This is a genomic window from Acinetobacter sp. YH12106 (genome assembly GCF_013418995.1).
Classification (GTDB): Bacteria; Pseudomonadota; Gammaproteobacteria; order Pseudomonadales; family Moraxellaceae; genus Acinetobacter; species Acinetobacter pseudolwoffii.
In genome coordinates this window covers 1-81,695 of sequence record NZ_VPAV01000011.1, presented here as the reverse complement: position 1 = coordinate 81,695, position 81,695 = coordinate 1, and the positions used below count along the sequence as shown (strand labels likewise).

Here is an 81,695-nt window from a genome sequence, read left to right as displayed (position 1 = left end):
AGAAAGTAACTTAGACCAGTGTTGATCATTCAGCATTGTACGAGGCATAGCGAGAAGTAAATTTGGTTTGGCGATTAAATTTTACTTTCTCGCTATTTTTTTGAACAGAAAATGTCAACAGACCCTAATACTCCGCATTGAATGACTAAAAATTAAAGAGTCTGTTTCTAAACTCCTTAACTGATCAGCATTACTTCTTACAGCGCATTTTTATTTAGCTATGAACCTTAAAACCAGTCAGCTTGCATATTCCTGCAGCTATCATCAAAGTTCATCAGTAACTTGGCCTGATGTTCAATTTCAGGCAATTCCCAGCGGATAAAATATTGGGCTGCCTGAAACTTGCCCGCCAAAAAGTCCTGATCTTCTTTTTGATCGGAATTGCCAAATTTAAGATATGCCTGCTGCGCTATGTCTAAGCAGAGCCAGGCAATCATGGTTTTTCCCATCATGTCTAAATAAAGCCCAGAGTTGGCTAATGCTTCATTGATTTGGCCTTGATGCAGAGCCTGACCTAAAACCTGGGTGGTTTTTTGCACGGTAGCCAGATGTTGTTGAAAGCTTTCTGCCAGTGCGACTAACTTGGGATTCTGAATCTCAGACAACGTATGCTGGATGCGTTGCATCAACAGGCTGAGTCCCTTGCCATTGTGCTGCCAGAGTTTACGCCCAAGCAAATCCAGGGACTGAATGCCATACGTGCCTTCATGAATCGGATTGAGGCGGTTATCGCGGTAGCATTGTTCGACCGGATAATCACGGGTATAACCCGCGCCGCCCAAAACCTGAATCGCCAGATCATTGGCTTTTGGGCCATAGGCTGAAGGGAAGGATTTGACCACTGGAGTGATCAGATCAAGCAAGAGGGCACTGTTCTCATCATGTGCTGCCTGATGTTCATCAATCAGACGCGCCGCAAATAAACACAGGGCCAGTGATCCTTCGACATAAGCTTTTTGTGCCAGCAGCATACGTTTGACATCACTATGCTCAATAATATTGACCGGTTTGGAATCAGGCGATTTTTCATGTGCAAGACGACCTTGCGGACGGTTTTTGGCATAGTTTAAGGATTCCAGATAACCGCGATAGCCAATCATGGCTGCGCCCAAGCCTACGCCGACACGCGCCTCATTCATCATTTTAAACATATATTTTAAGCCATGACCTGCTTCACCAATCAAATAGCCTAAGCAAGCATCATTTTCGCCAAAGCTTAAAACCGTTGAAGTCGTTCCTCTATAACCCATTTTGTGCAGTAAACCAGCCAGCTGTACATCATTGGATTCACCTATAGAGCCATCTGGATTGGTTTTAAATTTCGGCACAATGAACAGGGAAATACCTTTGACCCCTTGCGGTGCATCCTGAATCCGCGCCAGAACTAGATGAATAATATTTTCGGTAATATCCTGATCACCACCAGAAATAAACATTTTCTGGCCTTTAATGTTATAAGTTCCATCTGCCAGAGGAATAGCTTTGGTCGTTAGATCACCCAGAGAAGAACCGACATTCGGCTCGGTCATGGCCATAGTGCCGGCAAAGCGGCCGCTCAACATATGCGGTAAAAATAGCTGTTTTTGTTCCGGTGAAGCAAAGGCTTGAATCAGATTTGCCGCCGCCGCAGTCAGAAAAGAATAGGCAACAGTTGAAGGATTGGCCGCCATAAAATAGGCATTGCAGGCCATATTTAATAAAGTCGGGAGTTGCATACCGCCATGTTCATAATCATGCTGGGCACAGAGCAGGCCGGCCTCGGCAAACTGCTGCCACGCCGTTTTGACTTCAGCAATGGTTTTGACCTGCTTCCCATCAAAGCTCGGTTCATGCTGATCGGCTTTGGCATTATGCGGGGCAAAGTAATCGGTCGCGATACCCTTGGCTGTATCTAAAATACTGTCAAAGGTATTTTTATCATGCTCCTGATAACGTTCCAGTTTTGTCAGAGCTTCAAGTTTGAAGACATCATAAAGTAGAAAATTAAGATCTTTATCATTTATTAGCTCGGTCACGGTACTGTCCTGAATGTAAAATCCTTGAGATAGCGCCAAGACTAACAGTTGCTTTTATTCAGCAGGATTGTCAATAATGACATCAAACAGGTAAAAAATGACAATGAGATCAAGATGCAGCGAGTCGTAGTTTTGGGTTTTGATGGCGCTCTGGCTTCTGCCATTACCGGTGTCGTCGATTTATTTGCCATGGCCGGTGTGAGCTGGAACCGCATTCAGCAGCAGGATGTACAGCGCCTGTTTAAAGTTAGTATTGCCAGTCCTGATGGACAACCGATTCGTTGTATTAATGGTCTGGAATTACAGGCACATTGTTCCTATCAAGAGATTCAAACTGCAGATATTGTGGTGGTGCCAACCATAGCTGCACCGATTCAGGATGTATTGCAACAAAACCCTGAGCTGATCCGGTTTCTAAAATCTGCTCATGCAGATTCGACCTTAATTGCTGGAAATTGCACCGGAAATTTCTTTCTGGCAGAAGCCGGTATTTTAGATAATCGCGTGGCAACGACGCATTGGGGCTTTCAAGATATTTTCCGGACGCATTATCCGCAGGTCAAATTGAATGCCGATCTGATGATTAGCCGCGACCAGAATATCTATTGCGCGGGTGGTGGCCTGGCCTGGTTCGACTTAGGTTTGCATCTGATTGAACGTTTTTATGGCTTTGAGGTGGCCATGCAATCGGCCAAATCTTTTGTGATTGATTATCGACGCGATAGCCAGCTGTCTTATTCCTTACTCAAGATTGGACAACCGCATCATGATGAACTGGTGCAAAATGTCCAGAACTGGCTGGAGCAGCATTTTCATGAGTCTTTTAGCTTGGATGATATTGCAACACGTTTTAATGTCACCACGCGTACCTTGATTCGCCATTTTAAACAGGCACTGGACTTGCCGCCGAATCAGTATCTGCAAGCGATCCGAATTGAAGCTGCACGCAAACGTCTGGAAGAAACCGATCAGGCGGTGGATGTGATCATGCAAAATATTGGTTATCAGGACCCAAGTTCATTTCGCCGTTTATTTCATAGAAAAACTGGCTTGACGCCGCTGGAATATCGGCGCCGCTTTAGCCGTCGCTTTTAGAAGTGTTTAATAAGAAGGTTGTATTTCCCCCGCTTTACGGCCATGCAACAGGTAATACCAGATCAGACAGCTGATGGTCAGTACAGCAGAGTACAGGTAAAGCTGACGATAGCCGATCTGATCCAGAAGCATGCCGAGGAAATAAGGTCCAAAACCCAAACCTGCATCTAGCGCAATAAAGAAGGTTGAAGTCGCCAGCCCCATACGCTGCAAACTGGTACTTTTTACCGCAATGGTCTGACAGACGGACTGGAGATTACCAAAGCCAAAACCAAGCAGTGCGGCGCTGGCCAATAACATCGTAGCATTATGGGCCTGACTGAGTAATAAAATTCCTAAGGCCATAATCACAATGGCCGGATAGATGATGATGTTTTCACCTTTACGATCCATTAGCGGGCCGGTAAATGGACGTGAAAGCAAAATCGCAATGGCATACATCAGAAAGAAAAAAGAAGCCGTTTCGACTAAATTAATCTCTTTGGCATAGAAATGAATAAAAGATAAGACGCCGGAATAGCAGGTTGCCACAATCAGAACAATCATCGAAATCGGCAAAGCCTTGGGTTCAATATATTGCGCCAGTCTGCTAGATGATTGATTTTCTATATGATTGACTGGATTCGTTATTTTAATCTGTGGCGGCTGAATAAACAGGCTGCAAATCAGGCAGCTGAGTGCGACTACACTGGTAAAAACAAAAATCACCTGATAGTTAAAATTTGACATTAGCCAGATGCCTAAGAAGGGGCCAATCGCTGTGCCAAGGGTGCTGCTCATGCTGAAATAGCCAATTCCTTCACCACGCCGTGTGGCAGGAATGGTCTGTGCAATTACTGTACCCAGTACAGTAGAAGCCATACCCATCATAAAGCCGTGTATCAGCCGGATACCTAATAAAACCTCCAGCTTGGCCGGAATCATATACAGTCCGGAAAAGAGCAGAAAGCCAGTCAAACCAATGACAAGCGTATTTTTTAGGCCCAGAAGATTCAGTAATTTTCCAATCAATAATCGTCCGAATAACGTACCCACAATAAACAGACCTGATACCAGCCCTGCCTGTGCCGTGGTTGCACCTAATTCTGCTACCGAGTAGCCGACAATCACAATCACCAGCAAATAAAACACCAGCACCAACTGGAAATTCACCAGACTGATCAAAATAAAATTGGGAGTCCATAAAGGCGTTTGTTCTTGGCTCATTAAAGTCGATCCTGCGAAGCGGGTTGTAACTGCTGAATGAGCTGCATCAAGATATTTTTACTACTTTCAATATCATCTGAGGCAATTTGCTCAAGCAACTGCTTTTCAAATGCCTCAATCTGTGTGGAACCCAGGGCAAAAGTCTCGACTCCTTGCTCACTCAGTGTGAATAGCTTCTGACGCTTGTCTGCAGTTTCGAGTTGGCTAATTAGACCGAGTTCCACTAAATTCTGGATACGTTTACTGATGCTGGGTTTAGATACGTTCAAATAATGAGAAATATCCATCAGGGTACATTGCTGATGCGTCTGAATCACATACAGCACTTGCCATAAGGAATAATTTAACTGTGAAGATAATAAAATCGTATTTATTTCATCACTGAGTAACCGTGCACAACGTAATAACAAGGCGCGAAATGGAAGAGAGGCAGAAGGCATATAGTTAACCTGGCTAACTAATTTAGAGCCAATTTACGCCTATTTGGGGGATTACACAAGTGGTCACCGTTCAATTAAATATTCACTTGCATATTTAATTAAATAGCGCTTACACATTGTTAACTTGAGTAAAAAATAACCGACAAAAGTCTACATATTGCCAAGCCAAATTAAGCCTAAGCTAAGACCAAGAAAAAACACTTCACTAATAAATCTAAGCAAGGCTCCTACAAATAATTATATATAGGTGAAATGTATGACCCTGGGTTTAACCGCATTAGAGTTAGCGCGAATACAATTCGCCTTTACTGTCTCTTTTCATATTATTTTTCCTGCAATCTCAATCGGATTGGCCAGCTTTTTGGCGATTCTGGAATGGCGCTGGCTCAAAACCCAAGACCCGATTTATCGGGATCTGTTTAAGTTTTGGGTGAAAATCTTCGCTGTAGCATTTGGGATGGGCGTGGTCTCTGGCGTGGTCATGAGCTATCAGTTCGGCACCAACTGGAGTGAATTCTCCCGGATTGCAGGTGGCGTGACTGGCCCATTACTGGCCTATGAAGTTCTTACCGCCTTTTTTCTGGAAGCGGGCTTTTTGGGAATTATGCTCTTCGGCTGGGGACGGGTGGGGCCACGTGCACACTTTTTCTCGACCTTGATGGTCGCGGTAGGCACCTGTATCTCGATGTTCTGGATTTTATCCTCCAATAGCTGGATGCAAACGCCGCAAGGCTTTGCCATCGAAAATGGTCTGTTTGTCCCCAAAGACTGGATCGCCATCGTATTTAACCCGTCATTTCCCTACCGTTTGGCGCATATGGCCATTGCTGCCTTTTTGGTTTCTGCATTGCTGGTGGCAGCCACAGCAGCCTGGCATCTTATTCAGGGCCGTCGTGATGCCTTGGTCAAAACTTCATTTTCCATGGCAATGTGGCTGATTCTGGCACTTGCGCCGCTACAGGTTTTGGTGGGTGATGTACATGGTCTAAATACGCTTGAACATCAACCCGCCAAACTGGCGGCAATGGAAGGTCATTGGGAAACCAATCATGATGGCGGCATGCCTTTATATCTGTTTGGACTGCCAGATATGCAGGCTGAGGAAACCAAATATGCCATCGCCATTCCTAATCTGGGCAGCTTGATCCTGACACATTCCATGGACGGTACTGTCACCGGCTTAAAGGATTTTGCACCTGAAGACCGTCCTAATTCGGCAATCGTGTTCTGGAGTTTTCGGATCATGGTCGGGCTAGGAATGTTGATGCTACTGCTGGCAATCTGGGGAGCATGGTCACGTAAAAAAGGTCGCTTTTATGAATCCCGAGGATTACATCGGTTTGCCCTGATTATGGGGCCTTCCGGTTTTATTGCCATGCTGGCGGGGTGGTTTACGACGGAGGTTGGCCGTCAACCCTGGGTGGTGTATGGCATCATGCGTACCAAAGACGCCCTATCGCCGGTATCGGCAGAGCAGGTAGGCTTGACCCTGATTATCTTTGTCGTGGTCTACTGTGTGGTCTTTGGCGCCGGTATTTATTATATGTTACGACTCATGCACAAAGGCCCGGAATTTATTCATTCTACACCCCCACATGAAATTGATAGTGATGTGATTCAGGCATCTCGCCGGCCATTGAGCAGTATTCGCGAGAGTATTGAGGATGGGGCCGATAATGCAGATCAGGAGAATAAAAAATGATTGATTTGTCATTGATTTGGGTGGTGATCATCGCCGTTGGTGTCCTGATCTATGTCATTCTGGATGGTTTTGATCTGGGCATTGGCATTCTATTTCCGTTTTTTCCGCATCAGGATGACCGTGATGTGATGATGAATACTGTTGCGCCTGTCTGGGATGGCAATGAAACCTGGATGGTATTGGGTGGCGCAGGTTTATTTGCAGCATTTCCGCTGGTCTATTCCACCGTATTATCTGCACTGTATATGCCGATCATCCTGATGGTGATTGCGCTGATCTTCCGTGGTGTTGCTTTTGAATTCCGTTTTAAGGCCAATCGCAGTAAACATTGGTGGGACAAAGCCTTTATTGGTGGTTCTGCGCTGACCAGCTTCCTGCAAGGGGTGATTTTAGGCGCTTATATTCAGGGAATTGAAACCCGAAATGGCATTTATGCGGGCGGCGGGCTGGACTGGTTGACACCATTTAGCCTGTTTACCGGTCTGAGTGTCATGGTGCTGTATGCTGCCTTAGGCTGTGGCTGGCTGATTTTTAGAACGGCCGATCAGTTACAAGACCGTATGTATCAGCTAATGCCAAAAATGATTATCGCCTTATTGATTATCCTGGGCGCTGTCAGTATTTATACGCCGCTGACTCATCCGCAGATTGCGGAACGCTGGTTTAGTCAGCCACAATTTATGTATCTCATGCCCGTGCCGATCTTAGTCCTGTTATTTACCTGGCTGGCTTTACGTGCCTGCAAACAACGTAAGGAACTTAGCCCATTCATGTACATGCTGGTGCTGGTTTTTCTGGCCTATACCGGATTTCTGATCAGTCTCTGGCCTTATATCATTCCACCGTCAGTGACCATCTGGGAGGCGGCAGCGCCAGAAAGTAGTCAATTATTTACCTTAATTGGTGCTTTATTACTTATTCCAATCATTCTGATTTATACCGGCGTGTCGTACTGGGTATTCCGCCATAAAGTGCGGGTCGGGGATGATGGCTATCATTAAGGAGCAACAATGAAAGGGAAGCAGATATTATGGTTTGTGGGCCTATGGATTTTAGGCTTCGTTACTCTGGCTTTAATTGCAGGCGCATTCAGGTTTTTTGTCCATCTGGCGTATTAATTTAAAAATTAAAAAGTGATCTGGCGAGCCGGATCACTTTTTAATAGCGAAGAGAAATCAGCAAAGATTAGGATTTTACCTGTTTTCGATACACACTCGGGCGTACAGGTCGGCTACTTTTCCAGAGCCCTTTTTTCTGTTTTTTGGCTTTGTTTTGCAAGTCTAGCATATAGCGTAAATGGTTTTTATCTTTAATATAATCTTCGTAGACCCATGCTGCGCCGCGTTTCACGATTTCTTCATTGATATTTTTACGATAGCGATAAATGACGCCGACGCAGCGACCATAACGGTCAATATCTGTAATTTTCACGCGAACTATTTTGTTTTTCACCATGCTTTTAACTAGACGCTGTGACTCTTTGCCATAGCTTTGGCTGGATTCTGGCGCATCCACATAGGCAAAACGTAGTCTGGTTTCAGAACGTCTAATATTGAAACGGTAGCAGGTGAGGGTATCCCCATCGCTAACCGCCTTAACACGACACCAGTATTTCTGTCCTTTTTTAAAGGGACGAAATATATCCTTGAGGTAAATGGTGAGTTTGTGCAGCAAATAATAGGAAAAGCATAAGGCAAATAAACCCAGCACAATTTGCCAGGTGGGAGAAAGAGGCAACAAGCTAAAATCCAGATCATCAAAAGAAGCTGTAGAAGAACAACAGCAAGCAGATGCATGATTGTAGAGGAAAGCCCCAAGCACTAGAGTTCAAAAGCTAAACAGTCAGTGTTTTATTTTGTATTTATAAATAGCCTAAGCAATTTAGGTTGAGCCTGACATTTCAGGCTACAATACCAACCATTAGAATAGCCTAAGCAAAAATGTTATTAATTTCGCTTCGCAAAAATTGATGTCTCTTATTTTCCTGTAAATCTTTGTGCCAATACATTCCCATATTAATCTTAGGCAGTTGCACAGGCACTTCAAAAAAATTCAGAATTTTGGCTATCTGTAAATGTTCTAAGATATTGCGTGGCATAGTCAACATCGCTTGGGGATATTGCTCCAAAATTTGCAACGCAGTTGAATAATGCTGACAGCGTAAAAAAATCTGTCTTGAAAGCTGCTTACGGCTCAAATACAGATCTTCAATTAAGATACCTGTACGGCGAGATGATACCCCTATATGTGGGGAGGAAAGATAGGATTGTTCTGAAATTTTATTTTGCTGCGTACAGACGACAAATTCATCTTGTACTAAGGGTTCAAACTGAATTTTATCTCCCAGTTTTTGCTCAAGATCCATGACAAAATCGACCTGCTGCGCCGCCAGGTCAGCACTGATATTTTTACGATCCAGCTTGATGCTACTAAACTGAATATCCAGATTCATTTTCTGAAAATGTGCCACCAACTTTGGAAAAATCATTGGTTCAATTTCATCATGTACGGCAATTTTTAAACTTTGCACCATATTTGGTTGAAATTGTTGATGCTGAATAGAAATACTTTGAATCGTCATCAGGGCATTTTTAATGGCGGGATAAATCTGTTCAGCAAACGGCGTGGGTTGCATTTTTGCACCAAAACGTACGAACAGATCATCCTGCAACTGATTTCTGAGCCGCTGCAAAGCGTGACTAGCAGCAGATTGGGTGATACATAATCGCTGTGCTGCTTTAGAAATACTGTTCTGTTCAAAAATAGCGACAAAAAGTGGATATAAATTGATATCTATACGATGGAAAACACTCATATCCATCAGTGTTTTATTATGAATGCTATGCATGATGAGCTATGGATTAAAATCATTTTATTCATAATAGTTTTTAAGTTAAGGTCTTGTAAAGCAGAATACAAAATATCCAGAGGGAAATAGCCATGTTTGAGTTATCCGCACGCGCGCAAGACTATGTTGAACGAACTAAAAAATTTATTAAAGATGAAATCGAAGCTGTTGAAGCCGATTTTTGGCAGCAAGTGCATGAGTTAAATCAAGGCAGTGACTGGACCAAATGGCAATGGCCGACTGAACTGGAAACTTTAAAAGCCAAAGCCAAAGCAGCAGGGCTGTGGAATATGTTTCTGCCATGTCCTGAACTGGGCCAAGGTTTATCAGTCAATGAATATGCTCATATTGCCGAGCTTTCGGGCCGTAGCCTGATTGCACCGACCGTATTTAACTGTAATGCGCCAGACAGCGGCAATATGGAAGTCCTCTGGCGTTATGGCTCTGAAGAACAGAAACAGCAATGGCTTTTGCCATTACTTGAAGGCAAAATCTGTTCTGTATTTTGTATGACTGAACCGGCGGTGGCTTCTAGTGACGCGACCAATATGCAAGCAACGGCGGTCATCGAAGGCGATGAAATTGTTCTGAATGGCCGTAAATGGTGGTCATCAGGTCTGGGCGATCCTAATGCCAAAGTCATTATTTTTATGGCGCATACGCCAGATGAAAGCAAAGACCGTCATCATCAGCATTCCATGGTTCTGGTTCCTGTCGATACGGCGGGTGTGAAAATCGAAAGAATGTTACCGGTATTTGGCGACTATGATGCACCGCATGGTCATGGTGAAGTCAGTTTTGAAAATGTCCGTGTTCCAGTTGCCAGTTTTATTGGTGGTGCCGGCCAAGGCTTTGAAATTGCTCAAGGTCGTCTCGGGCCAGGCCGTATTCACCACTGTATGCGTTGTATCGGCGCTGCGGAAAAATCTTTGGAGCTGATGATTGACCGCGGTATGAGCCGGACTGCCTTTGGTAAAGAAATTTTAAAACTGGGAGGCAATCTGGAACGTGTTGCTGAAGCACGGGTCGCGATTGATCAAGCACGTCTTTTAACCTTGTATGCAGCCTATAAAATGGATACTTTAGGGAATATGGCGGCTTTGACTGAAATCTCGGCCATTAAAGTGGTTGCGCCAAGTGTATTAGAAAAAGTAGTAGACATGGCCATACAAATTCACGGTGGTGCTGGTGTCTCCCGTGATACGCCACTCACCGGATTCTTTGCTCAGGCACGTGCCCTACGTTTGGCGGATGGACCAGATGAAGTGCATAAAGGTATGATCGCAAAACTGGAACTGGCTAAACGTGGTTACAGTACACGCCATAAAAAATAAGCTTAAACACGATATAAAGTTTGAAGACATTTGAAAAAGAATTGAAGGAAAAATTATGGCAGTTATTGATGTCGGTGGATCGGTTCGTGCAGGTGAGGAACTGGATGTTCAGGCTGTAGGAAACTGGCTGATTGGGCAGGGAGTTCAACTTGAAGGTCCGGTCGAAGTTACTCAATATTCGGGTGGCGCATCGAACTGGACTTATCGTCTGAAATATACCAATGCCGATCTAATTCTGCGTCGTCCACCCAAAGGTACCAAAGCCAAATCTGCCCACGACATGGCCCGTGAATTTAAGGTTCAGCACGCACTTTCCGAGTTTTATCCAGTATTACCAGAGATGGTGGCACTTTGTCAGGATGAATCCGTGATTGGCTGCGACTTCTATGTGATGAAACGCATTGAAGGCATTATTCCACGCGCCAATTTACCCAGAGAACTGAATTTTAATGAAGCTCAGGTACGTGAACTGTGTATTAACGTCATTGATAAGCTGATTGAGTTGCATCAGGTGCCTTATGTGGGTACTGAACTGGAGAAATTAGGCAAAGGCGAGGGCTATTGTCATCGTCAGGTAGATGGTTGGGATGTACGTTATGCCAAAGCCAAGACCTTGAATGTGCCATCTTTCAGATATGTCCGTCAGTGGCTTAAAGACAATACCCCAGCGGATGCTAAAACCTGTCTGATTCACAATGACTGGCGTTTTGATAATGTCATTTTAGATCCAAACGATCCGACTCAAGTCATTGGCGTTCTGGATTGGGAAATGGCGACACTCGGTGATCCATTGATGGATCTGGGTTCAGCTTTGGCTTACTGGGTTGAAGATACGGATAATGCAATTTTTAAAGCCACACGTCGTCAACCCACCAACTTAAAAGGCATGTTTAGCCGTAAAGAAGTGGTGGATTATTATCTGGAAAAAACCGGATTAACCCCTGAAAACTGGACCTTCTATGAAGTCTTTGGAGTTTTCCGTTTGGCGGTGATCGCGCAGCAAATTTATTATCGCTATTATCATAAACAGACCAATAATCCAGCATTTAAAGATTTCTGGATTGTGATTCATGCCTTGCATATTCGTGCCTTAAAACTGATTGGCCGCCAGAAAATTGAGGCCAATGATATTGCACAGAAATATATGACCAAATTTAAGGAGTTGATGCCGAAATGACGACGATTTATTTAATCCGCCATGGACAGGCGTCTTTCGGTGCAGAAAGCTATGACAAACTTTCTCCAAATGGTGAATTACAAGCCAAATTATTGGGTCGCTATTTTGATGAAATTTTAAAAGAAGCACCTTATGTGGTGGCAGGCTCCATGCAGCGTCATCAACAAACGGCGCAATTGGCCTTGGCTGAATGTTTTCCTGAAAGTGAGCCAGTTACAGATTCAGCCTGGAACGAATTTAATCATCAACAAGTCTTTGCTCAATATGAGCCACGCTTTAATCAACCTGAACTGTTGAAAGAAGATGTATCGCAGCATGCCAATCCACGCGCCTATTTAAGTAAAATTTTTGAAGGTGCAATTGAGCGCTGGACTGGCGGTGACTATCACCATGAATATGAAGAATCCTGGCCGGATTTCAAACAGCGGGTGGAAACGGCATTGCAGCATTTGTGTGATGATCTGGCTGAAAAGAAACCGCGCTATGCTGTAGTGTTTACGTCGGGCGGGGTCATTTCGGTTGCTGCGGGCAAAATTCTCGGTTTGTCTCCGAATAAAACTTTTGCTTTAAACTGGGCAATTACCAATACCAGCATGACCACGCTACGTCTGGTAGGCAACCAACCCCAGCTATTAAGCCTAAATGAACATCATTATATTAAAGCGCAACGTCCGGATTTATTGACCTGGATTTAAATCTATATTGCAAATCTGATTGCTTAGAAAAATAAAGGAATAAGGTAAAACACATGGCAAAAACAATTTTAATTACTGGTGCAAGTTCAGGAATTGGTGCAGGTATGGCACGCGAATTTGCTCAGAAAGGCTATAACCTGGCCATCTGCGCGCGTCGCCTGGATCGTTTGGAAATACTTAAACAAGAGTTGGAGAGTCAATACGGCATTCAAGTAATTGCTAAAACTTTAGATGTCACTAATTATGATCAGGTCTTTGACGTATTTCGTGCTTTTAAACAAGATTTTGGCACGATTGACCGGGTGATTGTCAATGCCGGAGTTGGTGAAGGCCGTCGTATTGGCAAGGGAAACTTTGCCATTAATAAGGCCACAGTTGAAACCAATTTTATTTCGGCCTTGGCGCAATGTGAAGCAGCAGTAGAGATTTTCCGGGCGCAAAATTCAGGCCATCTGGTCATGATTTCTTCAATGAGTGCCATGCGCGGTATGCCTAAACATTTAACCGCTTATGGTGCAAGTAAAGCAGGTGTTGCACATCTGGCCGAAGGGATTCGTGCCGAACTGATTGATACGCCAATCAAAGTCACCACAATTTTCCCGGGCTATATTCGTACCGAACTTAATGAAGGCGCCAAGAAACTGCCATTTGAAGTGGATGAAAAAACCGGATCGCGTTTACTTGCTGCTGAAATTGAAAAAGCGCCAGTAAAGGCTTATGTGCCAAAATGGCCATGGCTGCCATTGGGTCTGGCGATGAAAATATTGCCGCTGAAATTGGTGAATAAATTAGGCTAAGGTTTAAAATCTAAAAGCTCCATAAGGGGCTTTTTACTTTTCTAGAACTTCAGAACTTTTTTTGCTGGTAATTTCACTTGAAAAAATTGCTTTGCAAAGTCAACGCTAATGCTGGCGTCAGCAAAGTTGCAGATAAAAATGTGCCAAATACATGCAATATCCTGTGTAAAGAAAACAAAGCTCGTTAATTCGATTAATCAGGATCAGGTAGTTTGATAAGCTTTTAATAATGAAATATTTATTATTTCAAGGCAAACCAAGTTTAATTAATATAGAGATAAATTGCTGTTAAAAAACAGATTTTTTAGAGACTGAATCTCATAAAAAATTACGCATGACCTCCCTGTATTTTTATTCATCTTAGAAAAAGTGCCAAAATTGTCCAAAACTTGGACATACTCGCTCGGACAGTCAAAAGATCACTTCTCTTTTTTTTAATTTCCTTTAATGTGCAACTGTCCAGAAATTAAAGGTTCTCTATATGTCTACATCTTCAGAGATGACAGACCAGCAGCGTATCTCCAAAGTTAGAACTGTGGTGACACAGGCAGGTGAAGATTTACGTAACCGTTATCCAATATTGAAACATCAAAATTTTATTGGTGCCAGTATTCTCGGTTTTGCCTGGGTCGGTATGGTTTTATGCGCATTGGCCTATGCCTATGGCTATCTTTCTGTATGGCTGACGATTCCTTTAATTGCAATTTTTGCTTCATTAACGCATGAATTAGAGCATGACTTAATTCATTATATGTATTTCAAAAAAACGCCCTGGGCACATCACTTGATGCTGGCTTTGGTGTGGTTGGCGCGTCCAAATACCATTAGTCCGTGGGCACGTCGTCGTTTACACCTGCATCATCATAAATATTCTGGAACTGAACATGATCTGGAAGAACGTGGAATCAGCAATGGTATGCCCTGGGGAATTCGCCGGATTTTGATCATCAGTGATCAATTGATGTCGGTTTATCTGCGTCCTTTTCAGATGTTTAAAATGATCCATCTTTTTCTGGAAAAACAGCCTGAAAAAGAACGTAAAATTGCCATGATTTCCCAGCTATTGGGCTTTGTGCCATTAAGCATTCTTTATTATGGCTTATTTTATTTATTTGTCGTGTTCCATGTTTCAAATGCAATCGTGCCTTTATTTGGCTATGAGATGCGCTGGTCGCAAGTCGTAATCGAAGCAATGCCAATCATTAATTTTATTGCAGTCATCTGGCTGATTCCCAATTTTATCCGTTCATTTAGCCTGCAATTTGTCAGCTCGAATATGCATTATTATGGCGATATTGATCCGAGGGATGTCATCAAGCAAACACAAGTACTGACGCCTTGGTGGATGATGCCATTTCAGTTGTTTTGCTGCAATTTTGGGGCCACGCATGCGATTCATCACTTTGTCGTTAAAGAGCCTTTTTATATTCGTCAAATGACCTCGAAAACGGCGCATAAAGTGATGAAAGAAGTGGGCGTACGTTTTAATGACCTGGGCACATTTAAACGTTTAAACCGCTGGAATGATATTCAAACAAAATAAAACTAAATTAAAAAAATCCTGCAAATGCAGGATTTTTTTATCTACTCTTTGGAATTTGCAAAGAAGTACAGCAAAGCATCTTGCAATATCACCTGCCAAATTGCATAGGAATGTGCGCCTTCATAAACCTGATATCTGACCTCATGCCCTTTGGATTTTAAAGCCTGTGCCACGATGGGTGACGTTTCCAGAATACTTAAGTCATTGTTGGTACGCGAAGATTCATAACGATTCGCTGAAATATGAAAATACTGTTGAGGCTGATTCTTTAAGTTATGAATCAATTGATTCATACCATTGATTTTTGAGTGTGGTTCAGGTGACCACCAGAACGAGCCGGATAAAGGCACAGCATGACTAATGTGCTGCGGATTTTCCAAGGCAAGATAAGCTGCACTCAGCCCTCCCAAACTGGAACCGAGAAGAACTGTTTTTTGCTTATCACGTACAATTTTCTGATCGAGCCAAGGCAAAAATTCCTGATTAAAAAAACCTGAAAATTTCGGGTTTGGTGTCAGCTCTTTAGGACGAAGTTCACTATTCGGTGCATGTAAAAAAACCGCTTGAATCGGTGGAAGTTTGCCTTGTTCCACCAGAATATCCAGCACTTTTGGCACATCAACCAAATGGGCATATTCATTTCCATCAAAGAAAATAGCCGTGATATAAGATTGTTGTGCAGTTTTTTTAGATTGATAGATTTCAACGCGACGTTGATTTTTTAAAAACTGGCTGGATAGCTGATAACGTTTTAGTTCAGGCTGCGGATGATCTGGATAGCGTTTAGGATCGATAAAGGGAGGGGCTTGATCCAGGGCGATAATATTTTCATTCCTCAGTTTAGAGGCAGTATTTTCTTTAAGCCAGCGTTTTGGATTCAATGGATCAAGTTGTAATACCTGCAATACAACACGGCGCTGCGCCCGGGGTTCTTTGAGTTCTGGGTTTAAATGTGCACAGTAATTCGATAGATAACCCTCCAGATTTGGTAAATCCACTGCAAAACTATAACTGCCGATATAGCGACGGTTCACAATATTTTCCTTAAACCAGATCTCGGTATCGGGCAGGCGAGTCAACCATTCATGATCATTACTCGGGCCACCGACCAGACGCACATTATGTTTGGCTGCTTTCCATAAAAAAATCAGTCGAACATGATCCTGATCAAGTGGCTCAATAATCGGTGTAGTTTGATTTTGCACTTTTTCCCAGAATTGTTGGATTAATCCCGCTCGGTTTTCAGGAGACTGCTTTAATTGCTGCTGTAAACTTTTTAACAGGTCGCTTTTGGGTTGAACTGCTTCACACGCTGCAGCATAGGGTGCTTGCTCTATTGAAGAAGGTGAATCTGCCAAACTATGTAATGATAGTGCGTTTAGTAAGAGTGTGCTTAAGTATAAGTAGTTCAAATCATCCCCAATTAATTTTAAAAAATAGTAATGATAATTATTATCAATTATAAACACAGATTTGTCTTTCAATTATTTTTATATATTTATTCAATTATTTACATGATGTTTTATCAAAACTCATAGCATGACAGGTTACAATAAAGTTCTAATTCATTGTTTTATATTTAAAGTATAGATTTATGTGGCTGAAAATATCGACTCTTGCATTAATTCCAGTATTGGTAATTCAGGGCAATCGCGTCAAAAAAAACACTGTGCAACTCCCAGAACCGGAGGGTGAACGTGAAGGAACGTGCGGTCAAGGCCAGCCGCTTTCTATACTGATTGTCGGCGATTCTGCGGCTGCCGGCGTTGGGGTAGAGCATCAGGATGATGCATTGCTGGGCGCCATTTTAAAAGATTTGCAGCATGACTTTAAAATTCAATGGAAATTGCATGCAAAAACAGGGGATAGCACAGCTAAAGTGATTCGTGCCATAGAACAACTGGAGACAGAACATTTTGATGTGGTCATTAGCTCGGTTGGTGTAAATGATGTAACCAAGCTCATGCCGGCTGATATCTGGATTCAAAAACAGAAAAAACTATATGCCATGATTCAACAAAAATTCAGTCCTGAACTGGTCATTGCAGCAGGTGTGCCACCCATGAATATGTTCCCGGCATTACCAAATCCTTTGGCCTGGTTATTTGGACAATATGCCAAAAAAATGAATCAGCAACTGGCGAAATTCGTAGCAAGCCAAGACAGCATGCAATGGGTTGAATATGATATTGAAAAATATCGTGCCATGAATTTAGAAATGGCTGCAGATGGTTTTCATCCGAGTAAGGAAGTTTATACACTTTGGGGACAAGAAGTGGCTAGCAAGATTCGGCAAACACTCTAAAATAGTTGAAAGTTCTCAATTTAAGGAATTCTATGTCTGATATTGAAACGCATCCATTACCGCCTTTTTTACCGCCAAATGCCAAGTTGCTGATGCTGGGTAGTTTTCCACCACCAGCAACTCGCTGGAAAATGAATTTTTATTATCCAAATTATCAAAACGATATGTGGCGGATTTTTGGTTTAATTTTCTTTCAAAATAAAGATTATTTTCTGGATATTGAGAATAAAAAATTTCAGGAATCATTGATCCGTGAATTTCTATTGGAGACTGGAATTGCGATTTTTGATAGTGCCTCTCAGATCAGACGGCTGACGGGCAATGCTTCAGATAAGTTTCTGGAAATTGTGGTACCGACCAATTTAAAGGATTTATTGCTACAGATCCCAGAATGTACCTACATTATGACCACCGGTGATAAAGCCACCGATACCATGATGCTGTCTATGCCTGAAGATGCAGAAAAGCCAAAAATTGGAGAGCCGACGCAAACCAACCTGGAAGGACGCGAACTGCATTTATATCGAATGCCTTCATCTTCTCGAGCATATCCGGTTTCTCTGGAGAAAAAAGCCGAAAGTTACCGGATGATGTTTGAGCATGTGGGTTTGGTTTAATATTTAATCTAATAATCAGATAAAAAATGGTTAAAGAGGTTTTAGGTTGTAGATAAGAAATAAACTTACTATTTGTAAGTTAGTAGCTTTATTTATTCACATATTTGGATATTTGACCCAGCGATAGCTATTGATTTTAATCTCCCGGACATGATGAAAGCTGGACCAGATTAACTGGCTACCTTTGGTCCATTTTAAAGCTCGAATACGAGACTCCACCTGCTGTATTTCCTCTGGCGAGGCCGGACGTAAAGGGCCAATTTCTGCATATAAGCGTACTCCTGGATAACGCTTAAATTTACCTTTAAGCAACGAATGAATCCAAAACAGTTTGCTACTGTTGACGGCCTGTATGCAGGCCATGGGTTGATGCTGTAAATTTTCAGAAAAAGTAGTGGAATAAGTATCAAAAAAGAAACCCGCACTGGTCTTTTTGTTGAGAAATATGGTTCCAATCGGAGTAATACTAGGAAAACCTTTGCAATTGACTGTTGCAATAGAGCAATGCATGGCAGCCCGTTGTGCATCAGCGACCACTTGGCGTATCTGATGCCATTCATTATCAGAAATCATGTCTTGATTCTCTTATTATTATTTATAAATTTTATAACAACTTACTTAGCTTGGCATTGTCTGAAAAAATTGAAGATAGGGCAATTTAATCAATCTAAAATGCTATTTACATCATAAAAAAAGAGCCACATGAGCTCTTTAAAAAATAGAAAACTCGGCGATTAACCATCATATTCCACATAGTCCCACAGGTTTAAACGGGTTTTAATTTCCTGACGGATCTCTGGCAACATCGGCAATAACGTCCCATCAATCCATAAACTGAGCGCCTGTGCAGAGAGCAATTGCTGTTGTTCATCGACTAGTTGTGCGCCTTTTAAGATCACGCAGGTTTCTTCAAGCGCTTCAGTTTCGACACCTTTGAATAATACCTGTAAATCATGACCGCTATCGTGAATCAACCACTCTAACTCGAGCTGTATATTTTCACTGGATTTTAGAACAACTTGACCCTGAATAATATCGGATTCAGACAGACAATCATGTTCTACCCGAATTTTGGCCAAATACCATTCTTGCTGAGATAAATCATGGAGAGTTTTTACAGGCGTCAGAATATCACTGAATTTAAACTGACGGCTTAAATCAAAAAATTGCATGGGAGTAGAGGGCGAAAAAATCGCAAAATATTGGAAAAGTTGAATTTTAAAGCAAGGCTAATCGCCTGTAAAACCCTTTAAGCGATGATAGCGCCAGATGACTTGACGCTACCATGCCCGGAAAATAGATTCTGTACGTTGTGTAATACCAAAGTCATTACAATGTCATTACATTAGCCATTCCCCGGGGAATTTTGTCACCAGATTCATCATAAAACGCTGAAATTTTGTGGTTTCCGGGTCATGTACATGCTGAATAGTACGGCCATCTTTTTGGTGCTCTAACCAGATTATTTCATCTTTTTCATTTAGTTTGAGCTGATAGGCCACACGCGGTAAAAATTGATTCATCGCATTAGAGATTTCCTTTTGAAAATCTTCCGACTTAACCACCAAACCGACTTCGGTGTTCAGATAAGCTGAACGCGGATCAAAATTAAATGAACCCACAAACACCATACCATCCAGATCAAAAAATTTGGCATGTAGACTCGAACTGTTTTTATTTTTGGCCGGGATGATGTCACCAGTCATAATTTCATACCAAGTCCGTTCTGGCCGGACTATATACGGTTTAAACTCCCAGAGTTCGATGCCATTTTTCAAGAGCTGCTGACGATATTGCTGATAATAAGCATGTACCACAGCTACATCATTGGCCTGAAAAGAATTGGTCAGGATTCTAATTTTGACACCCTGTTGTGCACGCATACTTAAATAATCTGTGCCTTTTTGTGTGGGAATAAAATACGAGGAGACCAGTTCCAGATGATTTTTCGGCTCGCCCATCAGTTCAAGCATATGGGTGTAAATATAATCGCCATTTTTTGCATGAGGACGTGCTTTTGCGGGTGTATCCGCGACAAAATAAGCCCGTGCCCAGTAGATGGGTTGTTTCTTTAAGTGCTCTGCAACTTGTTTTTCGGCAATACCTACTCGGCGTTTTAATTCAGTTTCATCCACTTCTTCGCGCGCAAAATCAGCTCTTAGCCTTTTTAACATTTCCGGATGACCTGAATCATTCAGAATCTGCCGAACATCATAACTCAGCTTATCATTCCAGAAATTGATGAAGGTCTGATTGGCATTTTCTACGGCTTGACCTGCAAAGAAAATATCGACATCGGTAAACTGGAAATTTTCGCTGGCATCAAAGTATTCACTGCTGATATTGCGGCCACCAGTGACAGCTGCGGTACCGTCTGCAATGATCAGTTTATTGTGCATGCGATGATTGATCTGTTTCATTCTAAAGCCATAATCCAGCGCACGTAAATGACGGAATTTATAAGGATTAAAAATCCGCACTTCAAAGTTTGGGTGTTGGCTTAAGGCCAGCAGTTTATCATCAAGCTGGGTGCCATTTTGGTCATCAATCTGCACTCGCACCTTGACACCGCGATCTGCGGCTTTTAACAGCTGGGCCAGCATTATGTTGCCGATAAAATCATCCTTCCAGATGTAATATTGCAGATCCAGATGATATTGGGCTTTATTGATCAGGTGCAAACGTGCGGCCATACTCATAAAACCATCATAGAGTGGTAAAAAAGCAGTTTTTCCTTCATTCATCTGCTGTTTTGAAATTTGATTATCAATCCAGTGCGCAGGTCGAACCGGCGTGATTTCTGCTTGTTCAGCAGTATTTGCAGCCAGTTCGCAGCCAGAAAGAATCATGCTCAAAGTTAAAATGTTCAAACAAACAAAAGGTGAAGGGTTAGTCATTGATGTTCCATTGATTATAGGATTTTTTATTCCTTATCTTCTGATGTTAATAGTTGAATCTCCGAATAGAAAGAGGTTACTGTTAGTCATCTGTAAATCAGCAAAAAAGGATAGTTTTACATGAAATCACGTGCAGCGGTTGCGTTTGGTCCAGGTCAGCCCTTAAAGATCGTGGAAGTAGATGTTGCTCCACCCAAAGCAGGTGAAGTATTGGTAAAAATTAGCCATACCGGAGTGTGTCATACCGATGCATTCACGTTGTCTGGTGAAGATCCTGAAGGCGTATTTCCGGCGATTTTAGGCCATGAAGGCGCAGGTGTGGTGGTCGAAGTTGGTGAAGGTGTCACCAGTCTGAAACCGGGCGATCACGTAATTCCGCTTTATACTGCTGAATGTGGCGAATGCTTGTTCTGTCAATCTGGCAAAACCAACTTGTGTGTGGCTGTGCGTGCAACTCAAGGTAAGGGTGTCATGCCGGATGGAACCACACGTTTTTCTTATAATGGTGAGCCGATTTATCATTATATGGGCTGCTCAACCTTTTCTGAATATACAGTGGTTGCTGAAGTTTCCCTGGCAAAAATCAATCCTGAAGCCAATCATGAGCATGTGTGTCTGCTCGGCTGTGGCGTAACCACTGGTATTGGTGCGGTGCATAACACGGCCAAAGTCCAAGAAGGCGACAGTGTTGCAGTATTCGGTTTAGGCGGTATCGGTCTGGCTGTGGTACAAGGTGCACGTCAGGCCAAAGCAGGTCGTATTATTGTGGTAGATACCAATCCGGATAAATTTGAACTGGCAAAACAGTTTGGTGCCACAGATTTCTTAAATCCAAAAGAATTTGATCAGCCAATCCAGCAAGTAATTGTAGAAATGACGGGTTGGGGCGTAGACCATTCATTTGAATGTATCGGTAATGTTGATGTGATGCGTTCAGCGCTTGAATGTGCGCACCGTGGCTGGGGTCAGTCGGTGATTATTGGAGTCGCTGGAGCAGGTAAAGAAATTTCCACCCGTCCATTCCAGTTAGTCACAGGCCGTAAATGGATGGGGACTGCATTTGGTGGAGTGAAGGGTCGTTCACAATTACCAGACATGGTAGAACAATCCATGAAAGGTGAAATTCAACTTGAACCTTTTGTGACGCATACCATGCCGCTTGAACAGATCAATGATGCTTTTGACCTGATGCATGAAGGCAAATCAATTCGTACCGTTATTCATTTTGAATAAGTGAGCGTTTGATTTTGAAAAGACTGGTTTAATACCGGTCTTTTCTATGTGCGTTTCACTTAATTCAGGATACATTAGTGCATGAAAGCGTCACAGAGAATCACTTAAACAACACAAGCCTGCTAATGTCATTACATTCGAGATGCTTATATTAAATAGAGCGTATCAAAATACGTGATTAAACCATTTTAAAGAATAAGGATAAGCGCTATGTCGAATGATAATTTTGATCGTGATGTAATAAAAAACTCTCCTAAAGATGTGCGTGATGATTTAAATGCCGATCCAATTACCGGTGAACCGGGCGCACACCCTGTTGGTACAGGTGTAGGCGCTGCAGGTGGCGCAGCGGCAGGTGTAGCCATTGGTGCAGCAGGTGGCCCTGTAGGTGCAGCTGTGGGTGGGGTTGTTGGTGCTGTGGTCGGCGGTCTGGCAGGTAAGGGTGTCGGCGAAGCGATGAACCCAACAGAAGAACAAGCTTATTGGCGTGATAATTCCATTAATACACCATACTATTCAGAGGCTCGTACCACCTATAGCGATCTGGATTATGACCGTGATTATGATACGGCGTATCGGGTCGGTTATGAAAACCGCGGCAGCTATGATGCCAATACCCGTTTTGAAGATGTTGAACCTGAGCTTAGAGTAAAATGGGAACAGATGAAGGGCCAATCGCGTTTAAACTGGGAACAGGCGAAATATGCGGTACGTGATGCCTGGAATCGCGTTACACACTAATTTTTAATCTGTGTATTGAATTTGATTGGCAAGACCTATATTAAATTTACAGGTTTTGCCAATTTTATCGATATTCAACACTATTCAGTAAATTGATAAATAAAAGTAGAAAAGTTAATAAATATTTTTTTATATTTAATGCTTGTCAAATGCGCAGAGACCGCGTATTTTAATTTTAGATTCACATTTTATGAAAGACATAACATGTTAAAGCAACCTATCATTTCAAACGCATATTTTTATTTCTGGCAGTTTAGATAATTGCCTGAATGCGTTTGGGCAATGAACAGGTTGCCCACCAGTTTATACCTGATCGGCAACCCTGATCAGGTTTTTTTATGCTTATCATTTTTACAAAACTTTGGAGACAGCCATGACAAACTTTAACTATTCATATTTTAACAACTTTTATTGGTCTTACTTTAGTCAGCTCATGACACTCTCGACCTCGTTAATTAGACCCATAACGCTCAAATAAAAGTTTGGACTGATTGCCAGTCCCAGGATTAAAGTCATGAATACCTTAAATACATCACAACAACATCACGCTGAAACCATTTTAACTTTACCTCAGCAACTGAAACAGCAATTGCCCCTGTCTGCGCAATTGGCTCATCAAGTCGCTGAACAACGTCAAACCATTCAAAATATATTAGAAGGCAAGGATCATCGATTAATGGTGGTTACAGGCCCGTGTTCCATTCATGACGAAGCCTCGGCTTTAGAATATGCAGAAAAATTAAAACAGCTACAAGCTCAGGTGTCTGATCAAATTTTTCTGGTCATGCGTGCTTATATCGAAAAACCACGCACGACCGTGGGCTGGAAAGGTTTTCTTTACGATCCGAACCTCGATGGTTCTTCCAATATGCAATTGGGCCTGGAAAAATCCCGTGCTTTATACCTTAAAATTATTGAAATGGGCTTGCCAATTGCATCTGAAATTTTAAGTCCGATGGCAACTGCTTATTTTGATGATCTACTGGCTTGGGGTGCCATTGGCGCACGCACTAGTGAATCGCAAATTCACCGTGAAATCTCAAGTCACATGCCCTACAGCATCGGTTTCAAAAATGGTACTGATGGTTCGATCCAGATTGCACTAGATGCCATTCAGTCTGCCTCTCATCCACATCAATTCCTGGGTATGAGTCAGTCCGGTTTGCCATGCATTTTACACTCGCAAGGTAATCCGAAAGCACATTTGATTTTACGTGGCTCGAATAGCGGACCAAATTACCAATTGTCAGAAATTGAGAAAATCCGGGCCAAACATCAGATCGACTTACCGGCATTGGTGATTGACTGTAGTCATGGCAATAGCTCGAAAAATCCGATGCTACAGCCTGAAGTACTGGAACAGATCGTAGTAGAACGCTTACAGACCAATGTTCGTGGCGTAATGCTAGAAAGTCATTTGGTAGATGGCAACCAGAAAATTTCTGAGCAAATGACTTATGGTCAGTCTGTAACTGATGGATGTCTGGGCTGGACAAAAACTGAACAGTTGTTGCTTAACATTGCTCAGCATTTATCGCTTCGCTGTCTAAAACGCAGTGCATAAACCTTTAAAAGCACTTTCTCTGACCAGGTTTGGTGAAAGTGCTTTTTATTTTAGAAGCTTAAAGTGCTTCCCAGTAAATTGACTTAACATGAAATACATCACACAAATAAGATGATAAATTTTATAAAATAAATAAAATCTGTTTGTGTCCTCTTATAAATCCCTACACAATTAAAAGACAATATATCCATTTGAATATATAACCTTTTTTTCAATAATTTAATGTCATGGCAGGTTGTTTGGGGATCTTGATGTTTGCAACAGAGCTCTTAGAAGAAGCACGAAAATTCATGCACCACATGCTGACCAAAGTGGTCGAATATGGTGGTTCAGATTTATTTATTACCGCCGACTTTCCACCGAGTATTAAACATCAGGGTTTAATGAAGCCTTTTGGACAGCAAGAACTGACGGCTGAAAAAACCAAGCTGTTTGCCTATAGCCTGATGAATGAAAAGCAGCGCAAGGAATTTGAAACGGAACTGGAGTGCAACTTTGCTATCACTGTGCCGGGTGTTTCGCGTTTTCGGGTCAACGTGTTCCAGCAACAACTCAATGTTGGCATGGTGATTCGTACTATTACCGCAGAAATTCCAAATTTCCAGAAGCTCAAACTTCCTGATTCACTTAAACATGTGATTATGGAGAAACGTGGTCTGGTGCTGGTGGTCGGGGGAACCGGCTCAGGAAAGTCAACCTCGCTCGCTGCGATGATTGACTACCGCAATGAAAATTCAGCCGGGCATATTATTACCGTGGAAGATCCGGTGGAGTATGTACATAAACATAAAAAATCCATGATTACGCATCGTGAAGTCGGCGTGGACTGTCATTCCTGGCACAATGCGCTGAAAAATACCTTGCGTCAGGCACCCGATGTGATTCTGATCGGGGAAATTCGTGATACTGAAACCATGGAACATGCGATTGCTTTTGCCGAAACCGGGCATCTTTGTCTGGGAACTTTGCACTCCAACAATGCCAATCAGACTTTAGACCGGATTATTAACTTCTTCCCGGAAGAGCGCCGCAATCAGTTATTGATGGATTTATCCTCGAATATGAAGGCGATTATTTCCCAGCGTCTGATTCGGACGCAGGATGGTAAAGGCCGTCGTGCAGCGATTGAAATCATGTTAAATACGCCATTGATTTCCGACCTGATTTTGAAAGGTGAGTTTCATGAGCTGAAAGCGATTATGGCAAAATCCCGTGAATTGGGGATGCAAACCTTTGACCAGGCCTTATTTGAATTGTATAACCAGGGCGAAATTTCTTATGAGGAAGCGTTACGCAATGCCGACTCCACCAATGAATTACGCTTACAGATCAAGCTAAAAAGTAATCGTCAGGATAATGCAGCAGTCGGAGAAAGTACGCAGTTTTCTATGCTACAAAAACCAAAACCTGAAGAAAAATCAGCAGAAAATCAAGCTGTAGCTGAATAAAGACTGTCTTGGGAAACAATCAAAACAGGTAGATTTGAATTCTGCCTGTTTTGGGTTAGCTATTTTTGACTGCTTTAGCCTGAACCACCAGATGAAAATATCCCATACTACTTAGGGTCAAGACAGCACAAATCACAAAAGCAGTTTGATAACTATAAGCGGCAATGATAGCACCGATCAGGACTGAGCCAATGGCAATACCCAGATCATAGCAGGTATAAAAAGTCGAAGTTGCGTAGCCAATCCGGTGTTTTGGTGCACGTTGAATGGCTAAGGTTTGAATGCACGGTTGCACACTACCAAAACCGACTCCGACCAGAACCGCAGCCAGCATAAATCCCCATAAAGTCTGAATCTGGCTCAGTAAAAACAGACCCAGACTAAAAGCCAGCAGTGCCGGATAAATCACGTATTGTGGACCTTTGCGGTCATAAATTTTTCCAGTGATCGGACGCAGGCTCATCATGGAAATTGCAAATATCACAAAGAATAAACCGGCATAGGCCATTAAATCCTTACTGGCTGCAAATGGCGCGATAAAAGACATGATGCTGGCATAAGAAAAGGAAATCAGCATGGCAAGTCCTGCCACAGGCAGTGCTTTCTTTTCGACAAAATCAGTCAGCCCTAGTGATGTTTTCTTGTCGGTGTTGTCGATCATTTTTTCAGGCTCTTTGACCGGAATCAGTAAACAGAAGATAAAGCCGATAAAAACCAAAGCGATCAACAAGGTGCTGACCTGAAAATAAGACCAGTATTCAATTAAACTCAGACCAATTAAAGGCCCCAGGACAATTCCCAGATTGACAGACATGACAAAATAACCCATGCCTTCGCCTTTACGCTGTTCTGGAATAAACTGGTTGACCACCGGCACACAGGCTGTGGTCAGAATACTAAACCAGATGCCATGCAAGAAACGGATGATAAACAGAATCGTGAGCTGATCAGCGAGCAGGTAAGCTAAGGAAAAAAGACTGAAAAATATTTCTGAGACAATTAAAGTTTTGCGTATGCCAAATTTTTCGATAATTAAGCCACTAAAAGGACGTACTGCAATGGCAGAGACCATAAATAAGGTCATGGCCAGACCAGCTTGGGTCAGATTACCACCTAATTCTTTTAAGATATAAATCGGCAAAATTGTGGTTTGCGCAAAATAGAAAATAAATAAAAACAGGTTGTTGGCCAGACACAGTACAAATGACTTGGTCCATAACGGCGCTACAATGGCATTCATGATTATCCTAAAATGATGGGTGATGAGACGCTGGTCTTAGAATGGGGGAATTATTGTTATAAATAAGTGTGGCATATTCAGGAGTGCAGCGCGCCCTGTTCAGTACTTTAGGAAATATACGTGAAAAATACAATAATATTTTAATATGAATATATGTAATTGAAGCCGATTGGGAAAGCGGAACAATATCTATGGCATAAAAAAATCAGCCCGCAGGCTGATTTTCTAAATATAAGCGGGTTTATAGGCCAGCTTCATATGCTGTATTGGAAAGCAAGTGTTCAACATCTGACATATTGTCTGGTTTGATTTTATAGATCCAGCCTTTGCCATAGGGATCGTCATTAATAAAATCAGGATCATCTTCAAGATCAGGATTGATTTCAACGACAATACCAGAAACAGGTGCATGAATATCAGACGCAGTTTTGACCGATTCAACTACACCGGCTTGCTGACCCGCAGTGATGTGTGAATCAAGATCTGGTGCTTCTACATAGACCAAATCACCTAATGCATCCTGTGCATGGTCGGAAATACCGGTCACAACAAGATCACCCTCAATGCGTACCCATTCATGCGTACTTGCGTACTTTAATTCTGAAGGATGATTCATTGATAACTCCTTAAAAATCTTTAGATCATTTTTGACATGTTTTATACATTCTTTTTGGCCAAAACAAAAGGCTTATGACCCTTTATAAATAAGGATCTTTGCGCCAGTTGCTCGGGCTGCGACCACTCCAGCGTTTAAATGCCCGGCTAAAATTGGCGACATCACTATAACCAAGTTCATCAGCAATCTGTTCCAAGCTAAAGTCGGTCCGGGACAATAACGACGTCGCATGCCGGTAGCGTACTTCATCGACCAGCGTAGAAAAAGAGGTACCTTCAGCCGCCAGCTGACGTTTTAGGGTGCGGTCGGACATATGCAGACGATCTGCCACACTTTCAATACTCAGATAATGCTGCTCGGAATGGGTCAGAATATCACGGACCCGCATCGCAATCCGGTGTCGCTCGCCCAAGGCCGAGAGTTCAGTTTCACACTGGTTAATTGCAATCTGGCTGGCAATCGGATCGGCATGCACCAGCTTGTTCATCAGGTAGCTCTTATCAAAACTCAAGATCAAATGCGGCTGTTCAAAGCGAAACTGATGATGTGGAAATTTGGCCATAAAGCGTTCAAAGCCTTCCGGTTTTTTGAAATCAAAATCGATTTCTCCAGCGGCATAATCAATTCCGGTAATGGCCTTGGCCATACTGATCATGCCAAAAATCAGTGCAATCGAGATTTCGGTGCGTAAGGGTTCCAGCTGAATATCGGTTTGCAACTGGACTGTAGCCTTGGCACCAAAGGTCGAAAAGAATAGCTGTAAAAAGGGCATACGCAGCTGGATGAAACGGTTGGCCAGTACTAATGCATCGGTAATATCCTTGGCCGTCATGATGGCATAGCCAATAAAACCATGAATAGAAATCCGCATCTGGGTACCCAGATGATAACCAAGTGTCGGTTCACCGCTCAGCTTGAGGGCATGTTTGACCAGTTCATTGGCCACAGGTGTCGGGATGCGAAAATCAGGATCCGCCAGCTGCTCCGTACTCAGGCCAAAGGGCTTGAACAACGATTCGTCATTATATCCCCAGCGGGAAATGACATCGAGCAGCAAAAGAGCGTATACACCTGGAATTCCATGATCTTGGCGTGGAGCAATTGTTTTCATGCGCGATCCGTTGCACTCACTTAAATTTTTTTATTTATGGTCTGATATTGGCATGAAACTGCCATTTTTTTCATTAAAATTGTTGGACAAAGTTTTGGCTATTGCCACAATCATTGTGGCAGATTAGCCTGAATTTCGCCTAAAAATCAATTTAAACCGGAGAAAATCCTCGTTTAAATACCACAATTTTAGTGGTTGAACTAAAAATCATTTTATGATGCTGGTCAAATGCCTGCGTCTGGTAGCTAACGATCCCACGGTCAGTTTTGCTTCTGGAGGGCTGAATATCCATGATTTCGACTTCGACGTGAATCTCATCCCCGGGGCGGGTCGGACAAGGCCAACGCAGATGCGACTCTGAACCAATGAGCCCATAAGCCACAGGAAAACATTCAGTCCACAAGCGCATAACCACTGCCGCAGTATGCCAACCACTGGCGGCAATTCCCTGAAATACCGGATGGGCTGCAGCTTGCTGTTCATCAGTATGAAAGACTTGTGGGTCATAAGCCCGGGCAAAATTTTGAATTTCTTCCAGTCCCATATGATATTTACGGCTGCTAAAGCGGTCAGCGATGTTCAAATCTTCCAAATACAGCATTATTCACGATCCTTCGTTGCTTTGATCTGTTGTTGTATCAGTAATCCGCCCGTTTGACGCTGCCAAAGCTGGGCGTAGATTCCATTTAATGCTACCAGTTCATCATGGGTACCTTGCTCGGCAATTTTGCCTTGATCCATTACAATCAGGCGATCCATCTGGGCAATTGTCGATAAACGATGCGCAATGGCAATTACGGTTTTGCCTTGCATCAGATCATCGAGGCTGTTTTGAATGGCCGCTTCGACTTCAGAATCCAGCGCACTGGTGGCTTCATCCAGAATCAGAATGGGTGCATCTTTTAGAAATACCCGTGCGATTGCAACACGTTGACGTTGACCACCAGAAAGTTTTACACCACGCTCACCGACATAAGCCTCATAGCCTCTTTTGCCGCGTAAGTCGGTCAGATGAGGAATAAACTCTTCTGCTTTGGCTTTACGTACCGCTTCATACATCTCTTGATCGGTTGCATCAGGACGACCATATTTGATGTTCTCTGCAACGGTACGATGCAGCAGCGAAGTGTCTTGAGTCACTAAAGCAATGTTCTTACGCAAACTGTCCTGCGTCACATCTTCAATGTTCTGCCCATCGATTAAAATACGACCTTGGTCAAGATGATAAAAATGCAGCAATAACTGAATCAGGGTCGATTTACCTGCGCCTGAACGTCCCACAATCCCGATTTTTTCACCCGGGCGAATGGTCAGGTTAAACTGGTCAATGACATTTTTATCATTATAGGCAAAGCTGACATTGTCGAATTTAATTTCACCATGCTGAAGCTGTAGCTCTTTGGCATTGGGTTTATCTTCAATGGCAATCTTGCGGCCTAAAGTTTTCATACCATCCTGAATGGTCCCGACATTTTCAAACAGGGCAGAGGTCTGCCACATCATAAACTCGGCAATACTGTTCAGTTTGAGTATCATGGCCGTGGTGGCTGCAATAATGCCCAATTCGGCCTGTCCTTCCATCCATAGCCAGATGGCCGTACCCAACACACCACCATAGAGAATAATGCTCAGAAATAAAATACTGATTTCATACTGAGCCCCCAGACGCATCTGTTTGTAAACCGTGACCATAAATTCCTGCATGGAGGTTTTAGCATACTGGCTTTCTCGACCAGCATGGGCAAACAGCTTGACAGTCTGGATATTGGTATAGGCATCGGTGACACGGCCGGTCATGACGGCACGCGCATCGGCCTGTGACTTGGAAATCTTGCTTAAACGCGGAATAAAGTACCAGGCCGCACAGATAAATAGCAGTAGCCACACCATCAAAGGGATAACTAAATAGGGAGAAATATTGCCTAAAACGATATTGATGGTGACGAAATAAATCAGCACATAGGCCAGCATATCTCCCAAAATGACCCAGAATTCCCGGATGGCCAGCGCCGTTTGCATGACTTTGGCAGATAAACGTCCGGCAAAATCATTATGGAAAAAATCCAGACTTTGTTTCATCAGTAAATTATGAAAGCGCCAGCGTAACCGCATCGGAAAGTTGCTATACAAAATCTGGTGCTTGATCAGGGATTGGGCACTGGCAAAGAAAATATTGGCCAGCAGGATAATGCTCAGCAAGGTTAGGTTGCTGGCATGTTGTTCCAGAAAAGTATCTGGCTGGCTTTTGCTGAGCCAATTTACCAGATCGCCAATTTTTGAGTAGAGTAAGGCTTCAAAGCTGGCAGCACCGGCCGTACACAGCACCAGAATCAGCAAATAACGGCGCACACCGTAGGCTGCCTGCCAGACAAATGGAAAAAACTTGGTCGGTAAAGGTTGATTCAGGTTTTTGGTGGGATAGGGATCAACCAGTCTTTCAAGCCATCGAAACATTATCGTACTCTTATCATGCATTTTGCTTTGTAGTGATTATAAAGGATTGAATTTTTTTAAGCCTAGGATTAGATGAAATAGCCACAAAATTATTATCCAAATCAGACTTTACTTTTCATGCCAGATACGTAATTCTAAATCCATAATTATATTAAAGTTTAAACCATTTTTCCTCATAAAAAGAATCAAAAACGAGAGAGCTTAAAGATGAGTATTTTGGGTAGTGGCCAGCCGTAAACGAGGCTCAGGAAAAACCACGATTGCGATGTATATCAATGAGTTATTACGTGGGCAAGGCGCGACCTTGCTCATTGATGCCAATCTGGAACCGTATGGTTATGAATGGGCAAATCTGAAAAATAAACAATTTTCTTTCGAGCATCTGGATATCTTAAAACAAGATGGTCGTAGTCTGGATCATCGTCTGGAACTACTGAAACAGCAGTTCGCCTATATTATTGTTGATATTGACGGGCAGGATACATCTGCCTTGCGTTCAGTCCTGAAACATGCAGATAAGCTGATTATTCCCAGTTCCATCAATCCAGAAGATATTCAACTTGAAACCGAACTGGTGCAATTGGCGATTGGGATCGCACAATATAATACTCAATTAAAAATTTATACGGTATTGAATAAGATTCCTGAACAGCAGCAACTTGCAGAAATGAAACAGACACAGCACCTGCTCAAGCATATGCCCGGTGCACAGTTTCTGAACACGGTGATTTATGAGCATCAAAGCTATCATCATTTATTATTAAACGGCGAAAGGATCTGTGAAGAGCAGTTCGACTCAGAACATGATTTTTATAAAATGCTACAAGAACTGATGCAGCTGCAAGCGTCTGCAATCTCAGCCTGAGCATCTCAATACCCAATCTAATATTTGTTTAAGTTGTCGATTTTTATATTTTTATTTAATCAGACCAATCAAAAGCCTGAAACTGTAGCCAGTTTCAGGCTTTTATTTTATTTGAAGATTGTCGCAGCTTTTCAGGAAACGCTAAAAGATTCCTTGAGGTCGAAACCTGAAGGTGCCTGATACACTTTTAGGCCAAATTCAGGAATAATCGCCAACAGGTGATCCAGAATATCCGACTGGATATTTTCATACTCGACCCAGACCGTGGTATTGGTAAATGCATAAATTTCCAGAGGCAAACCTTCACTGGTCGGTTGTAACTGACGAACCATCAGCGAGTGATTTTTACTAATTCCCGGATGCTGTTGCAGATAAAACTCCACATAGGCACGGAAAGTCCCCAGATTGGTCAGACGGCGCTGGTTATATTGCGAATGATGGCTGAGCTGCAAGTTAAATTGCTGCAGTTCTTCAGTTTTGGTATTTAGATATTGATCCAGCAGAATAAATTTTTTCAGCTTGTTCTGTTCCTCAGCTGACATGAAATGCACGCTGCTCTGATCGACATGAATGGAACGTTTAATCCGGCGCGCACCGGCTTCCTGCATGCCACGCCAGTTTTTAAAGGTATCCGTCACCAGTTTATTGGTCGGAATGGTGGTGACTGTTTTATCAAAGTTCTGCACGGTAATGGTGTGTAATGACATATCAATGACATCGCCGTCCGCATTTAAAGATGGCATTTCAATCCAGTCACCAATACGCACCATGTCATAAGAGGAAATCTGTACCGAAGCCACCAGCGATAGGATGGTATTTTGGAACACCAGCATCAGTACCGCAGCCATGGCACCAAAACCGGCCAGCAAGGTAAAGACATCTTTCTTGAGGAAAGTCCCCAGAATCATCAAACCACAAACGATGAAGATGATCAGCTTGACCAGTTGCAAATAGCCTTTAATCGGCTTGTTACGCGATTTCGGATTGCGCTGATAAATCAGGTTAAAAATATTCAGCAATTCGCCAATCGCCAGGGCAATGGTCAGGAAGATAAAGGCCTGCGCACCCATCTGGATAAAGGTCTCGACCTTGTCAGATAAATGCGGAACGGTGGTAATTCCGTTCATAATCACAATTGCCGGTACAATATTGGCGATACGGCGAATGACGCTATGCTCGGCAACAATTTCATTATGGGCAAAAGGCATTTTGGAAATCAGTTTGCGAATTCCACGAACAACGACTTGTTTGGCAAATAGATTTGCAATAATTGCCAGTAAAATCACGATGCTCAATGAAGAGAACATTTCTAGCCAGGGATACTGATCAGCCCACACTTGTATATTCTGGACAACCTTAAACTGTTCCAACTTAACTTTTCTCGCACTATTAAAATTGTTAAAGAGTTTATAGCTTTAACCTGGGTTTTTTAATTTTAATTAAACTTTTAATACATATCTTTGGAAAGTGTTTACCTGAAATAGCTTTTAGACTGTGATCTGATATAAAAAAACCGGCCTAAGCCGGTTTAGTATGATATCAAATACTAATAATAACTTACCACATCAGGTCATCCGGAATGACATAGGCTGCATACGGATCTTCTTCATCGGTAATTTGTTCATTTTTCTCTGAATTATTCACAATGATAAAGCCTTGCATCTTGGCATTAATACGATCTCCCAAAGCCTTAGGCAAGAACACATAACTGTCATTTTCACGTGCAATCACCAGACTGCCTGCCACCAGTGCATTATAGATCTGCTGGTTCAGGTAAACCTTCTTGATCTTGCTGTCATCAATAAACTGATACACCGCATCACCATCCGTATCGCGGATTTTGTGCTGGTTAATCATCTGGATGATCGCGGCTTTCAGTTCTTTTTCCTGTAAGGCCGCTTTTTTCTCTAACTCGATGGCTTGGTCTTTGGCCAGTTTCTGCTGCTTGTCTTGCTCAATCTTCGCCTTGATTTCAGCCTCGGTGCTATCACCGGTGCGTTTTTCATGCACAGCCTGTTTAGACAGTTTTTTGGCTTTTTTATTATCGACCAAACCTGCCTTTAACAATTGTGCCTGCAATGCATTTTTAACCATGAGAATGTCCAGAAATTAATCGTGTTGATGTCGATAACGTAAATAAATCACCCAGTAAATCAGACTGAGCATCAGGCTCAGCCCTGCCGGGATCAGGAATGCATTTAATTTTAAATAAGGATAAAGCCAGCTGGCAAGAATACCACCGCTTAAAAAACCGAGCAAAATAAGTAAATGTAAAACGACTCGGCGTGGTTCTACATCTAAGCCGCGTAAACGGTAACCCATGGCCAAGCCAAGGTCGGTCAGTACACCAGATAAATGCGTGGTGCGAATAATGGCACCTTTATAATGGCTGACCATGGCATTTTGCAGACCCATCGCGACACAGGCCCATAACAGGGCATAGCGCGGGAAATAGGGCAATAATAACCAGCAGATCAGAATAAAAAAAGCCACCAGGCTTAAAGGGTAACCATAAAGTCGTCCCAAGCGAAAGTGACTATTTCCTAGAATCAGCCCGCTATACAGAGAACCAATGACATAGCAGAGTGTGACCAGAAGCAGATATAGCATCATGTCTGGCTGCCAGTCCAGCAGCGCCATGGCCAGCATACTGACATTACCGGTCATATGTGAAACAGACTGGTGTAATACCGTCACCAGACCCAGGACGTTAATCATGCCGGCATTCACCGCAAGAAAGAACGCCCCTAATTGTATCCAGGTAGGTAAACGCTGTAATGGCATAATAACATCATTGGCAAAAAATATTGATTATTCAATATAAAATCAATTTGATGCGCGGTCTACTGCTGTGGTAAATAAAACATCCGTAGACGAGTTTAAAGCAGTTTCAGTAGAATCCTGCAATACACTGATTACCATACCAATCGCGACCACTTGCATAGCGATATCCGAAGAAATACCGAACAGACCACAGGCCACAGGAATTAACAATAATGAACCACCGGCCACACCTGAAGCACCACATGCCGAGATGCTTGCTACTACGGAAAGAATCAGCATGGTGGTGAAATCTACGCTAATGCCCAAGGTATTTACCGTTGCCAGTGACAATACGGTAATGGTGACCGATGCCCCAGCCATATTGATCGCAGCACCGAGAGGAATTGCGATACTTGCGGTCGATTCTTTGACGCCTAGACGTTTTGCCAGATCCAGATTGACGGGAATGTTGGCGGCCGAACTACGGGTAAAGAAGGCGGTAATGCCACTTTCACGCAAGCAGGTAAAGACGAGTGGATAGGGGTTGTGACGCGTCACTAAAGCCACCAACATTGGGTTAATTACCAGTGCAACAAAAGCCATCGTACCTAATAGTACCGCAAGTAAATGTGCATAACTGGTCAGCGTATCCAGACCGGATTCAGCAAAAGTCACTGCAACCAGACCAAAAATACCCACAGGTGCAAAACTGATCACTAAACGAATCACATAATTAACCGCAAAGGCGGCATCATTCAAAAGGGTCTTGGTGGTATCCGATGCATGACGGAAGGCGATGCCCAATGCCACAGACCAGGCCAGAACGCCAATGAAATTTGCTTCAGCAATAGCAACGACCGGGTTGGCGACAAAGCTAAGCAGCAGATTCTTCAGGATTTCTACCAGACTGCCAGGTGGCTGTAAGTCCGCTTGTGCAGCAATATCCAGAAACAGCGTACTTGGAAATAACATACTCGAAACGACAGCACTGAGTGCAGCAAGGAACATACCTACCGCATACATCATCATAATCGGTTTAATGGCGGTGTTGGATTGCCCCACTTTAAAATTTGCGATAGAAGCTAAAACTAAAATGAAAACCAGAATCGGTGCAACAGATTTCAAGGCTTTAATAAACAGGTCGCCCAATAGGCTTAATGAGGGAGTAGCTTCGGGAAATACCACAGCCACACCTACACCTAAAATAATGGCGATGATGATTCGAGAGACTAGGCTCATACGCATAAGGGCAGAAAACATAAGATTGCCTTGTGAAAATTACGAGGGCTAAATTTGGGAAAAAGTTGCGCTATTTTATACTTAATTTAAACAAGGCTTGAAATATATTTTTATATAAAAAACAAGTTATTGATATAATTGATTTATTCTAAAATTAATCAATATAAAAGAATACTTTTATTTGAAAAAACAATCTAAAGATGCTGAATAAATCATCTCTTTTAAAGTTATATTCATGAAATAAATATCAAAGTTAAATCGATAAATTCAAATTATATTTGAAAATTTAAAAAAGTTTGGCGTCATGACCGGTTTGAATCTCCGGCCATAAGTTTAACGATCTGCTGTCCTAAATCGTATAGTCTTTATGCTGCTCAAAGATTTCTGGAGCCAAGTCCCGAATTGCCTGAAAATGAGTCAGATAAATGTGGCCACTCAGATGAATCATCAGCTTCGAGGCTTGTAGCTTGTCCATCACCGGGCCTTTCACTTCGGCAAAATGCAGTCGAATGTTCAGTTTGGCCAATTCCGCATTTAAATCCTCCAGCATTTCCAAAGCGCTTAAATCAATGGCACTGATACTGGAGCAATTTAAAATCACATGTTGCAACTTGTCATTCAGGCTCATCTGATTGATCAGATAACCTTTGAAGCTATTGGCATTCAGAAAAGTCAGATTTTCATCAATCCGCAGTGACAGCACCCGATCGGAGGTACTGACTTGATGACGCTGAATATTACGAAAATGCTGTGTACCTTCGACCAGTCCGAGCACTGCAATATGCGGACGACTGATTCGCCATAACATCAGGATAAACGTCGATATGATCCCAATAATCAGGCCAGTGGAAATATCAATCAGCACCACACCCAGAAAGGTAATCCACATGGCAATACCATCGGCTTTAGAATAACGCCAGGCATCAAAGAAAGGCCGAAAATCGACCAGTTTCCAGATGGAAACAATAATCGTGGCGGCCAGAATGGTCAGGGGCAGATCTTCAAAAAATCCGGTAAAGAACAGGCTGACGAAAATAATCAGAATGGAGGACAAAACTCCTGCCATGGGGGATTTGGCACCGGCATCGGCATTGACCACGGTACGCGACAGACTGCCAGTAACCGGAAAGGCTGAACTGACGCCTGCACTGATATTGGCAATCCCCAAGGCAATCAATTCCTGATTACTGTTTAAATGACTGCGTTGTTGCAAGGCTGTGGCTTGAGCAATTGACAGTGATTCCACAAAGCTGATCATGGCGATCATGCTGGCACCCGGTAACAAGGTCATGACCAGTTCCCAGTTCCAGTGCGGAAAAGACAAGGGCGGAAAACCGGACGGGATTGCACCCACTGTTTTAATGCCTTGCCCCTTTAAATTCAGAAATACAATCGCTGCAATCCCGAGACATACCAGAATGAGAGGCACAGCCCGTACCAGAAAATCTGTAGAGCCGATCCGGCTTTGTACTGCCTGAGATTTTAGCAACTTGGGCAGATAGATCAGTAAAGCCATCGACAACAGGCCAAATAACAGGCTTGGTAAATGCAGGAGCGGCAGATACTCCAGGAGACTTGTTGTAAATTCTGGAATGTTATTGGCTTTTAAGGGCAGGTCGACCAAGAACTTCAATTGTCCAAAAGCAATTAATAGTGCCGAGGCAATAATAAAGCTCTGAATGACCGGATGACTGATCAGCTGAATTAAGAAACCGAAACGGAATAATCCCAAGAGCAGGGAAATAATACCGACCATGAGTGCTAATAAGGTCGCAGCTTCGATATAGACCGGTGAGCCGACTTCAAACAGTGGATTGAGCGTGGCAAAAGTCATCATTGAAATGATCGCCACCGGGCCAATCGATAAAGTCGAACTGCCACCGAGCAACGCATAAATGATCATTGGCAGGATGCTGGCATATAAGCCCATGATCGGCGGTAAACCGGCCAGCATGGCATAAGCCATCCCCTGAGGAACCAGCATCGCCACGACAATCAGTGCGGCCAGCACATCGGATTTAAATTTGACCGGCGTATAGTCGCTTAACCATGCCCAGGCAGGCAGTCTATGCAGAAGTTTAGACTTGGAATTTGGCATAAAAAGGTCTAAATCACAAATATAGATATATTATGCACAAATTCTGCTAAGAAATCTTAAGGGGTCGAATTTGTGATGATTTATGTTTTTAAAATAAATCAGCTAGGTCTGGCCTCCATTTTCTTGAAGCAGCTATAGCGATTTTCTACAAAGTCGTTATTTCTGCCAGATCAATGGGGTAGAGAAGTGTGTTTTGGCGTTAAATAGTGTTTAAAAATAAACTATTTAATTTGATTCGCACAATACAGCTGATAAAGCGTAGTCAATACCACAATCAAATTTTGATCTTTAATTGAATAATAGATCTGTTTACCATCCCGACGGGTATTCACTACATCACTTTTGCGCAGCATCATCAGTTGCTGGGAAAGTGTCGGTTGTTTAATGTCGGTAATATCTTCAATTTGTGAAACATTCAGTTCCGCTTGAGAGAGATGGCATAAAATAAGGAGACGGTCAGTATTGGCCAGAGATTTTAAAATGCCGACGACCTGTTCTGCTGAATCGCGCATAGTCGTGATTTCAAAATCGGTTTTCATCTCATATGTCCATTATAAAATTACAGCCCGCACATTATAAGGGGCTCGATGATTAATACATTGATATAATATTTAAATATTATCGGGTTTTAATCAGGTTAAATATTAGTTAAAGTTATATTTTAAACGTTGATAAATAATATAAAATCATCGAATTATTTAAAAAATATTTTGGTTTAAATTAATGCGATCAAGTGCAAATTCCATCAAACATCTACAAACGAAAAAAATGCTTGTATGATGTTTAAATGACTTGAACCAATAACATCAGGGATATCATCATGAGTACAGATTCAGCTTTTCCAACACCAAATAATTTAGGGATAGCGGTTTATAGTAATAATGCAGACGCAATTGGAAATACACCGCTAGTTCGTATTAATCGCGTAATTTCAGCTCCGGTGACTGTACTTGCCAAAATTGAAAGCCGTAATCCGGCCTTTTCAGTCAAATGTCGTATTGGTGCAGCATTAATTAACGATGCAGAAAAATCTGGAAAACTCAAACCCGGTATGCACATCGTTGAACCCACCAGTGGCAATACCGGCATTGCATTGGCCTTTGTGGCAGCCGCTAAAGGTTATGAACTGACGCTCACCATGCCTTCAAGCATGAGTATTGAACGCCGTAAAGTAGTCAAAGCTTTAGGAGCCAATCTGGTCTTGACCGATCCGGCCAAAGGCATGAAAGGGGCGATTGAAGCAGCCGAGAGTCTGTTGAATGAGAACCCGGAGCAGTATTTCCTGCCACAACAGTTTGAAAACCCAGCCAATCCTAAAATTCATGAAGAAACCACCGGCCCAGAAATCTGGGAAGCTACGGCGGGTAACGTCGATATTCTGGTCGCAGGTGTCGGAACAGGCGGAACCATTACCGGTATTTCGCGTTACTTTGAGAAAGTTAAAAATAAGCCTCTATATTCGGTGGCGGTGGAACCTGCTGAATCTGCAATTATTGGTCAGGCCAAACGCGGCGAAACGCTGACACCGGGACCACACAAAATTCAAGGTATCGGAGCCAACTTTATTCCGGGCAACCTGGATTTAGATCTGGTCGATGAAGTGATTGCCATTAATAGCGCAGAGGCAATCGAGTGGGCACGCAAAACTGCAGCTCAGGAAGGTATTTTGGTCGGCATTTCAAGTGGTGCGGCCATGGCGGCAGCGGCACAACTGGCTGCACGCCCTGAAAATGCCGGTAAAAATATTGTGGTGATTTTGCCAGATGGCGGTGAACGCTACCTGTCTTCGGTTCTGTTTGAAGATATTTCTGCCGAATAAAATTGATGCATTCAATATTTTAAACACTGCTATAAAAGCCCGAAGTCATCTTCGGGCTTTTATTTGGTTCTTGGATGAGCATCCAATCGCAATACCGCTTTATCTTTCCTAAAATATTTAAATGAAAGACTTGACCTTGCCATGCTGGGAATGTTTAAGCTATAGCATCGGCAGCAAGTTGATGCATGGAGATGGGCATGGCAGAACAAGACAGCATCCGGTTATATGAACAGCAGGTGCAGATTGGCGGTATGACCTGTGCATCCTGCGTGGCTCGGGTCGAAAAAGCCTTGAAAAAAATTGAGGGCGTGGTTGAGGCATCTGTCAACCTGTCGACTGAAAAAGCTTTTATTAAAAGCCAGCAGCCGATTGCTGCCGCTGTGCTAGTTCAAGCAATTGAAAAAACTGGCTTTGATGTACCGACGCAACAGTTTGCTTTGAATATTGAAGGCATGACCTGTGCATCTTGTGTGGCTCGCGTAGAAAAAGCCCTAAAAAAAGTAGAAGGTGTACTGGATGCACACGTGAATCTGGCCACTGAAAAGGCGCATGTGAGTCTAATCAATTCTGTGCCATTGTCCAAGTTGACTCAGGCGGTGCAAAAAGCCGGTTTTGATCTTCAGGCTGACCGGATTGAACTGGCGATTGAAGGCATGACCTGCGCCTCCTGCGTCGCGCGTGTTGAAAAAGCTTTATTAAAAGTAGACGGCGTCAGTACAGCACAAGTCAATCTGGCGACTGAAACTGCTTCGATTCAGGCATCCCGTCAGCACATCCCAGCTTTGATTGCTGCTGTAGAAAAAGCCGGTTTTAAAGCCACAGAAAAAACCAATACACATCTCTCGGCAGATCGCCATGTGGCTTTTCAGGAAAAGAAAGCCACTGAAACCGCGCAACTGAAACGGGATCTTTGGCTTGCTCTTATTCTGGCAGTCCCTGTATTTATTCTAGAAATGGGTTCACATCTGATCCCGGCTTTTCATCATTTTATTGCGCAGACGTTGGGAACCCAGAACAGCTGGTATCTGCAGTTTGTGCTGACCAGTTTGGTGCTGATTATTCCGGGACGGCGTTTTTATCAGCATGGTATTCCGGCTTTATTGCGTTTGGCGCCGGATATGAATTCTCTGGTCGCAGTCGGAACAATCGCAGCTTATGGATTTTCCTGCATTGCGACCTTTTTTCCGCAGCTGTTACCCCAGTCCACCGTCCATGTATATTTTGAAGCGGCAGCTGTCATTGTTGCGCTGATTTTACTGGGGCGGTATCTGGAAGCCAAAGCCAAAGGTAAAACCTCAGAAGCGATTCAGTATCTGGTCGGCTTGCAACCGAAAACCGCACGGGTACAACAGCATGGCAACTGGGTTGATCTGGCGATTGCCGATGTACAACAGGGCATGCTGATTGAAATCCGCCCGGGTGAAAAAGTCGCCGTCGATGGTGAAGTGGTTGCCGGGCAAAGTTATATCGATGAAGCAATGATGAGTGGTGAGCCTTTACCCGTGGCCAAACAGGCCGGGGATCAGGTGGTGGGTGGTACAGTGAACCAGAATGGAACCTTGCAAATCAGGGCCACTGCGGTCGGACAGGATTCTGTACTGGCGCAGATTATTGAGATGGTGGAACAGGCACAAGGCTCGAAACTACCGATTCAGGCGGTGGTGGATAAAGTGACTTTATGGTTTGTACCTGCCGTCATGGCACTGGCGGCCTTGACCTTCATGGTCTGGTTCCTGTTTGGGCCTGAACCCAATCTGACCTATGCATTGGTCAACGCCGTGGCGGTGCTGATTATTGCCTGTCCGTGTGCGATGGGGCTGGCAACGCCGACCTCAATTATGGTCGGAACTGGGCGTGCCGCTGAACTGGGCGTGCTGTTTCGTAAGGGTGAAGCTTTACAGTTATTGCAGCAAACCCAAGTCGTCGCACTTGATAAAACCGGAACCTTGACTGAAGGAAAACCGTTGCTGACGGACTTTGAAGTCACAGCAGATTTTAATCAGCAGACTGTATTGCAACTGGTGGCTTCGGTTGAAGCCAAGTCAGAACATCCGATTGCCCATGCCATTGTTCAGGCAGCTCATGAGCAACAACTGGAACTGAGTGAAGTCACAGATTTTGATTCGATCACCGGCGCAGGGGTCAAGGCACAGGTAGCTGGTCAGCAGCTGCATATTGGGGCTGAACGTCTGATGCAGAACTTAGGTCTAAATGTCGATCTGTTTCGGTCTACTGCACAAAAACTCGGTGATCAGGGCCGTAGTCCCTTATATGTGGCGATCAATCAAAAGCTGGCGGCGATTATTGCCGTCGCGGATCCGATTAAAGCAACTACCTATAGTGCGATTCAGGCCTTGCATGAGCAGGGTCTGAAAGTGGCGATGATCACCGGTGACAATCAGCATACCGCGCAGGCCATTGCCAAACAGCTGAAAATTGATCAGGTAATTGCGGAAGTTTTACCGCATGAGAAAGTGGATGCGGTACATCGACTCCAGCAGCAATATGGCATACTCACTTTTGTCGGGGACGGAATCAATGATGCCCCGGCACTGGCACAGGCTGATGTTGGCATGGCGATTGGTACAGGCACCGATGTCGCGATTGAGGCAGCCGATGTGGTGTTGATGTCAGGTAATTTACAGCATGTGGCCACCGGAATTGGTCTGAGTCAGGCCACCATGCGCAATATCCGGCAGAACCTGTTCTGGGCCTTTGTCTATAATATTGCTTTAATCCCGATTGCCGCCGGGGTGCTCTATCCATTCTGGGGCATCTTGTTATCGCCGATGTTTGCCGCAGGCGCGATGGCATTGTCTTCCGTGTTTGTTGTCACTAATGCTTTGAGATTAAAAGCCTACAAAGCGGTACAGTTCAAGGAGCAAGCAGGATGAATATTGGTCAGGCGGCAAAACGTTCCGGCATCTCTGCAAAAATGATTCGTTATTATGAAGACATCGGATTGTTGCCTGCTGCGAAACGAAGCGATGCAGGTTATCGGGTTTATACTGATGCGGACATTAAAACCTTAAGTTTTATTCAACATGCACGCGAACTCGGCTTTTCTTCAGAGCAGATGAAAGAATTACTCGGCCTGTGGCTGAACAGCTCACGTCAGAGTAGCGAGGTGAAACAGCTGGCCGAAAAACATATCCAGTTTTTACAACAGAAAATTGCCGATATGCAGCATATGCTGGTGATATTACAGCAATCGGTGGAGCAGTGTGCCGGCAATGAACAGTCCGATTGCCAGATTCTAAAACAGATTGAACAGGGTGTCGTCCCTGAGCAGCACTGAGCTGATCTGCAGCTCAGGTTAAATATAATCTGCCCAATCACATTAATTTTTAAAGCGATCCTATGGAGCTAAATATGAAATTCCGTATTGAAAATATGACTTGTGGTGGTTGTGCGCGTAGTGTCACTGCAACGATTAAAGACCTGGATGAAAATGCCACTGTTAATATTGATGTGGTGAGCAAACTGGTGGAAGTTGACTCGACTGTGAGCGAAGCTGAAATTGTGGCAGCTTTAACTGAAGATGGTTTTCCACCAGTAAGCGCCTGATTTTCAAGTTCTGTAATGGCTATTGATATAGCTAAACAAAAAATGCCTGATTGAGTCAGGCATTTTTTTGATTTATAAAAGATTACGATTATACCGAGGAGATTTTATCCGGGGTCATCAATGCCTGATTCACATACAGTTTGATCAGACGTTCACGCGAACCAATTGCTTTTTGATAATGGGTCGAATTTAATAATAATGACGCACCATAAGTCACCGTCCAGATATAGGATAAATAATCCCGAATCGACATGGCACTTTCGAGTGAAACCAGATAATCATGGGTCATGTCTTTAATCCGGATAATCCGTTCTTCGCGAATCCGATAAAGCTCCTGAAATAAATCTTTCAGATTCTTTTCATTATTGGTTAAACGCTCTTCAATCACATGCAACAGGATGGTGCGATTGGAATTGAGCATGTGATAGAGCATATATTGCGAAACATAATTTTTAATATCGTTATTATATTTTTTTGATATTTCCAGAATTCTTTTTTCATTCAGAATAATTAGTTCTAAATATAACTGGTTCTTGCTTTTGAAATGCTTGTAGATCGTTCCTTTCGCGATGTCCAGTTCACTGGCAAGTTCACTCAGGGTAATGTCCTGATTATTGTCCAGTAGCAGGCTTTCAGCCATGCTCAGGATCTTCTCTTTACGAAGAAGGAAGTTCTGCTGTCTTACAGTCGTCATCTTCTTGGTCCATATTTTTCGAAAAAGAACCTTTCAAGAATATTCAATTTTACCCAAGATAGCTATAAAACTAAGGTCGTGATATTTATCTAAATTTGTATATTTATACAACATTTGGGTACAGCGTAAAATCTCTATAACGCGTTGCTAAAAATCTTGTCAAGAAAACTGAACCCTAGAGATCAACTTTGCTAAATAAAATTCCATTTTCAGCATAATTATTTTATTGTTTCAGCACATCAAGTGAAATCATTATTCGGTTTAAGACCGTCCTGGCAAAGGATTATAGTGGTGAATAAAGAATCATTTTAAGCCTGCTTGGTTCAGTAAATAACGGTGACATAAAGCTTGGGTTTTTAAATTTTATGTCGCTTATTTAGTTGAATGAGATTTACTGCTGGATTAATTCGAGATGATGATTTTCGATTGATATGCATTGATTGAAGTAAAATCATAAAAAAGATTTTCATTAATCAATGATTATAAAACGCTCAGCAACAGAATTGAGTATCACCAGTTAAGGAATGTAAGAATGCCTATTTATAATGCGCCGCTAAAAGACATGGAATTTATTTTAAATGATGTGTTTCAAGCTGAACAATTTTGGCAAGGTAATGAAAATCTTGCACATTTAGATATGGCAACTGCAAATGCAATTCTGGAAGAGATGGCCAAATTTTCCAAGAATGTCATTCTTGACCTGAATCGTCCTGCGGATGAAGAAGGTGGTGCTCAGTTTAAACATGGTGAAGTGACCACACCTACAGGCTTTAAAGATGCCTTTAAGCAGTTTGCTGAAGGTGGCTGGGTAGGTTTAGGTGCCAGTGAAGAATGGGGCGGGCAGAATATGCCAAAAATGCTGACCGTGCTGGCCGATGAAATGATCTGGAGTACCAATCCATCATTTATGCTTTACCCGCTGTTAACCGTGGGTGCAGGCATGGCGATTAATGATCGTGCTTCACAAGAACAGAAAGAAACTTATTTACCAAAATTCTATACAGGCGAATGGTCGGGCACCATGTGTCTGACTGAGCCACATTCAGGTACTGATCTTGGCATAATCAAAACCAAGGCTGAACCCAATGAAGATGGCAGCTATAACATCAGCGGTACCAAAATCTTTATTACCAGCGGTGAACATGACCTGAGTGAAAATATCATTCATCTGGTGTTGGCAAAAACACCAAATGCACCCGCCGGTTCACGTGGCATTTCCCTGTTTATTGTGCCGAAATTTCTGGTGAATGCAGATGGTTCACTCGGTGAACGTAATGCAGTATCTGCGGGTTCAATCGAACATAAGATGGGAATTAAAGGCTCAGCGACCTGCGTCATGAACTTTGATGGTGCCAAAGCTTATATGGTCGGTAACGAAAATGAAGGACTGGCCGGCATGTTCGTGATGATGAACTACGAACGTCTGTCGATGGGAATTCAGGGCATTGGCGCGGCAGAATTTGCTTATCAGAATGCGGCACAATATGCGACAGACCGTTTACAGGGACGCGCCTCGACCGGTGCGAAATCACCGGAAAAACCAGCCGATTCGATTCTGGTACATGGTGATGTGCGCCGGATGTTGCTGAATGTGCGCGCCAACAATGAAGCATCTCGTGCCTTTGCTGTCTATGTCGGTCAGCAGCTGGATATCACCAAATATTCGACCGATGCTGAAGCGGTGCGTAAAGCGACCGACCGTGTGGCTCTGTTAACCCCAATTGCCAAAGCATATCTGACTGATAAAGCATTGGATTCTGCACTGGAAGCGCAAATGTGCTTCGGTGGTCATGGTTATATCCGTGAATGGGGTATGGAACAATGTATTCGCGATCTGCGCATTTCACAGATTTATGAAGGCACCAATGGCGTACAGGCAATTGACCTGATTGGCCGTAAAACCACCAAATGTAAAGGTGCTTATATCGCAGAGTATATCGCTGAAATCCGCGAGTTCGCCCAAGGTCTGGATGATTCATTGACGGTTAAAACGGCGACATTAGAGACCTGTCAGCAACTGGAAGACGTCACCAGCTTTATCGTCGAGCAGTCTCAACTGAATCCGGACTTTGCCAACTCGATTGCTGTCGATTATCTGCATGCGGTGGGTCTGCTCAGCTTTGTATATATGTATGCGCGTATCAGCAAAGCTGCAGCAACGAAAGACGATAGCTACTTCCAGAACAAATTGGTACTGGCGAATTATTATGTCGCCAAAGTTCTCCCGGATTTGAATGCCCGAATCCAGCGTATTCAGGCAGGTGCAGAACTGGTCATGCAATTACCTGAAGACTATTTCACTGCACAGGCTTAAACAGGCAAGTATTGCGAAGGACAAACACCGCAGAGCTTCTGCTGTGCGGTGTTAAATAACAATGATGAAAAAGGATGAGATTAGAATGATTGTAATTGTAGAAGCTGTACGTACCGCAATGGGCGGTTTTCAAGGCTCACTTTCAAGCTGTACGGCGCCTGATTTGGGTGCTGTGGCGATCAAGGAAGCTGTAGCTCGTGCAGGTTTAACTGCAAACGATATTGATGAAGTCATTATGGGCTGTGTACTGCCGGCGGGTTTAAAACAGGGCCCGGCACGTCAGGCCATGCGTCAAGCCGGCTTACCGGATTCAACAGGTGCCACCACGATCAATAAAATCTGTGGCTCAGGCATGAAAGCGGTGATGCAGGCAGCAGATGCAATCAAAGCGGGTTCGGCTGAAATTGTGGTCGCAGGTGGCATGGAATCTATGTCTAATGCGCCATATTTGATGGACAAGGCACGTGCCGGTTTCCGTATGGGACATGGCAAAGTCACGGATCACATGTTTCAGGAAGGTCTGGAAGATGCAGAAACAGGTCTGTCGATGGGAATTCTGGCACAGGAAATGGCAGATAAAAAAGGTTATACACGCGAACAACAGGACGATTATGCCATTGGCTCATTAAATAAAGCGGTGACGGCTGTTCAGCAAGGCTTCTTTAAAGATGAAATCGTAGCAGTCACTGTCAGCAACCGTAAAGGCGATGTGGTGGTTGAGCAGGATGAACAACCTTTAAATGCCAAAGCAGACAAAATTCCAAGCTTGCGTCCAGCCTTCAAAAAAGACGGAACCATTACCGCAGCAAATGCCAGTTCAATTTCAGACGGTGCTTCAGCACTGGTGGTCACCTCTAGTGAAATTGCTGCACAGCGTAACTTAAAACCGCTGGCTAATATTCTGGCCTATGCCAGCCATTCGCAGCATCCTTCGGAATTCACCATTGCACCTGTCGGTGCGATTGAAAAAGTGCTGAAAAAAACCGGTTGGGATGCCGCCGATGTGGACCTTTGGGAAATCAATGAGGCTTTTGCCATGGTGACGATGCTAGCCATTGATGGCTTTGAACTGGATACTGCAAAAGTCAACATCAACGGTGGCGCATGTGCGCTCGGTCATCCACTGGGGTCTTCTGGTTCCCGTATTATTGTGACCTTGATTCATGCCTTAAAACGTACTGGTGGCAAGAAAGGTATTGCCGCACTGTGTATCGGGGGCGGTGAAGCAACTGCGATTGCAGTGGAACTGGTTTAAGTCCAGCCAAAATTCAATGCTCGAATTAGCAAAATTAATTATTGATTGATTCAGACGCTAATGCTCTTGGTTCACCAGGAGCAGACGCCTCTTTATTTTATATTTTTGAGATTTTTTATGAACGGTTTAGAGCGCATTCGTTTGCTCCCATTACAAGATAAAGTCGTATCTGTCGAAAAAGCACTACAACTGATTCAAGATGGCGATGTAGTTGGTTTAAGTGGTTTTGGGGGGGGCAGGTGAAGCGAAAACTGTGCCTTTGGCCTTGGCTGAATATGCACAGAAGTATCCAAGTCATATTACCTTGGCGACAGGCGCAAGTCTGGGGAACCGGATTGATGGAAAACTCAATGAAGCACATGTCATAACCCGCCGTTATCCTTATCAGGCAGATCCTTCTTTACGTAAAGCGATTAATGCCGGTGAAGTGATGTATGTCGATCAGCATCTCTCTGAACTGGCCGATAATATCCGTCATAAAAACTTGCCAGCGATTAATGTGGCTGTAATTGCTGCAACTGCGATTACTGAAGACGGTCAGATTATTCCGACAGGCTCTTGCGGAAATTCTGCAAATTTCATCGAAATGGCAGATCGGGTCATTATTGAAATTGATATGACGATTAATCCCGTACTAGAAGGTGTTCACGATATCTATGTACCTCAAGCGCGCCCAAACCGCGAGCCAATTCCTCTGACTCAAGCCAGTGACAAAATTGGAACAATCGGGATTCATGTTGCACCTGAAAAAATTTCTGCGATTGTCATCAATGAGATTCCAGACACGTCCTTTGGCATGGACGAACCGGATCAAGAAACGCTGGCGATTGCCAGTCACCTGATTCATTTCTTTGAACAGGAAGTGGCAGCAGGGCGTTTACCTGAAAATCTGGGGCCGCTGCAATCCGGTGTGGGCTCCGTGGCCAATGCGGTCTTTGCCGGCTTCGAACATTCCAATTTCAATAATCTGGAAATGTATTCTGAAGTCTTGCAGGATTGCACTTTCCAGCTTATCGATTCAGGCAAGATGACCTTTGCTTCAGGTTGCTCCATGACCCTGACCGATGACTGTGCCGCACGAGTGATGAACAATTTTGATCGATACAAAGATAAAATTGTCTTGCGTCCACAGGAACTTTCCAATAATCCTGAACTGATTCGCCGTCTCGGGATTATTGCGATTAATACAGCACTTGAGTTTGATATTTACGGAAATGTGAATTCAACCCATGTTACTGGAACCAAGATGATGAACGGCATTGGAGGCTCGGGAGATTTTACCCGTCATGCGCATATTGCCATCTTTGTGACCAAATCCTATGCCAAAGGTGGTGCGATTTCTTCAGTCGTTCCCCTAGTCAGCCATACCGACCATACCGATCATGACGTTGATATTCTGGTGACTGAGCAAGGTTTGGCAGATCTGCGCGGTTTGGCACCGCGTGAACGTGCCCGCAAGATTATCGATATCTGTGCTCATCCAGATTACCGCGAAAGTTTAAATTATTATTTTGAGCGTGCCTGTGCGCGTGGTGGTCAGACACCGCATTTGTTGAATGAAGCTTTGTCTTGGCATGCCCAATTTGAAGAAACCGGTTCAATGAAAACCGCTTAATACGTTTAATCACATTGATCGTCAAATAAAGCCCGTCGTATACGGGCTTTATTCATTTTATTACATTCAGTTTTTTGTCGTTTAGAGATCATTTGGATGATTTAAAAACTTTTTCCAGTACATGCCGATGTATAAATCGAAGCTTGTCTTTTACCGCTTCGGTCAGCTTGAATGGGTAGGCGTCTTCCAGACCCATACAACGGTTCAAGGCATTTAAATTAAAGGTTAAGGTAACCCAGTTTGCAAGAATATGTTCAACATCCTGTCCGCCAATTGGACATTCTTTAAAATCCATGCTGGCCAGATAGCCACCATTGCCAATAACGCGGATTCCAGCATAGTAAGCAGTTTCCAGTGTTTCCATCATATGCAGATAATGCGCCCAGGTTTCTGCCCAGTCTTCCCAAGGATGTGCGGTGGCATAAGCACTAATATAGTTTTCCTGCCAGTTGATCGGGGCGCCGTCATTATAATAAGTTTGCAGCGCCTCACTGTAATTTTGCCGCTCATCACCAAAATAGTGACGAAACTCTTCAATCAGTTCCGGATGTAAGTGTTGCATCAGTGCAAAATAGTAATGTCCGCTTTCATGGCGAAAATGGCCCAATAAAGTCCGGTAATTTTCTCCCATATTCACGCGCGTTGTTTCACGATACACCACATCCGCCTCAATCGCATTTAAGGTAATCACACCATTGGCATGACCAATCAAAACCGGCTGATCATCTTCAGGCAGTAAAAAATCAAAACGCAGGCCAAATGGATCATCTTCAGATTTTTTGGGGCGTGGCATCATGTTCATACGCTGCGCCAAATAAAGGAAGCGGCGTTTGGCCTCTTCCAGTCGAAACCAGTAAATCAGGTTCTCTGAATTTTCCAGATCAGGAATCACATGAGTGAGTTGACAGGACTCACAAAAATCTTCATCTTCATTACTGGGAATCATCCAGTTACATACCTGATAGTGCGTATAGTTATGACAGGGTTTATAACTGGCATGATGATAATTTTTGGAGACTGGAATCCATTGATCAGCACTCTGCTTTTTAAATGAGCACAATTCTTTTTCCGAAGCGACATAGCCGATTGGTGACATACAATGATCACAGACTGATTTGTAAAAAAATAGCTGTTGCTGGCAGACGGCGCATTCAAAATGTTTCATCTAAACTCCCTGTAGGGAAGCAAACTGTCTAGAATGCCTACCTAAATTTCATCCTATTGTAATAACATCATAAAAATTTTAATAAAAACTCTATATGGCTGAATTGTAAGTGGAGGATGCTTGGCATTATATTGTGAGCTAAATAACTTGTTATTTTTAATAGAAAAAGATTGCTTAGAGAAATACAAATTGACAGATGATCTGTTTTTGCAAAAAAGCCAGGTTAAGGTGAAATTTAAAATAATATGAAAATTAGAAAAGCTACTGTTCAGGATACATCTGCTATCGTAGAAGTCATTGCGCCATTTGTAGAGGCTGTCACTACGGCAGAAGAGGGACGCTTACGTTTTAAAGCTGAAGTAATTCAAACCATCTTTGAACGGCCAGATATTTATTATTATGTGGCTGAAATTGACTGCAGAATAGTCGGTGTTGTGGCTTATATAGCGCCGGCACATTTCATGCATTTTTTCTTGAATAAGGCTTATCAAGGTCAAGGTTACGGTCGCCAAATGTGGCGCTTTTTAGAAAATCAGATTCGTAGCCAAGGTCATCAATCTATTACTGTAAAATCCAGTTTATATGCTTTGGATATTTATAAACGCTTCGGTTTTGTTGAAATGGGCGAATACACTGAGGAAAATGGCATTCGTTTTATTCCCATGCGAAAAGACTATTTAGCTGAAATTTAAACTATCTAAAAACAATCCAAACTTTCCGCTATTCACCTTCACTCCATTTTTAATTAGTCATGCCTTTTACTTAGGCATAGAATTGGTTCACTTTTGTTATATATGCAAATCATTTTATGGCAATCAGTTGGATCTTTTTCACCTTAATGGCTGCATTTATGCAGGCATGGCGCAATGCATTTCAAAAACAGCTGAGCACTACGGTCGATGTTTGGGGGGTCACGCTGGCACGGTTTATCTTTGCCTTACCTTTTGCCATGGTCTATCTATACAGCCTGTATCACTTCAAGCCCGTTGAAAATATTATCCATTTTACTCCCAGGTTTTGGGTCTATATTGTGATTGCCGGTTCGAGCCAGATTTTAGCAACTGCATTGATGGTGAAGCTGTTTCAACAAAAAAATTATGCGATTGGGGTCGGTTTGGCTAAAAGTGAAGCCATTCTTGCCGCCGTCATTGGTGTCGTGTTTTTAGCCGATCATTTATCGGTACTGGCCTGGATCGGTGTGGTACTCGGTGCTTATGCTGTATTCCTGCTGAGTAAAGGCCAGCAGATCAGTGGATTTTCTGCCCAGACCTTAGCGATTGGAATCGGCAGCGGCTTAAGTTTTGCGATTACCTCACTCTTGGTCAGGGAGGCGAGTCTGGAGCTAAGCACATTGCCAACTGTCCATCGTGCTGCATGGGTACTGCTGATGGTCATCAGTTTTCAATGCATCAGTATGCTGATCTATCTGAGTCTATTTAGCCGCCAGACTTTAGTGGCCATGTGGCAACGCTTGAGATTAACCTTTAAAGTCAGCGTGTGCAGCTTTATGGCATCGCTGGGCTGGTTTACTGCCATGAGCATGATGAGTGTGCCCGTTGTCAAAACACTAGGTCAAATCGAGATTTTATTTAGTATGCTGATTTCTGCATATTTCTTTAAGGAGAAACTGGCACGTGCCGAGCATTGGGGGCTGGGCTTGGTGGTGATCGCTGCGATTTTGGTCATTTGGGCTTAATGCTGACTCCATCTTGATAAAAAAAAGCCACTGATGATGATCAGTGGCTTTTTCCTTTTTTGAGCAGTTTAAGCTGCAATAAATGCCTGAACTGCCTGATTAAACGCTTCAGGTTGCTCGACATTGGAAATATGCGATGCATTGATTTCAAACAGTTGGCTATTGGCAATGCTGGCTTGCATCGACTGACCATCAGCAACAGTCGTTACAGGATCTTGCTGACCTGCCACAATCAATACAGGAACTGAAATTGTCTTTAACTGTTCACGTAAATCCGCTTTAGCCAAAGCTTCACAGCAACTCGCATAACCTTCCGGGCTGCCAGCTCCAAGGTCGTTTGAAAGTTCTGCAACAATTGCTGCGTTGCTTTGAATAAAGGGTTCGGTAAACCAGCGTGATGCTGCGGTCGATGCAATCGGTGCCAAGCCTTGCTCACGCACCAGTGCAGCACGTTCCAGCCAGGCCTGTTCCTGACCGATTTTGGCTGCCGTATTACACACAATCACTTGGTTAAAGCGTTCTGGGCGGTTAATTGCCAGCCATTGGCCAGTCAGACCACCCATGGAAATGCCACAGAAAGCAGCTTTCTGGATATTTAAATGATCCAGTAGATTCACTACATCTTGACCCAGTTGATCCAGGGTATATGGCCCTTGTGGTGCGCTCGAGCCACCGTGACCACGGGTGTCATAACACACCACGAAATAATCTTTCTGGAAAAATTCAATTTGTGGCTGCCACATGCTGAATTTGGTGCCCAATGAATTGGAGAACACAATTGCAGGTTTAGAGGCATCCCCAAAAGTCTGGTAATTAATTTGTGCATCGTTAGATGTAAATGTTGGCATTAAAATCCCTCCCGACCTCCCTTTAAAAAAGGGAGGGGAAATTTTCATTAAGTGATATTGCTTTTAGACGCGTTCGATAATCAAAGCAATACCTTGACCGACACCAATACACATTGAACATAGTGCATATTGACCGCCAGTTTGTTCCAGCTGGTTCAAGGCAGTGGTCACCAGACGTGCACCAGAGGCGCCGAGTGGATGACCCAAGGCAATTGCGCCACCGTTCGGATTGACTTTTTCCGAGCCGTCTTCAATGCCTAGATCACGGGTACATGCCAGTGCTTGGGCCGCAAAAGCTTCATTCAGTTCGATCACATCCATCTGCTCTAGCGTTAAGCCGGTTTGAGCAAGTAGCTTTTTGATAGCAGGTGCCGGGCCAAAGCCCATGATGCGCGGCTCAACACCCACAACTGTTGAGCCAATAATTTTGGCACGTGGTTTTAAACCGTATTGCGCAATCGCTTCATCAGACGCGATCAGTAGGGCGGCAGCACCATCGTTAATGCCTGAAGCATTACCGGCTGTAACTGTACCATCTGCTTTGACCACAGGTTTCAGTTTTGCCAGAGCTTCTGCAGTGGTAGAGGCACGTGGATGTTCATCTTTATCTACGACCACCGGATCGCCTTTACGTTGTGGAATCACCACCGGAATGATTTCTTTATCAAAGAAACCCTTGGCTTGTGCTGCGGCTGTACGTTGCTGGCTGCTCAGGGCAAATTTGTCCTGATCTTCACGGTTAATCCCAAACTGTTCAGCGACATTTTCAGCCGTTTGCGGCATGGTTTCTACACCGTACATGTCTTTGAGTTTCGGGTTAATGAAACGCCAGCCCATGGTGGTATCTTCGATTTTCTGACTACGGCCATAGGCGGTTTCTGATTTGCCCATGACAAAGGGTGCACGAGACATTGACTCGACACCACCGGCAATGATCAGATGGGCTTCACCCGCTTTAATCGCACGCGCAGCCATGGAGATAGTATCTAGCGATGAACCACATAGGCGGTTGACTGTAGTTGCAGGCACTTGATAAGGCACACCTGCAAGCAGCGCTGACATGCGGCCAACGTTACGGTTATCTTCACCGGCCTGGTTGGCACAGCCATAGATCACATCATCGACCTGTTCCCAGTTCACCGATGGATTACGTTCTATTAAGGCCTTGATTGGAAGTGCACCGAGATCATCAGTACGAACAGGAGCGAGGCCACCGGCATAACGGCCGAATGGGGTACGGATGGCATCGATAATATATGCGTTTTTCATGTTTTTACTTTCCAAATCTTTGAATCCCTCCCAACCTCCCTTTACTAAAGGGAGGCGTTTTTCCCGGAATTTAAAGGGTGAAAGTCCCTCCTTTAATAAAGGAGGGATTTAGGGAGGATTTATGAATTAGTTTTGAGTCGCATCAATCAGCTTGGCGCCAGTCAATGACTGCAATTCTTCGAATGACAGACCTTCGACTTTCTCAATCACTTTCATGCCTTCGCTGGTGATATCAATCACACACAGGTCGGTATAGATACGATCCACACATTTCAAACCAGTCGCCGGATAAGACAGTTCAGCCACAATTTTTGGCTCGCCTTTCTTCGTGACGTGATCGGTGGTGATGAAAACTTTCTTGGCACCCACAGCCAAATCCATTGCACCGCCCACAGCCGGAATCGCATCCGGTGCGCCAGTATGCCAGTTGGCCAGATCACCATTTTCAGCAATCTGGAAGGCACCCAATACCGCGATGTCTAAGTGACCGCCACGCATCATTGCGAAAGAATCACCGTGATGAAAGAAAGAACCGCCTTCCAGTAAGGTTACGAATTCTTTGCCGGCATTGATCAGCTCAGGATCGCGGTCTTCTTCAGCAGGAGGAGGACCGAATGCCAACAGGCCATTTTCAGAATGCAGGAATACATCTTTATCTGAAGGCAGGTAGCTGGAAATTTTGGTTGGCAAGCCGATGCCCAGGTTGACATAGGCACCATCAGGAATGTCTTGTGCCACACGTTCAGCGATCTGGTCACGGGTCAGTTTGGTATAGCTCATTATTTATCTCCGATGCCAATTATTGTGCAGGTTTAACTTGAACAACGTGTTGAACAAAAATTCCCGGGGTGATGATGTGCTCTGGATCCAGTGCACCGAGTTCCACGACTTCAGACACCTGAGCAATGGTGATATCTGCGGCCATCGCCATGATCGGGCCAAAGTTACGGGCAGATTTGCGATATACCAGATTGCCCCAACGGTCGCCTTTAGAGGCTTTAATCAAAGCAAAGTCCGCTTTAATTGGATTTTCTAAAACGAAGTCTTTGCCTTCGTAATTTAAAGTCGGTTTGCCTTCAGCCAGCAAGGTACCAAAACCGGTAGGCGTGTAGATTGGACCTAAGCCCATACCTGCGGCCTGAATACGGCAAGCCAGATTACCTTGAGGAACCAGTTCCAGTTCGATCTTACCTGCACGGTAAAGTTCATCGAATACCCAGGAATCAGACTGACGCGGGAAAGAGCAAATGATTTTACGTACAGCCCCGGCTTTCAGCAGTTTCGCCAAACCGTAGTCGCCATTGCCGGCATTGTTATTGACGATAATTAAGTCTTTGATACCCAATTCGATCAGACCATCAATCAGTTCAGCAGGCTGACCTGCTGTACCGAAACCACCAATCATGATGGTTGAACCATCTTTGATCTGGGAGAGTGCTTCTTTCAATGATAATGAACTTTTATCTATCATAATCTGGTCCTTTCATATCCTAAACTTATGGATGTCTTTAAACTCATTTTGAATCTGATGCTGCAAGCGGAACAGCGTTACGGTCTTTCTGTGACAATACAAAGTGCGCCACCAAACCAATACAAATCCCCCAAAAGACTGAGCTCAGTCCAAGGAACTGCATACCAGATGCAGTCGCCAAAAAGGTGATTAGGGCAGCATCACGTTGTGATTCTTTGCCCATTGCAACGGAAATATTGGTGGCAATTGCACCGAGCAATGCCAGTCCTGCCAAAGCCGCAATGAGTTCTTTGGGCATCAGGCTAAACAGCATGACAATGCTGCCGGCAAATAAGCCGCCTAAAATATAAAAAAGCCCATTGGCCACGCCGGCGATATAACGCTTTTCTTTCAGTTCATGGGCATCTTTACCCAAACATAAAGCAGCCGTGATTGAGGCCAGTACAATGGTAATGCCGCCTACACAGGCCACCGCAAGCGAAGCAATACTGGTCACACTAATAATAGGTTTGGCCGGCATGTCATAACCGCTGAGCTTGATAATGCTCATGCCTGGTAAAAACTGGCCAGAAAGACTGACTAAAATCAACGGTAGTGCCAGATTCAAGGTAGAGTTCCAGGTCCATTCCGGGGCAATAAATTGTGGAATCGCCAAGCTAAAATCAGCGTTCACCGGGTTAATTTTACCCAGTAACAGACTTAAAACCACACCTGCCACCAATACCCAAACCATGGCATAGCGTGGGCTGAAACGCTTGGCCAGTAAAAATACTGCCAGCATGCCAAACACAATGTAGGGCATGGTATCGGTTGCCGTAAACAGACCTAAACCAAACTGCAATAAAATCCCGGCCATCATTCCGGCAGCCACTTCCTGAGGAATCCAGGACAGCAATTTGTCGAAATAACCGGTGATCCCAATGAAAAAAATCACCACGGCAGAGGTGATATAGGCAGCAACCGCTTCATTGAGCGAAATATCAGGAAAAAGCGTGACTAATAAAGCCGTTCCGGGTGCAGACCAGGCAGTCACCACCGGTATTTTGTATTTAATCGATAAGAAAATACCGGCAAGTGCAGCACCAATAGAAATTCCCCAAATCCATGAAATCATCATGTCTGGGGAAACTTGGGCTTGTTGAGCAGCCTGGAAAAAAATGATTAGTGGGCCTGAATAGGAAATCAGGACTGCTAAAAATCCTGCAACAGTCGCTGAAATTGACCAATCATTTTTTAATGTCTGAAACAGGGTGTTCATTGGTGATGTGCCTCCTTGCGTCAAACCATGATCCTGTTAAAAAAAAGTCATGATCAGGACTTAGCCCTGATCACCACCACCGACCGGTACGACGGTACCAGTCATATACGATGATTCATCCGAAGCCAGGAATACAATGGCATTCACCTGTTCCTGAATCGTACCGTAGCGACCCATAAAAGTACGGTCAATGGTCTGATCAACCACTTGCTGCATCCAGTCTTTTTCTGATTCAGTCAGCGGATTGGCATTGCGTGGCACTTTACGCGGTGGTGCTTCGGTACCGCCAGTTGCGATCGCATTGACACGAATTCCATCTTTGGCATGTTCAAAGGCGAGGGAAGCGGTCAAACCGTTCACACCACCTTTAGATGCTGAATATGGAACACGGTTAATACCACGTGTGGCAATAGAAGATACGTTTACAATTGTACCTTTCTGATTTTTAATCATTTCTGGAAGAACTGCACGGCAGCACCACAGCGTTGGGAACAGTGAACGGTTCACTTCCTTGATAATTTCCTCTTCAGAAAATTCTTCGAAAGGCTTCATCCAAATCGCGCCACCAACATTGTTGATCAGGACATCGACACGGCCATAAGTTTGCAGCGCTTTGGCGACAACAGATTCTGCGCCGGCAAAGGTTTCCAGATTGGCTTTGACAGTAATCGCATCACCGCCAGTGGCTTCAATTTCAGCCAGAACTTCCTCTACAAAAGGGGAAAGATCCGCCATGACGACTTGTGCGCCTTCGCTTGCCACTTGCAGCGCTACACCGCGCCCGATGCCTTGGGCAGCACCGGTCACGATCACGACTTTATTTTCAAATCTTTTTGCACGGTTCATTCTATTCTCCGGTTCAGTCTGAACTTAGTTTGCAGAGAATTTTTCAAACAGGAAGTTTGCAGGTTTAACGCCTTCAGCATCTAACCAGCCGCGAACTGCTTCAACCATTGGCACAGGACCACACAGATAAATATCCACATCACCCGCATTGAGCCATTCTTTTTCGATATGACCGGTCACATAGCCTTTACGCTCATGATTAGATTCTGGATTTGCAATCACAGTACGGTATTCGAACCAAGGGAATTTATCTTGCAGCTCATTTAGTTTTTCAATCGCCACCAGGTCAAAATCATTGGTCACACCAAACACCAGACGCACTGGATGTTCTGAACCTTTTTCTTCTAAGACTTGCAGCATCGACATAAACGGCGCGATCCCTGTACCACCCGCGAGCATCAGCACTGGACGGGTCACATTACGCAGGTAGAAGCTACCAAATGGACCCGTGAAAGTCATTTTGTCGCCAGCTTTGGCATTGACGCTTAAAAATTCACTCATTTTACCGTTTGGCACGTTACGTACCACAAACCCGGTTAAACGGTTACCTGGTTTTGAACTGAATGAATAAGAACGGGTTTCAGTCGTTCCCGGGATACCGACATTGACATATTGACCTGCAAGGAAGTGAATGTCTGCCTGACCTTCGTCTAACTGAATATCAAAAGTAATAGTCGAGTCAGATAAGTTCTCTACGCGTGCCAAAGTACCCTGGAACGCGTGAATTTCAGTTTTACAAACTTCTGATGAGGCTTGAATCTGGAAAACTGCGTCTGAAGTCGGTTTACACTGACAGGCCAGAATATAGCCTTCTGCAGCTTCTTCAGGTGTTAATGCATCTTCAATATAAGTTTCTTCAGGCATGTCAAACGAACCTGATTCACAAAACGCACGACACGTTCCACAAGCACCATCACGGCAGTCCAAAGGAATATTGATCTTTTGACGGTAAGCTGCGTCTGACAGGGTTTCTCCGTCAGAAACAGAAATAAAACGTGTAACGCCATCTTCAAATTGAAGTGCAACATTGTGGTTTGACATGGCTGAATATCCTATATAAATCTTTGTAACTAAGCCTCTCAGTCAATTTTCCATCTGACTGAAAGGCTTGACCTAGCTGTAAAAACAGTCTTAGAGGTGATAAATGTCGATGACCTGGTTGATGTAATCGTTTTTCAATACCACGTATTTGCTTAAAATTTGTGGTTTATCGCCTGAAAAATCGATTTCATAACGAGACATACCGAAATAGCTGTAACTTGTTTTGTAACGGAAGCTCAAAGTATTCCAGTTAAAACGTACAGTCACTTTGTCGCCATCACGTTCAACAATTTCAATATTGCTGAGGTTATGGCAGGTACGTGTGTCCGGCATGGTTGCAGATGAACGTTCAGTCTTGATCCGGAACACGCGGTCTTCTAAACCTTGACGATCTGGATAGTAAATCAACGAGATTTCAGACTGCGGATCTGTGATCAGTTTGTCATCATCATCCCAAGCTGGCATCCAGAAAGACGCAGTAGGGGCATAACAAGTTAACCAGTCATCCCATTGTTCATCATCTAAAAAGCGTGCTTCCTGATACAGGAACTGCGCAATATTTTCTAAAGTGATGTCGCTCATGCGTTTTCTCCTTCAGTCGATGCTGCAATTTCTTTCTCAGACGCGATACCTTTCTTGATTAGTTCCAACCAATATTGATGCTGAGCCAGATACAGACCTTCATCTTCCGTTTTAATACCAGATAGTTTTGGTTTTAAACCGATTTCGTTCGCTGCATCATCTGGACCATGGATCCAGTGTTTTGAACCGCGACACATGTCGTTCCATTCCAGTGCAATACCGGCATAACCTGCCTGACAGGCACGGAATTCTTCAAGATCGTCTGGCGTTGCCATACCTGATGCGTTAAAGAAATCTTCATACTGACGGATACGACGGGTACGTGCTTCTGGCTCTTCACCGACAGGCGCGATACAGTAGATGGTCACTTCAGTCTTATCGACAGAAATCGGGCGCAGTACACGAATTTGTGAACCGAACTGATCCATGAAGTAAACGTTTGGATAGATACACAGGTTACGTGAACGTTCGATCATCCATTTCGCCATGGCTTCGCCATATTGCTCGGTGTATTCATCTTTCTTGGCAAAGTTAGGACGGTCTTCTGGGTTGGCCCATTGCGTCCAAAGTAGCATGTGACCATGTTCAAAGCCGTAAGAACCACCGCCTTGTTTGCCCCATGAACCTGCGCTCATGGCACGGATATTGTCACCCGCTTCTTTTTCTTTACGTTGCTGGGTCGTGGCAGCATAGTTCCAGTGTACAGCAGACACGTGATAACCATCGGCACCGTTTTCAGCAGTCAACTTCCAGTTGCCTTCATAAGTATAAGTTGAAGAACCACGTAATACTTCCAGACCTTGCTCAGACTGACCCACGATCATGTCAATAATTTTGGTCGCTTCGCCCAGGTATTCTTCCAGAGAAGGAACATCCGGATTCAAGCTGCCGAACAGGAAACCTTTATAGTTTTCAAAACGGGCAACCTTTTTCAGGTCATGTGAGCCGTCTTTGTTAAAGCAGTCTGAATAACCCGCTTCAGCCGGGTCTTTGACTTTTAATAACTTACCTGAGTTATTGAAAGTCCAGCCATGGAATGGGCAAGTATAAGTTGCTTTATTGCCTTTCTTGTTACGGCACAATTGTGCACCGCGATGCGAACAGGCATTGATCATGGCATTCAGTTCACCTTGACGGTTACGTGCAATGATGATCGGCTGACGACCCATATAAGTAGTATAGAAGTCGTTATTGTTTGGAATCTGGCTTTCATGTGCTAGATAAACCCAGTTGCCTTCAAAGATGTATTTCATCTCAAGGTCAAACAGGGCCTGGTCTGTAAATACTGAACGGTGTAGTTTAAATTCACCAGATTCATAATCATCAACCAGTAATTCGTCAATGCGGTCTAAATGGCTGGTGTTAATTACGGGAATACGAGGCATGTCCTTTCTCCGACTTTCCAAGGGGGAAGTCAGCGGGATATATCTTTGAAACATACCCCGCTTCTATAGTTGTATTAAGCGCTAGCGCGGCGACGATCAACTTCAGTCGTTGGTGCAGCAGCTTGTTCTTTGACAAGTTCAATATCGAACTGGATGTGTTTGAAAGGACCTTTTAAGCCACGTTTTGCAATTTCAGCTTCATCAGTCACATCCACCGCAGTTGCCACCAGGCCTTCACGGGTTGCGAATGCAAAGTCATCCCACAGGTACTGGTCGCCTTCGATGTTGAATTGAGTGGTCAGCTTGCGGTAGCCCGGTGCAGATACGAAGTAATGCACATGCGATGGACGGTTACCGTGACGGCCTAATTTGTCCAGTACAAACTGAGTTGTACCTTCTGGAGGGCAGCCATAACCGACCGGCATTGTTGTGAGTGCAACGTATTTGCCGTCTTGGTCACTGAAGATAGAGCGACGTAAGTTGAAATCAGACTGTGACTTATCAAAGAATGAATAGTTCCCTAGGCTGTTGGCATGCCAAATTTCAACTTTAGCGCCTTCGATGATATTGCCTTCAGTATCCGTCACTGTCCCTTCAATGATCAACGTTGGGATTTTGTCTGATTCAGAACCATCATCCATACGTGCAAAGCCAACTGACTCTGGTGCACCTGAGACATAAAGTGGGCCTTCAATGGTACGTGGTGTACCACCGCTAATTCCTGCTTTTGCATCTGCTTCATCAGCACGTAGGTCCAAGTAATGCTCTAGACCCAAACCTGCAGCCAATAGACCTAGCTCGTTTGCTTGGCCTGCATCAGTAAAGTATTCAAGACCTTTCCACAATTCAGTTTGTGAAATATCAAGATCTTCGATCGCCTGGAAAAGATCACCGAGTAAACGTACAGTAATTTGCTGTACACGCTCATCTACAGGACCTGTCGCAGTGTCGACATTCATTTGTTTTACTAATGCATCAATTTCTTGGCGATTCATACTATTACTCCTCAGTATATCTACATTCTTTTATGTGGCGCGCTGTTTAGCTTGCTCTGGCTGGCTAAATCTTGCTGGCCACAATCCTTGTTTGGTTACCCTCTGGTCTTGCTGTGGGAAGGGGAATAACGTTATTCCCCAATTCCCATATTCTTAATTAGCTGTCGTCATCACGAATAGAAGAAGGGTGACGATTCAATGCCATCACTTCGATCTTCATATAGGGATAGAGTGGCAGGCCCTGAAGCAGGCTGTGCAATTCTTCATTGCTTTCAACATCAAAAATACTGATGTTTGAATACTGGCCAGTGATTCGCCAGATATGGCGCCATTTACCCTGACGTTGCAAGTCGTGGGAATAGGCTTTTTCAATGGCCTTGATTTCATTGGCCTGTTCCACTGGCATATCCTGTGGAATGTTCACGTCCATCCGTACATGGAAAAGCATGGGTATCTCCTCGAATTATTGACGACGCAAGTTGTCAATCTTGTTTTCATCCAACTCAATCCCCAGACCAGATCCTTTCGGAATCTCAAGTTCAAAGTTTTGATAGTTGAGTGGGGTTTTCAAAATATCTTCAGTCAGTAGCAAAGGACCAAACAGTTCAGTACCAAAAGCTAATGTTTCAAAGGTTGAAAATACATGTGCCGAAGCAATCGTGCCGACCGGACCTTCCAGCATGGTGCCGCCGTACAGATCGATTCCTGCAAGTTTGGCAATATTTCCGACTTCACAACCTTCGATCAGACCACCTGACTGGGCAACTTTCACTGCAAAAACAGATGAACCGTTTTGTTTTGCAATTTCATAGGCTGAATGTGGGCCCATTAAAGATTCGTCTGCCATGATGGCAATATCAAAACGTCGGGTGAGACGGCGCATTGCATCGAGGTTATCAATCGCACATGGCTGCTCAATCAGATCAACACCGCCGTCTTGCAGCAACTGAATTCCTTTAATGGCGTCTAATTCTGACCAGGCACGGTTGACATCGACACGAATCGAAATGTCTTTGCCCAGGGCTTTTTTAATCGCCAGCACATGCTCAACATCTTCTTCAACTGGGCGGGAACCAATTTTGAGTTTGAAAATGTTATGGCGTTTTGCTGCAATCATTTTTTCTGCTTCAGCAATATCTTTTTCTGTATTGCCTGAAGCCAAGACCCAAAGCACTGGAATACTGTCACGTAAGCGGCCACCTAAGACTTCACTGAGCGGCTGCTGCATGCGCTGTGCCTGAATATCTAGCAGGGCAGTCTGAATCGCGCATTTGGCAAAACGGTTACCATTAATATTCTTTTTGATCGCTTGTAATGTTTGTGCAACATTTAAACCGGATAATGTCTTTAAAAGGGGGGCGAAATAAGTTTCAATATTGACTTTAACGCTTTCCGGGCTTTCATCACCATAACCTAAGCCGCCGATCGTCGTTGCCTCACCCCAACCGATATAACCATCTTCAGTGGTGATTTTAACTAAGACCAGGGTCTGGGTTTGCATCGTCGCCACAGCCATCTTGTGAGGGCGAATGGTCGGGATTTCTACCAGCAAGGTTTCAACTGACTTATACATAATACGGATTCACATTCTTGCTTTAATGCTTCGATTTGATATACCTTAAAAGAATAATGTTGATTGGTCTAAGATCGATTTAGCATTTTTTTATACTTTAAAGGTATTCTAGATCATGGAACTTAGACATTTACGCTATTTTGTTGCAGTGGTAGAAGAGCAAAGTTTTACTAAAGCGGCAGAAAAACTATTTATTGCTCAGCCTCCTTTAAGCAGACAGATCCAAAACCTTGAAGCAGAGCTGGATATTCAGTTATTTGAGCGTGGTAGCCGTCCATTAAAGACCACAGAAGCAGGTCAGTTCTTCTATCAGCACGCTGTTAAACTTTTGTCTAATGCGGAAGAAATTAAGTCGATGACCAAGCGCATCGGCATTGCAGATCGCACCATTACCATCGGTTTTGTTGGTTCTTTATTGTTCGGTTTACTGTCGCGTATTCTGTTTTTGTTTAAACAGCAGCATCCTTATCTCAAAATCGAGATGATGGAAATGAATACTTATGAACAGATTCAGGCCCTCAAAGAAGGCCGTATAGATGTCGGTTTTGGCCGCTTAAGAATCTCGGATCCGGCCATAAAGCGGGTGTTGTTGCGTGAAGAGCGTCTAGTGGTGGCAGCGCATGCCAGTCATGTATTGGCTCAACGTGAGAGCCTACATTTATCTGAACTGGTCGATCAGCAGTTGTTTTTATATCCGAATACGGGAAAGGCTAATTTTGCCACCCAGGTGCGCGGCATATTTTCTGAGTATGGATTAGAGCCTAAAAATCTGCGGATTGTACGCGAATTGCAGCTGGCACTTGGTTTTGTAGCGGCGGGAGAGGGTGTTTGTATCGCGCCGGAAAGTGCACAAAATATTAAATTGGCCCATCTCAACTTTATACCTTTAGCAGATGCATTTGCTGTGAGTCCTGTATTTATGGCCATGCGTAATATGGATGAAAGTGAATATATCCGCTACCTATTTGATGCTGTCTATCAAGTCTATGATCTTGAAGCATTAAAGTATGATCGTTCGGTGTTTTAAGCCTGATAAACCACTCAAATATGCACAAACAGGAACCGGATTTTTACAGGCTGATGACTGCTGATCGAAAAATAATTCATGATTAAATAATATATTTTCCAGTTAATTTAACGGTTTAGCTTGAATCAGACTTTATAGGTATAAAGGCATGCCTATTCAGTTTTGGACATTAGCGTGCATCTTCTTCATTGTGGCTTTCATAAATTGAACTTCACAATCTGGAGGTGGAGATGTCTACAAATAAAGTGAATATAAATACGCTGATTGATGAAGCAAAGTTTACGCCCTTTCACTGGGGCGTATTGATCTGGTGCTTGCTGATCATTATTTTTGATGGCTATGATCTGGTGATCTATGGGGTCGCGTTGCCTTTACTGATGCAAGAATGGTCATTAACTACAGTGCAAGCAGGTATGCTGGCCAGTACTGCACTGTTTGGTATGATGTTCGGTGCAATGACTTTCGGAACCCTGTCCGACAAGTTAGGCCGTAAAAAAACCATTATGATTTGTGTGGCTATTTTTAGTGGCTTTACCTTTATAGGTGCTTTTGCGACGTCACCGGTTGAATTCGGAATCTTGCGTTTCTTGGCGGGGTTGGGGATTGGCGGCGTCATGCCAAACGTAGTGGCCCTGATGACCGAATATGCGCCCAAGCGTATCCGTAGCACCCTGGTTGCCTTAATGTTTAGTGGCTATGCGATTGGTGGTATGACCTCGGCACTGTTGGGTGCATGGCTGGTACCGCAATATGGCTGGAAAATCATGTTCCTGTTAGCCGGTATTCCACTGTTGCTTTTGCCAGTGATCTGGAAATACTTGCCAGAATCACTGATGTACCTGACCAACAAAAATCAGACCTCCCAAGCGCACGATATTATTCAAAAAATATCTCCGGAACAGGTCATTACCCATGATACTCAATTTGTACTGAATGAAGTGCAGAAAGGTGATGAAGCGCCATTAAAAGCACTTTTCCAACAGGGCCGCAGTTTCAGTACGTTCATGTTCTGGCTAGCGTTCTTTATGTGCCTGTTAATGGTATACGCATTGGGCAGCTGGTTACCTAAACTGATGATTCAGGCCGGTTACTCGCTTGGTGCCAGCATGATCTTCCTGTTTGCCTTAAATATTGGTGGCATGATCGGTGCAATCGGTGGTGGATATCTGGCAGATCGCTTCCATATCAAGAAAGTACTGACCATCATGTTCTTATGTGGTGCGCTGGCCCTGATTCTGCTTGGCTTTAACAGTCCGCAATTCGTCCTATACACTCTGATTGCTGTGGCGGGTGCTGCAACGATTGGCTCACAAATTCTACTCTATACCTTTGTTGCACAATATTATCCATCGACGGTACGTTCTACAGGCATGGGCTGGGCATCAGGGATTGGACGTATTGGGGCGATTGTTGGTCCGGTACTGACCGGTGCTTTATTAACCATGAATTTACCGCATCAAATGAACTTCTTTGCTATTGCGATTCCTGGCGTGATTGCTGCGCTGGCAATTTTCCTGGTCAACTTAAAGACCTCAGTAGATGCGCAAGCCCTTGCAAGATCTAGCATGAAGCCAAATCCTGTGGCTGAGAACGCGACCCAATAAGTTAAACTTCAATTAATCAATATAATATCGTCAATGATATAGATCGCCATCGTAACGGGTGGTGATCTGTTGCTAGAATCTAGTCGAACAATAAAAAGCGAGTTTAGGATGAACACGACACTATTCACCACAACAATCAATAAGCCAACACGAAAACACACGCTTTTGATGAGCATGATTGCAATCAGTATGGGGAGCATGAGCTTATCGGTTCAAGCACAAACCACGCAAAGCAGTCAGCAGGAAATTGAACAACTGCGCCAAGAAGTTCAGGCTCTACGCGCACTGGTTGAGCAACAGCAAAGACAGACGGCTGTGGTCACTGCACATGTTGCAGCAACACCTGCTCCAGCTAGCAAACCTGTCATGAAAATTGCCAGTGGTGCCGAGTTTAATCTATACGGAAACATTCGTGCCGATGCCTCTTATCAGGCTGAAGGCGGTTCATCTGCACGTATGTATAACCAGATTAATACTGTTCCACTTGAAGGTGTAGGCGAGCGCAGTGATGAGTTCAAATCAACACTTTCTGCTACCCGTTTAGGCATGGACTTTAAAGCACCGGTTGGTGCTGGTGACAAAGCCCTGAGCGGTAAAATTGAGGTAGATTTCCTTGGTGGTGATAAATTTGATAATTTACGTATCCGTCATGCTTATATCAGCTATGCCAACTGGTTAATTGGTCAAACCTGGTCAAACTTTGCCACGCCAGACTATATTCCGGAAACTGTAGATGCTCTGGTATATGCTGGGGGTTCGATTAAACGCACACCACAAGTGCGCCACACCAGCACTTTCAGCCCTGAAACCAATCTGGTCGTTGCAGTTGAAGATCCGAAAGATACGAATCCTGGGATCAAACAACGCCTACCGGCTTTAACCGCACGTTTAAATCATAAATTTGCCGATAATTTTGCAGTCAGCGCACGTGCCATGGGTCATGAAAAGCGCGTGAATGAAGATGAAGAAATGGCGTGGGGCGTGGGGCTGGGGGCGAAATATGACATTGTGCCGGGGACGACTTTAAAAGCCGACTACTATCATGTCAAAGGCGATAGTAGCTTTATCTCGAATGCCAATACGGGTGTAATTACAGCTGTAAATGGTGATCTGTTACAAAGTGAATTCGATTCGATTTCGGTGGGCTTAACCCAGCAATTTAATGACAAGTTGCGCGGTACTTTAGGCTATGGTTATATGAGTTTTGATGATGATCAACGTTATACCGATGCGCTTATTGCTTCGACGCCAGCTGATGCAGCGCAATCTAATGCAACTAGAGCCAACAAAGACCTCTGGCAAGCGTGGGCAAACGTGTTCTATAGCCCAACCAAGCCACTCAGTTTTGGTCTGGAATATGTCTATGGTGAACGTACAGCTTTAGCTCCAGCTACAAATGGCAGTGACAAAGGTGAAGACAACCGAATCAATGCGGTTGCCATTTACAACTTCTAAGATGCTTGTAAATTCGGGTATCTTGACCTAAAAAAAGCGTGGATGAACTCATTCACGCTTTTCTATTTCTGCTGAATGGTATCTGCTAAAAGATTCACTGCATTTTCTATCTCGGCGGTCCATTCAAAAGAACAATTCAGGCGCATATAATGCTGACTGGCATGATCCGGTTTAAACAATAATGCAGGGGCGATTGAAATACCTTTCTGAATCAGTTGCTCATAAAGCACCTGTCCATCTAGACCATTTGGCAATTCGATCCAGAGAAAATAACCACTGGAATAATAGTAAATTTTACATGTAGGCGCTAAGCGGTTTTTGAGTTCCTGATAAAACTTCTTTTTATATTTTTCCAGATTATATCTTAGCTGTCGTAAATGTTTTTCATAATGATGATGCGAAATAAATTCTACCAGCGTGCTCTGGAGTAAGGGACTGACCGTTAAAGTGCTCATGAGCTGCAAATGCTGAATGGCATCGGAAAATGGACCGGCATAGACCCAACCGACGCGTGCGCCCATGCCTAGTGTTTTGGAAAATGAAGCACAGTGCAGCACCATCTGATGCTGGTCAAAATATTTAACCGGTAGCGGTTTGGATGAACCATAATTCAATTCCTGATAAACATCATCTTCAATTAAATAGACCTGATATTCATACAAAAGTTCAGCAATTCTCTGTTTAATTTCCGAACTAACAGTAAAGCCAATCGGATTATGCGCGTTCAGCATTAGCCAGCACACCTTGATCGGATACTGTTTCAAAGCCTGTTCAAATGATGCCAGATCAAAACCGAATTGCGGATGCTCAGGGATAGTAATCACCTGTAGCCCCAAACGCTCGGCTGCCTGCCAGGCCCCATAAAATATGGTTTGTTGCAGCAGGATAAAATCACCGGGTTGGGTCAATGCCTGTAAAGACAGATTCAGTGCTTCTAATGCTCCAGATGTAATGACAATGTCATCTGCATGGCAAGCAATGCCTTGCAACTGGTAACGATTAGCAATCAGTTGGCGTAAATCCTGATTGCCAGGCGGCATATGATTCTGGTTGTTATAACTGCTTTTTCTTTTGGCCTGCTGCGCCAGAATCTGCATAAATTTGGCGTTATATAACAGCTCTGCATTGGGAAATGCGGAACCAAAAGGCACAATTTCTACAGCTTGGATCGATTTTAAATAATTAAATACCACAGAGTTGATTTGAACTTTTGGGCTTAAACTAATCTGGATTGGTTGTTTGCTGTTGACCAGATCTGTAGAACGCTCTGCAACGTAATAGCCGGATTTATCTCTGGCATAAACCAGACCTTGCGCTTCAAGTTCCTGATAAGCATTGAGTACCGTCATCAGGCTATAGCCAGACAATTGGGTCTGTTCGCGGAGTGAAGGTAATTTTTCATGTACCCTCCATACGCCGTTTTCAATCATCTGACGGATATTCTGCGCCAGTTTTTCAGACTTATACATACACTTGCTTGAACTAAGACTGTTCTAATTATTTTGATTTATAGCATATTTCAAGATGCTCAATATAACAAATTAAGGTTAATGTGGTTGTCAGTCTATTTTCAAGCTGGCGTTCTATCGATCTGCTGTACTGTTCTTCTAAGATCAGTATCCAAGTAAATATTTCCATTCAAATGGGATGGTTGTATTAATCGGGTCGACATGAACTCAATACATGATCATTAAACTGAATATCAGGCCTCAACCTTTCTAGGGAAATTCTCTACCTCTCCATCAATCGTATTCTAATTTTTATACGCCTGAGTCACTTCTCTTAATTTGTCACAATTCGATACTTACAAATTCAGATTTACTTGCTAAATTCAGTCCACATGATGATAAAAACTATGTCACGGTCTTAGACCGCTCCATCATGTCTAGATAACAACGATACGAATACACGGACCAATAACAAGCACAAAGGAGTGGACAATGCTCGGAAATATGATGTTTCAGCCTTTACTGATCAGCAGCATGATTGAACATGCAGGACGCTATCATGCCGATACCGAGGTAATTTCCAAAAATACCGACACCAGCATTAAGGTGACCAACTGGGGCGAAATTCACCAAAACTCGAAACGTTTTGCCAATGTGCTGCAACAACTTGGCTTGGCGCAGGGAGATCGGGTCGCAACCATTGCATGGAATAATCACCGCCATTTAGAATCTTGGTATGCCATTTCTGGTAGTGGTCTGGTCTGTCATACCATTAATCCGCGCTTGTTTCCTGAACAGCTGATTTTTATTATGAATGATGCCGCAGACCGTGTGGTGCTATTCGATAAGACATTTGTTCCTTTAATTAAAGCAGTGAAATCACTGCTGACCTCTGTCGAGCATTTTATCTGTCTGGATGCTGCCGATCCGAGCGTCACTGAAGCCATTCCAGAAGTACAATTTTATGATGATCTGATTGCCAGTCAACACACAGAATTTGAATGGCCAATCATTGATGAAAACTCAGCCAGTTCACTGTGCTATACATCAGGAACCACGGGCAACCCTAAAGGCGTGCTATATAGTCATCGCTCTACTGTATTACATAGCTATGCCATCATTTTACCGGACTCACTAAATGTCTCGGCTGCCGATATTATGTTGCCAGTGGTGCCGATGTTCCATGTGAATGCATGGGGCACGCCATACGCGGCGGCCATGGTGGGATGTACGCTGGTACTGCCGGGGCCAGGTCTTGATGGTGTTAGTCTGGTGAATCTGATTGATACGTATAAAGTTTCAGTGGCGCTTGGCGTGCCAACCATCTGGCAGGGTTTGATTGCCGCAGCAAACCAGTCAGGTTCCAAGCTGGAAAGTCTGAAACGTAATGTAATCGGAGGATCGGCCTGTCCACCGGCAATGTTACGAACTTTCAAAGAGCAGTTTAACTGTGAAACAATTCATGCTTGGGGCATGACGGAAACAGGTCCAGTGGCTACTGCCAATCAGCTCAAAGCCAAACATTTGCAGCTATCAGATGAAGAAAAACAGCAGATTCGTCTGTCTCAAGGCCGACCGCCATTTGGGGTTAGTGTACGTTTAACTGATGTAGAAAAATGTACGCATGAAATTGAACGAGATGGTGAAACTATCGGAAGTTTACAGGTGAAAGGGCACTGGGTTATTAATAAGTATTTCGGTAAGCAAGAATCTCCATTGACTGAGGATGGTTGGTTAGATACAGGGGATATTGGCACGCTGAATCAAGATGGTTTTGTAAAACTCAGTGACCGTTCCAAAGATTTAATCAAGTCTGGCGGCGAATGGATTTCATCGGTGGATCTGGAAAATATTGCCATGGGCCATCCGGAAATTGCGATGGCGGCGGTGATTGCCGCCCAGCATCCAAAGTGGGATGAACGTCCGGTATTGATTGCCATCAAGAAACCAGAGAGTCAAATTAGTGAAGCTGATCTTCTTGATTATTATCATGATAAAGTCGCTAAATGGCAGGTTCCAGACAGAGTGGTTTTTGTAGACTCAATTCCACTAAGTGGAACTGGAAAGATGCTGAAAAAAGATTTGCGGGAACTCTATGGCGCTATTCTCATGGAACAAGCAGCAGGCTAGAGTTTTACATTGAATCTGATAATCAAAGTGAATGATTGAAACTGACTTCTATACAGGAGTCAGTTTTTTATATAGAGTTAGCAGAATTAACAGATATAAAAATCCCTTTTTCTAAAAAACTACAGTTTCAGCAGATGCTTTTGCTTCATATTGTCCGACAAAAAGCTCTATTATGTTTGATAAGCACATAATTTGACCTGTATTGATATGGTCTGAATTATAAAACGCTTTATGCTGACAACATAATAAATAGACAGTTGTACATTAATATTACTGTCTGCGGATAAGGGGATAAAAATGACAAGTATGCCGACCTATCAGCCGCATTGGGTTCGTGAAGATTTCATTGATTTTATTGGTGAAAAAATCCATCCAACCTGGGCGTTTAAAAAAGTTAAAGCGGCCATTATGGGCATTCAGGCCATCAGTCCTGACTTTTTCAAGATTCACTTGCGCCCGAATCATAATTTTAAAGCCAGGTCATTTCAGGCTGGCCAGCATATTGCAGTAACAATAAGACTCGATGGTGTACGTCATCAGCGATATTATTCTGTGGTGACGGTATTAAAAAATGGTGATTTGATTATTGCGGTGAAACAGCAAGGCAAAGTGTCACGCGCCTTGAGCCAGATGCAAATCGGGGCTGTCATTGAAATTTCGCAGCCGCAAGGTGACTTTATACTGCAAAACTCTAGCCAGCCCACTTTATTTCTGGCATCCGGCAGTGGTATTACTGCAATATATTCCTTGCTGCAAAAAGCAGTGATCCAGTCCCTGGAACAGATCGACCTGATTTATTTTACTCGCGATGATGCCTTTCATGCTGAATTGAAAACCCTGGCTTTAATGCATCCAAACTTGAAATATCATCATTTTAATACACGGGAACAGCAACAGCATCTGAATCAAAGATTATTGCAAAAACTGGTGCCAGATGTTGCAGAACGAAAAATATATGCCTGTGGCTCTGCTGGGATGATGAAGGCTGCACTTAGAATTGTAGAAAAACTGGATTTGAAATCCAATTTTCATTCGGAATATTTCCAGATTGTGGTCGATGAAAAAATTAAGGCGCAGCCAGTACAGTTTTTAAGATCGCAGCAAGTGTTTCAGGCTCAGTCCAACTTGCTGGAAAGCGCTGAAAATTCAGGCCTGCGTCCTGCTCATGGTTGCCGGATGGGAATCTGTAATACCTGTTCCTGTACCAAAGTCAGTGGCTCGGTGCGTAATGTCCTGACCGGTGAGGTTGATCATGGCAATAACACCCAGATTAAACTTTGTATTTCCCAGGCGATGAGTCCAGTCGTTATTAATTTATAAGCCAGTATTAAACGAATAAAAAGGTGCTCCCATGAATATGCAAATTGATTTTAAACGACACAGTAAGTCGCAATTTCTCAGTCCTGAACAGATTGAGGAGTTTGGTGCTAAAGTCGATGCGATCCGCCGCGAGGTCATGGACGATCTGGGTGAAAAAGACGCCAATTATATTTATAAAATCCGTAATTTTGTCCGTTATAGCGAAATTGCATCCCGAGGCATGTTGATGTTTGCTGGCTGGTTGCCACCGGTTTGGCTGGCAGGGACAGGGCTGCTTGGCATCTCCAAAATTGTGGAAAATATGGAGCTGGGACATAATGTCATGCACGGTCAGTTCGACTGGATGAATGATCCGACCCTGAACGGAACCACCTATGACTGGGATACGATTTCCACAGGAGATGACTGGAAATATACCCATAACTATATTCATCATACCTATACCAATATTGTCGGGATGGATCATGATGTCGGTTATGGCCTGATTCGGGTCAGTGAATCCCAAAAATGGGAACCACGTTTCCTGTTGAATATTCCACTGGGCATGCAGTTAATGGTGTTTTTTGAATGGTATGTCGGCCTGCAACGCTTGCATCTGGAAGATGTGATTGCCTATAAAACCAAAACCTGGAAAGAAGTTTGGAAAGAAGCGGCTCCACTGCGTCAAAAAATGCGCCGTCAGGTGTTAAAAGATTATGTATTTTTTCCAGTGATTGCTGGCCCGAATGCCATTCCTGTGTTTGCCGGAAATGCTGTAGCCAATGTAATTCGTAGTCTGTGGGCGTCTGCGGTGATTTTTAATGGTCATTTTACGGAAGATGCTGAAACTTTTGAGATGGATAATACCGACAATGAAACCCGTGCTGAGTGGTATTTACGCCAGGTTCGTGGTTCGAGTAATTTTACCGGGACGGACTGGCTGCATATTTTGAGTGGTAATTTGAGCCATCAGATTGAACATCATCTATTTCCGGACATGCCAGCCAATCGCTATGCGCAGGTGGCGCCGAAAGTAAAAACGCTGTGTGCTGAATATGGCATTCATTATAATGAAGCGAGCTTTATAAAACAGTTTTCTACTGTTTGGGTGCGTCTGGCCAAATGTTCATTGCCGAATCACTGGACTGCACAGATTATTGAAAAAACCCACTCTGCTAAATCTGTATTGAGCCACTTTAAATCTAAAATCATGCCCTAATTTTTAATGTGTGGTATTCACCCGTTTGCTACGCCTCAATAGATTTACATGGTCTATTGGGGACTTTTTTGCTTTTTTGTCGTTTTAGTAGAAATTGAATCATCCATTTTTATGAATGAAGTATGGAGAGATATTTCAAAAAAATCACCAAAGAAAAACAGATACGGTACTGCTGAAACGCTTTGCCTACAACAACCTGCTTAAGCTCTAGAGGGTTGTCCCTATAATGGCCGCGTTGTCACAATCAAGGTCTCAGTTTTGAAATATCTTCAATTTTTTTCAGGCATCTCATTATTACTGCTTTTAACTGCTTGTAACCTCACAGAAGCACCAGCTCCAGATTATCAAGGAAACTGGAAAAATACGCTGGAAAATCCAAAACTTGAAAATGTATTGGTCATTTCGAAAAATGGTGAAAATTACTTCATTACCAACACCATAAAAGACAAAGAAACTGGTAAAACCGAAGAGAAAAATCCGATGCCGGCAGCAGTGAGCAAAAATGGCTTACTTCAGTTAAATGCAGGTGCAGGTATGGTTGATTTTGCAATCGATGAAAAAACAGGAAATCTGGTCGGTTCAGGCTCAGTCTATGAGAAAGCCAAATAACGTTTTCTTCTCAGGTCAGAGATCTGCAGAAAAAAATGTCATGAAATACAATGATTCATGGCATTTTTTTTATTGGGCTAAACTTAATAACTCAGTAAAATCTTCTGCAAAATAATTTGCTTGGACCTTGATCAAATCTATTTCATGAACAGAGTATTGATCATAAACTGCAATCACATCGATTCCTGCATTGTTGGCCGCTTCAACGCCAATTAATGAATCCTCAATAATCAGGCAATCTGCGGCTTGCACCTGAAAATGCTGAAGGGCATTGAAATAGACTTCAGGATGCGGCTTGATGTTCTGCACATTTTCACGGGTCAAGAGCAGGGCAAAGTCATCATTAAAGCTGATTTTTTTGTTAATGTTTTGATTATTGTCCTGATAACGCTGCACATTGAACAAACTGGTGGTTGTGGTCAGGGCGATCTGAATCCCTTGTTGTTTCAGGGCTTGAATGAACCGTTCAGCATGTGGTTTTAGCTCGACCACATGATCGAGAAAATGCCGTGAAATTGCATAACGGCGGTTTTTTACTTCTTCTTTATTCGGCGCAAATCCATAAAGCGCTTTTAAATAAGCACAATATTCCAGATAGGGATCCGGCCGATGTTTAAATTTTTTGAGCTGAAGATCGCGCTGTTGCTGGATCTGACTTAAGTCGACTTCAATATTTGCCAACTCCTGAATCAGCGCAGCATCGACCTGATTCCAGACTCCCACGGAATCAATCAAGGTGCCATCCAAATCAAAACACACCAACTTTTTGCCTTGGAACATAAGATATTTCTCTTAATTTGCATCGTTAATTCTGTGGGCTTGAGTATATAGCATGAAGCTTGCGTGTTTAAGTTGACCAAGGAAAAACAGAAGTGCATATTTACAACAGAAGTACTTGTAACGAGGTTCCACATCAGAGAAAAGTAATTTTTAACACCACATGGAAATTGACTGATCCTAGAAATCGTTGCAAAGTGTTATATTTGAACATTGGCAATTGATAAAATGATGTCGATGATATCTTCGTCAAAATTATTAGAAAGTTAAAGGAAATGTGTTTCTGTGTTTGAACTTGACTGTAAATTGCTCAGTATTTTTTATTATGTCTATAAATTTAAAAACGTATCTCAGGCAGCTGATCATTTAGACATGAGCCAGCCAGCGGTGAGCAATCTGCTGAATAAAATTCGCCAGCATTATGGTGATCCTTTATTTTTACGTATTGGCAATGAAATGCTGCCGACAGATTTATCTAAGCAGTTGTTTCCCTTGGTTAGTGAAGCACTCAGTAAAGTTGAAGCGATTAATAATTTCACCATCAATTTTGATCAGGTCACTTCACAGCAACGTTTTACACTGGCGATGACCGATGTATCGCATCTGGTGTTATTGCCAAAAATTTCACAGTATCTCAAGCAGCATGCATCACATATCCGCCTGAATGTGCGTCCGATTACCTCGGAAACCAGTTATCAGATGGCCAATGGCGAGATTGATCTGGCTTTGGGCTTCTTGCCAAATCTGGAGAATGGCTTTTATCAGCAGAAACTGTTTGAACAGTATTATGTGGTGATCGCAGCGAAAGACCATCCGCGACTAACGGGTGACAGCATCACGACCGAAGAGTATTTACGTGAAACCCATATCGATATTGATGCGGGGATGGGGCATTACCATATTGAAAATGAATTGCTGAATCTGGAACTCAAGCGTGACATTCTAATGCGTCTGCCAAGTTATCTGGGGGTAGGACTGGTGGTACAAGAAACCGATGCGATTGCGACCGTGCCTTATTATTTGAGTGAAGTTTTATTATCACGCGGCAATCTCAAGATTTTTGAGGCACCAATTGCTTTCCCCACCTATTCTGTAAAGCAGTATTGGCATATGTCCTGTCATCATAAAACCAGCCATCAATGGCTACGTAATATGCTGCATGAGATTTTAAGTAAATAAGCTTGCAGCATAGAAGGCTTGATTTAATCTTCATCTCTAGATTTTAAACTCCCGGTTCAAGCCGGGATTTTTTTATTTTGGTACATCTTGATGCCTTTTTCAGAGCCTTGCACCTGAAGTGATCATTTCTAGCTCAAAAAAAAGTATTACGAATATAAAAAATAGTATTACAAGTTTGGCACAGCCTTTGCATCTATCTAATCAATCATAAAGTGATCTAGGGTTCCGATACATGAAGATTCATGTAGGTCTGCGACCGAGAGTTCACGGCGAAAGGAAACACCGCTCGCTACACGGAGGGATAAAAGCCCGGGAGGTAAACCGTAAAGATTGGGATCGATGCATATGAGCACAATAACTTATCACGAAGATCAAGTCCTCTGGACTGAACGTTTACCGGGTGGCCATCATTGGTCAGCACGCATCCAGCGTGGCGCAGTTTTACAACTCAAATCTTTAGGCGCAAATGCCAATGTTTCACTGTTTTGTGTCAATAGCGAAGACAAGCTTGAAGCCTATAACATGCCAGACAGCTTAAAAGGGCAACACACGGCATTTTTAAGCACAGGGCATATTTTAGCGTCGGATTTAGGGCGCGCGATGATTTCCATTGTCAAAGATGATCATGGTTGGAATGATGCCTTTTGTGCGCCAAGTACCGCACCGCAAATTGAAGCACAGTTTGGCACAAAGACTTTTCAAGATGCGCGCAATGACATGTATCGCAATGGCAAAGATAGCCTATTACTCGAGATGACCAAATTTGGTTTATCTGCGACGGATCTCAGCAATACAGTTAACTTATTCTCTAAAGTTCAACCGGATGACAACGGTAACTTGTCATATGTGATATCAGACAATACCAATCAAGTGATTGAACTGCGTTTTGAAATGGATTGCTTGGTGTTTTTATCGAGCGCACCACATGCCTTAGATAATTCAACTGAATATGCACCTGCCGATATTCAATTGTCATTGTTTAAAGCACTGCCTTTAGGCGAGACCGATGTCTGCCGTGATTCATGCCCGCAAAATCAGCGAGCGTTCCAAAATAATAACCGCTATTACGCTTTAACTGCATAAGGGGAATGATCATGACTGCACTCGTAAACCTAGAAAAATCTGTGTTAAGTGAAGTATGTCCTGCCGGTGAAGCATGGATGTGCGAAGTCAAAAAAGGGCAGTATTTCCGTATTGTTGACCTAGAAGGCAACCAAGCGGTGGATACTTTGTTTATTTCCGCACAGAATCCTGAAGAGCGTTATAGCGCATCCGATACTTTAGCGATTAATCAGCAAATCTATTTAGAAAAAGGCACAGCGTTATACACCAACTTTGGCAATAAAATTGCCACCATCCACGATGATAACTGCGGTCGCCACGACACTTTAGGTGGTGCATGTTCATGTGAAAGTAACACCGTTCGTTATGCGCATGACAGATATCCAATGCACAGTTGCCGTAACAATTTCATGATTGCGCTGTCACAACATCCAATTGCCAAAAAGCATAGCTTAAACGTGCGTCATATCGGGCCAAATATTAACTTCTTTATGAATGTGCCTGTCACCAGTGAGGGGCATCTTAAGTTTGATGATGGTATTTCTGCACCGGGAAAATATGTTGAAATTAAAGCGGAGATGAATTTGATTGTCCTGATCTCCAACTGCCCACAGCTCAACAATCCATGTAATGCCTATAACCCCACCCAAATTCAATTGATTATCCGTGAAGGCGAGGAAGCATAAAATGTTTAATAAAGTTCTGATCGCCAACCGTGGTGCCATTGCATGTCGTGTCATTCGTACCCTGAAAAAATTGGGCATACAATCTGTAGCCGTCTATTCTGAAGCAGACCGTGATTCATTGCATGTGACTTTAGCGGATGAAGCAGTTTATATTGGTGAAGCACCAGCCAGCCAAAGCTATTTAAATGTCGAAAAAATTCTGGAAGTCGCGAAACAAACTGGTGCGCAAGCGATTCATCCGGGCTATGGTTTCTTATCAGAGAATGCTGAATTCTGCGACTTGTGTGAATCACAAGGTATTGCCTTTATTGGTCCGAACTCCGCACAAATGCGAGCTTTTGGTTTAAAACACACCGCACGTGAACTTGCCATTCAAGCGAATGTACCTTTACTGCCAGGTAGTCAGTTATTGGCAGATGAAGCTGAAGCATTATTAGAAGCTGAACGTATTGGCTATCCTGTGATGCTAAAAAGTACTGCTGGTGGTGGCGGGATTGGCATGCGTCTGGTCTGGAACGAGGATGAACTAAAAGATGCTTATGCAACGGTATCCTATTTAGCCCAAGCCAACTTTAAAGATGCGGGTTTGTATCTTGAGAAATTTGTCCAAAATGCCCGACATATCGAAGTGCAAATTTTCGGTGATGGTCAAGGTCAGGTAATTGCACTCGGTGAGCGTGATTGTTCGGTGCAACGTCGTAACCAGAAAGTGATTGAGGAAACGCCTGCACCACACATCAACGATGAACAGCGTGCCTATATCCAAAACGTCGCGATTCAACTGATGCAGTCAGTGAACTACCGTTCTGCGGGTACAGTTGAATTTGTGATGGACACCGACACACAAGAATTCTACTTCCTTGAAGTTAACACCCGTTTACAAGTAGAACATGGCGTGACCGAACAAGTCTTTGGTGTTGATTTAGTCGAATGGATGGTGACCCTTGCCAGCGGTGACTGGACGGCACCAACTGAGAAACTTGAATCTAAAGGTCATTCGATTCAAGTGCGTTTATACGCCGAAGACCCAATCAAAAACTTCCAGCCAAGTGCAGGGCTTTTGACCCATGTTGAGTTTGATGCCAATGCGCGTAATGAAACTTGGGTAGAAACAGGTTCAAACGTTTCATCGTTCTATGACCCGATGATTGCCAAAATCATTGTGACCTCTGATGATCGTGAGTCTGCGATTCAAGCCATGACCGAAACTTTGGCCAAAACTTCAGTTGCAGGGATTGAAACAAATCTTGAATATCTACAAAACATTATCGACTGTGATGTATTTAAAGCAGGCACACAAACCACACGTTTCTTAAATACATTTGAGTGGAAAACCCAAAAAATTGAAGTCCTACAAGCTGGTATTCAAACCGCTGTGCAAGATGTCACAGGGCGTTTGGGCTATTGGGATGTTGGTGTACCACCTTCTGGTGCGATTGATCCACTATCTTTAAATGTGGCAAACCAACTGCTTGGCAATGCCTATAACACCGCAGGGTTGGAATGTACCTTGCAGGGTCCTACCTTAAAATTCCATTGCGATAGCCAGATTGTATTGGCAGGTGGTGATATGCCATCGACTTTGGATGGTGTGACTGTGCCAATGTGGCAAACCGTGAATGTGCGCAAAGGTCAAATCTTAAAATGTGGCAAAATCGCCACAGGTTGCCGTACTTATATTGGCATTAAAGGTGGTTTGAATGTGCCTGAATACTTAGGTTCACAAGCGACGTTTACTTTAGGTCAGTTTGGCGGTCATGCAGGGCGTAACTTATTGATTGGTGATATGCTTCCAATCACAGCATTTATATCGGATGACATCAATGCACTAGCGCCTGAACAAATCCCAACATTCAGCCATGAATGGGAAATCGCTGTGATGTACGGCCCACATGGTGCGCCTGATTTCTTCACCAAGAATGACATCGATAGCTTCTTTGCCAATACCTTTGAGATTCACTTTAACTCCAGCCGTACCGGGATCCGCTTAATTGGTCCAAAACCTGAGTGGGCACGTGAGGATGGGGGTGAAGCCGGTCTACATCCATCCAATATTCATGACAATGCCTATGCCATTGGTGCGATTGATTTCACAGGTGATATGCCAATTATCCTAGGTCCAGATGGTCCAAGCCTTGGTGGTTTCGTGTGTCCTGCGGTGGTGATCAATTCTGAACTATGGAAACTCGGCCAGCTTAAAGCCGGCGATAAAGTGAAATTTGTGCCTGTGAGTTATCATCAAGCGAAAATACTGAATGAAAAATATCATGCACAATTAAGTGCAGAAGATACGCAAGATGTAACTTTTGATGAATCGTTCTATCCTGAAATCAGCACGCTGAAATCTGCCATTTTAGATACCTTAAAAGGTCAAAATGGCACACCTGATGTGGTATATCGTCCTGCCGGCAACAACTATATGCTGGTTGAATATGGCGAGTTGGTTTTAGATTTAAACTTACGTTTCCGTATTCATGCGCTGATGCAATGGGTGAAAGATCAAAATATTCAAGGCATTATTGATCTGACACCGGGTATTCGTTCACTGCAAATTCATTTTGATTCAACCCAGCTCGATCAAATTGATTTATTGCGTATGCTTCAGGTCGCTGAAGAGCAACTGCCTGATGTCACTGAAATGCAAGTACCATCACGTACCGTGTATTTACCACTGGCGTGGGAAGATTCACAAACCCAACTCGCAACAGAACGCTATATGCAAACCGTGCGTCCTGACGCACCGTGGTGTCCGGACAATATCGAATTTATCCGCCGTATTAATGGCTTAAAAGACAAACAAGCCGTGAAGGACGTGGTTTATAACGCCAGTTATTTGGTCATGGGCTTGGGCGATGTGTACTTGGGTGCGCCTGTGGCAACGCCACTTGATCCGCGTCAGCGTTTAGTCACCACCAAATATAACCCTGCACGTACTTGGACACCTGAAAATGCCGTGGGGATCGGCGGTGCCTATATGTGTGTCTACGGGATGGAAGGTCCGGGCGGTTATCAGTTTGTCGGTCGTACCTCGCAAATGTGGTCACGCTACCGTAAAAACCCTGATTTTGAACAAGGTATGCCATGGTTACTACGTTTCTTTGACCAGATTAAGTTTTATGAAGTGTCTGAAGCTGAACTCATGCAGATGCGTGAGGACTTTAAAGCAGGTCGTTTAAAACTGCGGATTGAAGACGGTGTATTGAACTTAAAAGAATACAATGACTTCTTAACCGAAAACCAAGCATCCATTTCTGCCTTTAAAGCGGTGCAACAAGCGAATTTTGATGCTGAGCGCCGTCGCTGGCATGAAGCAGGTCTTGCGGAATATGTCTCTGAAAGTCTAGATGCTGTGGATGATGGCGAAGGTGTTGAAGTGCCTGAAGGTGGCTGTGTGGTTGAATCACACATGCCAGGTTCAATTTGGAAAATTGAATGTCAGTCGGGGGATATTGTGGAAGAGGGTGCAACGCTTGCGGTGATTGAGGCGATGAAGATCGAGATTCCAATTATTGCGCCTGAGCGTATGCGTGTAGATGCGATTACCATTGAAAAAGGGCAGACGGTAAAAACCGGGCAGGTGTTGTTTACGTTGGCGCCAGTGGCTTGATGAGATAGGTATAAAAAAGACCGCTTAGGCCATTGCTGTCCCACAATTTTTCACAAGAGGAAGCTCATTTGAGCTTCCTCTTGTTTTATGGGTATTTTATCGGGTGAAAATAAAGCTTTTAAAGTTCTTCTTTCAAACAAATTCACTTGAATTATTC

At 43.5% G+C, this 81,695-nt stretch carries 71 protein-coding genes, 1 pseudogene and 1 riboswitch; of the genes and pseudogenes, 36 read left to right on the top strand and 36 right to left on the bottom strand.

Translation table 11 applies throughout. The features are described from left to right. Positions 1-227: 227 nt before the first annotated feature. The gene (locus tag FTU45_RS09965; RefSeq protein ID WP_100354792.1) at positions 228-2,015 is read right to left on the bottom strand and encodes an acyl-CoA dehydrogenase; all 1,788 of its coding nucleotides are present in this window, start codon (positions 2,013-2,015) and stop codon (positions 228-230) included. A 114-nt stretch (positions 2,016-2,129) separates the two neighbouring features. On the opposite strand from FTU45_RS09965, the gene FTU45_RS09960 reads away from it, so the two are divergent. Further along, positions 2,130-3,110 (top strand): GlxA family transcriptional regulator, encoded by a 981-nt coding sequence (locus FTU45_RS09960; protein ID WP_005097027.1) that lies wholly within the window; start codon positions 2,130-2,132, stop codon positions 3,108-3,110. 6 nt (positions 3,111-3,116) lie between these two features. Here FTU45_RS09960 and FTU45_RS09955 read toward each other — a convergent pair whose 3' ends face one another. Together FTU45_RS09955 and FTU45_RS09950 are read right to left on the bottom strand one after the other, a co-directional pair. Then, the gene (locus FTU45_RS09955; RefSeq protein ID WP_180076349.1) at positions 3,117-4,316 is read right to left on the bottom strand and encodes an MFS transporter; all 1,200 of its coding nucleotides are present in this window, start codon (positions 4,314-4,316) and stop codon (positions 3,117-3,119) included. Then, positions 4,316-4,756: a MarR family winged helix-turn-helix transcriptional regulator gene (locus FTU45_RS09950; RefSeq protein WP_005170722.1), complete on the bottom strand. Its 441-nt coding sequence runs from the start codon at positions 4,754-4,756 to the stop codon at positions 4,316-4,318. Before FTU45_RS09950 ends, FTU45_RS09955 begins: the two co-directional genes overlap by 1 nt. Positions 4,757-5,012: 256 nt before the next feature. Between FTU45_RS09950 and FTU45_RS09945 the strand changes: the two genes are divergently transcribed. Genes FTU45_RS09945 through FTU45_RS15480 form a run of 3 tightly spaced genes read left to right on the top strand, consistent with a single transcriptional unit; the run spans position 5,013 to position 7,576 of the window. Then, positions 5,013-6,458, top strand: a complete 1,446-nt coding sequence (locus tag FTU45_RS09945; RefSeq protein WP_074382730.1) for a cytochrome ubiquinol oxidase subunit I — start codon at positions 5,013-5,015, stop codon at positions 6,456-6,458. Continuing rightward, entirely contained in the window at positions 6,455-7,459 is a 1,005-nt protein-coding gene (cydB, locus tag FTU45_RS09940; RefSeq protein ID WP_005097023.1) for a cytochrome d ubiquinol oxidase subunit II, read from the top strand. The genes FTU45_RS09945 and cydB overlap by 4 nt, the downstream gene beginning before the upstream one ends. A gap of 9 nt (positions 7,460-7,468) precedes the next feature. Beyond that, positions 7,469-7,576 carry a DUF2474 domain-containing protein gene (locus FTU45_RS15480; RefSeq protein WP_100328576.1) on the top strand — a complete coding sequence of 36 codons (108 nt, stop codon included), beginning with the start codon at positions 7,469-7,471 and terminating at the stop codon, positions 7,574-7,576. Positions 7,577-7,643: 67 nt separating this feature from the next. Here the strand turns inward: FTU45_RS15480 and FTU45_RS09935 are convergent, their stop codons facing one another. After that, complete coding sequence (locus tag FTU45_RS09935; protein WP_180076348.1) at positions 7,644-8,198, bottom strand: thermonuclease family protein; 555 nt, start codon at positions 8,196-8,198, stop codon at positions 7,644-7,646. Positions 8,199-8,388: 190 nt separating this feature from the next. Continuing rightward, complete coding sequence (locus FTU45_RS09930; protein ID WP_159138086.1) at positions 8,389-9,306, bottom strand: LysR family transcriptional regulator; 918 nt, start codon at positions 9,304-9,306, stop codon at positions 8,389-8,391. A 92-nt stretch (positions 9,307-9,398) separates the two neighbouring features. On the opposite strand from FTU45_RS09930, the gene FTU45_RS09925 reads away from it, so the two are divergent. The 5 genes from FTU45_RS09925 to FTU45_RS09905 all read left to right on the top strand — a co-directional run bounded on the left by FTU45_RS09925 (position 9,399) and on the right by FTU45_RS09905 (position 14,852). Further along, complete coding sequence (locus FTU45_RS09925; protein WP_180076347.1) at positions 9,399-10,640, top strand: acyl-CoA dehydrogenase family protein; 1,242 nt, start codon at positions 9,399-9,401, stop codon at positions 10,638-10,640. A 55-nt stretch (positions 10,641-10,695) separates the two neighbouring features. Next, positions 10,696-11,817, top strand: coding sequence for a phosphotransferase family protein (locus FTU45_RS09920; protein ID WP_180039862.1), 1,122 nt, complete (start codon positions 10,696-10,698; stop codon positions 11,815-11,817). Beyond that, a complete protein-coding gene (locus FTU45_RS09915) occupies positions 11,814-12,512 on the top strand; it encodes a histidine phosphatase family protein (RefSeq protein ID WP_074382732.1) in 699 nt (232 codons plus the stop codon). The genes FTU45_RS09920 and FTU45_RS09915 overlap by 4 nt, the downstream gene beginning before the upstream one ends. 53 nt (positions 12,513-12,565) lie before the next feature. After that, positions 12,566-13,309, top strand: coding sequence for an SDR family oxidoreductase (locus FTU45_RS09910; RefSeq protein WP_005097014.1), 744 nt, complete (start codon positions 12,566-12,568; stop codon positions 13,307-13,309). 481 nt (positions 13,310-13,790) lie between these two features. After that, positions 13,791-14,852 carry a fatty acid desaturase gene (locus FTU45_RS09905; protein ID WP_180001446.1) on the top strand — a complete coding sequence of 354 codons (1,062 nt, stop codon included), beginning with the start codon at positions 13,791-13,793 and terminating at the stop codon, positions 14,850-14,852. 41 nt (positions 14,853-14,893) lie between these two features. Here FTU45_RS09905 and FTU45_RS09900 read toward each other — a convergent pair whose 3' ends face one another. Beyond that, positions 14,894-16,264 carry an alpha/beta hydrolase-fold protein gene (locus FTU45_RS09900; protein WP_257224006.1) on the bottom strand — a complete coding sequence of 457 codons (1,371 nt, stop codon included), beginning with the start codon at positions 16,262-16,264 and terminating at the stop codon, positions 14,894-14,896. Between the two features lie 182 nt (positions 16,265-16,446). Between FTU45_RS09900 and FTU45_RS09895 the strand changes: the two genes are divergently transcribed. Beyond that, positions 16,447-17,157, top strand: coding sequence for an SGNH/GDSL hydrolase family protein (locus tag FTU45_RS09895; protein WP_180076346.1), 711 nt, complete (start codon positions 16,447-16,449; stop codon positions 17,155-17,157). Positions 17,158-17,189: 32 nt separating this feature from the next. Further along, complete coding sequence (locus tag FTU45_RS09890; RefSeq protein WP_005097010.1) at positions 17,190-17,774, top strand: uracil-DNA glycosylase family protein; 585 nt, start codon at positions 17,190-17,192, stop codon at positions 17,772-17,774. Between the two features lie 96 nt (positions 17,775-17,870). Here FTU45_RS09890 and FTU45_RS09885 read toward each other — a convergent pair whose 3' ends face one another. The 3 genes from FTU45_RS09885 to FTU45_RS09875 all read right to left on the bottom strand — a co-directional run bounded on the left by FTU45_RS09885 (position 17,871) and on the right by FTU45_RS09875 (position 20,671). Beyond that, positions 17,871-18,347 carry a hypothetical protein gene (locus tag FTU45_RS09885; protein ID WP_005097009.1) on the bottom strand — a complete coding sequence of 159 codons (477 nt, stop codon included), beginning with the start codon at positions 18,345-18,347 and terminating at the stop codon, positions 17,871-17,873. Between the two features lie 161 nt (positions 18,348-18,508). After that, the gene (locus tag FTU45_RS09880; protein WP_005097007.1) at positions 18,509-18,946 is read right to left on the bottom strand and encodes a hypothetical protein; all 438 of its coding nucleotides are present in this window, start codon (positions 18,944-18,946) and stop codon (positions 18,509-18,511) included. A gap of 168 nt (positions 18,947-19,114) precedes the next feature. After that, positions 19,115-20,671 carry a phospholipase D family protein gene (locus FTU45_RS09875; RefSeq protein WP_180076345.1) on the bottom strand — a complete coding sequence of 519 codons (1,557 nt, stop codon included), beginning with the start codon at positions 20,669-20,671 and terminating at the stop codon, positions 19,115-19,117. A gap of 120 nt (positions 20,672-20,791) precedes the next feature. Here FTU45_RS09875 and FTU45_RS09870 point away from each other — a divergent pair, with 120 nt between their 5' ends. The 4 genes from FTU45_RS09870 to FTU45_RS09855 all read left to right on the top strand — a co-directional run bounded on the left by FTU45_RS09870 (position 20,792) and on the right by FTU45_RS09855 (position 25,657). Then, the gene (locus FTU45_RS09870) at positions 20,792-21,904 is read left to right on the top strand and encodes an S-(hydroxymethyl)glutathione dehydrogenase/class III alcohol dehydrogenase (protein WP_100354801.1); all 1,113 of its coding nucleotides are present in this window, start codon (positions 20,792-20,794) and stop codon (positions 21,902-21,904) included. A gap of 210 nt (positions 21,905-22,114) precedes the next feature. Beyond that, complete coding sequence (locus FTU45_RS09865; RefSeq protein WP_005097004.1) at positions 22,115-22,645, top strand: hypothetical protein; 531 nt, start codon at positions 22,115-22,117, stop codon at positions 22,643-22,645. 514 nt (positions 22,646-23,159) lie between these two features. Then, positions 23,160-24,209 (top strand): 3-deoxy-7-phosphoheptulonate synthase, encoded by a 1,050-nt coding sequence (locus tag FTU45_RS09860; RefSeq protein WP_180001448.1) that lies wholly within the window; start codon positions 23,160-23,162, stop codon positions 24,207-24,209. A 251-nt stretch (positions 24,210-24,460) separates the two neighbouring features. After that, positions 24,461-25,657 carry a PilT/PilU family type 4a pilus ATPase gene (locus FTU45_RS09855; protein WP_074382739.1) on the top strand — a complete coding sequence of 399 codons (1,197 nt, stop codon included), beginning with the start codon at positions 24,461-24,463 and terminating at the stop codon, positions 25,655-25,657. A gap of 55 nt (positions 25,658-25,712) precedes the next feature. On the opposite strand, the gene FTU45_RS09850 is transcribed toward FTU45_RS09855, so the two are convergent. From FTU45_RS09850 to FTU45_RS09830, 5 genes are all read right to left on the bottom strand, one after another. Beyond that, entirely contained in the window at positions 25,713-26,897 is a 1,185-nt protein-coding gene (locus tag FTU45_RS09850; protein WP_100328583.1) for an MFS transporter, read from the bottom strand. A 241-nt stretch (positions 26,898-27,138) separates the two neighbouring features. Then, positions 27,139-27,513 (bottom strand): glycine cleavage system protein GcvH, encoded by a 375-nt coding sequence (gene gcvH, locus FTU45_RS09845; RefSeq protein WP_005097000.1) that lies wholly within the window; start codon positions 27,511-27,513, stop codon positions 27,139-27,141. A gap of 82 nt (positions 27,514-27,595) precedes the next feature. Next, entirely contained in the window at positions 27,596-28,624 is a 1,029-nt protein-coding gene (locus FTU45_RS09840; protein ID WP_100354802.1) for an AraC family transcriptional regulator, read from the bottom strand. 151 nt (positions 28,625-28,775) lie between these two features. Then, entirely contained in the window at positions 28,776-29,225 is a 450-nt protein-coding gene (locus tag FTU45_RS09835; RefSeq protein WP_005096996.1) for a MaoC/PaaZ C-terminal domain-containing protein, read from the bottom strand. Beyond that, positions 29,225-31,078, bottom strand: coding sequence for an ABC transporter ATP-binding protein (locus FTU45_RS09830; protein WP_005096995.1), 1,854 nt, complete (start codon positions 31,076-31,078; stop codon positions 29,225-29,227). The genes FTU45_RS09835 and FTU45_RS09830 overlap by 1 nt, the downstream gene beginning before the upstream one ends. A gap of 223 nt (positions 31,079-31,301) precedes the next feature. Here FTU45_RS09830 and FTU45_RS09825 point away from each other — a divergent pair, with 223 nt between their 5' ends. Beyond that, a complete protein-coding gene (locus FTU45_RS09825) occupies positions 31,302-31,943 on the top strand; it encodes a hypothetical protein (RefSeq protein ID WP_373683712.1) in 642 nt (213 codons plus the stop codon). A 131-nt stretch (positions 31,944-32,074) separates the two neighbouring features. On the opposite strand, the gene FTU45_RS09820 is transcribed toward FTU45_RS09825, so the two are convergent. From FTU45_RS09820 to FTU45_RS09795, 6 genes are all read right to left on the bottom strand, one after another. Then, positions 32,075-33,313 (bottom strand): mechanosensitive ion channel family protein, encoded by a 1,239-nt coding sequence (locus FTU45_RS09820; protein WP_180076344.1) that lies wholly within the window; start codon positions 33,311-33,313, stop codon positions 32,075-32,077. Between the two features lie 187 nt (positions 33,314-33,500). Next, the gene (locus FTU45_RS09815) at positions 33,501-34,037 is read right to left on the bottom strand and encodes a DUF2058 domain-containing protein (protein ID WP_005096992.1); all 537 of its coding nucleotides are present in this window, start codon (positions 34,035-34,037) and stop codon (positions 33,501-33,503) included. 15 nt (positions 34,038-34,052) lie between these two features. Beyond that, a complete protein-coding gene (locus tag FTU45_RS09810; RefSeq protein ID WP_005170772.1) occupies positions 34,053-34,727 on the bottom strand; it encodes a YoaK family protein in 675 nt (224 codons plus the stop codon). Positions 34,728-34,769: 42 nt separating this feature from the next. Further along, complete coding sequence (gene sstT, locus FTU45_RS09805; protein ID WP_159515738.1) at positions 34,770-35,966, bottom strand: serine/threonine transporter SstT; 1,197 nt, start codon at positions 35,964-35,966, stop codon at positions 34,770-34,772. Positions 35,967-36,294: 328 nt separating this feature from the next. Then, the gene (locus FTU45_RS09800) at positions 36,295-38,043 is read right to left on the bottom strand and encodes a SulP family inorganic anion transporter (protein ID WP_005170778.1); all 1,749 of its coding nucleotides are present in this window, start codon (positions 38,041-38,043) and stop codon (positions 36,295-36,297) included. Between the two features lie 221 nt (positions 38,044-38,264). After that, complete coding sequence (locus FTU45_RS09795) at positions 38,265-38,582, bottom strand: helix-turn-helix transcriptional regulator (protein WP_005170781.1); 318 nt, start codon at positions 38,580-38,582, stop codon at positions 38,265-38,267. Between the two features lie 281 nt (positions 38,583-38,863). Between FTU45_RS09795 and cysK the strand changes: the two genes are divergently transcribed. From cysK to FTU45_RS09775, 4 genes are all read left to right on the top strand, one after another. Continuing rightward, a complete protein-coding gene (gene cysK, locus FTU45_RS09790; protein ID WP_005170784.1) occupies positions 38,864-39,862 on the top strand; it encodes a cysteine synthase A in 999 nt (332 codons plus the stop codon). A 191-nt stretch (positions 39,863-40,053) separates the two neighbouring features. Next, positions 40,054-42,756: a heavy metal translocating P-type ATPase gene (locus FTU45_RS09785; protein WP_180076343.1), complete on the top strand. Its 2,703-nt coding sequence runs from the start codon at positions 40,054-40,056 to the stop codon at positions 42,754-42,756. Further along, on the top strand, positions 42,753-43,160 hold the full coding sequence (cueR, locus tag FTU45_RS09780) for a Cu(I)-responsive transcriptional regulator (RefSeq protein ID WP_005096982.1): 408 nt from the start codon (positions 42,753-42,755) through the stop codon (positions 43,158-43,160). Before FTU45_RS09785 ends, cueR begins: the two co-directional genes overlap by 4 nt. A 74-nt stretch (positions 43,161-43,234) precedes the next feature. Then, positions 43,235-43,429 carry a heavy-metal-associated domain-containing protein gene (locus FTU45_RS09775; RefSeq protein ID WP_180049352.1) on the top strand — a complete coding sequence of 65 codons (195 nt, stop codon included), beginning with the start codon at positions 43,235-43,237 and terminating at the stop codon, positions 43,427-43,429. 88 nt (positions 43,430-43,517) lie between these two features. On the opposite strand, the gene FTU45_RS09770 is transcribed toward FTU45_RS09775, so the two are convergent. Continuing rightward, positions 43,518-44,123 (bottom strand): TetR/AcrR family transcriptional regulator, encoded by a 606-nt coding sequence (locus FTU45_RS09770; RefSeq protein WP_180076342.1) that lies wholly within the window; start codon positions 44,121-44,123, stop codon positions 43,518-43,520. A 532-nt stretch (positions 44,124-44,655) separates the two neighbouring features. Here FTU45_RS09770 and FTU45_RS09765 point away from each other — a divergent pair. The 3 genes and pseudogenes from FTU45_RS09765 (at position 44,656) to FTU45_RS09755 (ending at position 49,307) form a co-directional block, all read left to right on the top strand. After that, positions 44,656-46,437: an acyl-CoA dehydrogenase C-terminal domain-containing protein gene (locus tag FTU45_RS09765; RefSeq protein WP_180076341.1), complete on the top strand. Its 1,782-nt coding sequence runs from the start codon at positions 44,656-44,658 to the stop codon at positions 46,435-46,437. Positions 46,438-46,516: 79 nt separating this feature from the next. After that, complete coding sequence (locus tag FTU45_RS09760; protein ID WP_180076350.1) at positions 46,517-47,692, top strand: thiolase family protein; 1,176 nt, start codon at positions 46,517-46,519, stop codon at positions 47,690-47,692. Positions 47,693-47,809: 117 nt separating this feature from the next. Continuing rightward, positions 47,810-49,307 (top strand): annotated as a pseudogene (locus FTU45_RS09755) (succinate CoA transferase). 88 nt (positions 49,308-49,395) lie between these two features. Here the strand turns inward: FTU45_RS09755 and FTU45_RS09750 are convergent. Next, a complete protein-coding gene (locus FTU45_RS09750; protein ID WP_180076340.1) occupies positions 49,396-50,472 on the bottom strand; it encodes a putative zinc-binding metallopeptidase in 1,077 nt (358 codons plus the stop codon). 245 nt (positions 50,473-50,717) lie between these two features. On the opposite strand from FTU45_RS09750, the gene FTU45_RS09745 reads away from it, so the two are divergent. Further along, positions 50,718-51,164 (top strand): GNAT family N-acetyltransferase, encoded by a 447-nt coding sequence (locus FTU45_RS09745; protein WP_100328589.1) that lies wholly within the window; start codon positions 50,718-50,720, stop codon positions 51,162-51,164. 116 nt (positions 51,165-51,280) lie between these two features. Continuing rightward, entirely contained in the window at positions 51,281-52,168 is an 888-nt protein-coding gene (locus FTU45_RS09740) for a DMT family transporter (protein WP_180076339.1), read from the top strand. A 68-nt stretch (positions 52,169-52,236) separates the two neighbouring features. Here FTU45_RS09740 and pcaD read toward each other — a convergent pair whose 3' ends face one another. The 12 genes from pcaD to FTU45_RS09680 form a co-directional block, all read right to left on the bottom strand. Beyond that, positions 52,237-53,016 carry a 3-oxoadipate enol-lactonase gene (gene pcaD / locus FTU45_RS09735; RefSeq protein WP_005170799.1) on the bottom strand — a complete coding sequence of 260 codons (780 nt, stop codon included), beginning with the start codon at positions 53,014-53,016 and terminating at the stop codon, positions 52,237-52,239. Positions 53,017-53,079: 63 nt separating this feature from the next. Beyond that, entirely contained in the window at positions 53,080-54,285 is a 1,206-nt protein-coding gene (gene pcaF / locus FTU45_RS09730; protein ID WP_005096966.1) for a 3-oxoadipyl-CoA thiolase, read from the bottom strand. Between the two features lie 126 nt (positions 54,286-54,411). Further along, on the bottom strand, positions 54,412-55,065 hold the full coding sequence (locus FTU45_RS09725) for a 3-oxoacid CoA-transferase subunit B (RefSeq protein WP_100354809.1): 654 nt from the start codon (positions 55,063-55,065) through the stop codon (positions 54,412-54,414). Between the two features lie 19 nt (positions 55,066-55,084). Further along, complete coding sequence (locus FTU45_RS09720; protein WP_005096964.1) at positions 55,085-55,756, bottom strand: 3-oxoacid CoA-transferase subunit A; 672 nt, start codon at positions 55,754-55,756, stop codon at positions 55,085-55,087. A 43-nt stretch (positions 55,757-55,799) separates the two neighbouring features. Beyond that, positions 55,800-57,014 carry a benzoate/H(+) symporter BenE gene (benE, locus tag FTU45_RS09715; RefSeq protein ID WP_180076338.1) on the bottom strand — a complete coding sequence of 405 codons (1,215 nt, stop codon included), beginning with the start codon at positions 57,012-57,014 and terminating at the stop codon, positions 55,800-55,802. 60 nt (positions 57,015-57,074) lie between these two features. After that, a complete protein-coding gene (gene benD, locus FTU45_RS09710) occupies positions 57,075-57,860 on the bottom strand; it encodes a benzoate diol dehydrogenase BenD (protein ID WP_100357617.1) in 786 nt (261 codons plus the stop codon). A 24-nt stretch (positions 57,861-57,884) separates the two neighbouring features. After that, a complete protein-coding gene (gene benC, locus FTU45_RS09705; protein ID WP_180076337.1) occupies positions 57,885-58,901 on the bottom strand; it encodes a benzoate 1,2-dioxygenase electron transfer component BenC in 1,017 nt (338 codons plus the stop codon). 90 nt (positions 58,902-58,991) lie between these two features. Then, on the bottom strand, positions 58,992-59,483 hold the full coding sequence (benB, locus tag FTU45_RS09700) for a benzoate 1,2-dioxygenase small subunit (protein WP_180076336.1): 492 nt from the start codon (positions 59,481-59,483) through the stop codon (positions 58,992-58,994). Continuing rightward, complete coding sequence (benA, locus tag FTU45_RS09695) at positions 59,480-60,868, bottom strand: benzoate 1,2-dioxygenase large subunit (RefSeq protein WP_180076335.1); 1,389 nt, start codon at positions 60,866-60,868, stop codon at positions 59,480-59,482. The genes benB and benA overlap by 4 nt, the downstream gene beginning before the upstream one ends. Positions 60,869-60,942: 74 nt before the next feature. After that, positions 60,943-61,863: a catechol 1,2-dioxygenase gene (gene catA, locus FTU45_RS09690; RefSeq protein ID WP_005170822.1), complete on the bottom strand. Its 921-nt coding sequence runs from the start codon at positions 61,861-61,863 to the stop codon at positions 60,943-60,945. 157 nt (positions 61,864-62,020) lie between these two features. Beyond that, entirely contained in the window at positions 62,021-62,311 is a 291-nt protein-coding gene (gene catC / locus FTU45_RS09685; protein WP_005170825.1) for a muconolactone Delta-isomerase, read from the bottom strand. Positions 62,312-62,326: 15 nt separating this feature from the next. Beyond that, complete coding sequence (locus tag FTU45_RS09680; protein WP_005170827.1) at positions 62,327-63,436, bottom strand: muconate/chloromuconate family cycloisomerase; 1,110 nt, start codon at positions 63,434-63,436, stop codon at positions 62,327-62,329. Positions 63,437-63,551: 115 nt separating this feature from the next. Here FTU45_RS09680 and FTU45_RS09675 point away from each other — a divergent pair, with 115 nt between their 5' ends. The 3 genes from FTU45_RS09675 (at position 63,552) to FTU45_RS09665 (ending at position 67,522) form a co-directional block, all read left to right on the top strand. After that, positions 63,552-64,463 carry a LysR family transcriptional regulator gene (locus FTU45_RS09675; protein WP_005096953.1) on the top strand — a complete coding sequence of 304 codons (912 nt, stop codon included), beginning with the start codon at positions 63,552-63,554 and terminating at the stop codon, positions 64,461-64,463. Between the two features lie 230 nt (positions 64,464-64,693). Continuing rightward, positions 64,694-66,067 carry an aromatic acid/H+ symport family MFS transporter gene (locus FTU45_RS09670; protein ID WP_180076334.1) on the top strand — a complete coding sequence of 458 codons (1,374 nt, stop codon included), beginning with the start codon at positions 64,694-64,696 and terminating at the stop codon, positions 66,065-66,067. Positions 66,068-66,175: 108 nt separating this feature from the next. Next, positions 66,176-67,522: a DcaP family trimeric outer membrane transporter gene (locus FTU45_RS09665; protein WP_180076333.1), complete on the top strand. Its 1,347-nt coding sequence runs from the start codon at positions 66,176-66,178 to the stop codon at positions 67,520-67,522. Between the two features lie 62 nt (positions 67,523-67,584). On the opposite strand, the gene FTU45_RS09660 is transcribed toward FTU45_RS09665, so the two are convergent. Then, the gene (locus FTU45_RS09660) at positions 67,585-68,991 is read right to left on the bottom strand and encodes a PLP-dependent aminotransferase family protein (protein ID WP_180076332.1); all 1,407 of its coding nucleotides are present in this window, start codon (positions 68,989-68,991) and stop codon (positions 67,585-67,587) included. 471 nt (positions 68,992-69,462) lie between these two features. Between FTU45_RS09660 and FTU45_RS09655 the strand changes: the two genes are divergently transcribed. From FTU45_RS09655 to FTU45_RS09635, 4 genes are all read left to right on the top strand, one after another. Beyond that, a complete protein-coding gene (locus FTU45_RS09655) occupies positions 69,463-71,100 on the top strand; it encodes a long-chain-fatty-acid--CoA ligase (RefSeq protein WP_180076331.1) in 1,638 nt (545 codons plus the stop codon). 297 nt (positions 71,101-71,397) lie between these two features. Beyond that, entirely contained in the window at positions 71,398-72,420 is a 1,023-nt protein-coding gene (locus FTU45_RS15345; protein ID WP_005096945.1) for a flavin reductase family protein, read from the top strand. Positions 72,421-72,451: 31 nt separating this feature from the next. Further along, entirely contained in the window at positions 72,452-73,618 is a 1,167-nt protein-coding gene (locus tag FTU45_RS09640) for an acyl-CoA desaturase (protein WP_005170836.1), read from the top strand. Positions 73,619-73,876: 258 nt separating this feature from the next. Then, the gene (locus tag FTU45_RS09635) at positions 73,877-74,227 is read left to right on the top strand and encodes a hypothetical protein (RefSeq protein ID WP_074382760.1); all 351 of its coding nucleotides are present in this window, start codon (positions 73,877-73,879) and stop codon (positions 74,225-74,227) included. A gap of 69 nt (positions 74,228-74,296) precedes the next feature. Here FTU45_RS09635 and FTU45_RS09630 read toward each other — a convergent pair whose 3' ends face one another. Continuing rightward, on the bottom strand, positions 74,297-75,007 hold the full coding sequence (locus FTU45_RS09630) for an HAD family phosphatase (RefSeq protein WP_005096941.1): 711 nt from the start codon (positions 75,005-75,007) through the stop codon (positions 74,297-74,299). Positions 75,008-75,289: 282 nt separating this feature from the next. On the opposite strand from FTU45_RS09630, the gene FTU45_RS09625 reads away from it, so the two are divergent. The 4 genes from FTU45_RS09625 to uca all read left to right on the top strand — a co-directional run bounded on the left by FTU45_RS09625 (position 75,290) and on the right by uca (position 81,538). Continuing rightward, on the top strand, positions 75,290-76,183 hold the full coding sequence (locus FTU45_RS09625; protein WP_004647024.1) for a LysR family transcriptional regulator: 894 nt from the start codon (positions 75,290-75,292) through the stop codon (positions 76,181-76,183). 206 nt (positions 76,184-76,389) lie between these two features. Continuing rightward, a riboswitch (guanidine-I (ykkC/yxkD leader) is annotated at positions 76,390-76,501 on the top strand. 27 nt (positions 76,502-76,528) lie between these two features. Further along, the gene (locus FTU45_RS09620; RefSeq protein ID WP_180076330.1) at positions 76,529-77,266 is read left to right on the top strand and encodes an urea amidolyase associated protein UAAP1; all 738 of its coding nucleotides are present in this window, start codon (positions 76,529-76,531) and stop codon (positions 77,264-77,266) included. A gap of 11 nt (positions 77,267-77,277) precedes the next feature. After that, on the top strand, positions 77,278-77,931 hold the full coding sequence (locus tag FTU45_RS09615) for an urea amidolyase associated protein UAAP2 (RefSeq protein WP_180076329.1): 654 nt from the start codon (positions 77,278-77,280) through the stop codon (positions 77,929-77,931). A 1-nt stretch (position 77,932) separates the two neighbouring features. After that, positions 77,933-81,538 carry an urea carboxylase gene (gene uca / locus FTU45_RS09610; RefSeq protein ID WP_180076328.1) on the top strand — a complete coding sequence of 1,202 codons (3,606 nt, stop codon included), beginning with the start codon at positions 77,933-77,935 and terminating at the stop codon, positions 81,536-81,538. Positions 81,539-81,695 lie beyond the last annotated feature (157 nt).

Bases quoted from the DNA above. Each gene is read 5' to 3' on its own strand.
- FTU45_RS09960 (WP_005097027.1), top strand. From the start codon at position 2,130: ATGCAGCGAGTCGTAGTTTTGGGTTTTGATGGCGCTCTGGCTTCTGCC.
- FTU45_RS09955 (WP_180076349.1), bottom strand. From the start codon at position 4,316: ATGAGCCAAGAACAAACGCCTTTATGGACTCCCAATTTTATTTTGATC.
- FTU45_RS09950 (WP_005170722.1), bottom strand. From the start codon at position 4,756: ATGCCTTCTGCCTCTCTTCCATTTCGCGCCTTGTTATTACGTTGTGCA.
- FTU45_RS09945 (WP_074382730.1), top strand. From the start codon at position 5,013: ATGACCCTGGGTTTAACCGCATTAGAGTTAGCGCGAATACAATTCGCC.
- cydB (WP_005097023.1), top strand. From the start codon at position 6,455: ATGATTGATTTGTCATTGATTTGGGTGGTGATCATCGCCGTTGGTGTC.
- FTU45_RS15480 (WP_100328576.1), top strand. From the start codon at position 7,469: ATGAAAGGGAAGCAGATATTATGGTTTGTGGGCCTATGGATTTTAGGC.
- FTU45_RS09930 (WP_159138086.1), bottom strand. From the start codon at position 9,306: ATGCATAGCATTCATAATAAAACACTGATGGATATGAGTGTTTTCCAT.
- FTU45_RS09925 (WP_180076347.1), top strand. From the start codon at position 9,399: ATGTTTGAGTTATCCGCACGCGCGCAAGACTATGTTGAACGAACTAAA.
- FTU45_RS09920 (WP_180039862.1), top strand. From the start codon at position 10,696: ATGGCAGTTATTGATGTCGGTGGATCGGTTCGTGCAGGTGAGGAACTG.
- FTU45_RS09915 (WP_074382732.1), top strand. From the start codon at position 11,814: ATGACGACGATTTATTTAATCCGCCATGGACAGGCGTCTTTCGGTGCA.
- FTU45_RS09910 (WP_005097014.1), top strand. From the start codon at position 12,566: ATGGCAAAAACAATTTTAATTACTGGTGCAAGTTCAGGAATTGGTGCA.
- FTU45_RS09905 (WP_180001446.1), top strand. From the start codon at position 13,791: ATGTCTACATCTTCAGAGATGACAGACCAGCAGCGTATCTCCAAAGTT.
- FTU45_RS09895 (WP_180076346.1), top strand. From the start codon at position 16,447: ATGTGGCTGAAAATATCGACTCTTGCATTAATTCCAGTATTGGTAATT.
- FTU45_RS09890 (WP_005097010.1), top strand. From the start codon at position 17,190: ATGTCTGATATTGAAACGCATCCATTACCGCCTTTTTTACCGCCAAAT.
- FTU45_RS09885 (WP_005097009.1), bottom strand. From the start codon at position 18,347: ATGATTTCTGATAATGAATGGCATCAGATACGCCAAGTGGTCGCTGAT.
- FTU45_RS09880 (WP_005097007.1), bottom strand. From the start codon at position 18,946: ATGCAATTTTTTGATTTAAGCCGTCAGTTTAAATTCAGTGATATTCTG.
- FTU45_RS09875 (WP_180076345.1), bottom strand. From the start codon at position 20,671: ATGACTAACCCTTCACCTTTTGTTTGTTTGAACATTTTAACTTTGAGC.
- FTU45_RS09870 (WP_100354801.1), top strand. From the start codon at position 20,792: ATGAAATCACGTGCAGCGGTTGCGTTTGGTCCAGGTCAGCCCTTAAAG.
- FTU45_RS09865 (WP_005097004.1), top strand. From the start codon at position 22,115: ATGTCGAATGATAATTTTGATCGTGATGTAATAAAAAACTCTCCTAAA.
- FTU45_RS09860 (WP_180001448.1), top strand. From the start codon at position 23,160: ATGAATACCTTAAATACATCACAACAACATCACGCTGAAACCATTTTA.
- FTU45_RS09855 (WP_074382739.1), top strand. From the start codon at position 24,461: ATGTTTGCAACAGAGCTCTTAGAAGAAGCACGAAAATTCATGCACCAC.
- FTU45_RS09850 (WP_100328583.1), bottom strand. From the start codon at position 26,897: ATGAATGCCATTGTAGCGCCGTTATGGACCAAGTCATTTGTACTGTGT.
- gcvH (WP_005097000.1), bottom strand. From the start codon at position 27,513: ATGAATCATCCTTCAGAATTAAAGTACGCAAGTACGCATGAATGGGTA.
- FTU45_RS09840 (WP_100354802.1), bottom strand. From the start codon at position 28,624: ATGAAAACAATTGCTCCACGCCAAGATCATGGAATTCCAGGTGTATAC.
- FTU45_RS09835 (WP_005096996.1), bottom strand. From the start codon at position 29,225: ATGCTGTATTTGGAAGATTTGAACATCGCTGACCGCTTTAGCAGCCGT.
- FTU45_RS09830 (WP_005096995.1), bottom strand. From the start codon at position 31,078: ATGTTTCGATGGCTTGAAAGACTGGTTGATCCCTATCCCACCAAAAAC.
- FTU45_RS09815 (WP_005096992.1), bottom strand. From the start codon at position 34,037: ATGGTTAAAAATGCATTGCAGGCACAATTGTTAAAGGCAGGTTTGGTC.
- FTU45_RS09810 (WP_005170772.1), bottom strand. From the start codon at position 34,727: ATGCCATTACAGCGTTTACCTACCTGGATACAATTAGGGGCGTTCTTT.
- sstT (WP_159515738.1), bottom strand. From the start codon at position 35,966: ATGTTTTCTGCCCTTATGCGTATGAGCCTAGTCTCTCGAATCATCATC.
- FTU45_RS09800 (WP_005170778.1), bottom strand. From the start codon at position 38,043: ATGCCAAATTCCAAGTCTAAACTTCTGCATAGACTGCCTGCCTGGGCA.
- FTU45_RS09795 (WP_005170781.1), bottom strand. From the start codon at position 38,582: ATGAAAACCGATTTTGAAATCACGACTATGCGCGATTCAGCAGAACAG.
- cysK (WP_005170784.1), top strand. From the start codon at position 38,864: ATGAGTACAGATTCAGCTTTTCCAACACCAAATAATTTAGGGATAGCG.
- FTU45_RS09785 (WP_180076343.1), top strand. From the start codon at position 40,054: ATGGGCATGGCAGAACAAGACAGCATCCGGTTATATGAACAGCAGGTG.
- cueR (WP_005096982.1), top strand. From the start codon at position 42,753: ATGAATATTGGTCAGGCGGCAAAACGTTCCGGCATCTCTGCAAAAATG.
- FTU45_RS09775 (WP_180049352.1), top strand. From the start codon at position 43,235: ATGAAATTCCGTATTGAAAATATGACTTGTGGTGGTTGTGCGCGTAGT.
- FTU45_RS09770 (WP_180076342.1), bottom strand. From the start codon at position 44,123: ATGACGACTGTAAGACAGCAGAACTTCCTTCTTCGTAAAGAGAAGATC.
- FTU45_RS09765 (WP_180076341.1), top strand. From the start codon at position 44,656: ATGCCTATTTATAATGCGCCGCTAAAAGACATGGAATTTATTTTAAAT.
- FTU45_RS09750 (WP_180076340.1), bottom strand. From the start codon at position 50,472: ATGAAACATTTTGAATGCGCCGTCTGCCAGCAACAGCTATTTTTTTAC.
- FTU45_RS09745 (WP_100328589.1), top strand. From the start codon at position 50,718: ATGAAAATTAGAAAAGCTACTGTTCAGGATACATCTGCTATCGTAGAA.
- FTU45_RS09740 (WP_180076339.1), top strand. From the start codon at position 51,281: ATGGCAATCAGTTGGATCTTTTTCACCTTAATGGCTGCATTTATGCAG.
- pcaD (WP_005170799.1), bottom strand. From the start codon at position 53,016: ATGCCAACATTTACATCTAACGATGCACAAATTAATTACCAGACTTTT.
- pcaF (WP_005096966.1), bottom strand. From the start codon at position 54,285: ATGAAAAACGCATATATTATCGATGCCATCCGTACCCCATTCGGCCGT.
- FTU45_RS09725 (WP_100354809.1), bottom strand. From the start codon at position 55,065: ATGAGCTATACCAAACTGACCCGTGACCAGATCGCTGAACGTGTGGCA.
- FTU45_RS09720 (WP_005096964.1), bottom strand. From the start codon at position 55,756: ATGATAGATAAAAGTTCATTATCATTGAAAGAAGCACTCTCCCAGATC.
- benE (WP_180076338.1), bottom strand. From the start codon at position 57,014: ATGAACACCCTGTTTCAGACATTAAAAAATGATTGGTCAATTTCAGCG.
- benD (WP_100357617.1), bottom strand. From the start codon at position 57,860: ATGAACCGTGCAAAAAGATTTGAAAATAAAGTCGTGATCGTGACCGGT.
- benC (WP_180076337.1), bottom strand. From the start codon at position 58,901: ATGTCAAACCACAATGTTGCACTTCAATTTGAAGATGGCGTTACACGT.
- benB (WP_180076336.1), bottom strand. From the start codon at position 59,483: ATGAGCGACATCACTTTAGAAAATATTGCGCAGTTCCTGTATCAGGAA.
- benA (WP_180076335.1), bottom strand. From the start codon at position 60,868: ATGCCTCGTATTCCCGTAATTAACACCAGCCATTTAGACCGCATTGAC.
- catA (WP_005170822.1), bottom strand. From the start codon at position 61,863: ATGAATCGCCAAGAAATTGATGCATTAGTAAAACAAATGAATGTCGAC.
- catC (WP_005170825.1), bottom strand. From the start codon at position 62,311: ATGCTTTTCCATGTACGGATGGACGTGAACATTCCACAGGATATGCCA.
- FTU45_RS09680 (WP_005170827.1), bottom strand. From the start codon at position 63,436: ATGTATAAGTCAGTTGAAACCTTGCTGGTAGAAATCCCGACCATTCGC.
- FTU45_RS09675 (WP_005096953.1), top strand. From the start codon at position 63,552: ATGGAACTTAGACATTTACGCTATTTTGTTGCAGTGGTAGAAGAGCAA.
- FTU45_RS09670 (WP_180076334.1), top strand. From the start codon at position 64,694: ATGTCTACAAATAAAGTGAATATAAATACGCTGATTGATGAAGCAAAG.
- FTU45_RS09665 (WP_180076333.1), top strand. From the start codon at position 66,176: ATGAACACGACACTATTCACCACAACAATCAATAAGCCAACACGAAAA.
- FTU45_RS09660 (WP_180076332.1), bottom strand. From the start codon at position 68,991: ATGTATAAGTCTGAAAAACTGGCGCAGAATATCCGTCAGATGATTGAA.
- FTU45_RS09655 (WP_180076331.1), top strand. From the start codon at position 69,463: ATGCTCGGAAATATGATGTTTCAGCCTTTACTGATCAGCAGCATGATT.
- FTU45_RS15345 (WP_005096945.1), top strand. From the start codon at position 71,398: ATGACAAGTATGCCGACCTATCAGCCGCATTGGGTTCGTGAAGATTTC.
- FTU45_RS09640 (WP_005170836.1), top strand. From the start codon at position 72,452: ATGAATATGCAAATTGATTTTAAACGACACAGTAAGTCGCAATTTCTC.
- FTU45_RS09630 (WP_005096941.1), bottom strand. From the start codon at position 75,007: ATGTTCCAAGGCAAAAAGTTGGTGTGTTTTGATTTGGATGGCACCTTG.
- FTU45_RS09620 (WP_180076330.1), top strand. From the start codon at position 76,529: ATGAGCACAATAACTTATCACGAAGATCAAGTCCTCTGGACTGAACGT.
- FTU45_RS09615 (WP_180076329.1), top strand. From the start codon at position 77,278: ATGACTGCACTCGTAAACCTAGAAAAATCTGTGTTAAGTGAAGTATGT.
- uca (WP_180076328.1), top strand. From the start codon at position 77,933: ATGTTTAATAAAGTTCTGATCGCCAACCGTGGTGCCATTGCATGTCGT.